At 61.1% G+C, this 115,343-nt stretch carries 77 protein-coding genes and 1 pseudogene (1 of these 78 running past the window's edge); 41 read left to right on the plus strand and 37 right to left on the minus strand.

Going from position 1 to position 115,343, the window contains the following annotated elements; all coding sequences use genetic code 11:
* Window positions 1-274 precede the first annotated feature (274 nt).
* Window positions 275-1,231, minus strand: coding sequence for a threonine dehydratase (locus ACKUG4_RS20665; RefSeq protein ID WP_445434712.1), 957 nt, complete (start codon window positions 1,229-1,231; stop codon window positions 275-277).
* 94 nt (window positions 1,232-1,325) lie between these two features.
* On the opposite strand from ACKUG4_RS20665, the gene ACKUG4_RS20670 reads away from it, so the two are divergent.
* The 7 genes from ACKUG4_RS20670 to ACKUG4_RS20700 all read left to right on the plus strand — a co-directional run bounded on the left by ACKUG4_RS20670 (window position 1,326) and on the right by ACKUG4_RS20700 (window position 10,570).
* Window positions 1,326-2,168 (plus strand): helix-turn-helix transcriptional regulator, encoded by an 843-nt coding sequence (locus ACKUG4_RS20670; protein WP_445434713.1) that lies wholly within the window; start codon window positions 1,326-1,328, stop codon window positions 2,166-2,168.
* Window positions 2,169-2,410: 242 nt separating this feature from the next.
* The gene (locus tag ACKUG4_RS20675) at window positions 2,411-2,887 is read left to right on the plus strand and encodes a PA2171 family ribosome-binding persister protein (protein ID WP_039770748.1); all 477 of its coding nucleotides are present in this window, start codon (window positions 2,411-2,413) and stop codon (window positions 2,885-2,887) included.
* A 192-nt stretch (window positions 2,888-3,079) separates the two neighbouring features.
* A complete protein-coding gene (yghU, locus tag ACKUG4_RS20680) occupies window positions 3,080-3,919 on the plus strand; it encodes a glutathione-dependent disulfide-bond oxidoreductase (protein WP_085648953.1) in 840 nt (279 codons plus the stop codon).
* A 169-nt stretch (window positions 3,920-4,088) separates the two neighbouring features.
* Window positions 4,089-5,588 (plus strand): glycolate oxidase subunit GlcD, encoded by a 1,500-nt coding sequence (gene glcD / locus ACKUG4_RS20685; RefSeq protein WP_445434787.1) that lies wholly within the window; start codon window positions 4,089-4,091, stop codon window positions 5,586-5,588.
* Window positions 5,588-6,652: a glycolate oxidase subunit GlcE gene (gene glcE / locus ACKUG4_RS20690; RefSeq protein WP_445434714.1), complete on the plus strand. Its 1,065-nt coding sequence runs from the start codon at window positions 5,588-5,590 to the stop codon at window positions 6,650-6,652. Before glcD ends, glcE begins: the two co-directional genes overlap by 1 nt.
* 3 nt (window positions 6,653-6,655) lie before the next feature.
* A complete protein-coding gene (gene glcF, locus ACKUG4_RS20695; RefSeq protein ID WP_445434715.1) occupies window positions 6,656-7,882 on the plus strand; it encodes a glycolate oxidase subunit GlcF in 1,227 nt (408 codons plus the stop codon).
* 105 nt (window positions 7,883-7,987) lie between these two features.
* A complete protein-coding gene (locus ACKUG4_RS20700; RefSeq protein WP_445434716.1) occupies window positions 7,988-10,570 on the plus strand; it encodes a bifunctional diguanylate cyclase/phosphodiesterase in 2,583 nt (860 codons plus the stop codon).
* A gap of 27 nt (window positions 10,571-10,597) precedes the next feature.
* Here ACKUG4_RS20700 and ACKUG4_RS20705 read toward each other — a convergent pair whose 3' ends face one another.
* Complete coding sequence (locus ACKUG4_RS20705) at window positions 10,598-10,813, minus strand: hypothetical protein (RefSeq protein WP_064595557.1); 216 nt, start codon at window positions 10,811-10,813, stop codon at window positions 10,598-10,600.
* 256 nt (window positions 10,814-11,069) lie between these two features.
* Here ACKUG4_RS20705 and ACKUG4_RS20710 point away from each other — a divergent pair, with 256 nt between their 5' ends.
* Entirely contained in the window at window positions 11,070-11,840 is a 771-nt protein-coding gene (locus ACKUG4_RS20710; RefSeq protein ID WP_085648947.1) for a helix-turn-helix transcriptional regulator, read from the plus strand.
* Between the two features lie 68 nt (window positions 11,841-11,908).
* On the opposite strand, the gene ACKUG4_RS20715 is transcribed toward ACKUG4_RS20710, so the two are convergent.
* From ACKUG4_RS20715 to ACKUG4_RS20735, 5 genes are all read right to left on the minus strand, one after another.
* Window positions 11,909-13,864, minus strand: coding sequence for a MacB family efflux pump subunit (locus ACKUG4_RS20715; RefSeq protein ID WP_445434717.1), 1,956 nt, complete (start codon window positions 13,862-13,864; stop codon window positions 11,909-11,911).
* A gap of 2 nt (window positions 13,865-13,866) precedes the next feature.
* A complete protein-coding gene (gene macA, locus ACKUG4_RS20720; RefSeq protein WP_074687877.1) occupies window positions 13,867-15,015 on the minus strand; it encodes a macrolide transporter subunit MacA in 1,149 nt (382 codons plus the stop codon).
* Window positions 15,016-15,081: 66 nt separating this feature from the next.
* Window positions 15,082-23,382 (minus strand): non-ribosomal peptide synthetase, encoded by an 8,301-nt coding sequence (locus ACKUG4_RS20725; RefSeq protein WP_445434718.1) that lies wholly within the window; start codon window positions 23,380-23,382, stop codon window positions 15,082-15,084.
* Complete coding sequence (locus ACKUG4_RS20730; protein ID WP_445434719.1) at window positions 23,379-36,377, minus strand: non-ribosomal peptide synthetase; 12,999 nt, start codon at window positions 36,375-36,377, stop codon at window positions 23,379-23,381. Before ACKUG4_RS20730 ends, ACKUG4_RS20725 begins: the two co-directional genes overlap by 4 nt.
* A 185-nt stretch (window positions 36,378-36,562) precedes the next feature.
* Window positions 36,563-42,973 (minus strand): non-ribosomal peptide synthetase, encoded by a 6,411-nt coding sequence (locus ACKUG4_RS20735; protein ID WP_445434720.1) that lies wholly within the window; start codon window positions 42,971-42,973, stop codon window positions 36,563-36,565.
* A gap of 492 nt (window positions 42,974-43,465) precedes the next feature.
* Here ACKUG4_RS20735 and ACKUG4_RS20740 point away from each other — a divergent pair, with 492 nt between their 5' ends.
* From ACKUG4_RS20740 to ACKUG4_RS20755, 4 genes are all read left to right on the plus strand, one after another.
* Window positions 43,466-44,260 (plus strand): helix-turn-helix transcriptional regulator, encoded by a 795-nt coding sequence (locus tag ACKUG4_RS20740; RefSeq protein ID WP_085648942.1) that lies wholly within the window; start codon window positions 43,466-43,468, stop codon window positions 44,258-44,260.
* A gap of 62 nt (window positions 44,261-44,322) precedes the next feature.
* Entirely contained in the window at window positions 44,323-45,741 is a 1,419-nt protein-coding gene (adeC, locus tag ACKUG4_RS20745; RefSeq protein WP_445434721.1) for an AdeC/AdeK/OprM family multidrug efflux complex outer membrane factor, read from the plus strand.
* A gap of 150 nt (window positions 45,742-45,891) precedes the next feature.
* Entirely contained in the window at window positions 45,892-46,497 is a 606-nt protein-coding gene (locus tag ACKUG4_RS20750) for an SCO family protein (protein WP_039770777.1), read from the plus strand.
* Window positions 46,497-46,973, plus strand: coding sequence for a copper chaperone PCu(A)C (locus tag ACKUG4_RS20755; RefSeq protein WP_064595537.1), 477 nt, complete (start codon window positions 46,497-46,499; stop codon window positions 46,971-46,973). Before ACKUG4_RS20750 ends, ACKUG4_RS20755 begins: the two co-directional genes overlap by 1 nt.
* A gap of 83 nt (window positions 46,974-47,056) precedes the next feature.
* On the opposite strand, the gene ACKUG4_RS20760 is transcribed toward ACKUG4_RS20755, so the two are convergent.
* From ACKUG4_RS20760 to ACKUG4_RS20770, 3 genes are all read right to left on the minus strand, one after another.
* The gene (locus tag ACKUG4_RS20760; protein ID WP_007956881.1) at window positions 47,057-47,473 is read right to left on the minus strand and encodes an organic hydroperoxide resistance protein; all 417 of its coding nucleotides are present in this window, start codon (window positions 47,471-47,473) and stop codon (window positions 47,057-47,059) included.
* Between the two features lie 158 nt (window positions 47,474-47,631).
* The gene (locus ACKUG4_RS20765) at window positions 47,632-48,645 is read right to left on the minus strand and encodes an ABC transporter substrate-binding protein (protein WP_445434722.1); all 1,014 of its coding nucleotides are present in this window, start codon (window positions 48,643-48,645) and stop codon (window positions 47,632-47,634) included.
* Between the two features lie 142 nt (window positions 48,646-48,787).
* The gene (locus tag ACKUG4_RS20770) at window positions 48,788-49,819 is read right to left on the minus strand and encodes a sterol desaturase family protein (RefSeq protein ID WP_445434723.1); all 1,032 of its coding nucleotides are present in this window, start codon (window positions 49,817-49,819) and stop codon (window positions 48,788-48,790) included.
* Between the two features lie 289 nt (window positions 49,820-50,108).
* On the opposite strand from ACKUG4_RS20770, the gene ACKUG4_RS20775 reads away from it, so the two are divergent.
* Window positions 50,109-52,319 (plus strand): LTA synthase family protein, encoded by a 2,211-nt coding sequence (locus tag ACKUG4_RS20775; protein ID WP_445434724.1) that lies wholly within the window; start codon window positions 50,109-50,111, stop codon window positions 52,317-52,319.
* Between the two features lie 49 nt (window positions 52,320-52,368).
* Here the strand turns inward: ACKUG4_RS20775 and ACKUG4_RS20780 are convergent, their stop codons facing one another.
* Window positions 52,369-54,405 carry a TonB-dependent receptor gene (locus ACKUG4_RS20780; RefSeq protein WP_445434725.1) on the minus strand — a complete coding sequence of 679 codons (2,037 nt, stop codon included), beginning with the start codon at window positions 54,403-54,405 and terminating at the stop codon, window positions 52,369-52,371.
* Between the two features lie 325 nt (window positions 54,406-54,730).
* On the opposite strand from ACKUG4_RS20780, the gene katG reads away from it, so the two are divergent.
* Window positions 54,731-56,998: a catalase/peroxidase HPI gene (katG, locus tag ACKUG4_RS20785; RefSeq protein WP_085648932.1), complete on the plus strand. Its 2,268-nt coding sequence runs from the start codon at window positions 54,731-54,733 to the stop codon at window positions 56,996-56,998.
* A 323-nt stretch (window positions 56,999-57,321) separates the two neighbouring features.
* Here the strand turns inward: katG and pepN are convergent, their stop codons facing one another.
* From pepN to ACKUG4_RS20815, 6 genes are read right to left on the minus strand one after another with little or no spacing between them, the layout of a single operon-like run.
* A complete protein-coding gene (gene pepN, locus ACKUG4_RS20790) occupies window positions 57,322-59,979 on the minus strand; it encodes an aminopeptidase N (protein ID WP_445434726.1) in 2,658 nt (885 codons plus the stop codon).
* A gap of 10 nt (window positions 59,980-59,989) precedes the next feature.
* Entirely contained in the window at window positions 59,990-60,820 is an 831-nt protein-coding gene (locus ACKUG4_RS20795) for a DUF2797 domain-containing protein (protein ID WP_039770790.1), read from the minus strand.
* Window positions 60,817-61,077 carry a YeaC family protein gene (locus ACKUG4_RS20800; protein WP_011333626.1) on the minus strand — a complete coding sequence of 87 codons (261 nt, stop codon included), beginning with the start codon at window positions 61,075-61,077 and terminating at the stop codon, window positions 60,817-60,819. Before ACKUG4_RS20800 ends, ACKUG4_RS20795 begins: the two co-directional genes overlap by 4 nt.
* A gap of 30 nt (window positions 61,078-61,107) precedes the next feature.
* A complete protein-coding gene (locus tag ACKUG4_RS20805; protein WP_064595524.1) occupies window positions 61,108-61,977 on the minus strand; it encodes a rhomboid family intramembrane serine protease in 870 nt (289 codons plus the stop codon).
* The gene (locus ACKUG4_RS20810) at window positions 61,974-62,948 is read right to left on the minus strand and encodes a metallophosphoesterase (RefSeq protein WP_172829526.1); all 975 of its coding nucleotides are present in this window, start codon (window positions 62,946-62,948) and stop codon (window positions 61,974-61,976) included. The genes ACKUG4_RS20805 and ACKUG4_RS20810 overlap by 4 nt, the downstream gene beginning before the upstream one ends.
* A complete protein-coding gene (locus tag ACKUG4_RS20815; protein ID WP_011333623.1) occupies window positions 62,945-63,835 on the minus strand; it encodes an NAD(+) kinase in 891 nt (296 codons plus the stop codon). The genes ACKUG4_RS20810 and ACKUG4_RS20815 overlap by 4 nt, the downstream gene beginning before the upstream one ends.
* Before the next feature lie 114 nt (window positions 63,836-63,949).
* Between ACKUG4_RS20815 and ACKUG4_RS20820 the strand changes: the two genes are divergently transcribed.
* Window positions 63,950-64,900 carry a DUF1853 family protein gene (locus ACKUG4_RS20820; RefSeq protein ID WP_445434727.1) on the plus strand — a complete coding sequence of 317 codons (951 nt, stop codon included), beginning with the start codon at window positions 63,950-63,952 and terminating at the stop codon, window positions 64,898-64,900.
* A 74-nt stretch (window positions 64,901-64,974) separates the two neighbouring features.
* On the opposite strand, the gene ACKUG4_RS20825 is transcribed toward ACKUG4_RS20820, so the two are convergent.
* Window positions 64,975-66,258 carry an arsenic transporter gene (locus tag ACKUG4_RS20825; protein WP_064595516.1) on the minus strand — a complete coding sequence of 428 codons (1,284 nt, stop codon included), beginning with the start codon at window positions 66,256-66,258 and terminating at the stop codon, window positions 64,975-64,977.
* A gap of 170 nt (window positions 66,259-66,428) precedes the next feature.
* Window positions 66,429-66,986 carry an NADPH-dependent FMN reductase gene (locus tag ACKUG4_RS20830; RefSeq protein ID WP_039770799.1) on the minus strand — a complete coding sequence of 186 codons (558 nt, stop codon included), beginning with the start codon at window positions 66,984-66,986 and terminating at the stop codon, window positions 66,429-66,431.
* Between the two features lie 185 nt (window positions 66,987-67,171).
* Between ACKUG4_RS20830 and ACKUG4_RS20835 the strand changes: the two genes are divergently transcribed.
* Together ACKUG4_RS20835 and ACKUG4_RS20840 are read left to right on the plus strand one after the other, a co-directional pair.
* Window positions 67,172-67,408 carry a hypothetical protein gene (locus tag ACKUG4_RS20835; RefSeq protein ID WP_007956926.1) on the plus strand — a complete coding sequence of 79 codons (237 nt, stop codon included), beginning with the start codon at window positions 67,172-67,174 and terminating at the stop codon, window positions 67,406-67,408.
* An 85-nt stretch (window positions 67,409-67,493) separates the two neighbouring features.
* Window positions 67,494-68,387: a LysR family transcriptional regulator gene (locus ACKUG4_RS20840; protein WP_445434728.1), complete on the plus strand. Its 894-nt coding sequence runs from the start codon at window positions 67,494-67,496 to the stop codon at window positions 68,385-68,387.
* Here the strand turns inward: ACKUG4_RS20840 and ACKUG4_RS20845 are convergent.
* The 3 genes from ACKUG4_RS20845 to dnaQ all read right to left on the minus strand — a co-directional run bounded on the left by ACKUG4_RS20845 (window position 68,353) and on the right by dnaQ (window position 72,151).
* On the minus strand, window positions 68,353-68,967 hold the full coding sequence (locus tag ACKUG4_RS20845) for a GNAT family N-acetyltransferase (protein ID WP_085648926.1): 615 nt from the start codon (window positions 68,965-68,967) through the stop codon (window positions 68,353-68,355). The two genes, ACKUG4_RS20840 and ACKUG4_RS20845, sit on opposite strands and share 35 nt — an antisense overlap.
* A 14-nt stretch (window positions 68,968-68,981) precedes the next feature.
* On the minus strand, window positions 68,982-71,237 hold the full coding sequence (gene ldcA / locus ACKUG4_RS20850) for a lysine-specific pyridoxal 5'-phosphate-dependent carboxylase LdcA (protein WP_445434729.1): 2,256 nt from the start codon (window positions 71,235-71,237) through the stop codon (window positions 68,982-68,984).
* A gap of 155 nt (window positions 71,238-71,392) precedes the next feature.
* Window positions 71,393-72,151, minus strand: coding sequence for a DNA polymerase III subunit epsilon (gene dnaQ, locus ACKUG4_RS20855; protein WP_039770804.1), 759 nt, complete (start codon window positions 72,149-72,151; stop codon window positions 71,393-71,395).
* A 188-nt stretch (window positions 72,152-72,339) separates the two neighbouring features.
* On the opposite strand from dnaQ, the gene ACKUG4_RS20860 reads away from it, so the two are divergent.
* Window positions 72,340-72,645, plus strand: a complete 306-nt coding sequence (locus tag ACKUG4_RS20860; RefSeq protein ID WP_445434730.1) for a DUF2388 domain-containing protein — start codon at window positions 72,340-72,342, stop codon at window positions 72,643-72,645.
* Here ACKUG4_RS20860 and rnhA read toward each other — a convergent pair whose 3' ends face one another.
* Together rnhA and ACKUG4_RS20870 are read right to left on the minus strand one after the other, a co-directional pair.
* Window positions 72,646-73,107 carry a ribonuclease HI gene (rnhA, locus tag ACKUG4_RS20865; protein WP_039770807.1) on the minus strand — a complete coding sequence of 154 codons (462 nt, stop codon included), beginning with the start codon at window positions 73,105-73,107 and terminating at the stop codon, window positions 72,646-72,648. It abuts the gene before it with no gap.
* A gap of 92 nt (window positions 73,108-73,199) precedes the next feature.
* The gene (locus tag ACKUG4_RS20870) at window positions 73,200-73,958 is read right to left on the minus strand and encodes a methyltransferase domain-containing protein (protein ID WP_011333614.1); all 759 of its coding nucleotides are present in this window, start codon (window positions 73,956-73,958) and stop codon (window positions 73,200-73,202) included.
* A 65-nt stretch (window positions 73,959-74,023) separates the two neighbouring features.
* On the opposite strand from ACKUG4_RS20870, the gene gloB reads away from it, so the two are divergent.
* From gloB to fabI, 8 genes are all read left to right on the plus strand, one after another.
* The gene (gene gloB / locus ACKUG4_RS20875) at window positions 74,024-74,791 is read left to right on the plus strand and encodes a hydroxyacylglutathione hydrolase (protein ID WP_445434731.1); all 768 of its coding nucleotides are present in this window, start codon (window positions 74,024-74,026) and stop codon (window positions 74,789-74,791) included.
* Between the two features lie 99 nt (window positions 74,792-74,890).
* Window positions 74,891-76,366 carry a transglycosylase SLT domain-containing protein gene (locus ACKUG4_RS20880; RefSeq protein ID WP_445434732.1) on the plus strand — a complete coding sequence of 492 codons (1,476 nt, stop codon included), beginning with the start codon at window positions 74,891-74,893 and terminating at the stop codon, window positions 76,364-76,366.
* Between the two features lie 350 nt (window positions 76,367-76,716).
* Window positions 76,717-78,549 (plus strand): extracellular solute-binding protein, encoded by a 1,833-nt coding sequence (locus tag ACKUG4_RS20885; RefSeq protein WP_085648922.1) that lies wholly within the window; start codon window positions 76,717-76,719, stop codon window positions 78,547-78,549.
* Window positions 78,546-80,387: an extracellular solute-binding protein gene (locus ACKUG4_RS20890; RefSeq protein ID WP_445434733.1), complete on the plus strand. Its 1,842-nt coding sequence runs from the start codon at window positions 78,546-78,548 to the stop codon at window positions 80,385-80,387. The genes ACKUG4_RS20885 and ACKUG4_RS20890 overlap by 4 nt, the downstream gene beginning before the upstream one ends.
* A gap of 4 nt (window positions 80,388-80,391) precedes the next feature.
* Window positions 80,392-81,465 carry a microcin C ABC transporter permease YejB gene (locus ACKUG4_RS20895; RefSeq protein ID WP_064595496.1) on the plus strand — a complete coding sequence of 358 codons (1,074 nt, stop codon included), beginning with the start codon at window positions 80,392-80,394 and terminating at the stop codon, window positions 81,463-81,465.
* A 1-nt stretch (window position 81,466) separates the two neighbouring features.
* Complete coding sequence (locus ACKUG4_RS20900; protein WP_007956945.1) at window positions 81,467-82,486, plus strand: ABC transporter permease; 1,020 nt, start codon at window positions 81,467-81,469, stop codon at window positions 82,484-82,486.
* A 1-nt stretch (window position 82,487) separates the two neighbouring features.
* The gene (locus tag ACKUG4_RS20905) at window positions 82,488-84,098 is read left to right on the plus strand and encodes an ABC transporter ATP-binding protein (protein WP_221399400.1); all 1,611 of its coding nucleotides are present in this window, start codon (window positions 82,488-82,490) and stop codon (window positions 84,096-84,098) included.
* A gap of 19 nt (window positions 84,099-84,117) precedes the next feature.
* A complete protein-coding gene (gene fabI / locus ACKUG4_RS20910; protein WP_003202751.1) occupies window positions 84,118-84,912 on the plus strand; it encodes an enoyl-ACP reductase FabI in 795 nt (264 codons plus the stop codon).
* Between the two features lie 63 nt (window positions 84,913-84,975).
* Here the strand turns inward: fabI and ACKUG4_RS20915 are convergent, their stop codons facing one another.
* The 6 genes and pseudogenes from ACKUG4_RS20915 to ACKUG4_RS20940 form a co-directional block, all read right to left on the minus strand.
* Window positions 84,976-86,187 carry a hypothetical protein gene (locus tag ACKUG4_RS20915; protein WP_445434734.1) on the minus strand — a complete coding sequence of 404 codons (1,212 nt, stop codon included), beginning with the start codon at window positions 86,185-86,187 and terminating at the stop codon, window positions 84,976-84,978.
* 193 nt (window positions 86,188-86,380) lie between these two features.
* Window positions 86,381-86,575 (minus strand): annotated as a pseudogene (locus tag ACKUG4_RS20920) (helix-turn-helix domain-containing protein); the annotation flags it as partial.
* A 144-nt stretch (window positions 86,576-86,719) separates the two neighbouring features.
* The gene (locus ACKUG4_RS20925) at window positions 86,720-87,685 is read right to left on the minus strand and encodes a sensor domain-containing diguanylate cyclase (protein ID WP_085648919.1); all 966 of its coding nucleotides are present in this window, start codon (window positions 87,683-87,685) and stop codon (window positions 86,720-86,722) included.
* Window positions 87,686-87,746: 61 nt separating this feature from the next.
* The gene (locus tag ACKUG4_RS20930) at window positions 87,747-88,325 is read right to left on the minus strand and encodes a hypothetical protein (protein WP_064595487.1); all 579 of its coding nucleotides are present in this window, start codon (window positions 88,323-88,325) and stop codon (window positions 87,747-87,749) included.
* Between the two features lies 1 nt (window position 88,326).
* Window positions 88,327-90,489, minus strand: coding sequence for a xanthine dehydrogenase family protein molybdopterin-binding subunit (locus ACKUG4_RS20935; RefSeq protein ID WP_445434735.1), 2,163 nt, complete (start codon window positions 90,487-90,489; stop codon window positions 88,327-88,329).
* 17 nt (window positions 90,490-90,506) lie between these two features.
* Window positions 90,507-90,962, minus strand: a complete 456-nt coding sequence (locus ACKUG4_RS20940) for a (2Fe-2S)-binding protein (RefSeq protein WP_007956954.1) — start codon at window positions 90,960-90,962, stop codon at window positions 90,507-90,509.
* A gap of 240 nt (window positions 90,963-91,202) precedes the next feature.
* On the opposite strand from ACKUG4_RS20940, the gene ACKUG4_RS20945 reads away from it, so the two are divergent.
* Window positions 91,203-92,033: an alpha/beta fold hydrolase gene (locus ACKUG4_RS20945; RefSeq protein WP_445434736.1), complete on the plus strand. Its 831-nt coding sequence runs from the start codon at window positions 91,203-91,205 to the stop codon at window positions 92,031-92,033.
* A gap of 35 nt (window positions 92,034-92,068) precedes the next feature.
* Here ACKUG4_RS20945 and ACKUG4_RS20950 read toward each other — a convergent pair whose 3' ends face one another.
* Entirely contained in the window at window positions 92,069-92,461 is a 393-nt protein-coding gene (locus ACKUG4_RS20950) for a GFA family protein (RefSeq protein WP_445434737.1), read from the minus strand.
* Between the two features lie 110 nt (window positions 92,462-92,571).
* Between ACKUG4_RS20950 and ACKUG4_RS20955 the strand changes: the two genes are divergently transcribed.
* The 5 genes from ACKUG4_RS20955 to ACKUG4_RS20975 all read left to right on the plus strand — a co-directional run bounded on the left by ACKUG4_RS20955 (window position 92,572) and on the right by ACKUG4_RS20975 (window position 100,148).
* On the plus strand, window positions 92,572-93,720 hold the full coding sequence (locus ACKUG4_RS20955) for a GGDEF domain-containing protein (protein WP_445434738.1): 1,149 nt from the start codon (window positions 92,572-92,574) through the stop codon (window positions 93,718-93,720).
* 38 nt (window positions 93,721-93,758) lie between these two features.
* Entirely contained in the window at window positions 93,759-94,430 is a 672-nt protein-coding gene (locus ACKUG4_RS20960) for a class I SAM-dependent methyltransferase (protein ID WP_445434739.1), read from the plus strand.
* Window positions 94,431-94,549: 119 nt separating this feature from the next.
* Complete coding sequence (locus ACKUG4_RS20965; RefSeq protein ID WP_445434740.1) at window positions 94,550-95,053, plus strand: VOC family protein; 504 nt, start codon at window positions 94,550-94,552, stop codon at window positions 95,051-95,053.
* 35 nt (window positions 95,054-95,088) lie between these two features.
* Window positions 95,089-95,922 (plus strand): AraC family transcriptional regulator, encoded by an 834-nt coding sequence (locus tag ACKUG4_RS20970; RefSeq protein WP_236190623.1) that lies wholly within the window; start codon window positions 95,089-95,091, stop codon window positions 95,920-95,922.
* A gap of 572 nt (window positions 95,923-96,494) precedes the next feature.
* Complete coding sequence (locus ACKUG4_RS20975; protein ID WP_445434741.1) at window positions 96,495-100,148, plus strand: hypothetical protein; 3,654 nt, start codon at window positions 96,495-96,497, stop codon at window positions 100,146-100,148.
* A 1-nt stretch (window position 100,149) separates the two neighbouring features.
* Here ACKUG4_RS20975 and ACKUG4_RS20980 read toward each other — a convergent pair whose 3' ends face one another.
* On the minus strand, window positions 100,150-100,776 hold the full coding sequence (locus ACKUG4_RS20980) for a LysE family translocator (RefSeq protein ID WP_445434742.1): 627 nt from the start codon (window positions 100,774-100,776) through the stop codon (window positions 100,150-100,152).
* A gap of 141 nt (window positions 100,777-100,917) precedes the next feature.
* On the opposite strand from ACKUG4_RS20980, the gene ACKUG4_RS20985 reads away from it, so the two are divergent.
* The gene (locus ACKUG4_RS20985; RefSeq protein ID WP_445434743.1) at window positions 100,918-101,673 is read left to right on the plus strand and encodes a type 1 glutamine amidotransferase domain-containing protein; all 756 of its coding nucleotides are present in this window, start codon (window positions 100,918-100,920) and stop codon (window positions 101,671-101,673) included.
* 8 nt (window positions 101,674-101,681) lie between these two features.
* Here the strand turns inward: ACKUG4_RS20985 and ACKUG4_RS20990 are convergent, their stop codons facing one another.
* Window positions 101,682-103,919, minus strand: coding sequence for an ATP-binding protein (locus tag ACKUG4_RS20990; RefSeq protein ID WP_221399393.1), 2,238 nt, complete (start codon window positions 103,917-103,919; stop codon window positions 101,682-101,684).
* Complete coding sequence (locus tag ACKUG4_RS20995; protein ID WP_085613048.1) at window positions 103,916-104,521, minus strand: biliverdin-producing heme oxygenase; 606 nt, start codon at window positions 104,519-104,521, stop codon at window positions 103,916-103,918. The genes ACKUG4_RS20990 and ACKUG4_RS20995 overlap by 4 nt, the downstream gene beginning before the upstream one ends.
* A gap of 454 nt (window positions 104,522-104,975) precedes the next feature.
* Here ACKUG4_RS20995 and ACKUG4_RS21000 point away from each other — a divergent pair, with 454 nt between their 5' ends.
* From ACKUG4_RS21000 to ACKUG4_RS21010, 3 genes are all read left to right on the plus strand, one after another.
* The gene (locus ACKUG4_RS21000) at window positions 104,976-106,505 is read left to right on the plus strand and encodes an AAA family ATPase (RefSeq protein WP_445434744.1); all 1,530 of its coding nucleotides are present in this window, start codon (window positions 104,976-104,978) and stop codon (window positions 106,503-106,505) included.
* Between the two features lie 53 nt (window positions 106,506-106,558).
* Complete coding sequence (locus ACKUG4_RS21005) at window positions 106,559-107,374, plus strand: HNH endonuclease (RefSeq protein WP_134333566.1); 816 nt, start codon at window positions 106,559-106,561, stop codon at window positions 107,372-107,374.
* A 122-nt stretch (window positions 107,375-107,496) separates the two neighbouring features.
* A complete protein-coding gene (locus tag ACKUG4_RS21010; RefSeq protein ID WP_445434745.1) occupies window positions 107,497-108,117 on the plus strand; it encodes a LysE family translocator in 621 nt (206 codons plus the stop codon).
* Here ACKUG4_RS21010 and ACKUG4_RS21015 read toward each other — a convergent pair.
* Window positions 108,114-108,527: a VOC family protein gene (locus tag ACKUG4_RS21015; protein WP_039770856.1), complete on the minus strand. Its 414-nt coding sequence runs from the start codon at window positions 108,525-108,527 to the stop codon at window positions 108,114-108,116. The genes ACKUG4_RS21010 and ACKUG4_RS21015 overlap by 4 nt on opposite strands.
* Window positions 108,528-108,636: 109 nt before the next feature.
* On the opposite strand from ACKUG4_RS21015, the gene ACKUG4_RS21020 reads away from it, so the two are divergent.
* Genes ACKUG4_RS21020 through ACKUG4_RS21030 form a run of 3 tightly spaced genes read left to right on the plus strand, consistent with a single transcriptional unit; the run spans window position 108,637 to window position 111,164 of the window.
* Window positions 108,637-109,719, plus strand: coding sequence for a bifunctional transcriptional activator/DNA repair enzyme AdaA (locus ACKUG4_RS21020; RefSeq protein ID WP_445434746.1), 1,083 nt, complete (start codon window positions 108,637-108,639; stop codon window positions 109,717-109,719).
* 23 nt (window positions 109,720-109,742) lie between these two features.
* Window positions 109,743-110,540 (plus strand): isocitrate lyase/PEP mutase family protein, encoded by a 798-nt coding sequence (locus ACKUG4_RS21025; RefSeq protein ID WP_445434747.1) that lies wholly within the window; start codon window positions 109,743-109,745, stop codon window positions 110,538-110,540.
* Window positions 110,541-110,543: 3 nt separating this feature from the next.
* Window positions 110,544-111,164, plus strand: coding sequence for a DNA-3-methyladenine glycosylase family protein (locus ACKUG4_RS21030; RefSeq protein ID WP_445434748.1), 621 nt, complete (start codon window positions 110,544-110,546; stop codon window positions 111,162-111,164).
* Between the two features lie 99 nt (window positions 111,165-111,263).
* Here ACKUG4_RS21030 and ACKUG4_RS21035 read toward each other — a convergent pair whose 3' ends face one another.
* A complete protein-coding gene (locus ACKUG4_RS21035; protein WP_445434749.1) occupies window positions 111,264-112,649 on the minus strand; it encodes a hypothetical protein in 1,386 nt (461 codons plus the stop codon).
* Between the two features lie 359 nt (window positions 112,650-113,008).
* Between ACKUG4_RS21035 and ACKUG4_RS21040 the strand changes: the two genes are divergently transcribed.
* Both ACKUG4_RS21040 and ACKUG4_RS21045 read left to right on the plus strand, forming a co-directional pair.
* Window positions 113,009-113,497: a GFA family protein gene (locus ACKUG4_RS21040; protein ID WP_445434750.1), complete on the plus strand. Its 489-nt coding sequence runs from the start codon at window positions 113,009-113,011 to the stop codon at window positions 113,495-113,497.
* A 100-nt stretch (window positions 113,498-113,597) separates the two neighbouring features.
* Window positions 113,598-114,395 carry a MipA/OmpV family protein gene (locus tag ACKUG4_RS21045; protein ID WP_445434751.1) on the plus strand — a complete coding sequence of 266 codons (798 nt, stop codon included), beginning with the start codon at window positions 113,598-113,600 and terminating at the stop codon, window positions 114,393-114,395.
* 6 nt (window positions 114,396-114,401) lie between these two features.
* Here ACKUG4_RS21045 and ACKUG4_RS21050 read toward each other — a convergent pair whose 3' ends face one another.
* A protein-coding gene (locus ACKUG4_RS21050; RefSeq protein ID WP_445434788.1) for a molybdopterin molybdotransferase MoeA crosses the window boundary here: on the minus strand, window positions 114,402-115,343 show its 3' portion. It continues 264 nt past the right edge of the window; only the last 942 of its 1,206 coding nucleotides appear in the window; its start codon lies beyond the right edge, outside the window; the stop codon is at window positions 114,402-114,404.

Here is a 115,343-nt window from a genome sequence, read left to right on the forward strand (position 1 = left end):
TTGATTCAGTTGTTAAAGAGCGGTTGGTTAAGATCTTTCGTCTCAACCGAGGCGCGCATTCTACAGCAGCCTCATTTGCTGTCAAGTGATTATTTTCATTTAAATTCAATCACTTGCGTTAGGAGCAACTCAAGTTGCTCGCTAGCGGGAGGCGAATAATACAGGATCAAAACAGATGGTCAACCCCCCGAGTAAAAATTCCTTTCCATACCCGACAGGTCAGGTCGTACCTGCGAAAACTACCAAGCTCCGTACCGACTATATAAAGAAGCAATCATCCAATCACCCCCGCATAGATCGTTCGATCAACATTCCCCCCGGACAGAATCACACCGACCGTTTTCCCCTCCCGCCTTTCATGCTCCTGCATCAAGGCCGCCAACGCGGACGCGCCCGCCCCTTCAGCAAGGTTATGGGTATCTGTGTAATACACGCGCATGGCCTCGGCTATTTCCTCTTCGCTCACCGAGACGATCCGCGCCGCCCCCTTCCTATAGATGTCGAACGCCTCGGCAATAGGCCTGCGCACGGCAAGGCCGTCGGCAAAGGTGTTGGCCGACGCGGTTTCACAGATCGTTTTCGCTTCGAAAGACAGTTTGGCGGCCATTGCTTCCGTCGACACCACCCCTACTATCTCGGTACTCAGGCCCAACACATCCCGGGCAGCAATCACACCGCAGATTCCCGAACCACAGCCGATGGGCACATAGACGGTGTCCAACTCTGGCGCTGCACTGAACAGCTCAAGCGCATACGTCGCAACGCCCTTGACCAGTTCGGCATGAAATGGCGGCACCAGGTACAAGTCATGTTCCTGCGCCAGGCGAGCAGCCTCTTCGCGAGCTTCATCGAAGTCACGCCCGTACTCGACCACCTCACCGCCGAACCCGCGCATGGCGTTGTTCTTTTCCATTGAGTTGCCCTTTGGCACAACGATCAATGCCCTCAGCCCCACAGCACTGGCTGCCAGTGCAAGACTTTGGCCATGATTGCCACGCGTCGCAGAAACGATGCCTTTGACGCTCGGGTGCTCACGGCGCAGCCAGTTCATGAATGTAATGCCACCGCGCACCTTGAAGGCTCCGGTCGGTGTGTGATTTTCGTGTTTGACCCAAACCGTGCATCCCAACCGCTCGGCCAGCAGAGGCCAGCGATACTGGGCGGTAGCCGGCATCACCTGGTAAACCTGGCGGGCAGCGTGTTCGAGGTCATCGCGCGTGATTGTATGCATGAGCGTCTCCTTGGCTTTGTCCCAGTCTAGGCACGCAGGCGTCGCGTCGGCTTTCAAAAAACGAACCTGACTTTTATGCCATCCCTTCACTACTATGACGCTCATGAGTCATCGAAACCGTCAGCACATCACACCCCTTGCGGAACCGGTCCGTCGCATCGAGGCAGGTTCGTGGACGATCGAATTGCTGCCCGGCGCAGCCTACTCGGCACGCTACGTGGCGACCCAGTCAGCGATTGGCTTTGCCTTCGACAGCCAACGCGGCCTGCATGCCATCGGTACTGACCGGGTACGTCCCTTCGACGCGATGCCCAATGGCCTGGCGTTTGTCCCGGTCGGCTGTGATGTGTTGTCCGAGTCCCCCGTGGGCGGTGAATACCTGCGGGTCATCCGCACCAAAGGGGGTGCGTTGGCCGGAGATCGGCCATTCAACAACCGCATCGACCCGCAGGCCATTCTCCTCGCCCAGCGAATGCGCAGCGCGCTGTTGCAGCCCAAATGGGACGATGACTGGGAAACCTGGGCGCTTGCGCTGGCTGAGCGCGCCGCAGTTCAGGACGTGCCAGTGCACCGCGGCTCGATCACCGACAGCCGAATGCGACGGCTGGATGAGTTCATTGACGCAGGTCTCAATGGCCCGCTCGATGTACTGTCGATGGCACACCTGCTCGAATTGTCCGAAGGCTATTTCACTCGCGCCTTCAAACAAGCCACGGGCAAAAGCCCCCATAGCTATTTGATCGACCGGCGCCTGGCCAGGGCTCGGGCGATGATATGCAACGGGAAAACGGCCTTGTCGCAGGTCGCCCTGGCCTGTGGATTCAATTCCCAGGCGCACCTGGCAAGCGCCTTCAAACAACGACTTGGCGTGAGTCCGGCACAATTACGCAAAAGTACTTGCCACAGCGCCAGCACCGGTAAACAACATCCGTCGTGATCGCTGTCTTCTGATCCGAAAAATCACGCCCACAACCCTTCGGGTCGTGTTCTGCAATGCCGATTACACGTCGTTCATGCAGGCTGCACGACCCCCCTCAGCCCTGCTATCGCACAACCCCTGATCCAGACGCCTTTGGCCGAGACGCGCGACTGGCATGGCAAATGCGTTGTTCTTCGGGAATCCACGGCGCCGAGAGACATCGGACTGTGTTCTAACCCTGAATAGCAGAGGCAACCAACATGAACGCGATCGACCTTCTGAAAGCCGACCACGAGAAAGTCAAAGGGATCCTGAGTCAACTCAGCGAATCGACGGACCGGGCCCTGAAAAAACGTGTCGAGCTGCTGGGCAAACTGGAAATGGAGATCTCGATCCACACCCGACTCGAAGAGGAAATCCTTTATCCGGCCTTCAAGGAAGCCGGCACCAAGGAACAGGACATCATGTACTTCGAAGCCAAGGAAGAGCACCGCACCGTGGATTCGCTGGTGCTGCCAGACCTCAAACTGACTGATCCGGGCACGCCCGAGTTCGCTGGTCGGGTCAAAGTGGTCAAGGAGCTTTTGGAGCATCACATCGAAGAGGAAGAAACCGAGATGTTTCCGCAGGCAAAAAAACTCCTCGGCAAAGCGAAGCTCGATGAACTGGGCGAACAAATGGAAGCGATGAAAGCCAGCTACAAAAAGGAAATGATGGCCGGCAACGTGGCGGCGTGATGTTCCCGAAACCCAGAAAGCCCGGCATCTGCCGGGCTTTTCTTTGGGTTGATATCACGCTCGATTCCCGCGAATTTTCATCCGCCCGCCGGTGGCATTCAAACGCCGTTGTGTGGTGTCCTGTCGGTCATGAGCCCGCTGTTCCCATACGGGCTCACAACATTCCGGCCATTAACCGATGAGGTCCGTTTCATGAGCAAGACGTCTTACGTGCCACCCAAGGTCTGGAAACACAGCGCGCCTTCCGGCGGCCAATTCGCCAATATCAATCGCCCGATTGCCGGGCCGACGCATGAAAAAACGCTGCCGATCGGCAAGCACCCGCTGCAGCTCTACTCGCTGGCCACGCCCAATGGCGTGAAGGTAACCATTCTGCTCGAAGAATTACTGGCGCTCGGCTGCACCGACGCTGAATACGATGCCTGGCTGATCCGCATCAACGAAGGAGACCAGTTCTCCAGCGGTTTTGTCGAGATCAACCCCAACTCGAAAATTCCGGCTTTATTGGACCGCAGCGTGGAACCGGGCATTCGCGTATTCGAATCCGGGTCGATCCTGTTGTATCTGGCGGAGAAATTCGGCGCCTTCCTGCCCTCCGATCCGGCGGGTCGCACCGAAACCCTGAACTGGCTGTTCTGGCAAATGGGTGCTGCGCCGTATCTGGGCGGTGGCTTCGGGCATTTCTATGCGTATGCGCCGGAAAAACTCGAATACCCGATCAATCGATTCACCATGGAAGCCAAGCGTCAGCTGGATGTACTTGATCGCCGCCTGAGCGAAAGCCCTTACCTTGCCGGCAACGACTACACCATCGCCGACATAGCGGTCTGGCCGTGGTACGGACAACTGGTGCGCAACAATGTGTACTCCGCCGCCGAGTTTCTGAGCGCCCATGAATACACCCACGTGCAGCGCTGGGCGCAAGAGATTGCCGAACGACCTGCGGTGATTCGCGGCCAGCGTGTCAACCGGACGTGGGGCGATGAAGCGAGCCAGGTCCCGGAGCGACATCAGGCGAGCGATCTGGATTGACATTGGCCTTATCCGATACAGCGCCTGTAGCCTCCGGCATCAGGCGTTGTGTCTGATAAATCGCTCCCACCGCCCCACGGACCGCTACGCTTTATTTCCAGGTGTCAGCGGCCCAGCGATGAAAGTGCGACACCCGACCTCGAACAACAACGGAGGGTCGTCCACCCGCATGAACATTCTCTACGACGAACAGGTCGACGGCGCCTTGCCCGACGTCGACAAAGCCGCACTTCTGCAAGCCCTGCGGCACCAATGGCCAGACCTGGAAGTGCTGCATCAGCGCGAGGAACTGAAACCGTACGAGTGCGATGGCCTCTCGGCCTACCGCACCACGCCGCTGCTGGTGGTACTGCCACGGCACATCGATGAAGTTCAGGGCGTGTTGCAGATCTGCCATGAACGACGGGTGCCGGTGGTGGCCAGGGGCGCGGGGACCGGTTTGTCCGGCGGTGCATTGCCGCTGGAAAAAGGCGTGCTGCTGGTGATGGCGCGTTTCAACAACATCCTGCAGATCGACCCAAAGGCCCGCACTGCACGGGTTCAACCCGGTGTGCGCAACCTGGCGATTTCCCAGGCCGCCGCGCCGTTCGGGCTGTATTACGCACCTGACCCTTCCTCGCAAATCGCCTGCTCGATCGGCGGCAACGTGGCGGAAAACGCCGGTGGTGTGCATTGCCTCAAGTACGGCTTGACCGTGCACAACCTGCTCAAGGTCGAGATCCTCACCGTCGATGGCGAACGCCTGACGCTGGGTTCGGACGCACTGGATTCCCCCGGTTTCGACCTGTTGGCGCTGTTCACCGGTTCCGAAGGCCTGCTCGGGGTCATCACCGAAGTCACGGTCAAACTCTTGCCCAAACCGCAGAACGCCAAAGTGCTGCTGGCGGCGTTCGATTCCGTGGAAAAGGCTGGCCGCGCCGTGGCGGATATCATCGCGGCCGGCATCATTCCCGGTGGCCTGGAGATGATGGACAACCTGGCGATCCGCGCTGCCGAAGACTTCATCCACGCCGGTTATCCGGTGGATGCCGAGGCGATTCTGCTCTGCGAACTCGATGGCGTTGAGGCCGATGTTCACGATGACTGCGCGCGGGTCCGACAAGTGCTCGAGCACGCCGGCGCCACCGAACTGCGTCAGGCCCGGGACGAAGCCGAACGCGTGCGATTCTGGGCCGGACGCAAAAACGCCTTCCCCGCCGTGGGCCGGTTGTCGCCGGACTATTACTGCATGGATGGCACCATCCCGCGCCGCGAGTTGCCCGGCGTATTGCATGCGATTGCACAGCTTTCAGCCGAATACGGCCTGCGAGTGGCCAACGTATTCCATGCCGGCGACGGCAACATGCATCCACTGATTCTGTTCGACGCCAACCAGCCCGGGGAGCTGGAGCGTGCTGAAACGCTGGGCGGCAAGATCCTCGAACTGTGCGTCAAGGTCGGCGGCAGCATCACCGGAGAACACGGTGTGGGCCGGGAAAAAATCAACCAGATGTGCGCGCAGTTCAACAGCGATGAGCTGACCCTGTTCCACGCCGTCAAAGCCGCGTTCGATCCCGGCGGCCTGCTCAACCCCGGCAAAAACATTCCGACCCTGCACCGCTGCGCCGAATTCGGCGCCCTGCACGTGCATCACGGGCAGTTGCCCTTCCCCGAACTGGAGCGGTTCTGATGGGCGACGCGATGGATTTCGATGACAGCGCCGCGCTGCTCGAACAGGTCAACCGGGCACTGGAAAACGCTACCCCGCTGCGCATCCAGGGCGCCAACAGCAAGGCGTTTCTCGGGCGCATCGTCGGTGGCGAGATTCTCGACACTCGCGCCCATCGCGGCATCGTCAGCTACGACCCGACCGAACTGGTGATCACCGCACGCTGCGGCACTCCACTAGTGGAACTGCTGGCCGTGCTGGACGCTTCGCAACAGATGCTGGCGTGCGAACCACCGGCCTTCGCCGACGATGCCACGGTCGGCGGCATGGTCGCCAGTGGCCTGTCCGGGCCGCGTCGGCCCTGGTCGGGATCGGTGCGCGATTTCGTGCTGGGCACGCGAATCATCACCGGTCATGGCAAACACCTGCGGTTCGGCGGCGAAGTCATGAAGAACGTCGCCGGTTATGACCTGTCGCGCCTGATGGCCGGCAGTTACGGCTCGCTCGGGGTGATCACCGAAGTCTCGCTCAAGGTGCTGCCCAAACCGCGAGCGTGCCTGAGCCTCAGTCTGGAAATGCCCAGCGAACAGGCGTTGCTGCGTCTGGCCGAATGGGGCCAGCAACCGTTGCCGATCAGCGCCGCGTGTCACGATGGCCGGCAACTGCATTTGCGTCTTGAGGGTGGCGAAGGTTCGGTGGCGGCCGCCCATGATCGCCTGGGTGGCGAGCTGATCGACAGTTCGTTCTGGGCCGATCTCAACGAACAACACCTGGGCTTCTTCGACGAAGACCAACCGCTCTGGCGCCTGTCCGTGCCGCTGAACACGCCGCCGCTGAACCTGCCCGGCCAGCAGTGGCTCGACTGGGGCGGCGCGCAACGCTGGCTCAAATCGACGGCCGAAGCGACGGTCATTCGCAAAGTGGTCGACGAAGTCGGCGGGCATGCGACCTGTTATAGCCACGGTCTGATCGACGAGCCGTTCCATCCTCTGGCGCCCGCCCTGCTGCACTATCACCGCCAACTCAAACGACAACTCGACCCCCGGGGAATTTTCAATCCCGGGCGTCTGTACGCGGAGCTTTGAGCCATGCAGACCACCCTCAGCCCGCAAGCCCGGCAACTGCCCCGCGCCGAAGAGGCCGAAAGCATCCTGCGCACGTGCGTTCATTGCGGATTCTGCAACGCGACCTGCCCGACTTATCAATTGCTCGGCGATGAACTGGACGGCCCGCGCGGACGCATCTACTTGATCAAGCAAGTGCTCGAAGGCAACGAAGTCACGGCAAAAACCCAGCAGCATCTGGATCGCTGCCTGTCATGCCGCAACTGTGAAACCACCTGCCCTTCCGGCGTGGACTATCACAACCTGCTCGACATCGGCCGGGCGGTGGTGGACGCCGCCGTCCCGCGGCCGCTCGGGCAGCGTCTGTTGCGTGAAGGACTTCGACGCGTCGTGCCCGATCCACGGTTGTTCAAAGGGCTGATCAACGCCGGCCAGATGTTTCGGGCGCTATTGCCCCATACCCTGCAAGACAAACTGCCACGCAACGTGGCGCTGCCTGCCCCACGACCCGCCATCCGTCATGTGCGGCAAGTGCGGCAAGTGCTGATGCTCGAGGGTTGCGTGCAGCCAGGTTTGTCACCCAACACCAATGCCGCAGCGGCGCGGGTGCTGGATCGTCTGGGCATCAGCGTGATTCCTGCCCGCGAGGCTGGCTGCTGCGGCGCGGTGGATTATCACCTTGACGCCCAGGCCACCGGCCTTGAGCGCGGCCGCCACAACATTGATGCGTGGTGGCCGGCCATCGAACAGGGTGCCGAGGCGATCGTACAGACCGCCAGCGGTTGTGGTGCGTTCATCAAGGATTACGGGCATTTGCTTCGCGCCGACCCGGCCTATGCCGAAAAGGCCAAAGCCGTCAGCGCGCTGGCAAAAGATCTGGTTGAGGTGCTGCGCGAAGAGCCGCTCGAATCCTTAGGCATCCACGCCAATCAACGTGTGGCTTTCCATTGCCCCTGCACCTTGCAGCACGTGCAGAAACTTGGCGGTGCGGTGGAGTCGGTGCTGACACGACTGGGCTTCGACCTGACTGCCGTCCCCGACGCCCATCTGTGCTGCGGCTCGGCAGGTACTTACTCGATCACCCAACCGGCACTGGCCAGGTCACTGCGCGACAACAAACTCGCTGCGCTGGAGAGTGGTCATCCTGAGATCATCGCCACCGCCAACATCGGCTGCCAGATACACCTCGACGGCGCCGGCCGCACGCCCGTCAGGCACTGGATCGAGCTGGTGGACGCGCATTGCCGATGAAAGTCCGAGGTGCCTGCTAACCTTCAAGCGGTGGCGCAGACAAGACTGAACATTGCGTCGTTCCAAATGTTCTAGATGCCGTAATCACGGATCAAGGATGAGCGAATGGACTTCTCCACTCATGCGGCCCCGCTCCCCTCGCCTCAACGTACCGCCACCCGGCGTCTGGCGTTTGCCGTAGGCGCGCTGTTCATAGCCGGTGTCATCACGGCCGTCGGCGCCCTGTTAAGTATTGCGACGCAGCTTGATGACGACGATGTGAACGACAACCTGTTCTATTCGACCCGAGCGCTGGAAAACCGCATCCTCGCATCAAAAAACTACATCACCAGTTACGCCTACTGGACGACGGCCTATGAGCATCTGAGCGGTCAGGTCGACACAAACTGGGCCTACGTTGAACAGAACCTGGGCAAAACCCTGTTCACCAGCGATGGCTATGACGGCGTATTTGTCCTGAACCGGGAACAGACCAAATATGCGGTGGTGCGCGGCCAGTTGGTCGAAGCAAATATCTCCAGTTTTCTCCAGGCGTCCGCCACTGCGCTGGTCGACCAGGTACAACTGCAAAGCGACCTCACCAGGCCGGTCAATACCTATTCGTTGTTTGAAGACTGGCCCGCGCTGGTGACGGCGGCGGCCATCATTCCCAATGACGAGCGCCCCACCGAAGAGCCCCGGAATACCTCTGTGCTGGTATTCGTCGACAAGCTGACGCCAGCCAAACTGCGAAAGATCGGCAGCGGCTTCGGCCTGAACAACCTGACTCTTGCCCTGGATGAAACCATCGAAGCAGGCCAGCCCAGAGTGCCGCTGGACAGTACCGGTTACAGCCTGGTCGCTGACCTTGAACGGCCGGGGCAACGGTTGTTGTGGTCATTGCTGCCCACGCTTGGCAGCATTTTGCTCATCCTCATGCTGTTGACCGGTTACTTTTTCCGGCATGCCTTGCGTTCGTCGAAGTACGTGGACAACAGCCTGGAAGCGATGCAGACCTCACACCGGGCAATGCAAGCGGCCAATCAGGCGCTCGAGGCCAGCGAGGAGCGTTTTCGCGCCGTGGCTGAAGCGGCCTCCGACTGGATCTGGGAAATCGACCGGCATCTGTCTCTCACGTATCTCTCGGCGCGCTTCAGTACCGTGACCGGCTATCCACGTGAGCAGTGGCTGGGACAGGACATCATGCAGTTACTGTTTTGCGATACCACGCCGCTGGAGCTGTGGCTCAAGAAACTGAACGAAGAGGTCAACGCCAGTGACCTGCGCTGTACCTACCGCGATGAGACGGGGCAGCAACGCTATTGCCGGCTGTCCGCCCGGCCGATCGTCGAAAACCATTGCATCGTCGGTTATCGCGGCACCGCCAGCGACATCACCGATGAAGTCGCCGCCCATGCACAGATCCAGCACCTGTCCATGCACGACGCGCTGACGGGGTTGCCCAACCGCAACAAGCTGGCGCGCTACCTGGAAGAAGCCCTGCAACTCAAGGAGCATGCCGCGCCCCTGTCACTGCTGATGATCGATCTGGACAACTTCAAGCCGATCAATGACTCATTGGGCCATCCTGCCGGTGATGCGGTCCTGCAGGAAGTCGCCAGACGCCTGCGCGAATGCACACGGGATCACGACATTGTTGCGCGGCTCGGAGGCGACGAGTTCGTCGTCGTACTCAGTGGCATGGACTCGCATCAGGAAATCGACAGGTTCTGCACACGCCTGATCGGCAGTCTGCATGAGCCGGTGATGTTCGAGCATCATCCGTTGCACATCGGTGCCAGCATCGGCATCACCCTGAGCCGGCGCCACGGCTTCGAAGCCGCAGAGCTGATTCGCTGCGCCGACATCGCGCTCTACCAGGCCAAGTCGGAAGGCAAGAACACCTGGTGCTATTTCGAAGCGCACATGAGCGACCAGATCCAGACGCGCCGGCAAATGGAAGACGACTTGCGCAAGGCGCTGAAAGACAACGAGCTGGTGCTGCACTATCAGCCGCGTTACAAGGTGGACGGCAAGGAAATCGTTTCGGTTGAAGCCCTGGTGCGCTGGCAGCATCCGACGAAAGGGCTGCTCGGTCCCGATCTGTTCATTCCCTTGGCGGAGCAGACAGACCTGATCGTCCCCCTCGGTCGCTGGGTACTGCGCGAAGCCTGCCGGACCGCCCTGACATGGCCTGAAGAAATCCTCTTGTCGGTGAACCTCTCCCCTGCCCAGTTTGCACTGAGCGACGTCGTCCAGGACGTGCGCGAAGTGCTGGTCGAAACCCGTTTTCCAGCCAGTCGCCTGGAACTGGAGATCACCGAAAACGTCATGCTCAACGACACCGACGGTGCGCTGACGACCATGAACGCACTCAAAGAACTGGGCGTGCGGTTGAACATGGATGATTTCGGCACCGGCTACTCCTCGCTGGGCTACTTGCGTGCCTATCCGTTCGATGGCATCAAGATCGACAAGCGCTTCATCGCGTCCATCAGCACCGGCAGCAATGATCGTGCGGTGGTGCAAGCCATCATCGGGCTGGGCAAGGCTATGGGCCTGAACGTCACGGCCGAAGGCGTCGAGACCGAAGAGCAACTGGCCATTCTCGGCAAGGATCAATGCAACGAAGTGCAGGGATATTTCATGAGCCGGCCCATCGACAAGACGGCGTTCGCGCGTCTCTTGCAGGCCACGGGGCGTCTTTGACTCGTCGGCCGGCACCTGGTTTGCGCTTCATCCGCTTGCCCCCGCCTCGTTGCGGGTAAACACGTTGCCCGCATCGCGCACCAACTGACGCCATTCGGCGTTGCTGATGAGCCCCTGTTCCAGCATGTCGTCGGCCCCCTTGAGCAAGTCGTCGTATTGGTCCTGCGGATCGAACGGCTCTTGCGATTGTGTCGCCAGCTTGCGCCATGCCGACAGTGACTCTTTCTTGCGCTGATCGTACATTTCGAATGTCTCGCTAAGATGACACGCGGTAGAGCCGTGCTGCTTCTGCGTCGTTCTACGCATTCGACGAATGGAAGCCGACCGGGTGGCGGCCACTGAATGTTGGTTATGAGCTAATAACCCCTTCATTAAACGGTCGCTCAAACGTTGTACTAGGATAGGATCCAAATTTCCCGATTTGTGGTCGCCGGCCAAGGACTTCCGCCGGAGACTCGGGAAAGCGCAATTCCCCCATTGCTACTCATGGATGAAACACATGAACTCACACCTGTTCCCTCACATCGGCAAAGTCATCGCCAGCACCGGCAGCCGGCATTTTCCGCGAATGCTGCACGACCTGATCCTCACCCAACTGGCCGTGGACGCCACGCATATCCGGCAGATGCGCGTGGAGCCGGTCGCACGTACGCAACCGCGCACCGAGCCGGAATGCCCCAAAGAGGCGGCACTGACGGCCGAGACGGTGTATTCCGAACTGAGCACCGATCCCGGCAACAGTGACGTGCCCGCCCCCGAACCCTCCACGGTCACCGATGCTTCGCAGTTGCACCTGACCCGGCGCAAGGACGGTTACCGTTATGTGATTTCCGTGTACCGCTGCGGCCCGTCGAAGCGCTTCTCCGCGCGCGAGCGCAGTCTGTTACAGGACATCTCCCCGGTGTTGCTGCCAATGGTGGAAAAGCACATCCACGCGCTGCAACCGGCGAGTGCGGATCCCGAGGCGCAAGCCGCAGCGACCGAAGCCTCGCTTCAAGGCCTTGAAACCCTGCGCCTGCGTTTTTGCGAGCGCGTGCAGCAACTGGGCCTGAGCCTGTCCAACCGTGAACTGGAAGTGTGCGTCGGTCTGCTGGCCGGGCGCACCGCGCCTGAACTGGCCGAGCAATTGCAACTGAAGGTCAATACCGTCGAGAGCTACCTCAAACGTGCTGCCATCAAACTGGGAATCAGCGGCCGCCATTCGCTGATGCGCTGGATGTATTCGCCTGAGGACTGCCCGGCCGCCTGCGACCCGTCCAACGCTGCCTGATCGATCACACGCCTGTAAAAAAACCGCTGTCCTGCCAGGGACGGCGGTTTTTTTTCATGTCCGGCCCCTCAGTCCCGCGCCAAGGCCTCGATCGGGTCGAGCCGCGATGCATTGCGCGCGGGCACAAAGCCGAACACGATGCCGATCAGCGTCGAGCAGATCACCGCCGTCAACACCGAGCTCAACGAGAACACCATTTCCCATTCCTTGATGAACAGCGAAAACAGGTGGCCGATGGCATAACTCAACGAGATTCCAATCGCCCCGCCCAGCAGACAGACCATCACCGCCTCCACCAGAAACTGCTGACGAATGTCCGACTGCCGCGCCCCGACCGCCATTCGGATACCGATCTCGCGGGTCCGTTCGGTGACCGACACCAGCATGATGTTCATCACCCCGATGCCGCCGACTACCAGCGAAATCACTGCAATCAGCGACAGCAACAGCGCCAGTGAGCGGCTGGTTTTCTGCACGGTCTGCATGACGCTGTCGAGGTTGTTGGTAAAGAAATCCTTGGTGCCGTGGCGCTGCAGCATCAGTTTGTTGACGTTGTCTTCCACGACCTTGCTCGGTTGGCCGTCCTTGATCCGCACGCTGATGCTGTCCAGGTAGCGCTGTCCCAACAGCCGCCCGGCTGCAGTTTCGTAAGGCACCCAGACGTTGAGCGACTTGCTCGACGAGAAGATGTTCTTCTTTTCTGCCGCCACACCGATCACGGTGCACGGCAGGTTGCCGATCAGGATCACCTGTCCCAGCGGATCAACCCCCTCGCCGAACAACCGTTGGCGGGTGTTGTGATCGATCACCACCACCTGAGCCTGGCGTCGGGCATCGTTTTCGCTGAACGCAATGCCCGACTCCATCTTGATTCCGCGCACCTGGAAGTACAGATCGCTGACGCCGTTGACCTGGGCATCGAGATCGATGTTGCGATAGCGCAGCAACAGATTGCGCCCGACCACCGGCGTGGCGCTGTCGACGTAATACAACTGGTTGAGCGCCGTCACATCCGCCGGCACCAGGGTTTCGATGGCCGCCGAACGGCTGTCGCCGAAACTGGTGCCGGAATAGATATCGATGGTGTTGCTGCCGATGGCCTGAATGTCCTTGAGCACATAGCGCTTGGCCCCTTCGCCGATGGCCGAAATCGACACCACCGAGGTGATGCCGATGACGATCCCGAGCATGGTCAACAAGGTACGCATCCGATGCGAGATCAGCGCGACCCAGGCCATGTTGAAGGCCTCCTTGAACAACCCGAGGCTGGCCACCAGACGCCGCGCCCCCGTGGATTTGGGGACCGCGTCCTCATTGCTCAATGCTGTGGCGTCGCGCTCGTTGCGGCGGTCGCTGAGAATTTCGCCGTCACTGACCTCAATGATGCGCTCGGCGTTGGCTGCAACCTTGGGGTCGTGAGTCACCAGAATCACCGTGTGCCCGGCCGCGTGCAGCTCCAACAGGATGCGCATCACCTCCTTGCCGCTGGTGGTGTCGAGGGCGCCGGTCGGCTCGTCCGCGAGGATCACTTCGCCGCCGTTCATCAGCGCCCGGGCGATACTCACCCGCTGCTGCTGACCGCCCGAGAGTTGGCTCGGGCGATGGGTCAGGTGCCCCTCCAGCCCAAGGCGCGCCAACAATTCACGGGCTCGCGCATGGCGTTGTGGTTCCGGCGTGCCGGCGTAGATTGCCGGCATCTCGACGTTGTGCATCGCACTCAAGTGCGGCAGCAAGTGGTAGCGCTGGAAGATGAAGCCGAAATAGTCGCGACGCAGTTCGGCCAGCGCCTGGCTGTCCAGATCGCGGGTTTCCCGGCCGTTGATCCTGTAGCTGCCGGCTGTGGCGTAATCGAGGCAGCCGAGGATGTTCATCAGGGTCGATTTGCCGGAACCCGAGGCGCCGATGATCGCGACCATTTCCCCGGCATGGATCGTCAGGTTGATGTTCTTCAGCGCGAGGAATTCGCGATCGCCAGCCGTGAAGCTGCGGCTGATGCCGGTCAGTTGCAGCAGAGGTTCGCTCATGCTCATGCCCCTGCCACTTTCGTCACCGGATCACCGATCACCACCCGGTCGCCTTCGGCCAGGCCTTCGTTGACCTGCACCTTGACGTTGTTGTTGATCCCGGTCTGCACATTGCGCGACTGCGCCTGGCCCTTGGCGTCCAGCACCCGCACCGGGAAGCTGCCATCGCTGTTGCGTGGGCCCAGCGCGGCGACCGGAATCGTCAGCACCGATTTGGCGGTGTCGAGCACCACCCGCACCTGAGCGGTCATGGAAATACGCAAACGGTGATCGGGATTCGGCACCTCGAACAGCGCGTTATAGAACACCGCAGTGTTCTGCTTCGGCGTGCCGGCGGGCGGGGTTTCGAGGAAGTTCTGCGGCGCAGGCTCAGTGCCGCGCAGTTTGCCGTAATAACGTTTGTCCTCACCAAGAATGGTGAAGTACACCTCCTGCCCCGGTGCAATGTGAATGACATCGGCCTCCGACACCTGAGCCTTTACGGTCATGGTGTCCAGGTCCGCCAGTTTGAGCAGGATCGGTGCCAGCTGATTGGCGATCACGGTCTGGCCTTCCTGGGTCACGATGCCCACCACATCGCCGTCGATGGGCGCGACGATCCGCGTGTAGGCCAGATTGACCTTGGCCGTGTCGATCTGGATATGCGCACTCTTGATCTGCGCGTCCAGCGACAACAGATTGGCCTGCTGCACTTCGTAGTTCGATTGCGCGGTTTCGAAATCCTGCCGCGAGATCGAGGCGTCCTCCTGCAGGTTCTGATAGCGCTCGTAGATGGCCTTGGTCTGGCGCAGTTGAGCCTGAGTCGCCCGGCGCTGGGCTTGCAGATTCTCCTCATCGACCTGTGCCTGACGCAGGGTGTTCTGCAGCACCAACGGATCGATTTCCGCCAGCCACTGGCCCTTCTTGACCTTGTCGCCGACCTTGACCTTCAGCGACTTCAACTGCCCCGAAACCTGGGCGCCGACGTCCACCTGCTTGATGCCCTCCAGCAAACCGGTGGCCAGCACTGCGTTTTCAATGTCAGCGCGTTCGACCGTGGCGGTCAGGTATTGCGGCGCCTCGGCCGGCGCCTGCACTGTGTAGAACACCAACCCGGCCACCAGCGTCAACGCGATTCCCAGACCGACTTTGCGCACCTTCGACTGTTCCATAAATGACCACAATTCCGTTCAGGGTTGAGCCCGGCCAGCGGCCGGGTTCCAGGATAAAAACTTCAATCAGGACAACACTTGCCCCGTCGCCACCGTCAGCCCGTCATGCCACCACGCTGCAAGACTGAAGACGTTGGGCGCCTTGAGGATCGTGAAGTGGTTGCCCGGGCCGTACCACACCGCCAGATCCCTGGCCTCACGCTGCCAGCCTTCGAGCATCGCCGCCTGTTCGCGCTGGTTGCCCGAGGCGTCCAGCGTCGGGTCGTCCACCAGCGCCAGACGCACCGGACCGGTGTAGGCCAGCGCCGGCCGATAGACCGTGCGCAGTGCGGTGGCGAACGTGCGCACCGGGCCCTGCATCGCATCGAGTGACGCGCGTTCCGACAGCACACCCGCGCGCACCATCCCCTCGTGCAGCAAGCGCATTTGCGTGCTGTCGTCGGCTTCGGCGAAGGTCAGCGCATCGATGCCCAGGGACTTGCCGCTGGACAGCTGCAGCGACTCGATCAGCCGCAACAGCGCCGCCGTCGTGGTGTAAGGCTTGCCCACCACACTGTTGCCGCCCGGCGATTCACTGTCGATCAGCGTCAGGGATGCCACTTCACGCCCCGCCGCCTGCAACTGCGCCGCCATGGCGTAAGCCACCCAACCACCGAACGAATGCCCGATCAAATGCACCGGCCCTTGCGGATACAACTGCTCAAGCGCCCGCCGGTAGAACGTGGCGGCGCTTTCGACCCGGCTGTGCGGCACCGTCGCGCCGTCGAGGCCTCGGGGTTGCAGCCCATGAATCGGCCACTCCGGCCCCAGCGCCTCGGTCAGATGGAGGAACCCGGTAACACTGTCGCCGGCACCCGGCACGCAGAAAATCGGTGCATGTCCGGTGTGACCGGTCTGGATGGTCAGGATCGGCTGATAGGCCGCTGGCGCTGGCGCAGTTGCCGTTTCCAGCGCCTGAGTCAGGGCCTGCCCCAGAGCCTGAACGTGAGGTGCTTTCATCATGCTCTGGTGGTCGCCCGGTATGTCGATGCAGTTCAACTCCGCACCCGGCAATTCTTCAGCCCAACCGCGCGTGGCGCTGAGTCGTGACATTTGCGCCGAACGCTCCGTGGCACGCAGCAGATGCAACGGCAGGCCGATCGGGTTGATCCGGTAATGCGCCAACGCATGCCCGTGGGCCACTTCCCGGTCGAGGTAATGCCAGGCATCCGCCGACGAGACAGCTGCCAGTTCGGGTCTGAGCAACTGCTGTTCGTGACAATGGTTGAACAAATCGGCGAACGCCCACTGCTCAAGTTCGGTCTGCAACACGGCCAGACGCGCCAGTGCCTGCTGCCCCTGCGTCTCGCGTCCAGCCCAATGCGCCGTGCAATGCAGAAGCAATTGCCGCTTGTGCACATGTGTATCGTTCCACAGCGCCTTGTCTGGATCGGCCAGACGTGGCACGTAGGAGTCGATCAGCCCGACAAACGCCACTGACTCGTCCATCCCGAGCAGTTGCGCCGCGATTTCATAAGCCAGCACGCCACCGAACGACCAGCCGGCAAGCCGATAAGGGCCGTGGGGTTGTCTGGCGCGGATTACCTCGACCAGCCGGGTTGCCAGGCACTCCATGGTGCGCAGTTGCGCCATCCCGGGATCGATACCCGGCAAGCCGTAAATCGGGAACTCGCCGCCGATGTGCAGGCCCAGCGCCGGGAAATACAGGTCCCGACCACTGAACTCATGCACCAGGAACAACGGCGTGCCCCGCTCGCTTGCCCGCACCACGACCACGCCGTCATGGTGTTGCACAGCGTCATCGCGCTGGCACAACAGCGTGGCAGCAGACTCGACAGTTGGATGCTGGAACAGCTCGGCCAACGAAATCGGCCTGTTGGCCTTCTGCATCAGATCGACGAGCCGCACCGCCAGCAGCGAATGCCCGCCCAGTTCGAAGAAGTTGTCATGGCGGCCTACCCGGTCGACTTGCAACACTTGCGCCCAGAGCCCGGCCAGTGATTCCTCAAGAGGATTGGCCGGCGCTTCATAGTCACGCATGACCAGCGCTTGGTGTGTCGGCGCCGGCAAGGCTTTGCGATCGACCTTGCCGTTGTTGTTCAGCGGCAGGCTCGCCATCGCCACCCAGGCGCTCGGCACCATGTACTCCGGTAACCTGGCTTGCAGCAGTGCGCGCAGAGTAGCGCTCTGCAATGCAGGATCGTGCGCCGTGTAATAGGCCACCAGCCGCGTTGGCTCCTGTCCGTCGCGTCGGGCCAGGACCACCGCTTCCTTGACCCCCGGACAGCTCAAGAGGCGGTTTTCGATTTCTCCGAGCTCAATGCGGAAGCCGCGAATCTTCACCTGGTCATCATTGCGGCCGATACATTCCAGTCGCCCCGGCGCCTGCCAGCGCACCAGGTCGCCCGTGCGATACATCAAGGCTTGCGGGTTGTCGCTGAACGGATCCCGGAGGAATTTCTCGGCACTCAGTTGAGGCCGATTCAGATAGCCCAGCGCAACCCCCTGACCACCGATGTACAACTCGCCGGTGACGCCGAACGGCACCGGTTGTTGCCGGTTATCCAGCACATACACGCGGGTATTGCCGATGGGGCCGCCAATCGAAACGCTATCCGCTTCCGGCGCCACCTCACGCACTTCGAAGGTGGTGGCGTACGTCGTGGTTTCGGTCGGGCCATAACAATGCACCAGGCGCAGGTCCGGTGCTTCGGCGAGCAGCTTTCGAAACGCTGCCGGATCGCCACGCTCCCCACCGCACAGCAGGATGCGCAGCCTTTTGAGCGCTTCGGGAATCAACTGCACGTACTGATTGAACAACGCGGTGGTGACGAAGAGGATCGTGGCCCCGCACCGGCTCAGCTCCCGACCGAATGCCTGTGGGTCGAGCAAGGTCGCATGATCGATCACGGCCACTTGGCCACCGTTGAGCAAGGCGCCCCAGATATCCATGGTGCTCGCGTCGAACGCCGGGTTCGAAGCGAATGCCACCCGGTCCCTCGGGTTGAAATCGGCGTAGCCGCAATCGATCACAAGGCGGGTAATGCCGCGATGCGGCACCATGACCCCCTTCGGCGTGCCCGTGGAGCCCGAGGTGTACATGATGTACGCCAGCGCCTCCGAGGACTGAGGCAGATCCGGGTTGTGCGAAGGGCTCCCGGCAAGCGCCAGGGTATCCAGATCCATTCGTCGCACCGGGTACTCGATGGCCTGATCGCTGCCGGTCAACAGCGCGACCGCCTGACAATCCTGCACCATGAATGCCTGACGCTCGGCGGGTGCGTTGATGTCCAGCGGCACATAGGCCGCCGCACACTTGATGATCGCCAACTGCGCGATCAACAGTTCCAGCGAGCGTGGCAACAGAATCGCCACATGATCGCCGGGCTGCACACCTTGAGCGATGAGATGATGAGCCAGGCCGTTGGCGCTGCGGTTCAGTTCTGCGTAACTCAACACCTGCGTCCCGTGCACCGCGGCAACGGCTTGCGGATGCTCGGCGGCCTGCATCTCGAAGACCCGGTGCACGGTAAGCACTTGCGGACAATCCCGCGCGGTGGCGTTGAATTCGTCGAGCAACTGCGTGCGTTCCTGATCCTCGATTATCTGCGCGTGCTCCAGCACTGCCTGGTCGTTGTTGACCATGGCCTGCAACAGGCGCTGGAAATAACCGACATAACGCCGTGCCGTCGCCTCATCGAAGAGCGCTGTGGCGTACTCCATCCAGCCATTTATCCCGTTCGGCGATTCACCCAGGGTCAGGGTCAGGTCGAACTTGGCGAAGTGACTCGGCTCCGCCACCGCTTCCAGGGTCAGATCCCCCAGCGCCAATACCGGCCCGTCGCTGTTGCGCCAGTTGAACATGGTCTGGAACAGCGGGCTGTGGGCCAGGCTGCGGGCCGGTCGGGCGATTTCCACCACTTGCTCGAAGGGCAGGTCCTGATGGGCCTGGGCCTGCAGGGTCAGCGCCTTGACCCGCGCCAGCAGCGCTTCGGTGCTCAACTCACCGGAAGTATCAATGCGTAACGCCAGGGTATTGACGAACAACCCGATCAGTCCGTCGATTTCGGCCCGGAAACGGTTGGCCACCGGCGAGCCGACCACCACGTCCGATTGCCCGGCCAAACGACCGAGCAGCATCGCCCACGCGCTCAGCATCGTCATGTACAGCGTCACGCCATGGCGCTGGCTCAAGGCTTTGAGCCCGGCGCTCAAGCGCTCGTCCAGGCACACTTCGACGCTGCTGCCGGCGTAATCCTGTTGCGGTGGTCGCGGTCGGTCGGCAGGCAACGTCAGCAAGGCTGGCGCATCGGCCAGCGTACGTTGCCAGTATTCGCTCTGGCGCTGCAAAACCTCCCCGCTCAGCCAGCGTCGCTGCCAGACGGCATAGTCGGTGTATTGCAACGCCAGCGGCGGCAAAGGGTCCGCCAACCCCTGACTGAAAGCCTGATACAACGCCATCAGCTCGCGGGTCAGCACCTCCATCGACCAACCGTCGGAGATGATGTGATGCAAGGTGATCAGCAACACATGGTGATCGTCGGCCATACGCACCAGCCGTCCGCGAATCAACGGATCATCCTGCAAGTCGAACGGGCCGGAAGCTTCCCCCTGAATCAGCGCCTGCAAGGCTTCATCGGCCTGCGGGTGCTGGCGCAGGTCCTCGACCCGCAGCAGCACACCGCTGTCGGGCGGAGTAATCAGCACCTGGGCTTCGCCGTTGTACGGCGTGAAACGGCTGCGCAGGCTTTCGTGGCGAGCGACAATCCGGGCCAGTGCCCGCTGTAGCGCATCGGCGTCGAGCACACCGCGCAGACGCAGACCGATCGGAATGTTGTAAGCGGTGTTGGCACCTTCCATCTGCGCCAGAAACCAGAAGCGCTGCTGGGAAAACGACAGCGGCAATGCGCCTTCCCGTGGCACCGGCAGGATCGGTGGCTGCGTCGAGCGTCCGGCCTGGGCAAGCGACTGCGCCACCGACGCCAGGTCGGCATTGGCGAACAACTCGCCGAGCGCTAGCTCCACGCCCAGCCGCTGACGCACTTGCGCGACCATGCGCATGGCCAGCAACGAATGGCCGCCCAACTCAAAGAAATGATCCTGACGCCCTATCCGTTCGACCTGCAGAATTTCGGCCCAGATCTGCGCCAGCGTGCATTCGAGCTCGCCTTGCGGCGCATCGTACTCGCGTGTGAGCAGCGCCGTGCGCTCCGGCAACGGCAAGGCCTTGCGATCCAGTTTGCCATTGGCGGTCAGCGGCAGGCTGTCGAGTCTGACGAACGCGACCGGCACCATGTACTCGGGCAACTGGCCCAGCAGATGCTCGCGCAGTTGCGCCACAGCCAGTGGCTGCACCTGGGCCTGCTCGGTGAAATAAGCCACCAGCCGTGGTTGTCCAGGCTCATCTTCACGGGCCAGCAGCACCGCTTCCTGAATGCCGGGAAGCTGGTGCAGACGGCTTTCGATTTCCCCCAGTTCTATACGCATGCCGCGGATTTTCACCTGGTCATCGTTGCGTCCCAGGTATTCGATCGTCCCGTCCCGGCGCCAGCGGGCAAGGTCGCCGGTGCGATACAGACGCGCATTCGGTCGTTCACTGAAGGGGTCCGGCAGAAAGCGTTCGGCGGTCAGTTGCGCACGGTTCAAGTAACCACGCGCCACGCCTCGGCCACCGATATACAGCTCGCCGGGCACCCCGATCGGCACCGGACGTTGTTGGCCATCGAGCAGGTACACCGAGGTATTGCTCACCGGTTTGCCGATGTGCAGCGCCTCCCCCGCCTCGATCCGTCCAGACGTAGCGACTACGGTGGCTTCGGTCGGGCCATAGTTGTTGATCACATCGAAATGCTGATTGCGCGAAAACTGACGCAAGCGATCGCCGCCGATCAGCAGGGTACGCAATGTCGGGTGCTCGAGATGCCGGCTGAAGGCGTATTCGGCGACGGGCGTCGGCAGGAAACTCACGTCCAGCGGTTGCGCGCACCACCAGGCCAGCAGCCCGTCGACGTCTTCGCCGCCGTCCTGCGCAGGCGCCAGGTACAGGGTCGCGCCGACGCACAGAGCTGGCCAGACTTCCCATGCCATCGCGTCGAAGCCGAACCCGGCCAGACTCGACGTATGGCGGCCGGCACACAGGTCAAACGCGTTGCAGTGCCAGTCGACCAGATTGGCCAGTGTCTGGTGTTCGACCATCACGCCCTTGGGCAAACCGGTGGAGCCGGAGGTATAGATCACGTAAGCCAGGTTCGCCTCGGACAGACCTGATACCACCGGGTTTGCGTCATTGCCTGAGCGCCAGGTGCACGGATCAAGATCGAGTACCGGCAGCTCCTGTCCCGGCAGCCGTGCGAGCAGGTCACTTGAGGTCAGAATCGCCACTGGCTCGCAATCGCTCAGCAGATAATTCAAGCGTTCGGCCGGATGCGCGGGGTCGATCGGCACATACCCGGCGCCTGCCTTGAGGACTGCGAGCAATCCGGCCAGGGTATCCAGCCCTCGCCGGGCGACGATGGCTACCCGGTCATCCGGCTGCACACCCAGATCGATCAAGCGATGCGCCAGAAGGTTGGCCTGGCGGTTCAGTTCGTGGAACGTCAGTTGCTTGTCCAGATGCACCGCCGCCAGCGCTTGCGGTCGCGCGACGACCTGCGCCTCGAAGCGTTGATGAATTGTCTGTCCGCGAACGTATTCGACATCGCTGGCGTTGAACCCCGTCAACAGCTGTTCGCGCTCCGGGGCGGGCAACACCGACAGTTGACTCAGCGGCGTATCCGCCGCGTGCTCCAGCGCCTGCAACAGGTTTTCCATGGCACACAACATATAGCCGCAGATGCGCTGCGCCTCGACTTCACGGGTGGCCAGCAGCGTCAGGCTGAAGCGATCGCCAAAGTCATCGATGCTCAAGGTCAGCGGGTAATTGGTGCGTTCCTCCGCATGCAGGACGCTGATCCCCTCCCAGGCCGAGAGTGCTTCGGCACTGGCATTGGCACTTGAGGTGCTGTGCCGATAATTGAGCAGCGAACTGAACAGCGGCGATGACCCGACCACCCCACTGCAGCGCTGGGCCAGCACCAGCGGTGCGTGCTCATGGCGCATCAGGCTGGTCAGACGTGCATGGGTGGCCTTCACCGACTCATTCGCTGCCAGCGCGCTGACCTCTACCCGGAGCGGCAAGGTGTTGATGAAAATGCCCAGCGCGCGGTCGGTCGACTCCGCCCCTTGCATCCGCCCCATCAGCACGGTACCGAACACAACGGCGGACTTGCCGGTGAGTGCATTCAGGACCTGCCCCCAGCCGAGATGGAACAGACTCGCGACACTCACCCCGAGTGACCGGGCACTGGCTCGCAGGCGCTGCCCCAGCAACGGGTCAAGTGGCACACCGCACTCTTCGATGTCGCTGCCGTCGCCATGCACGCCCTGCAGGCCGAACGGCAACGTCGGCTCGTCGATGTCACCGAGCATCTCGCGGAAAAACGCCTCGTGCTCCGACTCGCTGATGCCTAGCCGCGCCTGGGCGACATAATTGCGAAACGGTACGGGCGCTCCCAGTCTGGTGCTCTGTCCTGACAGGCACACCTGCATTTCCTCGCTGACCACCGCGAGCGCCGAGTGATCCATCGCCATGTGGTGAAACAGCAATATCGCGACGATACGCCCGGCCTTTGCATCCCAGGCATGGGCCAGGCGCAATAGAGGCGCACGTGTCACGTCGAGACGGAAATGCCGGGCGTCGAATCGCGCATGCAACTGCTCCAGCACATCGCCTTGAGCCACATCGAGCTGCACTTCTTCCACAGGTAACCCGACGCTTCGCAGGACCACTTGCACCGGCGTATCCAGTCCTTCCCAGACGATGGCGGTGCGCAGAATGTCGTGGCGTTCGATGACGGTCTGCAGGGCCTGGACGAATGCCTCGAACCGCTCAGGTCCGCTGAACGCGAATTTCGCCTGCATCACATACGGATCACCCTGTGCAGCGCTCGCGTGGTGGTAGAGGATGCCCTCCTGCAACGGCGTCAGTGGATAGATGTCATGGACATTGGCGCCGCCGCCAGGGATCTGCGCGACAATTTGATCGAGGGTGTCCTGGCTCAGGTCAACCATTGTCAGCATCGCCGGGGTGACCCGTGTTGTGCCCGGTGAAATGCCATTGACCGGCACTGCAACCTGCCCTTCCCGTGCGGGCGAGTAACCGCCCGCCTCGATCAGCTCGATCAATGCCGGCTTGTGCTCGCGCAATGCGGCCAGCAAGGCCGGTTCACTCAGGGCCTGCTTGTTGCCATTGACCCGTAATTGTCCGTCCGTGATTGCCAACTGGATGTCTTTTGTCTTCAGCGTCGCCAACAGTTCATTCAGGCTCACAGGACGATCTCCATTCTTTCCGTGATAGCTGCGTAACCAGCCAGAGTCGGTTGCTCGAACAACGTCCGGACATCGGCTTCGATACCTGCCTGTTGCAGGCGCCCGATCAGACTGACCGCCAGCAACGAATGCCCACCCAGCTCAAAGAAATGGTCTTGCCGTCCGACGCGCTCGACCTTGAGCAATTCGCACCACAGTCCTGCGAGGAGGGTTTCCATTTCGCCGACCGGGGCTTCGTATTCGCGACGGCTGACCGCAGCCGAATCCGGTGCGGGCAGCGCCTTGCGATCCACCTTGCCGTTGGGACTCAGCGGCAGGCTGTCGAGCGCGACGAATGCCGACGGCACCATGTAATCGGGCAAGCGTGCCAGCAAGTGTTCGCGCAACGCCTCGATCCCCGGTTGCCCGACTTCGGCGTGCCGGGTGAAGTACGCCACCAGACGCTCCTCACGCACCAGTACCACGACTTCGCGCAGCGCTGGATGGCTGAGCAGTTGCGCTTCGATCTCACCCGGTTCCAGACGCAGGCCACGCAGCTTGACCTGGAAGTCGTTGCGCCCGATGAATTCGAGCTGGCCATCGGCGCGGTAGCGCACAAGGTCGCCCGTGGCGTACAACCGGTCGCCGGCCACAAACGGGCTCGGGATAAACCGTTCGGCCATCAATTGCGGCAGGCCCAGATAACCCCGCGCAACCCCGGCACCACCAATGAACAACTGACCGATCACGCCCATCGGCACCGGCCGCTGAGCGGCATCGAGGACATATAGACGGGTGTTGTTGATCGGCCGTCCGATCGGCAACGCGCTGTCCGGCACCGGCATCGACGGTTCCAGCGTCCACGCCGTGCTGTCGACCGTGGCTTCGGTCGGGCCGTAAACGTTGTGCAAGCGCACTTGCGGCAAACGCTCGCGCACACGGCGAGCCAGCGCCGGCGTCAGGTCGCCGCCGCCACAGAACACATCGGTAAGGCTGCTGCACTGGCTGACATCGTCCTGCTCGAGGAACTGTTGCAACAGCACCGGCACGAACTGGATCACGCTGATCCGCTGTTCGCGAATCACCCGCGCCAGATACGCCGGTTCACGGTGTCCGTCGGGACGCGCCAGCACCAGACGCAACCCGGCACTCAACGGCCAGAACAGCTCCCAGACCGAGGCGTCGAAACTGAACGGGGTCTTCTGCAACAAGGCGCCGTCCGTCACGACGGGACACAGCTGCGAACTCCAGTGCAGCAAATTGCCGACGCCGCGATGCTCGACCATCACGCCCTTCGGCGCACCGGTCGAGCCGGAGGTGTAGATCACGTAGGCCAGGTTCGAAGCGCTCAGGCCCGGCACTTGCGGGTTGTCCTCCGGGTTGGATGTCCATTGCGCCTGATCCAGATCGATCACCCGCGCAGTGCTCTCGTCGAGCAAGGCGCGAGTCGCCCCATGCACCAGCACCGCTACCGGCGCGCTGTCCTTGAGCATGTAATCCAGACGTTCCGCCGGGTACGCCGGGTCCAGCGGCACATAGGCACCACCCGCCTTGAGAATGCCGAGCAGTCCGACGATCAGCTCCAGCCCGCGCTCGACACAGATCGCCACCCGCGAATCCGGCCCCACGTCCAGCTCACGCAGGTAATGGGCCAGGCGATTGGCCTGTGCGTTGAGTTCGGCGTAGGTCAGCCGCTGCTCACCGGCCTGCAACGCGATGGCTTGCGGCGTGCGTTGCACTTGCGCCTCGAACATAGCGTGAACGGTTTGCTCCAGATCGTCGGCGGTGCCGGTGACGTTAAGGTCGTAAAGCACCCGCTGACGTTCTGCGCCGTCAAGGATCGGCAAGCGGTTCAGCGGCTGATCCGGAGCCTGCTCCAGAGCATCCGCCAGTTGCTCCAGCGCGGTCTGCATGTAGTCGCAGATCCGCTGCGAACCGATGCTCGCCGGGGTCATGGCGGTGAGCACGAACCCGCTGCCCAGATCATCGACCCCCAGACTCAGCGGATAGTTGGTGCGCTCTTCGCTGCTCAGGGTCTCGATGCCCTGCCAGGCCTGACGCCGGTTTTGCTGTTGCGCCGCGTCGGCGCTGTGCCGGTAGTTGAGCATCGAACTGAACAGCGGTGACGGCGCGGCGACGCCACTGCAACGCTGGGCCAGCGCCAGCGAGGCGTGTTCATGGCCGAGCAGCGCACTGAGCCGCGCATGCGTCGCCCGAGCCCCTTCGCGCACTGGCGTATCTCCGAGATCGACCCGCAGCGGCAAGGTGTTGATGAACATTCCCAACGCCCGGTCGGCCCCCTCGCCGCCCTGCATCCGGCCCATCAGCACCGTGCCGAACACCACCCGCTCCTGCCCGGATGTCGCGGCCAGCACCTGCGCCCACGCAAGGTGGAACAGGCTGGCCACGCTGATGCCCAGTTGCCGCGCGAGGCTGCGCAGACGCTGGCCGGTGGCGGCGGTCAGGGCCTGTTGCGTTTCCTCGATGTCGCGACCGTCTCCCTGCACATCCTGCAAGCCGAACGGCAGGGTCGGCTCGTCGATGTCGCCGAGCATGTCGCGGAAGAACGCCTCGTGCTCCTGCTCGCTGACACCCAGCCGCGCCTGTGCCACGTAGTTGCGGTAAGGCACGGCCGCGCCCAACGAAGCTTCATGCCCTTGCAGGCAGGCGAGCATTTCTTGCTGCACCACGTCCAGCGCGGTGTGATCGAGCACGAGATGGTGGAACAGCAACATCGCAACCACCCGGTCGTGGGCCGGATCACGGGCATACACCAGACGCAGCAACGGCGCCTGGCTGATGTCGAGGCGGTAGTGCCGGGCATCGAAACGCTCGTGCAACTGGTCAAGGATGTCGCCATCCGCCGGATCGAGCACTATCTCCTGCACCGGCAAGTCTGCGTGACGCCAGACCACTTGCATCGGCTCGGCCAGCTTCTGCCAGATCACCGCCGTGCGCAGGATGTCGTGACGGGCAATGACCTGGCGCAGCGCCGCGACAAAGCTGTCGACTCGCTCGAGGCTGTCGAAGGCCAGCCGCGATTGGAGCAGGTACGGGTCGCCCTGCTCCGCGCTCAAATGGTGATAAAGAATGCCCTCCTGCAACGGCGCCAGCGGATAAATGTCCTGCACGTTCGCCGCACCACCCGGCACGCTGGCTACGATGCGGTCGATGCTGGCCTGATCCAGTTCGGTCAGGCTCAGCAGCTCCGGGGTGATGCGGGTGCAGTCGGCAGGAATGCGGTTGGCCGGCACTTCGATTTCGCGACCGCTGCCCACCGCTGCCGCCAAAGCAGCCAGAGTCGGCTGGCTGAACAGCACGCGCACGTCGGTGTTGAGGCCGATCTGGCGCAGGCGTTCGATCAGGCTCACGGCCAGCAGCGAGTGGCCGCCCAGTTCGAAGAAGTTGTCGTGACGTCCGACTTGTTCCAGTTTCAACACGTCGGCCCAGATCTGCGCCAGCGCGGTTTCCACCGGGCCTTGCGGGGCCTCGTATTCGCGGCTGAGCCAGGCGCTTTGATCCGGCTCCGGCAAGGCCTTGCGGTCGAGTTTGCCGTTGGCGGTCAGCGGCAAGGCGTCGAGGCGCACGTAAGCCGCCGGGATCAGGGCTTGCGGCAAACGGCTTTGCAGATGATTGCGCAGGGCTTCGATATCGGTCGGCGCATGCTCGGTGAACCACACCAGCAACTGGCCGTCGCGCACCAGCGCCACCGCGTCCTGCACCGCCGGATGTGTGGCAAGCGCAGATTCGATTTCCCCCAGTTCAACCCGCACGCCGCGCAGTTTGACCTGATCGTCGTTGCGGCCCAGGTATTCGATATTGCCGTCTGCCAACCAGCGTGCGAGGTCGCCGGTGCGGTACATGCGTCCTTTGTTGAACGGATCATTCAGGAAGCGTTCGGCGGTCAGATCGGGACGGTTCAGGTAACCCCGTGCGACACCGGCGCCGGCGACGTACAACTCGCCCGTCACACCTACCGGCACGGGGCGTTGCTGGTCGTCGAGCAGATAGATTCGGGCGTTGGCCATCGGCCGGCCGATGTGCAGCGGCTGGCCGACTTCGACCCGGCCGGACGTCGCCACCACCGTGGCTTCGGTGGGGCCATAGTTGTTGATCACCGCAAAGCTCTGCTCACGATTGAACTGCCGCAGCTTGTCGCCGCCGATCAGCAAGGTACGCAGGGTCGGGTGTTGCAGCCCGCGGCTGAAGGCATATTCGGCCACCGGCGTCGGCAGGAAACTCACTTGCAACGGCTGCGCCCGCCACCAGTCGAGCAGTTCGTCCAGATGCTCGTTGCTCACCGATTCCGGCGGCAGGTGCAACGTCGCCCCGACGCACAACGCCGGCCAGACTTCCCAGGCCATTGCATCAAAACCGAAACCGGCCACGCTGGCGGTGTGGCTGCCAGCGTGCAGGTCGAAGGCTTCGGCGTGCCAGTGCACAAGGTTTTCCAGGGTCGCGTGTTCGACCATCACGCCTTTCGGCTGGCCGGTGGAGCCTGAGGTGTAGATCACGTAGGCCAGGTCGTCCGGCGTAAACTCGGCAACCTGCGGATCAGCAACCGACAAGTCTTGCCAGGTCTCATGGGCAAGATCAATCACCGGTATGCCAGCCTGATTCGGCAAAGCTACATCGCGAACCAGTACCACCCTCGGCGCACTGTCGGCCAGCATGTAAGTGATTCGCTCGGGCGGATAAGCCGGGTCGACCGGTACATAAGCGGCGCCGGCCTTGAGGATCGCCAGCAAGCCGACCAGCATGTCCGGGCTGCGTTTGAGACAGATCGCCACTCGTGTCTCGGTAGTGACCCCCAGCCCCCGCAGATGATGGGCCAGGCGATTGGCGCGCTGGTTCAATTGCCTGAACGTCAGGCGCTGCGTGCCCGCCTGAACCGCCACGGCATCCGGCGTGCGCGCAACCTGCGCTTCGAACAGACGATGAACACCTTGCGCTGACGGGTAAACGGCGGAGCTCGCATTGAAGTCGCCAAGCAACTGCTCGCGCGCCGCCGCTGACAGGACGTTGAGACGTTCAAAGGCCTGTCCGGGGTTGTCAGCCAACGCTGTCGCCAGCTCCGTGAGAGCGGTGTGCATCAGCTCGCAGACCCGCTGCGCCCCCACATGATCCGGGGTCAGCACCGACAGGCTGAAGCCATCGCCCCGGTCATTGATGCTCAGGGTCAACGGATAATTCGTGCGCCCGTCCTGGGCCAGGAATTCGATGCCTTGCCAGACCGGATCAACAGGCTCTCGCGCAACGTCGTGGCCGCTGTGTCGATAGTTGAGTACCGCGCTGAACAGCGGCAAAGGCGCGGCCACGGCGCTGCAACGCTGAGCCAGTGCCAGCGACGCATGTTCGTGTCCCAGTAAAGCCGCCAGCCGCTCATGAACCGTGCGAACCGCTTCACTCACACTCTGCCCGTCAACCTCCACGCGCAGCGGCAAGGTGTTGATGAACATCCCCAAAGCCCGATCCGCGCCCTCGCCGCCTTGCATGCGCCCCAGCAGCACGGTGCCGAACACCACGTCCCGGCGTCCGGAAGTCGCCGCCAGCACCCGCGCCCAGGCGAGATGAAACAGGCTCGCGACGCTGACCCCGTATTGCCGCGCCTGGCGGCGCAGGTGCCGATTCAATTCCACCGGCAGCACCAGCGAGTGCTCCTCGATGTTCCGGCCGTCGCCCTGTACGTCCTGCAAGCCGAATGGCAGGGTCGGTTCGTCGATGTCGCCGAGCATTTCGCGAAAGAAGGTTTCGTGTTCGTCCTCGCTGATGCCTTGGCGGGCCTGATGGACGTAGTTGCGGTAGGGGGCGGCGGGCGGCAAAGACTCAACCTGCCCCGGCAGATACAACTGCATTTCCCGGCGAACCACCTCCAGTGCGGTGTGATCCAGCACGACGTGATGAAACAACAGCACACCTGCCACCCGGTCACGCAGCGGATCTTCGGCATATACCAGACGGATCAGCGGTGCCTGACCGAGGTCGAGGCGATAATCCCGGGCATCGAACCGTGCGCGCAACTGATGGAGGATATCGCCATCCAGCGGACTCAAATCGACCGATTGCACCGCCAGCTCGGCCTCTCGCCATACCACTTGCTGCGGGCTCGGCAATCCTTCCCACACCAGACTGGTGCGCAGGATGTCGTGGCGCGCAATCACCTTTTGCAAGGCGTTGGCAAAAGCGTGCAAGCGCTCGACGCTGGCAAAGGCCAGACATGATTGCAGCAGGTACGGGTCGCCCTGCTCCGCGCTCAAATGGTGATAAAGAATGCCCTCCTGCAACGGCGCCAGCGGATAAATGTCCTGCACGTTCGCCGCACCACCCGGCACGCTGGCGACGATGCGGTCGATGCTGGCCTGATCCAGTTCGGTCAGGCTCAGCAGCTCCGGGGTGATGCGGGTGCAGTCGGCAGGAATGCGGTTGGCCGGCACTTCGATTTCGCGACCGCTGCCCACCGCTGCCGCCAAAGCAGCCAGAGTCGGCTGGCTGAACAGCACGCGCACGTCGGTGTTGAGGCCGATCTGGCGCAGGCGTTCGATCAGGCTCACGGCCAGCAGCGAGTGGCCGCCCAGTTCGAAGAAGTTGTCGTGACGTCCGACTTGTTCCAGTTTCAACACGTCGGCCCAGATCTGCGCCAGCGCGGTTTCCACCGGGCCTTGCGGGGCCTCGTATTCGCGGCTGAGCCAGGCGCTTTGATCCGGCTCCGGCAAGGCCTTGCGGTCGAGTTTGCCGTTGGCGGTCAGCGGCAAGGCGTCGAGGCGCACGTAAGCCGCCGGGATCAGCGCTTGCGGTAGACGCGTTTGCAGATGATTGCGCAGGGCTTCGATATCGGTCGGCGCATGCTCGGTGAACCACACCAGCAATTGCCCGTCGCGCACCAGCGCTACTGCGTCCTGCACTGCCGGATGGCTGCTCAGGGCGGCTTCGATTTCCCCCAGTTCAACCCGTACGCCGCGCAGTTTCACCTGATCGTCGTTGCGGCCCAGGTACTCGATATTGCCGTCCGCCAGCCAACGTGCGAGGTCGCCGGTGCGGTACATGCGTCCTTCGTTGAACGGATCATTCAGGAAGCGTTCGGCAGTCAGATCGGGACGGTTCAGGTAACCCCGTGCGACACCGGCGCCGGCGACGTACAACTCCCCCGTCACACCTACTGGCACGGGGCGTTGCTGCTCATCCAGCAGATAGACCTTGGCGTTGGCAATCGGCCGGCCGATGTGCAGCGGCTGGCCGATTTCGACCGGGCCGGACGTCGCGACCACCGTAGCCTCGGTCGGGCCGTAGTTGTTGATCACCGCGAAGGTCTGTTCGCGGTTGAACTGCCGCAGCTTGTCGCCGCCGATCAGCAAGGTGCGCAAGGTCGGGTGTTGCAGCCCGCGGCTGAAGGCATATTCGGCCACCGGTGTCGGCAGGAAACTCACCTGCAACGGCTGCGCCCGCCACCAGTCGAGCAGTTCGTCCAGGTGCTCGTTGCTCACCGATTCCGGCGGCAGGTGCAGGGTCGCGCCGACGCACAACGCCGGCCAGACTTCCCAGGCCATCGCATCGAAACCGAAACCGGCCACGCTGGCGGTGTGGCTGCCGGCGTGCAGGTCGAAGGCTTCGGCGTGCCAGTGCACAAGGTTTTCCAGGGTCGCGTGCTCGACCATCACGCCCTTCGGCTGGCCGGTGGAGCCGGAGGTGTAGATCACGTAGGCCAGATGTGCCGGGGTCAGTTCCGGCAACTGTGGATTGCTGTCCGGCAGATGCTGCCAGGCGTCGCTGTCAAGATTGATCACCGGCACGGCACCCAGCAGGTCGCGAGTGGCCGTCTGTGCCAGCACCGCCACCGGATCGCTGTCCTGCAACAGATAAGTGATCCGTTCTGCCGGATGTGCCGGATCGACCGGGACATAACCGGCGCCAGCCTTGAGGATCGCCAGCAGACCGATCAGCATCTGCGGACCACGCTGCACACAGAGCGCGACGCGGTCGTCCGGTTGCACACCGAGGCCGATCAAGTGATGGGCCAGGCGGTTGGCGCGGCGGTTCAAGCCGTCGTAGCTCAGGCTTTGCCCGCCCTGCACCACTGCCACAGCGTCAGGTTGGGTCGCCGCTCGCGCTTCAAAAAATTGGTGCACCACATGGCCGTGGGCAAAGTCGCGACCGGTGACATTGAAACCGACCAGCACGCGCTGGCGTTCGGCCGCCGACAGAATCGATACCTGATTCAATGGCGCATGGCGATCCTGTTCCAGCGCGCTCAGCAAATTGTGCAGTGCCGTTTGCAGGTAATCGCAGACCCGCGCGCCATCCACTTCGGGCACTGCCTGGACAGAAAGCCGGAAGCCCTGTCCAAGGTCGTCGACGCTGACCACCAGCGGATAGTTGCTGCGCTCACGAGAATCGAGAATCCGGATGCCTTCCCATCCCGGCGTCGCCGTCTGTTGCGCACTGTGGCGATAGTTGAGCAAGGTATTGAACAGCGGTTGCGAACCCGTCACGCCACTGCAACGTTGAGCCAGCATCAGCGGCGCTTGCTCATGCACCAGCAGTTGCGCCAGACGCTCGTGGGTCGCCCTGACACCCGCCTCCACCGCCGTGGCCCCGACATGGACCCGCAGCGGCAGGGTGTTGATGAACATGCCCAACGAACGATCGGCGCCCTCTCCCCCCTGCATGCGCCCCAGCAACACCGTGCCGAATACCACTTCCTCGCGCCCGCAGACCTGGGCAAGTACCTGGCCCCAGGCCTGATGCACCAGACTCGCAACACTGATGCCCAACGTGCGGGCCTGTTGGCGCAGGCGTGCGGCAAGACGCTCATCCAGTGCCAGCTCGCTGTCCACGATGTTTGTGCCATCGCCGAGTACGTCCCGCAGGCCGAACGCCAGGGTCGGTTCAGCGATGTCGCCGAGCATCTCGCGAAAGAATGCTTCATGGGCCTCGGCATTCGAACCGAGACGGGCCTGAGCGACATAGTTGCGGTATTGCACGGGGGGCGGCAGCACGCCGACTTGCCCGTCAAGGGCGTCGCTCATCTCGGCCACCAATACCTCAAGCGCGGTGTGATCGAGCACGATGTGGTGCAACAGCAGGATCCCGACCCAGCGGTTTTGCAAAGGGTCCTCGGTGTAGGCGAAGCGCATCAACGGCGCACGCTGCAAGTCCAGGCGATAGTGTCGCGGATCGAAGCGCGCCTGCATTTGCTGTAACACATCACCGTCCTGCGGATCGGCATCCACCCGCTCCAGTGCCAACGGCGCCGAACGCCACACCACTTGCACTGGCTCGTCGAGGTTTTCCCTGACCACACTGGTACGCAGGATGTCGTGCCGGACGATGACACTGTTCAATGCGCGGACGAACGCCTTGATCTGCGACAGTCCGTCGAAGGCGAACTGCGCTTGCAGCACGTACGGGTCACCGTCGGCAATGGCCAGATGGTGATAGAGGATTCCTGACTGCAACGGTGCCAGGGCGTAGATGTCCTGCACGTTGTCGATACCGCCCTCGACGGTCTCAACGATACGGTCGATGGCCGCTTGATCCAGCGTGGCCAGCGGCAGCATGTCCGGGGTGATGCGGGTGCAACCGGGTTCGATGCGGTTGGCCGGCACGCTGAACGTGGAGGTCCTACCGAGCGTCGCCGCGAGTGCCGCCACGCTCGGCTGGCCGAACAGCACACGGACGTCGCACTGCATGTCCTGCTGACGCATGCGTTCGATCAGCTTCACCGCCAGCAGCGAATGACCGCCCAGCTCGAAGAAATTGTCATGCCTGCCCACCCGCTCCAGCCCGAGCAAGGTTTGCCAGATCACAGCGATGCGGGTTTCGATTTCGCCAAACGGTGCTTCAAACGCCCGCCGGGCGAAGGCTTCGTTGTCCGGCTGCGGCAACGCCCGGCGATCGAGTTTGCCGTTGGCCGTCAGCGGGAAGGCATCGAGGCGCACGAACGCACCCGGCACCATATGCTCGGCCAGCGATGCCAGCAGGTGATCGCGCAATTGCGCAACGCTCGGTTCGACACCTTCGGCGGCCAGCCAGTAGGCCACCAGACGCGTATCGCCGGGGCTGTCCTCGCGGGCGATCACCAGCGCATCGCGCACGCCGTCGCACGAGGCAAGACGTGCCTGGATCTCGCCAAGCTCGATACGGAAACCACGGATTTTCACCTGATCATCGTTGCGTCCCAGGTATTCAAGTTCGCCGTCCACCGTCCAGCGTGCCAAATCGCCGGTCTTGTACAAACGCGCTTCGGAATGCCCACTGAACGGGTCGGCGATGAAGCGCTCGGCGGTCAACGCCTCACGATTCAGATACCCACGGGCAACCCCGGCGCCACCCACATACAACTCCCCGGTCACTCCGGCCGGTACGGGTTCCCGCCGGGCATCGAGGACGTACAGCTGCAGGTCGGGAATGCGCACGCCGATCGGGCTGCTGGCGGTCAGTTGCGCGTCTGCCACCACCAGCGGGCGATAGGTCACATGCACCGTGGTTTCGGTGATGCCGTACATATTCACCAGCCGGGTGCCAGCGTTGCCGATCCGCGCGTACCAGGGTTTGAGTGATCCTGGCTCCAGCGCTTCACCGCCAAAAATCACCTCGCGCAGCGAATGTTGCAGCGGACTGCGGCCCTGAGCGGCGACCAACTGCCGGAAAGCGCTCGGCGTCTGGTTGAGTACGGTGACGCCCGAGCGGCAGAGCAACGCGTAACACTCGTCCGGCGAGCGGCTGATGTGTTGCGGCACCACCAGCAACTGTCCGCCGTAAGCCAGCGCGCCCCAGATTTCCCAGACCGAGAAATCAAAGGCAAACGAGTGGAACAACGCCCAGACGTCTTGCCCGTTGAACCGGAACCAATCGTGGGTCGCGCCAAACAGGCGTGCCACGTTGCGGTGCTCGACCATCACGCCTTTGGGCAGCCCGGTGGAGCCAGAGGTGTAGATCACGTAGGCCAGATGCGCCGGATTCAAGTCCGGGATCTGCGGGTTGAACGCCGGTTCGGTGTGCAATCCGTGGTCGTCGAGGTCGATCTGCGGCACGGATAGCCCGGCAATCCGGTCCAGAGTCGCGGCCTGCATCAGCACCGCCACCGGCGCACTGTCTTGCAGGGTGAAGGTGATGCGCTCCAGCGGATAAGCCGGATCGATCGGCACATATCCGGCACCCGCTTTGAGCACGCCGAGCAGGCCGGCGATCATTTGCGGGCCGCGCTCGACGCAGATCGCTACCCGGTCATCCGGACGGATGCCAAGGGCGAGCAAACGATGGGCCACCTGGTTGGCCTGTCGGTTGAGTGCTCCATAGCTGTAAGTTCGCCCCTCGAACAGCAACGCGACCGCCTCGGGCCGAGTGTGCGCATGCGCTTCGAATTGCTGATGGATCAACGGCGTGTCGAGAAAACTCGCCCTCGGTGTATTGACGCCATACAGCCAGTGTTCACGCTCCGCGGGCGGCAGGATGTTGAGGCTGTGCAATGCGGCTTGCGGGTTGTTCTGCAGCGCATCGACGAGACTGTCCAGTGCCGTGCGCAGGTAACCGGCGATGCGTGAGGCGCCAAGCGTCACATCGGCCAGCACCGTGATGCGCAGGTCCTGACCGAGGTCATCGATGTTGACGGTCAGCGGGTAGTTAGTGCGCTCGCGCGCGCCCAGCACCTGCACTCCCGGCGACAGCTCGATCACTTCGGCGACTTCCTCCACGCTGCTGTGGCGGTAGTTGAGCATGGCGCTGAACAGCGGCGTCGGGACCGCCACGGCGCTGCAACGCTGGGCCAGCGCCAGGGACGCCTGCTCATGGGCGAGCAGCGCGGTCAGGCGTCGGTGCGTCGCCAGCACGCCGTCATGAACGCTCGACGCGCCGACATCCACCCGCAAAGGCAAGGTATTGATGAACATCCCCAAGGCCTGTTCGACACCGTCAGCCGCGTTCATCCGTCCCAACAGAACGGTGCCGAACACCACCGCCGAGCGCCCGCACAGCTGACCCAGCACCCGCGCCATGGCCAGGTGCATCAGGCTCGCCACGCTCACCCCCGATTGTCGCGCGTGGGTACGCAGGCGCTGGCTCAGATCGCTGTCGAGCATGCACGAGACTTCCTCGATGCCCTGCCCGTCACCTTGTACATCGTGCAAGCCGCCGGGCAGTGTTGGCTCGTCGATGTCGCCGAGCATCTCGCGGAAAAATGCCTGGTGCGCTTGCTCATCCGACCCCAGGCGTGCCCTCGCCAGATGGTCACGATATGGCACCGCCCTCGCGACTTCAGCGCCGCGGCCGGACAGATAAGCCTGAATTTCCCGGCGCACCACATCGAGCGCGAGGTGATCCATGATGATGTGATGGAACAACAACAAGGCAGCTACCCGGTCGTTGGCCGGATCCTCGGCGAACACCAGCCGCAGCAACGGGGCCTGTTGCAGGTCGAGGCGGAAGTATTGTGGGTCGTGGCGTGCCAGCAATTGCGCGAGTACATCCTCACGGTCATTCAGATCGACTTCCTCACAGACCAGCGGGGCTTCACGCCAGACCACCTGCACAGGTTCGTCCAGATGCTCCCAGAGGATGGAGGTGCGCAAAATGTCATGGCGCTCGATCACCCGACGCAACGCTTCGGTGAATGCCTCCAGCCGTTCGCGACTGTCGAACGTGAACCGCGCCTGCGACACATAGGGATCACCCTCGGGGGCGGAAAGGTAGTGATAAAGCAGCCCCTCCTGCAGCGGCGCCAGCGGATAGATGTCCTGCACATTCGCCACGCCACCCGGCACGGTGGCGACGATCCGGTCGATGGCCGACTGATCCAGCTGCACCAGCGGCAGCATGTCCGGGGTGATGCGCAGCGCCGGGCTCGACCAGTCGCCGCCGTGGCTCGCCACCAGTTCCAGCAACTGCGCCTTGTGTTTGGCGAGGCTGTCCCACAACGCATCGTCCAGTGCGTCGTCATCGCCCAGAATGACCAGGTCTTCATCGTCCTGTTGAAGGCGGATCGCATGGGTGGAAATAACAGCCATCAGCTCGCGAAATTGCATGGGGGTAACCTGCTGTAAATTCGTAAAAAAGGAGCGCGCAGCGGCGAGTCCGTACGGCGGCGCGCAGCCTGGAAAAGCTAAAACATCGGGGCTTGGGTGTCTGACATGGGAAGCGGGGACAAGACCCGTGACCGGCCAGTCATGGCGTCGATCCGCGGGAACCGCGAATCGACGCCGGTGTCGGCTCAGAGCCGGCGTTTGCGGTTGAGCGTCGGTATGGTGGTTGGTGGGACTTCCACCTGTTTTGCCTGTTCCGAGGTTTGCGCCGCCAGCGCGGCCAGAGTCGGCTGGCTGAACAGCGTTCGCGCATCGACGTGTAGCCCGGCCTGACGCATGCGCGCCACCAGGCTGACCGCCAGCAACGAATGCCCGCCGAGTTCAAAGAAGTGATCGTTGCGCCCGACCTGCTCCAGTTGCAGCACTTCGGCCCAGATCTGCGCCAGCCGGATTTCGACTTCGCCCTCGGGCGCCTCGTAGCGGCGACTGAGCACCGCCTCAGCCCCAGGTGCCGGCAAGGCTTTGCGGTCAACCTTGCCGTTCGGGGTCAGGGGCAATGCGTCGAGTTTTACGTAAGAACCCGGTGCCATGTACTCCGGCAAACGCTCGAGCACATGGGCGCGCAAGGTTTCGATGGGGGGTGCGTCGAAGCCTTCGCGCACGGTGAAATACGCCACCAGCCGCTCGTCCCGCACCAGCACTACCGCTTCACGCACGGCGGGATGCTCGATCAGCCGTGCTTCGATTTCCCCCGGTTCCAGACGCAGGCCGCGCAGCTTGATCTGAAAGTCGTTGCGACCGAGGAATTCGAGGTTGCCGTCCGCCCGGTAGCGCACCAGATCGCCGGTGCGATACAGGCGATCACCGGCCACGAACGGGCTGTCGATGAAGCGTTCGGCCTGCATCTCCGGCAAGCCCAGATACCCCCGCGCGACCCCGACCCCGCCGATGTGCAGGTGACCGCTGACACCGAATGGCACCGGTTGATCGTGGGCGTCCAGCACGTAGAGCCGGGTGTTGCAAATGGCCCTGCCAATCGGTAGCACGGAGTCGGGTACAGGCATGTACGGTTCCAGCGTCCATGCGGAGCTGTCGACCGTGGCTTCGGTTGGACCATAGACATTGTGCAAGCGCACCCATGGCAGTTTTTTGCGCACCGCTTGGGCCAGTGCAGCGGTGAGTTCGCCACCCCCACAAAACACATCAGTGAGAGTGGTGCACTGACTGACATCGTCCAACTCAAGAAACTGTTGTAACAGCGCCGGGACGAATTTGACCACGCTGATCTGCTGCTCGCCGATCGCTTGCGCCAGATAGGCCGGTTCACGATGGCCGCCGGGACGTGCCAGAACCAGTCGCATACCAACTGTCAGCGGCCAGAAAAACTCCCACACTGAGCCATCGAAACTGAACGGTGCTTTCTGCAACAACGCACCATGCGTCCTCGGGGGACTGATCTGCGACCCCCAATGCACCAGATTGCATAACCCCCGATGTTCGATCATCACGCCCTTCGGCGTGCCGGTGGAGCCCGAGGTGTAGATCATGTAGGCCAGGTTCGCAGCGCTCAAACCCGTTACTTGCAGGTTTTCAGTTGACGCGTCCTGCCAGGTGCAACGGGAGAAATCGATGACCGGCACACCCGGATCGCCCAACAGATTGCGGGTGGCGTCATGCACCAGCACCGCCACCGGGGCGCTGTCCTGCAGCATGTAATGCAGGCGTTCCAGCGGATAGTCCGGGTCCAGTGGCACATACGCACCGCCCGCTTTGAGAATGCCGAGCAAGCCGATCACCAGATCCAGGCTGCGTTCGACACAGATCGCCACCCGCAAATCGGGTTGCACGCCGTGCTCGCGTAGATGATGCGCCAGACGGTTGGCCTGTTCGTTCAGCTGGCGATAGGTCAGTTGTTGCTCGCCAGCCTGCAATGCGATGGCGTCGGGTCTGCGCTGTACTTGTTGCTCGAACAACACCTGAAGCGGCTGATCAAGCGGACAATCGACTTCGCTGGCATTGAACTCGACCAGCAGTTGTTCTAGCTCCGCCGTCGGCAGGATCGACAAGCGATTCAGCGGCTGTTGCGGGGTTTGCTCCAGCGCATCCATCAGCGTCTGCAACGCGGTTCGCACGTAGTCGCCGATACGCTGAGCACCGATGCTCATCAGGGTCCGCGTGGTGATCTGCAAGGCGCTGCCCAAATCATCGACGCTCAGGGTCAGCGGGTAGTTGGTGCGTTCTTCGTTCTCCAGGGTCTGGATGCCTTGCCAGGCTGAGTCCGACGCCGATTCCTGCGCCTCAAGTTCGGTGTGCCGATAGTTGAGCAACGCACTGAACAGCGGCGCCGGTGACGCAACGCCGCTGCAACGCTGGGCCAGCGCCAGCGACGCATGTTCGTGCCCGAGCAAGTCGGTCAGTCGGGCGTGGGTGAGCAGCACCGCATCGCGCACACCTCGATCCATATCTACCCGCAATGGCAAGGTGTTGATGAACACCCCCAGCGCCCGGTCCGCGCCCTCGCCGCCTTGCATCCGGCCCATAAAAACGCTGCCGAACACCACATGTTCCTGCCCCGACGTCGCCGCCAGCACCTGGGCCCAAGCCAGGTGAATCAGGCTGGCCACGCTGACGCCGGCCTGCCGCGCCTGAACACGCAAGCGCCGATCCAGTTCAGGCGCAAGCGTTCGCACGGCTTCGTCGATACCGCGACCGTCGCCCTGCACGTCCTGCAAGCCGAACGGCAAAGTCGGCTCGTCGATATCAGCGAGCATTTCGCGGAAGAACGCTTCGTGTTCCTGCTCGCTGACACCGAGCCGGGTCTGGGCCACGTAATTGCGGTAAGGCACCGCCGGCGGCAGCGGTTCGTCGAGCCCCAGCAGATTGGCGCGCATTTCATGGCGCAGGACTTCCAGCGCGATGTGATCCAGCGCCAGATGATGGAACAACAGAATTGCCACGATCCGCCCATGAGCCGGGTCGCGCGCATAGATCAGCCGGATCAGCGGCGCCTGACTGACGTCGATGCGATAACGCCTGGCATCGAAACGCGCGTGCAGTTGCGCGAGGACATCGCCCTCGGCCGGATCGAGTTCGATTTCCTGCACCGGCAATTCGGCTTCGCGCCAGACCACCTGCACCGGGTTGGTCAAGCCTTCCCAGACCACGGCGGTACGCAGGATGTCGTGGCGCGTCATGACCTGACGCAGCGCCGCCGCATAGGCCTCGACCCGCTCGACGCTGTCGAACGCCAGCTGCGATTGCAGCAGGTACGGATCACCCTGTGCGGCGGTGATGTGGTGATAAAGGATGCCTTCCTGCAACGGCGCCAGCGGATAAATATCCTGCACGTTGGCCGCCCCGCCCGGCACCGTGGCGATGATCCGGTCGAGGGTTGCCTGATCCAGTTGCACCAACGGCAACAGATCCGGGGTGATCTGCGTGCAACCTGGCGGAATACGGTTGGCCGGCACTTCGACCTCGCGGCCACTGCCCACCGACGCGGCCAGTGCCGCCAATGTCGGCTGGCCGAACAGCACGCGCACATCGCTGCTCATGCCGAGCTGGCGCATGCGTTCGATCAGGTTGACCGCCAGCAACGAATGCCCGCCCAGCTCGAAGAAGTGATCGTGACGCCCCACCCGCTCGACTTGCAGCACCTCGGCCCAGATCTGCGCCAGGAGAATTTCGACGTCGCCTTGCGGGGCTTCATATTCGCGGCGGATCAACGCCTCCGGCCCCGGCGCCGGCAACGCCTGGCGATCCAGTTTGCCGTTGGCCGTCAGCGGCAGCGCCGTCAAACGCACATAGGCCGATGGCAGCATCGCGCTGGGCAGACGGGTCTTGAGGTGAGCATGCAGCTGCGTGATGTCCAGCGGTTGGCGTTCGGTGAACCAGGCCAGCAATTGCCCGTCGCGCACCTGCACTACCGCATCGCGCACCGATTCATGGCTGCTCAACGCGGCTTCGATTTCACCGGGTTCGATGCGCACGCCACGGATTTTCACCTGATCGTCGTTGCGGCCCAGGTACTCGAGGGTGCCGTCCGGGCGCCAGCGTGCGAGGTCGCCGGTGCGATACATCCGGGCGTTGGGCTGGCGGCTGAAAGGATCGTCGAGAAAGCGTTCGGCGGTCAGCTCCGGCCGGTTGAAGTAACCCCGCGCCACCCCGGCGCCTCCGACGTACAGTTCACCGGCCACGCCAATCGGCACCGGGCGTTGTCGGTCATCCAGCAGATAGGCCGTGGCATTGCTCACGGGTTTGCCGATGTGCAGCGTCCGGCCCGGTTCGATTCGCCCCGAGGTCGCGACCACTGTCGCTTCGGTCGGGCCATAGTTGTTGATCACCGCGAACGTCTGCTGGCGATTGAACTGGCGCAGGCGATCGCCGCCGATCAGCAGTGTGCGCAGGGTCGGGTGTTCGAGGTGGCGGCTGAAGGCGTACTCGGCAATCGGGGTCGGCAGGAAACTCACGTCCAGCGGTTGCGCACGCCACCAGTCGAGCAGCGCGTCGATGTCTTCGCCGCCATCACGGGACGGCGCCAGGTGCAGGGTCGCGCCGGCACACAGCGCCGGCCAGACTTCCCAGGCCATGGCGTCGAAGCCGAAGCCGGCGAGGCTTGACGTGTGGCAACCGGCGCTCAGGTCGAAGGCCGTGCAATGCCAGTCGACCAGGTTCGATAGCGTGTGATGCTCGACCATCACGCCCTTGGGCTGGCCGGTAGAACCGGAGGTGTAGATCACGTAGGCCAGATGTGCAGTGGTCAGACCCGAAACATCAGGGTTGAGATCGTTGATCGGCCAGCCGCGCGTGTCGATTTCAATCACCGGCACGTCGAGCACCGGCAAACGTTCGCGCAGATCGTGCTGGGTCAGGACCACGGCCGGAGCACTGTCGCGCAATAAATAGCTCAGCCGTTCCGCAGGATGAGCCGGATCGACCGGCACATAACCGGCGCCGGACTTGAGAATCGCCAGCAGCGCGACCAGCGTGTCCAGCCCTCGGCGCGCGACCAGCGCCACGCGGGCGTCGGGTCGTACGCCGAGCCCGATCAAATGATGGGCCAGGGCGTTGGCCTGTCGGCTCAGCTCGGCATAGGTCAGCCGCTGTCCCTGGAGTTCGACCGCTACCGCATTCGGGCGTGTCGCCACTTGCGCTTCGATGCGCTGGTGGATGGTCAGGTTTTGAGGGTATTGCGCGCGTGTGTCGTTCCACTGCTGCAAGAGCGCCGATTCGGCCGGCAGGCTCAGGCTGAAATCACCCACCATCAGCGCCGGGTCTTCAAGCCCCTGCTCCAGCACCCACAGCAAGCGCCCGCTCAGCACCGCGATTTCATCGGCGTCAAAGTAGGCCTCGTTGTACACCATGTACAAACTGTCCTCGTAGTCACCACGGCTGCTCAGCAGGTGCACCGACAACGGCGTGCCCTCTTCGTGGTTCGACACTTTGACCACCCGCCCCTGCGCCTCGCCGTAGCGGTATTCATGCGCATCGCGCTCATAGGACACGGTCACTTCGAACAACTGCGAGCGATCCTCGCGCAGCAAGCCGAGGGCACGGTTCATTTCGCTCAAGGGAAAACGCTGATGGCGAAAGTCTTTTTTCAACTCGTCGTGAATCGCCTTGACCAGCGTCTTGAACGACAACTCGCGGCCAAACCCCATGCGCACCGCGCTGACCTGGGTGAACAGCCCCAGGGTCGATTTGAACCGGGCGCCGGAGCGGTTGAGCAGCGGCACGCCCACCACCCATTCGTCACGCTGGGCGCTGCGGCTGAAATACACATGGATCGCTGCCAGCAGCACATGAAACGCCGATGCGCCGTACTCCCGGGCCACCTGTTTCATGCGTTCGTGCAAGCGAGCCGGAAACACCTGCGAGAAAATCCGCGTCGGTGCCGCAGCGCCGGCAAAGCGTTCCTGATAACGCGGCAGCAACAGCGGTTCGGGCCGATGTTGGTATTTGTCCAGCCAATACGCCCGGTCGCGGGCGTAGCGGTCGGACTGAAAATACCGCGCATCGTCACGGATGAAATCGACATAGGACGGCGCCGAATCGGGCGGCAATTGCCCGAGCGCCAGCGCGTTGTAGATCTCGTCGAGGGATTTGAGCATCTCGCCGAAACCCCAGCCATCGACGATCAGGTGGTGGGCCTGGAGTGACAGCCAATGGCAGTTGTCATCGAGCCAGAGCAGACGAAACCGGAACAACGGCCCGCCATCCAGCGTAAACAGTTGCTCGATGTTTTCCTGCGTCAGTTGGCGCGCTGCGGCGTATGGATCGGGTTGGCTGCGTAAATCGTGCGCCGGCATCGGCACCGGCATGGACCGGGCAAAACGTTGCAACGGCAGCCCATCCTCGCCGGCCCCCGGCAGCAGGCTGGTGCGCATCGCGTCATGCCGGGCCACGAGACCTTCAAGCGCCGCCTGCATCAGGGCCGGATCCAGCGGCCCGGTCAGTTCGACATAGCCACCGATGTTGTACATCGGCGAATTTCCCTGACGCAATTGATCGAGCCAGATGTCGCGCTGGGCGGCAGTCAGCGGAAAGGCCTCGGAAATCGCGGACAGACCGTCCGCCGCGTCGGCAGCAAATTGGTTCATAAGATCCATCTCACGTGATTTGGCGCGTATTCAAGCATCGGCCCCGAAACCCGCGTGACACGTAAAACCCGGACAACACTCCCCACTTTGTACAGATGTGCGAACCAACAGGGCCTGAGAAGTCAGCTGATCCCCTAAAAGTTCGGAAAGAAATGACTGAAAATCCTGTAGGACAATCGCCACACTCGACTACCCGCTAGCGCCCCGCAATGGCGCTGCACCGCGGTCCGAACCCCGGAATCCGGGGTTCGTACTAGATCGTACAGTCACAGACTACGAGTCCTTACACATTGATCTGACAGAAACGTGACGCCATTTTTTCGGAAATGGTGGCACTTTGTGTCCCTGTTTTCCCCTACAGACGTAGGACAAATGCATAGGCTTAAATCCCGTTCCAGATCGATTTTCAGGAGAAACAACTGGGTGGGCGTTTCACGGGTGCATGCACGGCAGACGATTCGGCAATGGCTCTAAATCAAGGATGACAAGGATATGAATCTGACCGGCAGTCTTCGCAACATGGAAAATCCGCACTTTTACTGGCAACTGGGTGAACTGATCGCCAGCACCGGCAACGAGCGTTTTGCCACCAACATGTTCCAGCTGGTCGACAACCTCGTTCCGGTCAATCGCGTCGATCTCAGTGAGTGGACCCTGGACGAACGGGAATCCAGCGTGGTCGAGATCAAGGCGTTGGGCAGCGCCGGTTTGCCGGACACCTTCCCGCCCCCGGCCCCGTTGCAGCACCCGGACGACCACCCGCTGCTGCAACAGATGATCGAGATGAACGACTCGCTACTGATTCAATTGAAAGCCTCGCTCCAGCATCGACACCCGCACCACAGCGTTCACCAATGCAATCTGGTGTCACGCACGTCCAACCGCCGTTGCGTCATCTCGTTCTACCGCCCCCACACGCATCGGGTGTTTTCCCTGCCGGAACTGTCGTTCCTCAAGCGCCTGTCCGACACCTTGTTGCCTTTGATCGAGCGCCACGCGCACATCAGTCGCCAAGTCACCGCCCGTCAACTCCGCGCGCCACAAGCCGATCACCCCCAGACGCCGTTGCAACAGGTGTTCGACGAACGCCTGGCGTTGGGTGACATCACCTTGTCGGTGCGAGAGAAAGAGGTCTGCTTGGGCCTGCTGACCGGCGGCACCGTGCCGCAGATGGCAGAAAAGCTGCGGGTCAAGAACAGCTCGATCGAGACCTACCTCAAACGTGCGGCCGCCAAGCTTGGGGTCAGCGGGCGACACGGTCTGGCGAAATGGATGGCCGGGGCCTGATCCGGCATTTTTCTCATTCCGGGCGCCCGGCGTCCGCTCTCATTCGTGAACGAGGCTGGTTGATGTCCAGGTTGCCGATTTCCCTGCTGTCCGCCGCGCTGCTGCTGGGCGGTTGCTCGTTGATTCCCGATTACCAGCGACCGGCATCGCCGAGCGCGGCGCAGTATCCGCAAGGTCCCGCGTATGCTGCGCCGTCCTCGGTCACACCCCGCGCCGAGGACTGGCGCGCGCTGTTCAATGACCCGGCGCTACAGCAACTGATTGAAAGCGCGCTGGTCAACAACCGCGATCTGCGGGTGGCCGCGCTGAATGTCGAGGCGTTTCAGGCGCAGTACCGCATCCAGCGCGCCGATCTGCTGCCGGCGGTGTCGGCCAATGCCAACGAACTGCGTCAGCGGGTGCCGTCCAGCGTGACCCGCACCAAGGCGGCGATCACCTCGACCTACTCGGTGAATCTGGGCATCAGCGCCTATGAACTGGACTTCTTCGGCCGGGTGCGCAGCCTCAGCGAGCAGGCGCTGCTGAGCTGGCTGTCCACCGAAGAGGCCCGGCGCAGTGCGCAATTGAGTCTGGTGGCCAATGTCGCCAACGCCTACCTGACTTGGCGCGCCGATCAGGAGTTGCTGGCGCTGGCCCGGGAAACGCTGGCCGCCGACGAGCGCAGCCTGCACCTGACCACCCGCAATCGCGAGGCCGGCAAGTCCTCGGCGCTGGACCAGATTCAGGCGCAGACCAGCGTCGACAGCACCCGCGCAAGCCTGGCCCGCTATCAGCGTCAAGTCGCCCAGGACTTGAACAGCCTGACGCTGCTGGTAGGCGCGCCGGTGCCCGAGCATCTTCCGGCGCGTCCGCTGGACAGTGACCTGGTGGCATCCGTGCCGGCCGGATTGCCGTCCGATCTGCTGCAACGTCGGCCGGACATTCTCCAGGCCGAATACAAGCTGCGCGCTGCCAATGCCAACATCGGCGCGGCGCGGGCGGCGTTTTTCCCGAGTGTCAGCCTGACCGCCAATGCCGGGACGTCCAGCCGCGACCTGTCCGGGCTGTTCAAGGGCGGCTCCGGGGCCTGGACGTTCCAGCCGCAGATCAACCTGCCGATCTTCAACGCCGGCAGTCTGCGCGCCAGCCTGGACTACGCGAAGCTGCAAAAAGACATCAGCGTCGCCGAGTACGAAAAGACCATTCAGACGGCATTTCAGGAAGTGTCCGACGGCCTCGCGGCGCGCCAGACCTACGAACAACAGCTCCAGGCCCAGCGCGATCTGGTGCAGGCGACCCAGGATTATTACGACATGGCGCAGCATCGCTATCGCAGCGGCGTCGACAGCAGCCTGACGTTCCTCGATGCCCAGCGTTCATTGTTCAGTTCTCAGCAAGGGCTGATTACCGACCGGTTGGCGCAGCTGGTGGCGCAAGTGAATCTGTACACCGCGCTGGGCGGTGGCTGGAGCCCGGTCGAGTCGCCACCGCCAGCACCTTGAGTCATGTTTTCTTACACCTTTTGTCGCCTGTTCCGACATTGACAGGTGATCAAAAACCGACCTGCCGGATCATTTTGGTATCATGCGCCGCTTTTACGGTTAACCCCCCGCCTGTCCTGCCGACCGGCGGGCTCCAAAGGGCGGTATGAAATGACGGCTTTGTTGACTCGCCGCAAGGTGCTTGCGGGAATGGGCGTACTCGGTCTCGGCCTGCTCGCCGGCTGCGACACCCGCGGCGAACTGTCGTACAAGTACGGCAAGGATCTGAGCGACAAGATCCTCGGACGCACCTTCAAACTCAAGGACACCGAAGGCAACACCGTGACGCTGTCGAGCTTTCGCGGCCTGATGCCGATGATCTTCTTCGGTTTCACCCAGTGCCCGGCGATCTGCCCGACGACGCTGGCCCGCGCCGCGAAAATCAAGAAGCTGATGGGCAAGGACGGCGACATCCTGCAAGTGGTGTTCATCACCCTCGACCCGGAACGCGACACCCCGGAAATCCTCGACGCCTACGTCAAGACCTTCGATCCAAGCTTCGTCGCGCTGTACGGCACCCTCGAAGAAACCAAGGCCACCGCCAAGGAATTCGACGTGTTCTACGAAAAAGTCCCGGCCGGCGACACCTATACCCTTTCCCACACCGCCACCAGCTATGTCTACGACACCCGGGGCACGTTGCGTGTGGGCCTGTCTCAATCGCTTTCTGCACAAGAGTGCACGGAAGATTTGCTTACCGTCATGGAGGTCTGCTGATGAACCCTTTTCTGAACCACATCAAACGTGCCGCACTGGGCCTGTCCCTGCTGGGCCTGGCGTTCCAGGTATCGGCGCAGACCAAGGTCGACGACGCCTGGGTGCGCGCGACCGTGCCGAACCAGTCGGCCAGCGGCGCGTTCATGACCGTCACCGCCGACAGCGACAGCAAGCTGCTCAGCGTTGCTTCGCCGGCGGCCAAGGACGTGCAGATTCATGAGATGACCATGAAAAACGACGTGATGAGCATGGGCCCGGTGAAATCGGTCGACCTGCCGGCGGGCAAAGCCGTCAACTTCGATCCGAATGGCTACCACGTAATGCTGATGGGCCTGACCGCTCAACTGAAGGAAGGCGACAGCGTGCCGCTGACCCTGACTATCGAAAACGCCAAGGGCGAAAAGGAAACCGTGGAAGTGAAAGCGCCGGTCAAGGCGCTGACCATGGAAGGCCACGATCACAGCAAGATGCATTGATCGCTGACTGACAGATTTACGGCTTCAAAAAACAACAGGGGCGGCATGATCGATGATCATGCCGCCCCTTTTGCATCTGGATATCAGACCAGTTTCAATTCGACCTCGATATTGTTGCGCGTGGCCTTGGAGTACGGGCACACCTGATGCGCCGCATCCACCAGTTGCTGCGCCGCGCCGCGCTCCATGCCCGGCAGGCTTACATTCAGTCGCGCCTGCAACAGATACCCTCCCGAGTTGGTACCCAGGTCCACTTCGGCATCCACCGCCAGGTCCGCTGGCAGGCTGATTTTCTGCTGCCCCGCCACCGCTTTCATCGCGCCGATGAAACATGCCGACCAGCCTGCGGCAAACAATTGCTCCGGATTGGTCCCGCCGCCACTGGAGCCGGGCGACGACAGTTTTACGTCGAGGATCCCGTCGGAACTGCGCGAGGCGCCGTCACGTCCGCCGGTGGTGTGGGTTTTCGCGGTGTAGAGGACTTTTTCGATCTGACTCATGGCGATCTCCTGAATGGAAAACAGCAGACTGTTCACTCGGCGCCTCCCGTCGCAGCCTTGAGGTGCGCCACCCGTTTCACACAGCCCTCTCACTATAGACGCGGGTTTGTCGCTTACCCGGTCGGCGGACGTGCGGGTTGTTCAGAAATGACGGCCGTTCAACTCCCCGCCCCACCATGCGCCTCTTCAAAGAAATAATCCTTCCAGCTATCTGCCTTGTTTTTCAGCACACCCAGCTCCTGCAATTTCTCTGCATAGATAAAGGTGCGCTGCGGCACCACGGTGAAATCGATTTCCGGATCGGTGACGATTTTCTCGACCAGTGCCAGCGGCAGCTTTGACTGTTCCACCCGAATGTAGGCCTGAGCCGCCGCAGGTTTGTCGGCCTTGATGATCTTCTCGGCCTCGGCCAGCGCGTCGTAGAACGCCTTGTAGGTTTTCGGGTTTTCGTCGTGGAATTTTTCCGTGGTGTAGAGCACGTTGAACGTGGCCTGGCCGCCGAGCACGTCGTAGGAACTCAGCACTTTATGCACGTTGGGATTCTGCAACGCCTGGTACTGGAACGGCGGGCTGGAGAAATGCGCGTTGATTTCCGAGCCGCCGGCGATCAGTGCAGCCGTCGCATCCGGGTGCGGCAGGCTGACGGAAATATCGTCGAATTTCTTGTATTGGTCATTGCCGAATTCCTTGGCCGTTTCGATCTGCAGCGTGCGCGACTGGAAGCCCACACCCGCCGCCGGCACGGCGATGCGATCCTTGTCGCTGAAATCCTTGAGGGTTTTCACGTTCGGGTTATTGGTCAGCAGGTAGTTGGGCATCGAACCCAGCGAAGCGATGGCCTTGACGTTCTGCTTGCCCTTGGTGCGATCCCACACGGTAAGCATCGGCGGCACGCCCGCCGAGACCACGTCCAGCGATCCGGTGAGCAGCGCTTCGTTCATGGCGGTGGCGCCGGAAATGCTGTTCCAGTCGACCTTGATGTCCAGGCCCTGGGCCTTGCCGTGTTTCTCGATCAATTGCTGATCGCGCACAACATCCAGAATCAGATAACCGATGCCGAATTGCTGGGCGATGCTGATCTTGCCTTCGGCTTGTGCAGTGTTACCGAGCAATGCGCCGGCCAGCGAGGCCGCCAGCAGCGTCAGTGCAGAACGTTTTAACGGTAGGGCCATGACAACCTCGCAGTGATTTACAGGGAAATCTGTGAGGCCGGACTTTATCGCTATAAAAAACGAAATTTAAATACCGTTATCGCATATTGATATCACTGGAAAACCAGCTTCGAAAAACTGATGAACAGGCTGATACCAACGTTCAAGGCGTACGCTGGTTGAACCGGGTTTTAAGACCGTCGGCGTTCGACGACAGGCGCTTCGCGGTGTCCACGAACGGCGTGACGATCAGGCTGTACAGCGTCAGATAACGCGTGCGGTCCTGCTCGCCCGTGCCGAAGCGCAAGTCTTCGGGCTTTGAAGTGGTTACGTACAAAGTGCCGAACAGCCAGTCCCACAGTGACAGATTGATCGCGAAATTCTTGTTGAAATGGCGCGGTGCGTCGCTGTGATGAATCTGGTGCTGGGCCGGGCTGCTGAGCACATGCTCGACTGCCGGCCCGAACGACAGCCAGACATGGCTGTGGCGCAGATTGGAGCCCAGGCTGTTGATGATCAGCACCAGCCAGGTCACGCCGAACAGCGTGTAGCGGCTGACCTCACCGCCACAGGCGTACCAGACCACCCCGGCAAACGCGCCGAGGCCGGCGGTGATGACGATTCGTTCAACGATCGATTCGACAATGTGAATGCGGCTGGCGGTGGCCGGCACCAGCACCGGCGCCGAATGATGGACCCTGTGAAATTCCCACAGATACCGGGAATGGAAGGCACGGTGAATCCAGTAATGCAGAAAGTCCCTGAGCAGGAACACGCCCAGTCCGTAGAACAACGCGATCAACGGGTGATCCGGCACTTGCTCGCGCGCGCCCCACAGCTGAGTGAAAAACTGTGCGTAGTCGCCCGAACGCAGAATGTGCGGATCGACGAGGCCGACCACGGGCAACACCAGCGTCACCCGCAGAATCGCCTTGATGAAGTAATAACGGTAATCCAGCCAGGCCGAACGATGCCCGTGGACACGCCCGCCGCCGACAAATTGCCAAAAGGATCGGGCCTGCGTCAGATGCCGGGATTTTCGGTGGCGATAAAGGCCGTAAGCCACGCCGTAGGATGTGAGCAGAAACACCACACCTAGACGACCGTTCAGATCGAACAGGCCAAGGAACCGCTCGGTGACCGGATCGATCACCCAGCGGCTGAGCTGCGCAAAGAGTTGCGTGAGGACATCCACGGAGCTTGATCTCCATCAGAGGTCGCGCATTGTAAATCGCACTGGTTCGCAAATGCAGCACCAACGGATCAAAGGCCGCTTAAACAGCCTGAAACAATAAAACCGGCGCCTCGCTCAGGTCGGAAAACCGCCAGGACGTGCGCCGATCAAGATCCCGCCCCTTGCGGATGGATCACAGCGCTCTTCGGGATCGGATCATCCAGCCGTTTAAAAAGGCGATCAGACTGCCGACGCTTGGTATCATCGCCCACACTTTTATGACGGTTTAATGGCTGGAAGGTCTTTTTTTGTGAGCGCTCTTTTTCAACGGCTGCGGTGCCTGGATGCCCGCCTTCTCTCTCTGTTTTTTCTGGTACTGATCGTGCCGGTGTGCCTGCGGGCGGCACTCGGCTGGTCGAGCCTGTTCGGTTACCTGTCGGACCTGGCCATCGGCAGTCTGCTGGTGGTGGTGTTGCACCGCCGTCCCTGGTGGCTGGCGCTGCCGGTATTGCTGTTCTGGGGATTGCTGGCGGTGGCGACCGCGGAACTGGTCAGCGCGGTAGGTCGCCTGCCGACCGTAGCGGATCTGCATTATCTGATCGACCCGCAGTTCGTGGAAAACTCCACCGGCGGCGGCTTCGCCCATCCCGGCGTGGCGGTTGCGCTGCTGGTGGCCCTGGCCGTGTGGCTGCTCAGTCATTGGACTCGACGTGCGACACCGGTTCGCGCTCTGCCCCGTGCAACCTGGGCGACGCCGGTGCTGCTGTTCTCCGCGTATTGGGGCGCGCAGCACTTAAACCCGAGCGATGCCGATCCGTGGCGCCTGTACAACCTGCCGCACCAACTGCTGGCCGCGCAGGTCGCCGACGTGCAGATGCAGGCCGAAGAATGGCTGGAGGGTGACACCCAAGTCGCGCCCCCACCGATGGCCGGTCTCACCGATGTCGATCTGAACGGTCACCCGTTGCTGGCGGCCAAGGGCCAGGCGCGCAATGTGCTGATCGTCGCCCTCGAAGGCATTCCCGGCGCTTACATCGGCGCCAATCGCCAGGCCATCGGCAGCCATTATCAGGAAGACCTGATGCCCAACCTCAGCCGCTGGGCCGAGCGCGGCATGAACACCCCGGATTACGTGCTGCACACCCACCAGACCATTCGCGGCCTGTACGCCATGCTCTGCGGCGATTACGACAAACTCGACAACGGCACGCCCAAAGGCGTGGAAATGCTGACCCAGCACGAACGCAATCAGGCGTGCCTGCCGGCCCAGTTGCGTCAGCACGGTTTTGCCACGCACTACCTGCAAGGCGCAGGGCTGCGGTTCATGGCTAAAGACAAGATCATGCCGCACATCGGGTTCGATGCGACCCATGGCCTGGAATGGTTCACCAACGCCAACTACCTGGAATTCCCGTGGGGCAAGGATGACAAGGCGTTCTTCGAAGGCGCACTGAAATACGTCGGCGACCTGAAGAAGCAGAAACAGCCGTGGATGCTCACGCTGCTGACCGTCGGCACCCACCAGCCCTACTCCGCGCCGGAGGAATACCTGCAACGCTACGACACGCCGAAGCAGGCCGCCGTCGGTTATCTGGACGATGCACTGGAACAGTTTCTCAGCGGCCTCGAACGCCAGGGCGTGCTGAAAGACACGCTGGTGGTGATCACCTCGGACGAATCCCACGGCATCGACGGCGTACGCCTCGCGTCGTCCTGGGGCTTCAACCTGACCCTCGCGCCGGAACAGGCGCAACTGCCGCGCCTGAACGCCGGGGTCTATGGTCACGTCGATCTGAGCGCGTCGATTCTGGATTACTTCGACTTTCCGGTGCCCTCCGCCCTCAGCGGTCGCTCGTTGTTTCGCGATTACGATTCGGGCCGCGAAATCATGTCGTTCACCAACGGCAAGCTGCGTTACCACGACGGTCGCGGCCTCCTGACCGAATGCGACATGCCGCGCCGTTGCCGCAATTACGCAAGCCAAGGTTTCATCGCCGAAAGCGCCACGTTCAAGGGCAACGCCAGCAGCCAGAATGCCCGGGATATCGCCGCCCGCGCCTCGGCCCTGGATCTGTCGCTGCTGCGCACCCCGCTCAACCAGCGTTATCAGTTCGGCAGCGCCAACGTCATCCCGCTGCAAGCGCAGATCAAGGACGACTGGGCCGACAACCTGATCGGCGCGCAGTATCTGGAAATGCCCAAGGGCTCCCATACCCGCGTGCGCCTGACCGTACGTTCGGTCGATCCGCAGCAGGCAGCGTACATTCAGCTCAAGGCCAAGGAGTTCGAACAGGACGTGCAACTGGGCCTGCCGACCGAGATGGTCGCCACGGCGGATCAGCCGCTGGAGATGGATTTCAGTTTCGACAACCCGCAACCGCGCAAGGCGTTCTCGTTCCACTTGTTGGGGTATGGGCTGGGCGCCGTGGAAGTCAGTGATTTCAGCGTGATCACCGAACTGCCGGGGCAACAGGATCTGCTGGACGAGATCCCGGAGGAAGACACCGCTCAATCGAGTTGAGGTCGACGCCAGCGTCGCAACGACGCTGGCGCCTGTCCGATGTGACCGATCAGAACGTGGTGCGCAGCCCTACCTGAATGCTGCGCCCTTCTGCCGGCGCAATATCCCGCAGGATTGAGCTGGCGTAACGCACGGTCTGGTTGGTCAGGTTCTCGGCATTGACGAAGGCCAGCCACTTGCTCTGACCAACATCAAAGTGATAACCCACATTGGCCCCCAGCGTGGTGTAGCCGTCGGTGCTGCTTTCGTTGTCCGGCACCCGGTGCTGGGAACTGGCGTGTTCCACATCGATCCGCGCCTGCCAGCGATCCAGCTCCCACAACAACCCAGTGTTTAACCGCAGCGGCGCGATGCGCGGCAGGTCCTGGCCGTTGTCGAGGTTCTTGGCGCGGGTGTAGTCGCCCGACAGCTCCAGCGCAAACTTGCCGTAGGCGTTTTCGCCAAGGGTCCAGCGATCCTGCGCTTCGATACCGCTGAAGCGCGCCCGTACGCCGGAGTAGGTGTATTCAGGAATGCCATCGGCGTCTTCCTCGCCTTCGTCGTTGAGCGTGCGCCCCGTCCCGAGCAGACCAATGTAGTTGGAGAAATGGCTATAGAAGACGCCGACGCTGCCCTTGTGGGTGCCGTTGTCGAAACGCAGGGCGAGGTCGCTGGAGACGGCTTTTTCTTTCGACAGCCCCGCGTCCCCGACTTCATAAGTGCCGGTGGCGACGTGGGCGCCGTTGGCGTAAAGCTCATAGAACGTCGGCGCGCGCTCGGTGTAGCCCAGCGTGGCGGCGACCGACCAGATCGGCGTCAGCGTGTACACCGCACCGGATGACAGGCTGCCGGCGGTGAAACTGCTGGAGCGATCGGCATTGGCGAAACGCTCGTTGCCTTTGCCATCCGGGTCGACCGTGGTGTGCTCAAGACGTCCGCCGAGGGTGAACAGCAGACGATCCGTGGCTTGCAGCTCTTCGAGAATGAACAGTGCACCGGCATCGGTATCGGTGTGCGGCACGAAGGCTTCTTCGCCCAGCGCCGAGAATTCGTTGCGACTGACTTGCGCGCCAATCACCCCATTGAACGGCCCCAGCGGCTGATGCCGGGCCTCGACCCGCGCCTCGTAGCCCTTGTTCTTGAACGTGGTGCCGACCTCGCCGCCTTCGATTTCCCGGTGCTGGTAATCGGTGTAGCCAGCGTCGAGTTTCACCGAGCTGAACGGGCCGTCGAGGTTGCGGATTTCCGAGGCGAACGCGTAGTGCTCCTGCTCCATGCGGATGCGCACATCGTCTTCGGCCGGCGAGCCGTAGTTCGAATCGTAATTGCTGTACGACAGCCCCGCGTAACCGTCATCCCAGGTGTAGGAACCGCCCACCGCACCACCGTCCTGATGACCGTCGCTGTTGGCCAGCCGATGCTTTTTCGAATCGCCATCGTCATTCGCCCGTTCACGGCCGGTTCTGGCGTAGCCGGGGATTTTCAGGTCATTGAACTCGCGGGCGCTGGCGTCCAGGTGCAAGGCGAACTGGCCGTTACCGGCTTCGAGCTTGCCGGCGCTGCTGCGGGTGGTGTCGGCGCCGCCGTAGCGCAACTCGCCGGCACCGTGGATGCCGTCGATGGCTTCGGTCGGGATGCGATTGTCGAAGGTGTTGACCACCCCGCCGATGGCGCTGCCGCCATACAGCAAGGCTGCGGGGCCGCGGACGATTTCGATGCGTTCGACGTTGACCGGATCCAGCGGCACTGCGTGATCGTAGGACAGCGACGAGGCGTCCAGCGCGCCGACGCCGTTGCGCAGGATGCGAATGCGATCGCCGTCCTGCCCGCGAATGATCGGCCGACTGGCACCCGGGCCGAAGTAGGACGACGACACGCCCGGCTGCTTGTTCAGGGTTTCGCCGAGGCTGCCCTTTTGTTGCAGCGTCAGGCTGTCACCGCTCAACACGGTCGAGGGCGAGGCCAGGGTCTGACTGCCCAGCGGATTGCCGGTGATGACTTGCGGTTGCAGTTCCAGCGGGTCGGCGGCAAATGCGGGCGAAGCGATCAGCAGCGCCGAGGCCATGAGCGTCAGGCGGGGTTGGAAGGTGTGGAAGCGGGAAGGCATTTCAGGAATCCATCAGGCAGAAAAGTAAGGATCGATGCCAGCGCTACACAGGGTGTATTACCGACGCCAATCAGATGAAATCATTTTTATGTTATACAATAACATTTCCAATGACCATCCCGTTTCACCCAGACACATGCAAACCAGCGCTCAAGCACGGGCATTTCAGCGCCCTGCCCTGCAGGTTCCCTGCACTTCGCATAAGAGACTGCGCCTATCAGGCACCAATAGTCGGCCTATTAGCTGACTTGCCAAGTCGGGTCTAGCCTTACTAGTCCGAAGTCGGCACGAGCCGGCCGCAGAAGACCTGATAAGGATCCCGAACATGGCAAATGAATCGAAATGCCCGTTCAATCACGCCGCCGGCGGTGGCACGACGAACCGCGATTGGTGGCCGAATCAACTGAACCTGAAAATCCTGAGTCAGCACTCGCCCGCATCCGATCCGATGGGCAAGGACTTCGACTATGCCAAGGCTTTCAAGAGCCTGGATTTCCAGGCCCTCAAACGCGATCTGACGGCGCTGATGACCGACTCCCAGGAGTGGTGGCCAGCGGACTTCGGCCACTACGGCCCGCTCTTCATCCGCATGGCCTGGCACAGCGCCGGCACCTATCGCACCGCTGACGGCCGTGGCGGCGCCGGCTCCGGCCAGCAACGCTTCGCCCCGCTCAACAGCTGGCCGGACAACGTCAGCCTCGACAAGGCCCGACGGCTGCTGTGGCCGATCAAGCAGAAATATGGCCGCAACATTTCCTGGGCCGACCTGATCGTGCTCACCGGCAACGTCGCGCTGGAATCGATGGGCTTCAAGACCTTCGGTTTCTCCGGCGGCCGCGCGGATGTCTGGGAACCGGACGAAGACGTGTACTGGGGCTCGGAAAACAAATGGCTGGGCGGCGATAACCGCTACGGCAAGGATCCGGAATCCATGCAGCCGCCGGGCGAAGGCACGCTAGTGGCCGAACCCGCCGAGCACGGCAATGAAGAGAGCCGCACCAATCAGGGCGAACGCAACCTCGAGAACCCGCTGGCCGCGGTGCAGATGGGCCTGATCTACGTGAACCCGGAAGGCCCCGAAGGCAATCCCGACCCGGTGGCCTCGGCCAAGGACATCCGCGAAACCTTCGGCCGCATGGCCATGAACGACGAGGAAACCGTCGCCCTGATCGCCGGTGGTCACGCCTTCGGCAAGACCCACGGCGCAGGCCCCGCCGACAACGTCGGACCGGAACCGGAAGCCGCCGGCCTCGAAGAACAAGGCCTGGGCTGGAAGAACAGCTTCGGCACCGGCAAGGGCGCCGACACCATTACCAGCGGCCTGGAAGTGACCTGGACCACCACCCCGACCAAGTGGAGCAACAACTACCTGGAAAACCTGTTCGGCTTCGAGTGGGAACTGACCAAGAGCCCCGCCGGCGCCCATCAGTGGAAACCGAAAAACGGCGCCGGCGCCGGCACCATCCCCCACGCCCACGACCCGAACAAACGCATCGACCCGACCATGCTCACCTCCGACCTGGCCCTGCGTTTCGACCCGGCCTACGAGAAGATTTCGCGGCGCTTCCTGGCCAATCCCGATCAACTGGCCGATGCCTTCGCCCGCGCCTGGTACAAGCTGATTCACCGTGACATGGGCCCGCTGTCACGTTATCTCGGCCCGGAATTGCCCCAGGAAGAACTGCTGTGGCAAGACCCGATTCCCGAAGCCACGCATCCACTGGTGGACGACAGCGATATCAGGGCGTTGAAAGGCAAAGTACTGGCGTCGGGGCTGTCCGTTTCGGAACTGGTCTCCACCGCCTGGGCGGCCGCATCGACCTTCCGGGGTTCGGACAAACGCGGCGGCGCCAATGGCGGACGTCTGCGTCTGGCACCGCAAAAGTTCTGGCAGGCCAACCAGCCGGAGCAACTGGACAAGGTGCTGAAAGTCCTTGAAGGCATTCAGAACGAGTTCAACGCCGGGGCGTCGGGCAAGCAAGTCTCGCTGGCGGACCTGATCGTGCTGGCCGGTAACGCCGGTGTCGAGCAAGCGGCGCAAAACGCCGGGCATACGGTGACTGTGCCGTTCAATCCGGGGCGCACCGACGCGACTCAGGAGCAAACCGACGTCGAGTCGTTCGGCTTCCTCGAACCGCACACCGACGGCTTCCGCAACTACGCCGCCAACACCTACCGCGTGCCGGCTGAAGCGCTGCTGATCGACAAGGCGCAACTGCTGACTCTTTCCGCCCCGGAAATGACCGTACTGATCGGCGGTCTGCGGGTGCTGGACACCAACGTCGGCAAGACGAAACACGGGGTGTTCACCGACAAACCCGGCTCCCTCACAAACGACTTCTTCCGCAACCTGCTGGACATGGGCGTGGAATGGAAACCGACGTCGAAAACCGAGTTCGAAGGCCGCGACCGTAAAACCGGCAGCGTGAAATGGACGGCGACCCGGGTCGATCTGGTATTCGGTTCCAACGCCGTACTGCGGGCGCTGGCCGAGGTGTATGCCAGCTCCGATGCGAAGGAAAAGTTCGTCAACGATTTCGTTGCTGCGTGGGCGAAGGTGATGGATCTGGATCGGTTTGATTTGCGCCAATAAGGGCTTTTTCATCCAGCCACAAAAAACGCCGCTCATTGAGCGGCGTTTTTTATAGCCGGTTCTGCGGAAGTAATGCGGTGTAGCTGAAACCCAACCCCCTCACCCCAGCCCTCTCCCCGGGGGAGAGGGAGCCGACCGAGGTGTATTGCGCGATACATCGACCTGAAGAATCGAGTCGATTATGGATTCGGTAAAGCAGGATCAGGTCGGCGTAAATCTGAAGCATCCCGCAATCAGTCCCCTCTCCCTCCGGGAGAGGGTTAGGGTGAGGGCTGGATCTAAAGTTGAAACACCATCTCAAGACCAACCCAAAACGACCAGCCTCAAGCCAAACTCTTGCTCACCACCTCATACACATCACTGGACAGTTGCCCCGAAGCCAAAATCCGCTCCAGTTCCGCCTTCATCAGCGCCTGACGAGCGCCGTCATACTTGCGCCAGCGGGTCAGCGGCGCCAGTTGACGCGAAGCGATTTGCGGGTTGAAGCCGTTCAGCTCGATCACCAGATCGGCGAGGAAGCGATAACCAGAGCCATCCGCCGCGTGGAAGTTGATCAGGTTCTGCCCGGCGAACGCACCGACCAGCGCACGCACCTTGTTCGGGTTCTTGATGTTGAACGCCGGGTGCTGCATCAGCGCTTTCACCCGCTCCAGACCGCCCGGCAAGGTGCTGCCGGCCTGCACGCTGAACCACTGATCCATGACCAGCGGATTGTCCTTGAAGTGCTCGGCGAAACTGGCCAGTGCGGTGGCTTTCTGCTCGTCGAACGGCGAGTTGACCAACACCGCCAGCGCGGTCAGGCGCTCGGTCATGTTGTCGCAGGTGTCGAACTGTTCCAGGGTTGCCGCCAGCACTTCCGGCTTGCCGCTGAGCATCAGGTACGACAGCGCGATGTTCTGCAATGCGCGACGGGCAAAATGCTCGGCTTCGGCCACGTACGGGGTTTGCTTCGACAGGTCGCGGTTGGCCTGATAACGCAGCCACAGGGCCTCGAACAGGTTGTCCGCCAGTTGCTGACGGGCAAATTCGCGGGCGGTGTGGATTGCGTCGACGTCGGCGATTTCGCTGATTTCGGTCAGGTAGGCTTCGCTTGGCAGCGAGAGCATTTCCGCGACCATCGCCTGATCCAGCGTTTCGTCCGACAGCACGGTGCGCAAAGCGGAAACCAGACGCGGGTCGAGCACCAGGCTTTCGCCCTTCTGCTGCTGGCCGATCAACTCTTGCAGCACCTGCACCGACAGTTGCTGGCCGGCATCCCAACGATTGAAACCATCGGTGTCGTGTTGCATCAGGAACATCAGCTGATCGCGGTTGTACGGGAAGTTCAGTTTCACCGGCGCCGAGAAGCCACGCAGCAAGGACGGCAGCGGTTGTTCGGCGATGTCGACGAAGGTGAAGGTCTGCTCGGCTTCGGTCACCGAAATCACCCGGGTGGTGCCTTGAGCCGAGTCTTCGCCGGCCAGACGCAGGGCAATCTCGTTGCCCTGGCTGTCGAGCAGGCCCAGTTCGACCGGAATCACGAACGGCAGCTTTTCAACCTTGTCCGGGGTTTCCGGGCAGCTCTGGCGGAAGGTCAGGCTGTAGGTTTTCGCGGCGGCGTCGTAAGACTCGCTCACCGCCAGACGCGGTGTACCGGCCTGGCTGTACCAGCGCTTGAACTGAGTCAGGTCGACGCCGTTGGCATCTTCCATAGCCTTGATGAAGTCATCGCAGGTCACGGCCTGGCCGTCGTGGCGTTCGAAGTACAGATCGCTGCCCTTGCGGAAGCCTTCGGCGCCCAGCAGGGTGTGGATCATGCCGACCACTTCCGAGCCCTTTTCGTACACGGTCAGGGTGTAGAAGTTGGAAATCTCGATGAAGCTGTCCGGGCGCACGGCGTGGGCCATGGGACCTGCATCTTCGGCGAACTGGTGGGTACGCAGGTACGCCACGTCCTGAATGCGCTTGACCGTGGCCGAGTTCATGTCAGAAGAGAAACCGGCATCGCGGAACACCGTGAAGCCTTCCTTCAGCGACAGCTGGAACCAGTCGCGGCACGTCACGCGGTTGCCCGACCAGTTGTGGAAGTATTCGTGGGCAACGATCGCTTCGACCCGCTGGTGCGCGGCGTCGGTGGCGGTTTCAGCGCGGGCCAGCACGGCGCTGGAGTTGAAGATGTTGAGGCCCTTGTTCTCCATGGCGCCCATGTTGAAGTCGTTGACGGCGACGATCATGAAGATGTCCAGATCGTACTCGCGACCGTAGACCTCTTCGTCCCAGCGCATCGACTTCTTCAGGCTGTTCATGGCGTGCTGGCACTTGTCGATGTTTTCCGGCTCGACGTAAATGCGCAGCGCCACGTTGCGGTTGGTCATGGTGGTGAAGCTGTCTTCAACGCACCACAGGTCACCGGCCACCAGCGCGAACAGGTACGCCGGTTTCATGAACGGGTCTTCCCAGGTCGCCCAGTGCCGGCCATCTTCGCCAGGGCCGCTGGCGATCGGGTTGCCGTTGGATAGCAACACCGGATAGCTGTGCTGCTCGGCCACCACGGTGGTGGTGAACTTGCTCATCACGTCCGGGCGGTCGAGGTAATAGGTGATCTTGCGGAAGCCTTCGGCCTCGCACTGGGTGCAGAACATCGTGCCGGACTTGTACAGGCCTTCCAGTGCAGTGTTGGTTTCCGGGTGGATCCTGACGCTGGTGTCGACCGTGAAGGTCTCGCTGGCCGGTTGCAGGGTCAGGTGATTTTCCGTCAGCTGGTAGTCGGCGGCGCTCAGTTCCTGGTCGGCCAGGGTCACCGAGAGCAACTCCAGCTGCTGGCCATCGAGCACCAGCGGCGGCAGGCCCGGGCCACGGGCCGGGTTGCGGCGCATCACCAGTTGCGCGTGGACCAGACTGTGGTCCTCGAACAACTCGAAGGTCAGGTGTGTTTCGTCGATCAGGTACTCGGGCGCCTGATAGTCCTTCAGGTAAATCATCTTCGGTTGTTCGGTGCGCATGCTGAAGTCCTTATTGATGCACGGCGAGCTGATAGGCCGTGTACTTGCGAATGTTGATCACGCCGGTGTCGAAGATCAGGTACTGGCCCTTGATCCCCAGCAGCGTGCCTTCGGCAATCGGGTTCTTGTCCAGGTTGAAGCTGACGATCTTGGCCGGGTACTGCTCGACCGGGTAACGGATTTCCAGCGGCTCGACATCGGCGATGGTCTGAATGGCCTGGAGACCGAATCGCTCCTGCAAACCTTGCAGACCCGGGGCGCAGCTTTCGAACAGTTGATCGCGCACTTGCGCCAGATCCACCGCCGCTGCGTCGCCCTTGAGCAAGGCGCGCCAGTTGGTCTTGTCCGCCACCTGGCTGCGGAACAGGTCTTCGACGAAGCCCGACTGCTGCCGCGTCGAAACGCGCATGATCGGCAGCGCCTGACTGGCGCCCTGGTCGAGCCAGCGGGTCGGCAACTGGGTGGCGCGGGTGATGCCGACCTTGATCCCTGACGAATTGGCCAGGTAGACGATGTGGTCGGTCATGCAGAACTTCTCGCCCCACTCCGGCTCACGGCAGGTGCCGGCCTCGAAGTGGCAGCGCTCCGGGCTCATGATGCAAATGTCGCACTGGGCGAGTTTGGTCATGCATGGATAGCAGTAGCCTTGACTGAAACTGGTCTTGGTCCTGCGCCCGCAATGGGTGCAGTGAATCGCCCCCAGGTATTCCAGACGCACCGTGCTGCCGATCAACGGGTTGACCGGCACCTCGACGTCATCCAGACGAAACGCGTACTGCACGTTCGGCCCGTCCAGGCGCGCCGACATTTTGCTGATTGCACCGCGGCCGATCTCGATCAATGGAGGGCGTCCGACTTGAACAGGATGTTCGGCACTTCGATCGACTTCGAGGCGCATTCCTGCGGGCCCATGTAACCGGTGCGCTCTTCCTCGGGCAGGTTCTGCATTTCCCAGGCGATCATTGCCTGCAACGACAGCTCGCGCTGCTCGGCGGTGAGTTTGCCGCCGTCGGACCATTTGCCGATCTCTACCGCCAGTTTCAGGCTCTGGTAGATGTCCGGGGTGATGTTCTTGATCAAATCGTTAAAAGAGGACATCAGGGTCTCCGTGCTCTTTATTCAAAAAATTCAGGCGGCCAGTTTACGGCGGTTGTACAAACCGCCCAACAAACCGGTTAAGCATCCGATGAGTAACCCGCTGACGTGGGCAGCGTTGGCGATTTCGCCGAAACCGATCATCGAGATCAGCCCGGACATGCACACCAGCAACCACACCAGCATCATTGCCAGCACGCCGCGCGGCAGGCGATAGGCCGGGTTCGGCGCCAGCAACTGGAAGATCCAGCAGTGACCGAGCAATCCGTAAAGTACGCCGGACAGGCCGCCGAACAGGCTCGGGCCGCCCCATGCGAACTGCGCATAGTTGGAAACCAGGCCGAACAGCAGCGTCAGACCGATCAGGTTGACGCTGCCCTGGCGCGACTCGATGCGCCGCCCCAGCTCCCAATACCACATGCCGTTCATGGCCAGGTGCAGGATGCCGAAGTGGATCAGCATCGGCGTAAACAGGCGCCACCACTGCCCCGCTGCCAGGCTGTCGGCCAGTGGTGTGAAGTGGATGTAGTCGCCGACCACGCGAAAATCGAGGAAGGTCAGCCAACGCATCGTGTCGAGGTTATCGCCAAGGAAGGTCAACCCGCCGACGATCAGGCTCAGCAGCAGAATGAATCCGGTGGCTTTGGCATGTTTCAGTTGCTCGGCGAAGCTCGGGCGCTTGAGCGTCGGCGCCGCCGGAATTTCCAGTTGCTGATCCGGGTCGCCCGCCGGGAAACGCTCGTACAGCGAGCGCACGTCGTCGCTGATTTCCGAGGGCACCCACAACACCTGCTCGCCCGCCTCTTCGCTGACGCGATGAGGCACTTGCATGCGTTGCAGCAGTTTGACGAACCCACTCAGGTCCGCCGCCAACGGCACACGCAAGACCGCTATGGCACTCATCGCAGCACCTCCGGCCGCTCGACGTCGACCCAGACAAATTTATGCGGATCGAGGCGGGTTTCCTGATCCAGACGATAGGCCACCAGTTTGCCGTAGAGCACCGCGCTGTAATCCAGGCACGCGAGGTTGGGGCGGATCGGCGCCGGTTTGCCGCTGCGCCAGTAATGACCGACGAACAGCAACGGCTCATCGACGCCGTAGCGCAGCAGGGAATTCTTTTCGCTGGAGGTCAGCGGCTTCTGCGCCACCGGCTCTGGCAGTGCATCGGGCTGGAAGACGATGTCGCCGTAGGTCTGCGGGTCGTCTTCCCAGAACTTGGTGCGGAAGAACGAACGCACCAGGCCATCGCCGCTGGTCATGGTCAGGCCATCCGGCAGGCGCATGTCGGTGCCGCGCAGCAGGCGATCGAACACGGTGCAGGCGAAACTGCCCGGCACCGCCGAGGCCTGGAGGAAGTGTTCATCGATGCAGCCATCGGGAAACAGCGCGCGCAGCGGCTCGATCAGGCCGGCATCCCAACAGGCATGCACCACGCGGAAACGTCCGGCATCGACGAACAGCGGCAGTTGGTAAAACCATTGCTGGAAATCGTGCCAGTCGCCCGGATGGTTTTCGAACTGGGTCAGGGTTTCATGCAGCAGGCGGGCATGGCGCGGGGTGTGTTCACGGACGAACTGCTTGCCGCTGCCCGGAGGCGCCGGGGTGCTCCAGCCGAGTGCGTTGAACTCGTGGTTGCCCATGATGCACAACGCCTGACCGGCCTCGACCATATCGTGGACGATGTGCAGCGCCTCGCGAATCCGCGGGCCGCGGTCGATGATGTCGCCGACAAACACGGCCATGCGCGACGGATGCCGCCAGACCCCGCCCTGCTTGTGATAACCGAGACGGTCCAGCAGGTGTTCCAGGGTCAGGGCGCATCCGTGCACGTCACCAATCAGGTCATAACTGCGCGCGGGATCGAGCATCAGTCGCCTCCACCACCCAACTTGCTGCCCCAGCCGAGCTTGGTCCGGCAGACTTCGTAGTAGTTGTGGTCGAGCGGATGAATCAACCGCAGCTTCTGCGCTTTCTTGCTGACGGTGATGGTGTCACCCGGCGCGCAGGTGAAGTGGTTCTGCCCGTCGCAGGAGACCTGCGGGTAGATCTGCATATCTTTGGACACGACGATTTTCAGCTCACTGTTGCCATCGACCACGATCGGTCTGCCCGACAAGGTATGGGGGTACATCGGCACAATCACAATAGCGTCAAGCTTGGGATGCATGATCGGGCCACCGGCGGACAGTGCGTACGCGGTGGAACCGGTCGGAGTGGCGACGATCAGGCCGTCGGCCTTCTGGCTGCAGACGAACTGGCCGTCGATGTACAGCTCGAACTCGATCATCCGCGTCGATTTGCCCGGGTGCAGCACCACGTCGTTCAGCGCATCGCCCTGGCCGATGGCTTCGGCGTGGCGACGGACTTCGGCTTGCAACAGGAAGCGGTTTTCCACCAGATAATGGCCGTCGAGCACTTCGGCGACCTTGATTTCCAGCTCGTCGGGGCGAATATCGGTGAGAAAGCCGAGGCTACCACGGTTGATCCCGAGTACCGGAATATTGTGTTTGGCCAGTGCCCGCGCCGCGCCGAGCAGGCTGCCGTCACCGCCGACCACGATCACCATGTCGCAGACTTCGCCGAGCATCTTGCGCGACGAGGTTTGCAGGCCATGGCCCGGCAGGACTTCGGCGATGGTGTCTTCGAGAATCACATGCAGGTGACGATCGAGCAGGAAGCGTTTCAGTCGGCGGACGGTATCCAGCACCTGGGAGCTGCCCAGGCGACCGATGATGCCGATATTACGAAATTGCTCCATGGGACTCCTGCGGGGACTGAGACGGCGAAAAGCACGATTATGGGCGAAAGCGCCGGATAGACAAAATCCTTTCAGCCCCAAGGCTGCACCGGTGTTTGAGGCTATGCTCGCAAGATGATCCTATTTCCCGATTTGCTGCAGTTGCCCCACCAGTTACGTCACCCGGAGGTGCGTGATCTGGCGTGGGTGATCCTCGCCCCGCCGATGCTCGCCGCCACCCCGTGGCCGCAGCGCCATCCGCTGGCGGGCAGCGACTGGGTCAGCGACCCCGAGCGGCTGGAACACTGGTTGCGCCAGCTCGACCGCGACAGTTACGGCCTGCTGCACTGGCTGTCCCAGGCCCGCACCCGGCGCCTGGGCCTGTATTACGAGCGGTTGTGGCAATTTGCGGTGGAGCACGCGCCAGGCATCGAACTGATCGCCGCCAACCTGCCGATCCGCCGCGAAGGTCACACCCTCGGCGAGCTGGACATGCTGCTGCGCGACCGCGACGGCGTGCACCACCTGGAACTGGCGATCAAGCTCTACCTCGGCCCACAGAACGGCGACGGGCATGATCCGGCGTCGTGGCTGGGGCCGGGTTGTCATGATCGGCTGGATCGCAAACTGGCGCATTTGAGCGAACATCAGCTGCCGATCTCCGCGCGCCCGGAAAGCCGCGAAGTGCTGGCGGCGCTGGATGTCGGGTCGTTCAGTGCGCAACTGTGGCTGGGCGGATACTTGCTGTATCCGTGGCCCGGCCAGTCGGTGCCACCCAGCGGCGCCCATCCTCAGCATTTGCGTGGCAGTTGGCTGCATCAAAAAGACTGGCCGGCGTTTGTCGCTCAGCGCCCGGCCGGACGCTGGCAACCCCTGCCCCGCCACGCCTGGCTGGCGCCGGCGCACTACCCGGCGGAGCAGACCTGGAGCAACGGGCACTTGCAGGCCTGGCTCGATGAACTCGAACCGCTGGCCCCGGCGCAACTGATGGTGCGCCTGACCGAAAATGCCCGGGGCGAGTGGGAAGAAGCCGAGCGGCTGTTTCTGGTGTCGGACCTGTGGCCGAATGTGCCGGGCCAATCCTGATTTCTGTGCCGTCTGATCCGGCCCCTTCGCTGGCAAGTCGAGTCGTCGCACCGCAGCGATTGAGCCGACTCGGTCTAAATGGAAAGTCTCACGGCGAGTGCCGCCAAGGTCACCAACAGAACCGGCACCGTCAGCACGATCCCGACCTTGAAGTAATACCCCCAGCCGATCTTGATGTTCTTGCGCTCCAGCACATGCAGCCAGAGCAAGGTCGCCAGACTGCCGATCGGGGTGATTTTCGGCCCCAGGTCGCTGCCGATCACGTTGGCGTAGATCATCGCCTCCTTCACCACACCGCTGGCCTGGCTGGCATCGATCGACAGCAGACCGACCAGCACCGTCGGCAGGTTGTTCATGATCGACGACAACAAGGCCGTCAGCACCCCGGTGCCCATCGCCGCGCCCCATACACCGTAATCGCCGAATACATTGAGCCACCCGGCCAGATAATCGGTAAGCCCGGCGTTGCGCAGTCCGTAGACCACCAAATACATGCCCAGCGAGAAAATCACGATCTGCCACGGCGCCTCTTTCATCACCTTGCGCGTGGAGATCTTGTGCCCGCGCGCGGCAATCGCCAGCAACAGCGCCGCGCACACCGCCGAGATCGCACTGATCGGAATGCCCAGCGGCTCCAGCGCGAAACAGCCGATCAGCAGAATCACCAGCACCGCCCAACCGGCGTAGAACGTGGCTTTGTCGTGAATGGCGGTTTGCGGATGTTCAAGCTGTTCCGGGTCGTAAGCCTTGGGAATGTCGCGGCGGAAGAACCAGAGCAACATGCCCAGCGTGGCAGCGACGCTGACGAAGTTGACCGGCACCATCACCGCCGCATAACGGTTGAATCCGATGTGGAAGAAATCGGCCGAGACGATATTCACCAGGTTCGACACCACCAGCGGCAGGCTCGCGGTGTCGGCAATGAACCCCGCGCCCATGACGAACGCCAGGGTCGCCGCCGGAGAAAAACGCAGGGCCAGCAGCATGGAAATCACGATGGGTGTGAGGATCAGCGCCGCCCCGTCATTGGCGAACAATGCCGAGACCAGCGCACCCAGCAGCACCATGAAGGCAAACAGCTTGCGCCCGCTGCCCCGTCCCCACCGCGCTACGTGTAACGCCGCCCAGGCGAAGAACCCCGCCTCGTCGAGCAGCAGGCTGATGATGATCAGCGCTACGAACGTGCCGGTGGCGTTCCAGATGATTTGCCACACCAGCGGGATGTCGCTCAGATGCACCACGCCGAAAATCAGCGCAACGATGGCGCCGAACGTTGCACTCCAGCCGACCCCGAGGCCTTTGGGTTGCCAGATCACCAGGGTAATGGTCAGCAGGAAAATCAGTGAAGCAGCGAGCATTCGCGACAGCCTTCAATAAAAGGGAAAAATTGAGCCACACCACAAAACCTGTGGGAGCGAGCCTGCTCGCGATGGCGGTGTGTCATTCAACTGATGTGCCAGCTGATACACCGAGATCGCGAGCAGGCTCGCTCCCACAGGGGCAATATCTTGTCAGAAAATTCAGCGAATCACTTCTTGTGCTGCGTCACCCACTCACCAAACGCATTGATGAAGCTTTGCAGGAACGGCTTCACCGACTCGTTAAGCTTGCCCGCTTCATCGAACGCCGTACCCGCGCCGCCCAGGTAGGCTTCCGGCTGCTGCATGCACGGCACGTTGAGGAAAACGAAGGACTGACGCAAATGCTGGTTGGCGCCAAAACCGCCGATGGCACCCGGCGAAACGCTGATCACCGCTCCCGGTTTGCCGCTCCAGACACTCTTGCCATAGGGCCGCGAACCGACGTCAATGGCATTCTTCAAAGGCGCCGGCACCGAGCGGTTGTATTCCGGGGTGACAAACAGCAGAGCGTCGGATGAGCCCACTTTTTGCCGGAAAGTGCTGTAGGCTGCCGGCGGTGAATCGCCGTCGATGTCTTCGTTGTAGAGTGGCAGATCGCCAATTTCGACAATGTTCAGCTTGAGATTGGCCGGTGCCAGTTCCGCCAGCGCCAGGGCGACCTTGCGGTTGATGGACGCCTTGCGCAGGCTGCCGACCACTACTGCGACGTTATAGACATTGCTCATTGGAAGACTCTCGACTGTCCGTGGGAGGAGCCAGTAGTTATAGATGATCCGATGACGATTCCACCAGACGCCGAAGGTTATTTCCCGCGTCTGGAATATTTTTTTCATGTAGGAAAACTTACCAAGCTCGATGACGGTCTACCAAGCCGCAAATCAAGCGTTTTATCTCCAGAGGTTCTAAGCAGATGGCAGCAGTACTCGTCGGTCAGTTCCATGCAAGAGATGCGGAAGGCCGCGTTTATTCCGTGCATGAGTTCCAGGAATCCAACCCGTCGGCAGACGGTTTCACCGGCACGGAGCCCGTTACCACCTACAAGCTGGCGATTGGCGACCGCGTCAACAAGATCGACGACAACGAGTTTTTGCTGGTTCAGTCGGGCATCACCCTGATCCGCGAACCCGAGCCATCGGTCGCTTCATAACCGATCGTTATGAGCAGAAGTCATCCGCGCCGAGTTGGGGTAGGATTCAGCCACTGACCCCAACGGCCGGACATGGACTTCACGCATGCGTTTACGTCATATCGAAGTGATTCAGGCGCTTTTGCAGACCGGTCACGTGGGCACCGCCGCCGAATGGCTGCAACTAGCGGCGCCCGAGGTCGAGGAGCGTTTGCGCGAAGCCGAGAGTCAGCTTGGTTTCATGCTGTTCGCCAGCGTACGCGGACGACTTCAGCCAACCCCGGAGGCCCGGGCGCTGCAAGTCGAGATCGGCCACATCTATGAAGCGCTGGAACCGCTGCAACGGCTGGCCAGCAGCATCAAGCAATATCTCGCCCCACCCTTGCGGATCATCGGCACCCCGCCGCTGGCCCAGCAACTGCTGCCGCAAAGCCTCGCCGCCCTGCGCCGGCGCCTGCCCGACGTGCCCTGCATCCTGCTCAGCGAGCCGACCCGCGACATCGTCCGCCACCTGCTGCTGCGCGACAGCGATCTGGGCCTGAGCCTGCACGATCCACAACACCCTGACATTGATTGCCAGCCGCTGGCTCAGGGCAAGTTGCAATTGCTTGCGCCCCACGGCTGGCTGCAACCGAAGCAGAAATACATTTCCCTGCAGGATCTGGCCGGTCAGGCGTTGGTCGGCCTCGAAGGCCAGGACCCGCTGAGCCCGGCCCTGGAAAACAAGCTCCAGGCCCTGCGCCCGGCGCCGACCATCCAGACCCGGGTGCAGACCCACCAGATGATGCGCAGCATGGTCGAGGCCGGCGAAGGCCTGGCGATCGTCGACCCGTTCACTGCCCTTGGTGCGCGGGCGGGCGGTCTCGATGTCTGCCCGTTGTCGCCGGCGGTGCCGATCAGCCTCTATGCCCTGACCTTCAAACACGCCACGCCATCAGCGGCGATTCAGACGCTGCTCGGGATCGTCACGGAACAAGCCGAGGCGATGCTGGCGAACTGATCGGATGCTCCAGCGGGTTATCGAACAATCGATACCAGAACAGCGCCACTTCGGCGGTGTTCGGATCGATGCCGCGATAACGCAAGTGGTCGATGCCGCCGATCACATACCCGCAGCGCTCATACAGACGGCAGGCGCCGAGGTTGTTGTTCTGGGTTTCCAGCATGATCCCCGGCAGCTTTTTCTTGCGGCTCCAGAACTGCGCCACGTCGAGCAAGGCCTTGGCCACACCATGGCGCCGTGCCGGAGCGTGCACCGCCAGTTCATCGATATGGGCGAAGCCGTTCCAGTTGGTGCTGATCACCAGATGCCCGACCGGCTCATCCTCCAGGTACGCCATGAAAATCGCACTGTCAGCGGCGTCGCGAAAGCTGCTGAACTCCTCCGGATCGATGCCGTAGCACTTGCGATACGGCACGATAGGCGTCACGGCCCATTGCGCCACGGGTTTGCCGATTTCGGCCGTGCCGTAGGCGGCCACCTCGAAGCTGAAATCGCTGCCCCAGATGTAAGCGGCAAAACCGTCGTCGGCGACTCGCACCGACAACCCTGGGTATTTCGGATTCATGACCGGTTGCATACTCGGAAAAGCCCTCATTCCTTGACGCAATCGACGGTGTATTGCCGTCCATTGCCCTCATCTTCGTGTTGCAGACCGTGCACATCGACCACGAACCCCGGAAAAGTTGCGTCGAACGTGCGGGCAAATCTGAGGTATTCGATGATCGAGCGCGTGGATTCGGTAAAGCGTTCGCCAGGCATGATCAGCGGAATGCCCGGCGGGTACGGCACCAGCATCACCGCTGCCACCCGGCCTTCCAGCTCATCGATCGGCACCGCCTCGACTTCACCGCGCACCAACTGGTCGTAGGCGTGGGCCGGTTTCATCGCGATTTCCGGCAGCACCGTGTACATGCGCTTGAGGTGTTTGGCGGTGGCGTTGCTGCGATAGCAGGCGTGGAGTTGATCGCACAGATCGCGCAGGCCCATGCCGCGATAACGCACAGGATCTTCCTGGGCGACACACTTCAGGCAGGTGTCGAGACTGACGTTGGCGTCGTAGCTGCGCTTGAACTCCAGCAGTTCGGTCAGCAGCGTGCTCCACTTGCCCTTGGTGATGCCCATGGAGAACAGCACCAGAAATGAGTACAGGCCGGTTTTCTCCACCACCAGTCCGCGCTCCCAGAGGAAACGGCTGACCACTGCCGCCGGAATGCCCTTGTCGCTCAAAGCGCCGCCGGCGGTCAGGCCCGGCATGACCAGGGTGACCTTGATCGGATCGAGCAGCACATAATCGTCGCTGACCTCGCCGAAACCATGCCAGTCCGCATCAGGCTTCAGCAGCCAGTCCTCGGTCTGCACCCGGTCGATGCCTTCGACACCCGGCGGCTGCCAGATCGAAAACCACCAGTCGTCGGCGGCAATGTGCTGGCGCAGATTGGCCAGCGCCCGGCGAAAGCTCAGGGCTTCGTCGAAGGTTTCCTGTAGCAGTGAACGTCCGGCCGGCCCTTCCATCATCGCCGACGCCACGTCCAGCGAAGCAATGATGCTGTACTGCGGCGACGTCGAGATGTGCATCATGAACGCTTCGTTGAACCGGTCGCGATCCAGCTTCCGCGCCCCGCCGTCCTGCACATGAATCATCGAAGCCTGACTGAACGCCGCCAGCAGTTTGTGGGTGGAATGGGTGGTGAACACCAACGGACTGTCCTCGCTGCGCGAGGTGGCCATGCCGTAACGACCGGCGAAAAATTCGTGAAACGCGGCGTAGGCGTACCAGGCCTCGTCGAAATGCAGGACTTCGACACTGTTGCCCAGACTCTGCTTGATCAGCTCGGCGTTGTAGCAGAGGCCGTCGTAGGTGGAGTTGGTGATCACCGCCAGTTTGACTTTCGGTTCGCGGCCCTTGGTCAACGGGCTGGCATCGATCTTGGTCTGGATCGATTCGCGACTGAATTCACTGAGCGGAATCGGGCCGATGATGCCCAGCTCGTTGCGCTCCGGGCACAGGTACAGCGGAATCGCGCCAGTCATGATGATCGCGTGCAACACCGACTTGTGGCAGTTGCGATCCACCAGCACCAGATCATCGCGCCCGACCATCGAGTGCCAGACGATCTTGTTGGCGGTCGAGGTGCCGTTGATCACGAAAAACGTGTGATCGGCGCCGAAATTGCGCGCGGCGCGTGCTTCCGCCTCGGCCAATGGCCCGGTGTGGTCGAGCAAGGAACCCAGCTCCGGCACCGACACCGACAAATCCGAGCGCAGGGTGTTTTCCCCGAAGAACTGGTGAAACGCCTGCCCCACCGGACTCTTGTGATAAGCCACCCCGCCGCCATGGCCTGGGGTGTGCCAGGAATAATTGGAATCGGCGGTGTGCTGCACCAGCGCCTTGAAGAATGGCGGCAACAGGCCGTCCAGGTACTTGCGTGCCGCCCGCGCCACTTGCCGGGCGAGAAACGGCACCGTGTCTTCGAACAGGTAGAGAATGCCGCGCAACTGATTGAGCTCGGCCATGGCATCGGCCGGGGCGTTTTCCAGGGTGACTTGCTCGCCGAGGGCAAAAATCGGCAGATCCGGCGCCCGCACCCGGGCCAGACCGATCAGTTCGGCCATGTTCTGCAACAAGTGGGAGTTGGTGCTGGCGTCTTCGGCGGCGATCAGCATGCACGCCAGACCATGGTGGGTCGACGCCACCAGCCGGCCCTCGGTGTAGTCCGTGGCCGAAACGATACTGAAACCTTCCAGCTCCAGCTCTCGGGCGATGCCGCGAATGCGTTCACCGGCAACCGTGTCGGCCTTGATGTCGCGGTGGACGATCAACACCGGGAACTTCAAATCTTTGTACATGAGGCTCAGTGTCCTGAGGCGGCGGAGAGTGATCTGCCAATGTCCTCAGGGTAGAGGGTCGGAGCGGATGTGGCGAGGGTGGCCAGTTGTCAGTACTGCCAAAAACAAAGGATCGCCTGAACACGGCCTGGATGTTCGGGCGATCCTTTTTTGCCTTACGCTTGAGCTTCGGCTTCCAGCAGTTGAGTCCACAACGCCGGGGCACCGGCCGATTTGGCGATGATTTCCAGGCGCACCTGGTGTTCGGCCAGCTCGGCTTCGGTAGCGCGAATGATCCGCCCCGGTTTGCGATCTGCCGGCAGACGGCGGATTTCGGTAGCCGAGTTGTCCGCGCCCTCGCCCGTGCCATTGCCGTCGGAGGCGTTGCCGGCCAGCGACAGGCTGGTCTGGCCACCGGTCATGGTCAGGTAGACGTCGGCGAGAATCTCCGAGTCGAGCAATGCGCCGTGCAGCTCACGGCCGGAGTTGTCGACGCCGTAGCGTTTGCACAGGGCATCGAGGCTGTTGCGCTGACCCGGGTGACGTTCCCGGGCCATCATCAGGGTGTCGAGGATCGTGCAGTGCTGCGTGATGTCCGCGCGATCCTGCTGGCCCATCAGGGCGAATTCATTGTTGATGAAGCCAACGTCGAACGCCGCGTTATGGATGATCAGCTGCGCGCCGTTGATGAACTCGAAAAATTCGTCGGCCACTTCGGCGAAGCGCGGCTTGCCGACCAGGAATTCGTTGGTGATGCCGTGAACGGCGATCGCGCCTTCGTCACTCTCGCGATCCGGTTGCAGATAAACGTGAAAGTGCCGGCCCGTCAGACGTCGACCGATCAGCTCGACACAACCGATTTCGATAATCCGGTGGCCGTCGGTCACTGGCATGCCGGTGGTTTCGGTATCGAGTACAACGGATCTGGTGGCCATCAGTGTTCAGCTCTCAACGGGGTCAATCGTGCAAAAGCGGCGATGTTAACACGCTCGCGGTACGCGTCGCGCGCCGTCAGGTGACCGGCGCTCATGCAGTTTTTAACAATCATTAGCAATGTTCATAAAGTCGGCGGCAAACCGCCTTGTTAGCGTACGCGGCTTGTTTCCTGCGGATTGAGAGCGTCATGAGGACTGCATACGTTTTAATGCTCGGCGGCTGCCTGCTGGCGGCCGAAGCGCACGCCACCAGTTTCGTCATCAGCACCGACATCACCATGAGCCTTACGCTCAGCTCCAGCAAAGGCACCAGCGGTTCGTTCAAGGACGACAAGATCGTGTTGGCGGCCAAGGATGACGCCGCGGCGTTCGTTGCCAGCGACGGGGACATTCGCGGCGCACAGATGGAAGCGGCGCTGACGCGAATTCGCAGCCTGCTGCCAGGTCAGCCCTATACCGACCTGCAACTGGCCACGGCCATTTTGATGCTTTGATCAATCCTGCTTGTAACCGCGAACCTCATCCACCCCACGGTTGGCCAACTGGTCAGCCCGTTCGTTGCCGTGGTGGCCGATGTGGCCGCGGACCCATTTCCAGGTGACCTTGTGGCGGTTGACCTGCTCATCCAGCTCCTTCCACAGGTCAGCGTTTTTGACTGGCTCCTTGGCAGCGGTTTTCCAGCCGCGTTTCTTCCAGTTGGCCATCCACTCGTTGATGCCTTTCATCACATATTGCGAGTCGGTGACCAGCAGCACTTCGCACGGACGCTTGAGGGCTTCGAGGCCGCGAATCGCGCCGAGCAACTCCATGCGGTTGTTGGTGGTGTTGGCTTCGCCGCCCCACAGTTCCTTTTCAACACCCTTGCACACCAGCAAGGCGCCCCAGCCGCCGGGGCCGGGGTTGCCTTTGCAGGCGCCGTCAGTGAACAGTTCTACGCTATCGACGCTTTCGCTCATGCCAGTCTATCCAGAAAAAATGCGTGGCCTCGCCGATCACGGATCGACGATGGCCAAGGCCGGGATATACCCGGCCATAAATAAAAGAAGGTTTACGGTTCGATGCGCCGGCGATTGACCTTGGCCATCGGCAGCGGAATCAGCTTGCCCATCGGCTCGCGGCGTTCCTGACGCACCGGACGCAGGCCGACCACGATCTTGCGCGCGACCAGTAAATAGAAGCCGCCGCCCGACAGTTGCCAGTCGCCGGCCTTGCGTTCCCAGCCGGCCAGACGGGCCTGCCACTTGGGTGACGCGAGCGGCGGACGATAGCACCCGAAGCGGCGTTTCTCCAGCGCGAAGCCCAGCAGATTAAGCCAGTCCGCCACCCGCGACGGCGAGATACAGCGCGCCTGATGCAAGGCGTCATGGGCGAACACGTGGCGCAGCCCCCAGGTGCTCCAGGGGTTGATGCCGACAATCAACAGATGCCCGCCGGGGCGCACGCTGCTGGCTGCTTCGCGCAGAAGACCGTGGGGCGACAGACAGAAATCCAGGCCGTGCTGCAACACCACCACATCGGCGGCGTGCTCGCTCAACGGCCAGGCCTGTTCTTCGCAGACGATCTCCACGCCCGGCAAGGGCGCGCCCAGCCGCACGTTGCGCTGCACCTGCGGCGCCGACGGCGGCGTTTCGGCGGACGGGCCGTAATGCACCAGATAGCCGCCGAAGAACCGGCCCAGCTCGTCTTCGAGCATGCGCCGTTCTTCGTCCAGCAGAAATTGCCCGAGGGGGCCGGACAGCCATTCACGGGCTGCACCGATCAGCGCGAGCCAGTCAGGATCGGCCTGAGCGAACGCTTTATCGATCATTGCATTCTCCAACACGCCAGGAACCTCTAAGATGCGCCAATGTTACCCGCTTGGCGAATTCGACGATGATACAGATCAGTGCCCTGCCCGCCTTCACCGACAACTACATCTGGTTGTTACAGGATCATGCCACCCAACGTTGCGCGGTGGTCGATCCGGGGGATGCCGCCCCCGTGCAGGCGTGGCTCGACGCGCATCCGGGCTGGGTGCTCGGCGACATCCTCATCACTCACCATCACCACGACCATGTCGGCGGCGTCGAGACGCTGAAAAAGGCCACCGGTGCCACGGTCTACGGACCGGCCAGCGAAAGTATTCCGGGGCGGGACGTGGCCCTCGAGGACAACGACACGGTGCGCGTGCTCGGCTGGGACTTCGACGTCCATGCCGTGCCCGGCCACACCCTGGGACACATCGCCTACTACCATCATGGCCTGCTGTTCTGTGGCGACACCCTGTTCGCTGCCGGCTGCGGCCGTTTGTTCGAAGGCACGCCGCAACAGATGCACCAGTCGTTGAGCCGTCTGGCGGCGCTGCCGGAAGACACCCTGGTCTACTGCACCCACGAATACACCCTGAGCAACCTGAAATTCGCCGCCGCCGTGGAGCCGGGCAACCGGGACATCGCCGCCCGTCTGGAAAAAGTCAGCCAGCAACGTGCGAATGGCGTGATGACACTGCCCTCGACCCTTGCGCTGGAAAAGCTCACAAACCCGTTTTTGCGCACCGGTGAAATATTGGTTACACAAAAAGTGGACGAACGGAACGGCCCTCAAAACCGGGCGCCGAGTGAGGTTTTTGCGGCTCTGCGGGCATGGAAAGATACGTTCTAAGTGGCTCCCTGCCTGGTACAAAAATTCTGAATGGTTGACCGCAGGGGGTGCGCTTTCTAGAATCGCCCGACATTTTTGCCCGGAACTTACTTCCAGCCAATGTCGTCATCCATACGTAAGTCCGTCAATTCAGATGCATTGACCCGCCTGGCGCAAGCCATCGCGGTGGCTGTGTCCGCCACACTGGCGGGCTGTTCCAGCCATGCTCCGCAGACTGAAGCGACACATACGCCGAACATTGCTGCGCGAGCCAAGCAGAAGCCCATCTGGTTGTCGGAAAAGCCCAGCCCGCAGGTGCCTCAGGACATCTGGGAGCGCATGCGCGGTGGCTTCCAGCTTCAGGAAGGTCTGGGCGTGAACCCGCGCATCGAGCAACAGCGCCTGTGGTTCGCAAGTAACCCTTCCTTCCTCGAGAACGCCGGCGAACGCGGCAGCCTCTACATTCATTACATCGTCGAGCGCCTCGAAGAACGCAACATGCCGCTGGAACTGGCGCTGCTGCCGGTCATCGAAAGCGCCTACAACCCGATGGCCTATTCCCGGGCCGACGCGGTGGGCCTCTGGCAGTTCATCCCGTCCACCGGGCGCTATTTCAACCTGCGTCAGACCCGTTTCTACGATGGCCGTCGCGACATTACTGCCTCGACCACGGCAGCGATGGACTACCTGACCCGCCTGCACGACATGTTCAACGGTGACTGGTTGCTGGCACTGGCCGCGTACAACGCCGGCGAAGGCACGGTCAGCCGCGCCATCGAGCGCAACGAAAAGCTGGGCCTGCCGACCGACTACTGGAACCTGCCGCTGCCGGCGGAAACCCAAGCCTACGTACCGAAACTGCTGGCGCTCTCGCAAGTGGTCCTGACGCCTGAAGCCTATGGCGTGAACCTCAACCCGATCGCCAACGAACCGTATTTCCAGGTCGTCGAAATCAACCAGCGCATGGACCTGTCCAAGGTCGCGGCGGTGGCCAACATCGACGAAGACGAGCTGTTCCAGCTCAACCCCGCCTTCAAGCAGCGCACCACCATCGACGGCCCGCAGCACCTGCTGGTGCCGACCTCGAAGGCGCAGCTGCTGACCGCCAGCCTGCAGACCATGCGTCCTGACGAACTGATCAGCCCGCGTTCGCTGAAACCGGTGTTCGAAGGCGCCGATCCGAGCGAGATCGCCCAGGCCAAGCGTGCCTATCGGGTCAAGCGTGGCGACAACCTCGGTTCCATCGCCAAGGCCAACAAGGTCGAGGTCAAGGACCTGCAACGCTGGAACAAGCTGACCGGCAAGAACCTCAAGGTCGGCCAGACCCTGGTCATGCAGGACACCAGCAAGCGCACACCGGCGCGCAGCAGTGGCGGGCGCATCAACACCGTCATCGCAGCCAACAGCAAGACCAGCAGCAAGGCCAGAGAAAAGGACGACGGTAAACAGACCCAGTACAAGGTTAAACGCGGCGACACACTGTACGTGGTCGCCAAGCGTTTCAACGTCGAGATGCAGCACCTCAAGCGCTGGAACCCGGGCGCCGGCAAGGCGCTCAAGCCTGGGCAGATGCTCACGGTCTACCAGCCGCACTGACCAGGAGCCCCTGAATTTCAGGGGCTTTTTTTCGCCTGGATCAAAAGCCTTCCCTCACCCTAGCCCTCTCCCGGAGGGAGAGGGGACCGATCCGGGGATATTGGAGATCTACGCCGACTTGAACGACTTGCTTTGAATCCATAATCGACTCGGTTTTTCAGGTCGATGTATCACGCAAGACATCGCCGTCAGTTCCCTCTCCCTCCGGGAGAGGGTTAGGCGGGCGGCGTTCCGATGAGGGAGCGCTTTCCTTTGCCGATTAACCCCACATTAACCTCTGTCTTTTTCCTGTCCATACAAGCTGTTACTGTACGGCCCACAAAGCCCAAGCCGCCTGGATCGGATCTGACTTGAAGCGTCCCCTCCTCCTGCTCCTGATCAGCCTGGCCTTGAGCTCCCCCGTCAGCGCGACGATCACCGAAAGCCACGGTTATGCGCAGTTCGGCACGCTCAAGTACCCGGCCAGATTTACCCACTTCGACTGGGTCAACCCGCAAGCGCCCAAGGGCGGTACGTTGCGGGTGATGGCGTTTGGCACCTTCGATACGCTCAACCCCTACACGTTCAAGGGCACCAGCCCGGTCACCACGGCGAATTTCCTGCAATACGGCATCAACGAGTTGAACGAGCCGCTGATGGTCGGCACCGGGCAATACGCGCCGTCCGGTGACGAACCGGCGTCCAGTTACGGTTTGATCGCCCAGTCGGTGGAGTACAGCGAAGATCGCAGCTGGGTGGTGTTCAACCTGCGCCCGCAAGCGCGCTTCCACGACGGCACGCCGATCACCGCTTACGATGTGGCGTTCTCCTACCGTTTGCTGCTCAAGGAGGGTCATCCCCTGTACCGCACCGCCCTTCAGGAAGTGCTGCGCGTCGACATCCTCAACCCGCAGCGCATCCGGTTTGTGCTTAAGCGCAGCGGCAATCCGTTGCTGATCCTGCGTCTGGGCGAATTGCCGGTGCTGCCCCAGCATTACTGGAAGGGCCGCGACTTCAAGGCCACCACCTTCGAGCCCCCACTGGGCAGCGGGCCGTACCGCATCACCTCGGTCACACCGGGCCGGCAGTTGATTTTCGAGCGGGTCAAGGACTACTGGGGCAAGGACCTGCCAGTCAATCGCGGCAAATACAACTTCGATCGCATGGAAGTCGAGTTCTACCGCGACAGCGATGTGGCCTTCGAAGCGTTCAAGGCCGGCGAGTTCGACATCTATATCGAGCATCAGGCGAAGAACTGGGCCAATGGCTACAACTTCCCGGCCGTGCGCCGTGGCGACGTGATCAAGGCGCAGATCCCGCACCAGATCCCGACCCAGAGCCAGGGTCTGTTCATGAACACCCGGCGCGCGACCTTCGCTGACGTCAAGACCCGCGAAGCCCTCGGCCTGATGTTCGACTTCGAGTGGACCAACCGCGCCTTGTTCAGCGAGGCCTACAAGCGCACCACCAGCTACTACCCCAACAGCGAGTTCAGCGCCGTCGGCCTGCCGGTCGGCCATGAATGGCTGATGCTCAAGCCGTACAAGGATCAACTGCCGGCGCGTCTGTTCACCGAACCGTTCACGCTGCCGCAGACCGACGGGCGCGGCATCCCCCGGGAAACCATGCGTAAAGCCCTGGCGTTGCTGGCTGACGCCGGCTGGAAGCTCAACGGCCAGCGCCTGCAGAACGCCGCCGGCCAGCCGCTGCGCTTCGAGCTAATGCTGGTCAATCCCAGCCTGGAGCGTCTCTATCAGCCGTACATCGAGAACCTCAACAGTATCGGCATCGAGGCGCGCCTGCGCACCGTCGATCGCGCGCAGTACAAACAGCGCCTCGATCAATTTGATTTCGACATGATCTCGATGACGCTAGGCCAGACCTTAAGCCCGGGCCTGGAACAATGGCAGTACTTCCACTCCAGCCAGGTAAACGTCAAGGGCAGCAAGAATTACGCGGGCATCGCCAATCCGGTGGTCGATCATCTGCTTGAACACTTGCTCGCCGCGCAAACCCGCGACGAACAAGTCGCCGCCGGCAAGGCACTCGACCGAGTGTTGCTCTGGCAGCACTACAGCATTCCCAACTGGTACCTCAATTATCACCGTCTGGCGTACCGCAACCGGTTCGCCTTCGTCACCACGCCGCCCTACACCCTGGGCCTGAGCGCGTGGTGGCTGAAATCTTCGGAGAAAGATCGATGAAGCCTATCCGCGCCCTGCTTGTGCAGGCCAGCGGTCTGCTGTTCGCCGGGCTGGCTTGTGCCGCCCCGCAACACGCCGTGACCCTGTACAACGAGCCGCCGAAATACCCCGCCGACTTCAAACACTTCGATTACGTGAACCCCGACGCACCCAAGGGCGGAATCTTCCGCCAGGCCGGCTTCGGCGGCTTCGACAGCCTCAATCCTTTCATCAGCAAAGGCGTGCCGGCGGACGATATCGGCCTGATCTACGACACCCTGGCCAAACAGGGCCTGGACGAGCCATTCACCGAATACGGCCTGATCGCCAGCAAGATCGAAAAGGCCCCGGACAACAGCTGGGTGCGCTTCTACCTGCGTCCCGAAGCGAAGTTTCACGACGGCCACCCGGTACGCGCCGACGACGTGGTGTTCAGCTTCCAGACCCTGACCAAAGAAGGCGCGCCGATGTATCGCGGCTACTACGCCGACGTCGAGGAAGTGATCGCCGAAGACCCGCTCAAGGTGCTGTTCAAGTTCAAGCACACCAACAACCGCGAACTGCCGCTGATCCTCGGCCAGTTGCCGGTGCTGCCCAAACATTGGTGGGCCGAGCGTGATTTCAACAAGGGCAACCTGGAAATTCCTCTTGGCAGCGGCCCGTACAAGGTCACCCAAGTGAAGGCCGGGCGTTCGGTGCGTTACGAGCGGGTCAAGGACTACTGGGGCAAGGATTTGCCGGTCAATCGCGGTTTCTACAACTTCGACGTAATGACCACCGACTATTACCGCGACAACACCGTCGCACTGGAAGCGTTGAAAGCCGGGCAGTTCGATTACTGGCTGGAAATGGCCGCGAAAAACTGGGCCAATGCCTACAACGTGCCAGCAGTGACCGAAGGGCGGCTGATCAAGGAACAGATTGCCAACAGCAACCCGACCGGCATGCAGGGCTTCGTCTTCAATCTGCGCCGTCCGGTGTTTCAGGACGTGCGGGTACGCCAGGCCCTCGGCCTGCTGTTCGACTTCGAATGGACCAACAAGCAATTGTTCAACGGCGCTTACGCGCGCACCCGCAGTTATTTCGAAAACTCGGAAATGGCCGCCACCGGCCTGCCGGATGCAGAACAGGTGGCAATCCTCGACCCGTTCCGCAGCCAGCTGCCGGCGCAGGTGTTCAGCGAAGCCTTCGAGAATCCGAAAACCGACGCCAGCGGCATGATCCGCACGCAACAGCGCGAGGCGTATCAGCTGCTGCAAGAGGCCGGCTGGAAAATCGTCGACGACAAAATGGTCGACGCCACTGGCAAACCGGTAGCCATCGAATTCCTGCTGGCGCAAACCGAATTCGAGCGCGTGTTGTTGCCGTTCAAGCGCAATCTCAGCGATCTGGGCATCGATCTGGTGATCCGCCGCGTCGACGTCTCGCAATACGTCAATCGCGTGCGTTCGCGGGATTTCGACATGATCGTAGGCAGCTTCCCGCAGTCCAACTCGCCGGGTAACGAACAGCGCGAGTTCTGGATGAGCGCCGCCGCCGACAAGTCCAGCAGCCGCAATTCAATGGGCCTCAAGGACCCGGTGGTCGACCATCTGGTGGAAAACCTGATCAACGCCGATTCGCGCAAAAGCCTGGTGGCCCAAGCCCGCGCTCTGGACCGTGTGCTGCAATGGGGCTACTACGTGATCCCCAACTGGCACATCAAGACCTGGCGCGTGGCGTACTGGAACCACATCGGCCACCCGAAAGTCTCCCCCAAGTACGACATCGGCATTAACACCTGGTGGGTCAAACCCGATGCGAAACCTGCGGTAGAAGTCGAAACCCAACTGCAAGCCGACCCTGTGGGCACGGAGTAATCAGATGCTGGCGTACATTTTTCGGCGACTGCTGCTGATCATCCCGACCCTGTTCGGCATTTTGCTGATCAACTTCGTGATCATCCAGGCCGCGCCCGGCGGGCCGGTGGAGCAGATGATCGCCAAGCTCGAAGGTTTCGAAGGCGCCACCAGCCGCATCGCCGGCGGCGGTGCCGAGGTGTCAGTGGCCGGCTCCTCCTATCGCGGAGCGCAGGGCCTGGACCCGGCGCTGATCAAGGAAATCGAGAAGATGTACGGGTTCGACAAGTCGGCCCCGGAGCGTCTTTGGATCATGGTCAAGAACTACGCGAAGCTGGATTTCGGCGACAGTTTCTTCCGCGACGCCAAGGTCATCGACCTGATCAAGGAAAAGATGCCGGTGTCGATCTCCCTCGGGCTGTGGAGCACGCTGATCATGTACCTGGTGTCGATCCCGCTGGGGATCGCCAAGGCCACGCGGCACGGCAGCCATTTCGACGTCTGGACCAGTTCGGCGATCATCGTCGGCTATGCGATTCCGGCGTTCCTGTTTGCGATTTTGCTTATCGTGGTGTTTGCCGGCGGCAGCTATCTGGACTGGTTTCCGCTCAGGGGCCTGACCTCGAACAACTTCGACGAGCTGAGCCTTGGCGGCAAGATCCTCGATTATTTCTGGCACCTGGCGCTGCCGGTGACGGCGCTGGTGATCGGCAACTTCGCGACCATGACCCTGCTGACCAAAAACAGCTTCCTCGACGAAATCAACAAGCAGTACGTGGTCACCGCCAAGGCCAAGGGCCTGACCCGCCACCGCGTGCTCTACGGCCATGTGTTTCGCAACGCGATGCTGCTGGTGATCGCCGGGTTCCCGTCGGCGTTCATCGGCATCTTCTTCACAGGTTCCCTGCTGGTGGAAGTGATTTTCTCCCTCGACGGCCTCGGCCTGATGAGCTTTGAAGCGGCGATCAACCGCGATTACCCGGTGGTGTTCGGCACCCTGTTCATCTTCACCCTGCTGGGGCTGGTGGTGAAACTGATCGGCGACCTCACCTACACCCTGGTCGATCCGCGCATCGACTTTGCCAGCCGGGAGCATTGAGATGAACCTGTCCCCTCTCAACCGCCGGCGCTTCGAACTGTTCAAGGCCAACAAGCGTGGCTGGTGGTCGCTGTGGCTGTTTCTGATCCTGTTCGGCCTGAGCCTCGGTGCCGAGCTGATCGCCAACGACAAGCCGCTGGTGGTGCACTACGACAACAACTGGTACTTCCCGGCGATCAAGCGCTACCCGGAAACCACTTTCGGCGGCGAATTCCCGCTGGAAGCCAACTACAAGAGCCCGTACATCCGCGAACTGCTCAAGGCCAAGGATGCGTGGGTGCTGTGGGCGCCGATTCCGTTCAGTTACCAGAGCATCAACTACGACCTGAAAGTCCCAGCCCCCGCACCGCCGTCGGCGGACAACCTGCTGGGCACCGACGATCAGGGCCGCGATGTACTGGCGCGGGTCATCTACGGCTTCCGGGTCTCGGTGCTGTTCGCCCTGACCCTGACCGTGCTCAGCTCGATCATCGGCGTGATCGCCGGCGCCTTGCAGGGCTTCTATGGCGGCTGGGTCGATCTGGCCGGCCAGCGCTTCCTGGAGATCTGGTCGGGGTTGCCGGTGCTGTACCTGCTGATCATTCTTGCCAGTTTCGTCCAGCCGAACTTCTGGTGGCTGCTGGGGATCATGCTGCTGTTCTCGTGGATGAGCCTGGTGGACGTGGTGCGCGCCGAGTTCCTGCGCGGGCGTAACCTCGAATACGTGCGCGCAGCCCGGGCGCTGGGCATGCAGAACGGCGCGATCATGTTCCGCCACATCCTGCCCAACGCGATGGTTTCGACCATGACCTTCATGCCCTTCATCCTGACCGGCGCCATCGGCACCCTCACCGCCCTGGACTTCCTCGGTTTCGGCTTGCCCGCCGGCAGTCCGTCGCTGGGTGAACTGGTGGCCCAGGGCAAATCCAACCTGCAGGCGCCGTGGCTGGGCATGAGCGCGTTTGCGGTGCTGGCGCTGATGTTGAGTTTGCTGGTGTTCATCGGCGAGTCCGCTCGCGATGCCTTCGACCCGAGGAAGTGACATGAATCAGGACAATCTGATCGAAATCCGCGACCTGGCCGTCGAATTCGGCATCGGTGATCGCGTGCAACGGGTGGTCGAAGGCGTGAGTTTCGATATCAAGCGCGGCGAAACCCTGGCGCTGGTGGGCGAAAGCGGCTCGGGCAAGTCGGTGACGGCGCACTCGATCCTGCGCCTGCTGCCCTACCCGCTGGCGCGGCATCCGGCCGGCAGCATCACCTATTCCGGGCAGAACCTGCTGGAGCTGAGCGAAAAGACCATCCGTCACATTCGTGGCAACCGGATCGCGATGATCTTTCAGGAGCCGATGACTTCGCTCAACCCGCTGCACTCGATCGAGAAGCAGATCAACGAGGTGCTGGGCATCCACAAGGGCCTGACCGGCAAGGTCGCGACCAAGCGCACGCTGGAGCTGCTGGAGATGGTCGGCATCCCCGAGCCGCACAAGCGCCTCAAGGCCCTGCCCCACGAATTGTCCGGCGGACAGCGCCAGCGGGTGATGATCGCCATGGCCCTGGCCAACGAGCCGGAACTGCTGATTGCCGACGAACCGACCACCGCGCTGGACGTGACCGTTCAGCTGAAAATCCTCGACCTGCTCAAGGAATTGCAGGCCCGATTGGGCATGGCACTGTTACTGATCAGTCACGATTTAAACCTCGTGCGAAGAATTGCGCATCGTGTATGTGTCATGCAGCGCGGTTGCATCGTCGAACAGGCATCGTGCGCAGAGCTGTTCCGTTCGCCGCAGCATCCGTACACTCGGGAACTGCTTGGCGCGGAGCCCAGCGGAGGCCCGGCGAGCAATAAAATCGGGGCGCCGCTGCTTGAAGTCGAGGATCTGAAAGTCTGGTTCCCGATCAAGAAAGGCCTGCTCAAGCGCACGGTGGATCACGTCAAGGCAGTGGACGGCATCAATTTCAGCCTGCCTCAGGGTCAGACTCTGGGGATCGTGGGGGAAAGCGGTTCCGGCAAATCCACCCTTGGCCTGGCGATCCTGCGATTGATCGGCAGCCAGGGCGGGATCCGTTTTGAGGGCAAGCAGCTAGACTGCCTGACGCAGAGCGAGGTCCGGCCGCTGCGCCGGGAGATGCAGGTGGTGTTTCAGGACCCGTTCGGCAGCCTGAGCCCGCGGATGTGCGTGAATGACATCGTTGGCGAAGGCCTGCGGATCCACAGGATGGGCACCGCCGCCGAGCAGGAAGCGGCGATTATTGCGGCATTGAAGGAGGTAGGTCTGGATCCGGAAACCCGGCACCGCTACCCCCACGAATTTTCCGGTGGGCAGCGGCAGCGTATCGCCATTGCCCGGGCCTTGGTGCTCAAACCGGCGCTGATCCTGCTGGACGAGCCGACCTCGGCCCTCGACCGGACGGTGCAGCGGCAAGTGGTGGAGCTGTTGCGTTCACTGCAAGCCAAGTACAACCTGACGTATTTGTTCATCAGCCATGACCTGGCTGTTGTGAAAGCGCTGAGCCACCAGCTGATGGTGGTCAAGCATGGCCAAGTGGTCGAACAGGGAGACGCGCAAAGTATCTTTGCCGCCCCCCAACATCCGTATACACAGCAGTTGCTGGAGGCCGCTTTCCTGGCACCAGCCACTGCGCAATAACCTGAAAGAGGAGCAACACATGGGTTTTCTCGCCGGTAAGCGCGTACTGATCGTCGGTGTCGCCAGCAAGCTGTCCATCGCATCCGGCATCGCTGCCGCCATGCATCGCGAGGGCGCTGAGCTTGCCTTCACTTATCAGAACGACAAACTGAAAGGTCGCGTAGAAGAGTTCGCACAGGGCTGGGGTTCGAGCCCTGAGCTGTGCTTCCCGTGCGACGTGGCCAGCGATGAAGAAATCGCCAAGGTCTTCGAAGAACTGAGCAAGAAGTGGGACGGCCTGGACTGCATCGTGCACTCCGTCGGCTTCGCCCCGGGCGACCAACTGGACGGCGACTTCACCGAAGCCACCACCCGTGAAGGCTTCCGCATCGCTCACGACATCAGCGCCTACAGCTTCGTGGCCCTGGCCAAAGCCGGTCGCGAAATGATGAAAGGCCGCAACGGCAGCCTGCTGACCCTGTCCTACCTGGGCGCCGAGCGCACCATGCCGAACTACAACGTGATGGGCATGGCCAAGGCGTCGCTGGAAGCCGGCGTGCGTTACCTGGCCGGCTCCCTGGGCCCGGACGGCACCCGCGTCAACTGCGTATCGGCCGGCCCGATCCGCACCCTGGCGGCTTCCGGCATCAAGAACTTCCGCAAGATGCTGGCCGCCAACGAAGCGCAAACCCCGCTGCGCCGCAACGTCACCATCGAAGAAGTCGGCAACGCCGGCGCCTTCCTGTGCTCCGACCTGGCATCGGGCATCAGCGGTGAAATCATGTACGTGGACGGCGGCTTCAACACCACCGCCATGGGCAACATCGAAGAGTAATCTTCGGCTAGCCGCTAAAAAACCCGCCAGTGCTGGCGGGTTTTTTTTGCTCGCGGGGCCCCTTCATCCCACGAAACCCAACACCTGCGCCAGCGGTTTACCCGCAGGATCAATCTCGTCAGCAGCAGCGATGATTCTCCCTGTAATGCTCTGGACAATGCAGTCATTCATGCGCCACCCCTCCAACCTGGCAACGCCTCCAACCCCGAAGTTATCATCGAGTTTACCGTCTTCCAGAATACGCAGAAGGGTCAGCACAAGGTCGGAACGCACCCCCACAATGATGCTTCCATCTGGTTGAACGACCACGTTTTGAATAGTCACGAAGCGTCCATTAATGTCGGTCCACAGTACTTGGCCATTGTTGAAACGGGGATCGGGTGTTCCATCATTCTGCAAGCGTACAGTTGCGACGCTAATTCCTGCGGCAGAGCGTACGGATGCGGCAAAGGTTATTCCGTGACGCGATATGCCCACGTTGTTAAATAAACTGTATTCCTCAGAAATCTTGTACAGACCGCCTGTTGCAAACCCTTTGTCCAACTTTCCGCTTTCGTCATAACTAGCCAGAACACTTTTGGGTTCTGATTCATTGCCGGTGGAGTTATCGAGCGATCCACTGACTATAAACCCTCCCTGCAACTTCGGCTTGATGCTCTCGATACTCGAGTAGCGTGCGTTGTCGAATATGATCTTAACTTCGCCATTTCCACCGAATGTATCGTCAAGATCGCCATTAGGGAGATAGCAGCGGATGGTTCCACTCCCCTCAACGGCAGCTCCTGTTCCATCATGCAGAATGTGGCTTTGACCCAACAGGACACGCCCATCGGAGAGGGCACAACCCTTTGCTTCGTCAGTTATCACACTTTGCCCAGGGTCAAGTGGAATGTCGGGAAAGATTTTCGTGCCAAAGACCAGATTCTGACTGCCGTGCTCATTGAACTTCGTGACTGCAGCTAACCGGTTTAAGCCATCGCCAGTGCTACCGATAGCAACGAAACCGCCATCGTCTTGAATGTCAAGTTGACGCGAAGCGGAATATTTTGGCCCAAATTGCCAAGGTGGATTCACGAATGAAGGGTCGATAGAACCATCGCCGTAGGCCCGAATCAGCTGCAATTTGCCTGCCGAATCATAAACATAAACAATACGTCCAGTTTTTGTCTCCACCACGGAGCCGCAGCTGCCTGGTCCGATATTAATGACTCCATCTTTGGCAAAAGTTGGATCCAGATCACCAGCATTGCGATGTGTTTTGGCCAGGGTTGACATGGAGTTTTCCTCTGATTGTCAATATTCTCCGCCCTGAGAAAAACAACCAGTCTTCCCGACTCCAGCAGAATGTCTTTTACAGCGCCCACGCTAGCGCCTGAAAACAGATAATTACACTGTCAGGACTGACAGTTGACTTTCATCAGAAGGGCTTTTCGCTTTCGATCTGCAGACATTTGTTGAACATTATTCGCAGCGGCAAGTTGCGTATCGCTGGATGATCAATCGCCTGCCGCCCGGTGCGATCGAACAGACGCACGCCCAAGGCCTGCTCCAGATTGCGTATCTGCGCACTGACCGCCGATTGCGTCAGGCCGATATGCAAGCCCGCCGCGGCAAACGTGCCATGCCGCGCCACTGCCAGAAAGGTTTTCAATTCACGCAGCATGGCCGCCTCGATTGATCGAAATAATTTGTGCTCGGCGCAAAAACTATCGTCTTTCAATCGAAAAGCACGGCGCTAGACTCAGTTCATCCCAACCGTTGAAATACGCCTGCTGTGGGAGCGAGCTTGCTCGCGATGAGGTCAGGACTAACAACGCTTCAACGCCTGCTTGTGCGCATACATCGCTGCATCCGCATCCGCCAGCAACTTATCCACGGTGTCATGGCGCTGCGGGTTGTATTCGATCTGGCCGACACTGAAGCGAATCGCGTAACCGCGGTGCAACGTGGCATTGCGTTCTTCGAGGATTTCCTTGAGTCGCGCCATGATCGCCGTGGTTTCGACGTGGCTCGAGCCGGTCAGCAACGCCACGAACTCATCACCGCCCAGCCGTCCCACCACATCGCTCTCGCGAAAGGCGATACGCAACACATCGGCAAAGGTTTTGAGCGCACTGTCGCCCTCGGCATGGCCGTAGAGGTCGTTGATCTGCTTGAAGTCATTGAGGTCGAAAAACAGCAACGTTGCCGGTTTTTCCAACCGTGCGCAGGCATCCAGCGCATGCTGGGCGAGCATCTTGAAGCCGCGACGGTTGGACAGCAGCGTCAGCTCGTCCATGCTCGCCATCTGCACGGCCATCAGTTCCTGCTCGGCCATGCCCGCCAGATCGCGCAGCAGGGCGCGCTCCTCTTCGTCGAGATCGCGGGGTTTGGTGTCGATCAGGCACAAGGTGCCCATCTTGTTGCCGCTGGGTACGGTCAGCGGATAACCGGCGTAAAACCGGATGTTCGGCTCCCCGGTAACCAAAGGGTTGTCGTGGAAACGCTCGTCCTCTCGGGCGTCAGGTACCAGCATGAGCTCGTCCCTGAGAATCGCATGGCCACAGAATGAAACAGAGCGTGGCGTTTCGGTCGTGTCCAGACCCACGCAGGACTTGAACCATTGCCGCTCCTTGTCCACCAGCGTGACCAGCGCGATCGGCACGTTGAACAGCCGCTTGGCCAGTCGCGTCAGCCGGTCGAAGCGCTCTTCCGGTGCGGAATCGAGCAATTTCAAATCATGCAGCACTTGAACTCGGACAGCTTCATTGGCAGGTTTGCCGGGTACCAGCATCACACACTCCTTTGTCTTCGATGCAGTTGAGCGTAGCCCGAATCAGCGATGACTCAACCTCTCATCCACCGGCCACCGGACACGGCCCGCCCGCATCGGCCCAGAGTTTGAACTGGGTCACGAAGATATCGTGCGGCACCGGCACCGGCGCGCGCCCTGCCCCGGGATTCCAGCCCCAGAGCACCAGTTTGTCCTCGCTGACGTGTTTGATCAGCGCGGCGAAATCGCGGTCACCGTTGCTGGCGCGGTCCTTGATCATTGCGCACAAACGATCCGGCGGCAGACCGATCCAGGCCATTTTGTGCGCGGCCGGCGGCAGGCTCCAGTGCGGCGCGCCCGGTGGCGCATGGGGGCCGTAACTGGCCGGCGGATTGCTTTCGGCGTGGCAAGTGGCGCAGGGCAAACCGGCGGCGCCCTTGCCGTCCATGCCGCGCACCACGTTCATCGCGTGGGGGATGCCGGCGTCGAACTGCAACGGCGAATCACCGGGAATGTGGCAGTTCTGGCAGCGCGGGCTCTGGAAGACTTTCTGCACCGTGCCGAAAGCTTTCAAGGCGTCCTGATCGTCGGCAAACAGATCCGATGCGTAACCGCCCAGCCCAAGCAGAATCACCGTGCCCAACAACAGATGTCGTTTCATCTCACACCCCCGACATTTGCAGTGGCAGTTCCCGCAGGCGCTGCCCGGTCAGGGCGAACACCGCGTTGGCCACCGCCGGCGCCGTGGGCGGCACACCCGCCTCGCCGATGCCGCCGGGCTTCTCGCTGCTCGGCACGATGTGCACCTCGACCAGCGGCATTTCATTGAGCCGCAACACCTGATAGTCGTGATAGTTGGACTGCACGACATGGCCGTCCTTGAGCGTCAGTTTGCTGTGCAGCGCCATGCCCAGGCCGAAGGTGATGCACGACTCCATCTGCGCCGCGATGCTTTGCGGGTTGACCGCAATCCCGCAGTCCACCGCGCAGACCACCCGATGCACGCGGATCGCCAGATTGTCCTGGGACACTTCCGCCACCTGCGCCACATAGCTGCCGAACGACTCATGCACCGCCACGCCCAGCGCATGGCCGTCCGGCAGCGGGGCTTTCCAGTTGGCCTTCTCCACCGCCAGGTTCAACACGCCGAGATGCCGGGCATGATCCTTGAGCAGCGTTCGTCGGTACTCCACCGGGTCCTTGCCCGCCGCCGAGGCCATTTCATCGATCAGTGACTCCATGACAAACGCGGTGTGGCTATGGCCCACCGAACGCAGCCAGAGCACGTTAATCCCGGTGGTCGGCGAGTGCAGATCAACCTGATGATGGGCCAGGCCCTTGATGTACGGGCTGTCGGAAACGCCTTCGACCGACGTCTGGTCGACGCCGTTCTTGACCATGGTTTTCTCGAGCATGGTGCCGGCCATGATCGATTGCCCGACCAGCACATGCTGCCAGGCCAGCGGCAGGCCGTCGGCGCCGAGGCCGATCTTCGCCTGATGCAGAAACATCGAGCGGTAGTAACCACCGCGAATATCATCTTCGCGCGACCACACGGTTTTCACCGGCATCGCAGCAGCTTTGGCCACTTGCACCGCTTCGGCGACAAAGTCCGAGGTCGGGTTGGCTCGGCGACCAAAACCACCACCGAGAAATTCGGTGTGAATCTCCACCTGCTCCGGCTTGAGCCCGGTGATCTTGCCGGCAACCATCTGATCCAGCGTCTGGAACTGGGTACCGGTCCAGATCTCGCACTTGTCGGCGCTGATCTTCACCGTGCAGTTGAGCGGCTCCATCGGCGCGTGGGCCAGATACGGCACGCTGTATTCGACGTCGATTTTCTTCGCTGCCTTGCCGAAATTGCCCTTGGCATCGCCGGCCTGCGCCGCCGAGGTGCCCGGTGTAGCCGCCAGTTTGCGGAAACTCGCCAACAGCTTTTCACTGCTCAGATCAGCGTTCGGCCCCAGATCCCAATCGACCTTCAGCGCATCGCGACCGAGTTTCGCCGCCCAGTAATGCTCGGCGACCACCGCCACACCGGTCGGCACCTGCACCACTTTGTGCACGCCGGGAATCGCCAGGGCTTCTGCGCCCTCAAAGGATTTCACCGTGGCGCCGAACGCCGGCGCGCGCGCCACCATCGCGGTCATCAATCCGTCGAACTGCACGTCCATGCCGAATTTGGCGCGACCGGTGATTTTTTCCGGGGTGTCGAGGCGTTTGGTGGGTTTGCCGATGACTTTCCAGTCCTTGGCTTCTTTAAAGGTAATCGACTTCGGATCCGGCACCGGCAGTTGACCGGCGGCGTCCGCCAGCTCGCCGTAGGTGGCGCGGTTATCGCCGGCAATCACCACGCCGGCTTCGGTGCGGATCGTCGACGGCGCCACGTTGAAGCGCTTGGCCGCGGCCTCGATCAGCATCTGCCGTGCCGTGGCGCCGGCGAGCCGATAGCGGTCGAACTCCATCCAGGTTGAAGTGGAGCCGCCGGTAATCTGCATTCCGCCAAAACCGGGCATGCCGTAATCCGCCGCCGAGGCTGGCGAGTGCTCAACGCGAATCTTCGACCAGTCGGCGTCCAGCTCTTCGGCGATCAACATGGTCAGGCCGGTCCAGATGCCCTGACCCATTTCCGAATGGCCAAGCAGCACGGTAACGCTGTTGTCCGCCGCAATCCGCAGGAACGCGTTCGGCGCAAACACCTTGCCTTCATTCTCGGCCGCCATGGCAAAGCGGTTGCCGCCAGGCACCACGAACGCCACCACCAGACCACCGCCAAGCACGGCGCTGCCCTTGAGAAATCCGCGACGGGATACTGGACTGTTCATCACCCACCTCCCTTCGTTCAGCCGATGTCGGCAGCACGTTTGACCGCCGCGCGGATTCTTGGATAGGTGCCGCAGCGGCAGATGTTGCCGGAGAGCGCCTGATCGATATCGCTGTCGGTGGGTTTGGGAATTTTCGCCAGCAATGCGGCGGCGGACATGATCTGCCCGGACTGGCAGTAGCCGCATTGCACCACGTCCAGTTCGGCCCAGGCCTGCTGCACCGGGTGCGAACCGTCGCTCGACAGGCCTTCGATGGTGAGGATTTTCTGGCCATGGGCGACAGCCGTGGCCGGCGTGATACACGAGCGCAGCGGTGCGCCATCGACGTGCACGGTGCAGGCACCGCACTGGGCCATGCCGCAGCCGAATTTGGTACCGGTCAGGTGCGCGACATCGCGCAGGACCCAGAGCAACGGCATGTCCGCAGGGACATCGAGCTCCTGATCCTTGCCATTGATGTTCAAGGTCAGCATGGGGGATTTCCTCAGACTCACGGTGTTCTGAAGGGCGTTGCTACGGCCATCGTTGGCGGTGCGCGCCTCGGCTTATCCCTTTCAGCTAAGCGCATTTTGACCCGACGACCAGCCGCCGCGACCACCGGTCATCCGGCACCGTTCGGAAAATCATCGATCAGGGTGTCGTTTTTGCTCCTACAGTTGATACCGCTTGTCACCGCAAGAACTGCCCTTTCACACTTTCCAGGAGTCGCGAACATGGGATTTGTCACAACGAAAGACGGCGTCGAAATCTTCTACAAGGACTGGGGGCCCAAGGACGCCCCGGTCATTCACTTCCACCACGGCTGGCCGCTGAGCGCGGACGACTGGGATGCGCAGATGCTGTTCTTCCTGGCGCAGGGATTCAGGGTCGTGGCCCACGATCGACGGGGCCACGGGCGTTCGAGCCAGGTCTGGGACGGCCACGACATGGATCACTACGCCGATGATGTGGCGGCGGTGGTCAATCATCTGGGGACGCAGAAAGCCGTGCATGTGGGCCACTCCACCGGTGGCGGCGAAGTGATTCACTACATCGCCCGGCATGGCGAGGATCGGGTATCGAAAGCCGCGATCATCAGCGCCGTGCCACCGCTGATGGTGAAAACCGACAGCAGCCCCGGTGGTTTGCCCAAGTCGGTGTTCGACGATCTTCAGGCGCAACTGGCAGCCAATCGTGCGCAGTTCTATCGCGACGTGCCCAGTGGGCCGTTCTACGGCTACAACCGCCCCGGCGCCAATCCATCCGAAGGGATCATTGCGAACTGGTGGCGCCAAGGCATGATCGGCAGCGCCAAAGCTCACTACGACGGCATCGTTGCCTTTTCCCAGACCGACTTCACCGCTGACCTCAAAAGCATCTCGATTCCGGTGCTGGTGATGCACGGCGACGACGACCAGATCGTGCCCTATGAAAACGCCGGCGTGCTGTCGGCGAAACTGCTGAAAAACAGCACGCTGAAGATCTATCCGGGCTTCCCCCACGGGATGCCGACCACCGAGGCTGCGACGATCAACGCGGATCTGCTGGCGTTCATTCGCGGCTGATAGTGGCCGAGGTCAGGCGCCCTGCCTGACCCCGGCTATTCTTCGGTTCGCCCCGTTCTCTCGCGATCGCGCACGTAGTGTCTGGCCAATGGAAAGGCCGGTAGCCACGACTCGCGACGCACCGTCCACAGCTCGTAGGTGGGCTGGAATTGATCCGGTGCATCCAACGCACCCAGATTCACCTCGACTTCATCGCCACTGCGGCCGAACACCGACGAGCCACAGAGCGGGCAAAAATGTCGCCCCGCGTAGTCATGGGTCTCGCCGCTGATCGTCACCGCCACCTCGGGAAAGATTGCCGACGCGGCAAACAGCGCGCCCTGGTGTTTGCGGCAGTCAAGACAATGGCAAACGCCAACCCTGTAGGGTCGCCCTGACGCCTCGATCCGCACTTCGCCGCACAGACAACCGCCGGTCAATCGTTCCATGGGACACCTCTGCCTGAAAATGGAATATCCGGTGAGTGAAAATAGCAGCCCATTGGGGGAACGCTTACAATCGTGGCCCATTAACACTATCCAGGCAGACCTGTCCTTTCATGGCGCTCGATCCTCTCACGATGCTCACCATTTCCACCGCCCTGGCCGCGGCGGCCGCCCTGTATCTGGCGGTCGAATGGCGCAGTATCCGCGAATCTTCCCTGCTGTTCTGGAGCGCCGGTTTCGCCACCATCACCGTCGGCTCGAGCCTGGCCCTGTTGCGCGCCAACGGTTATCCGCTGATCGGCATCTGGTTCGCCAACGGTTTGCTGGTGGTCGCGCACTGGCTGTTTCTGCTGGGAGTCGCGCGGTTTACGCAGCGGCGGTTGTCGCGGGCATGGTACTTGATGTTCCTGCTCTGGCTGTCGTTGCTGCTGTTACCGGAAGATCCGTCGTGGTCGAAGATCATGCTGATGGCCAACTCGCTGCTGGTGGCCGCATCGATGCTGCGGGCCAGCCTGTTGCTGCGCCCTCATGGCAAGTCGTTGAGCGTCGGCGCGGTACAGTTGCGTTATGTGTTGCTGATCCACGGCGCGTTCTATTTCACCAAGGCGATCATCGCGGTGATTCCAGGCACGCTGATCGATCTGGCGTCGTTGCGCGGCGAAATCATTCAGATTTCCCTGGTAGAGGGCGCGATGGCGATCATGCTGATCGCGCTGTCGATGACCGGCACCGAGCGCTACCGGCGGGAAAAACAGATTGCCGAACTGGCCGCCCGGGACCCGCTGACCGCGCTGTACAACCGCCGCGCCCTGGAAGTCCGCGCACCGCGCCTGCTCGACGAAGTCTCCAGCACCCGCCCCGGCGCGCTGCTGCTGATCGACATCGACAATTTCAAACTGATCAACGACCTGTACGGCCACACCTCCGGCGACCGGTTGCTCATCGCCCTCAGCGAAATGATCCGCGCAGTACTGCCCAAAGGCGCACTGGCGGCGCGGTTGGGCGGTGACGAATTCGTGATGCTGCTGGGCGACACGTCCCACGCCCAGATCATGGATCTGGGCAGTGCGCTGCGTGAGCAGTTCCAGCAGATGACTTCCCAGAGCTACACCACTCCGCAAGCGGTCACTCTGAGTATTGGCGCCAAGGTGTTCGATCAACCACCGGCCAGCCTCGCAGCGCTGATCGAGCAAGGAGACAGCGCGCTTTACGAATCCAAGCGCGGCGGTCGCAACCGTATTCAACTGGCCGACTACACCTGACCTATCCTTGCCTGCATCCCGCGATCAAGGAGTCCGTCATGTCCTCGCCTGAATCCACCCTCCTCCAGAGCTGGCAGCACAACGCCCGGGCCTGGACCGAAGCCGTGCGCAGCGGCGCCATCGAGAGTCGCCGGCAGGTGACCGATCAGGCCATTCTGCTGGCGGTGATGGGGCGCCAGCCCGAACGGGTTCTCGATCTGGGATGCGGTGAGGGCTGGCTGTTGCGGGCGCTGGCCGAGCGCGGGGTCGACGCGTTAGGCGTGGACGGTGATCCGACGCTGATCGAGGCCGCGCGCGAGGCAGGATCATCGCCCGCGCAGGTCGCCAGCTACGAAGATTTGGTTGAGGCGAAGGTCGACATTGGCCGCGATTACGACCTGATCTGCGCCAATTTTTCCCTGCTGCATCAGGACATCATTCCGCTGCTCGCGGCGATGCATGCACTGCTCGTGCCGGGCGGTGCGTTGGTGATCCAGACGCTACATCCGTGGTCGGTGGCTGCCGGTGATTATCAGGACGGCTGGCGGGAAGAAACCTTCCACGGACTCCAGGGCGATTGGCAGCCGATGCCGTGGTATTTCCGCACCTTGTCCAGCTGGCTCAATGCGCTGGACATGGCCGGCCTGCAGTTAACCGGCCTGCGCGAGCCGCAGCATCCGCAAGGCCCGGTGCCGCAGTCGTTGCTGATGATTGCCGAGCGTCGCAGGTAAACCCCTGGAGCCTCGGCTTGATTCGCAGCAACCGACCATTCGGCCCGTTGCGCTGCCAGCCGAACACAGACTGACTACGCTATTAATCCAGCGTGTCCAACCTGCCGAGGATGACTGCCATGCAACGCTTTCAAAAGCTGACTCCGTGCCTGTGGTTCGACGATCAGGCGGAAGCGGCGGCTAAGTTTTACTGCTCGATCTTCGACCACTCGAAAATCACCGCCCTCACCCACTACAGCAAGGTCGGCCAGGAATTTCACGGCCGCCCGGAAGGCTCGGTGATGACCGTCAGTTTCGAACTCGACGGCCAGACCTTCACCGGGCTCAACGGCGGGCCGGTGTTCACGTTCAACGAGGCGATTTCGTTTCAGGTCAATTGCCAGAACCAGGAAGAGGTCGACCATTTCTGGGGCAACCTCAGCGCCGGCGGGCCGGTGCAAGCGCAGCAATGCGGCTGGCTCAAGGACCAGTTCGGCGTGTCATGGCAGATCGTGCCGGTGGCGTTCATGCACATGATGACCGACCCCGACCAGACCAGAGTCCAACGGGCAATGCAGGCCATGTTCGGGATGAAAAAACTCGACATTGCCGAACTCGAACGAGCCTTCGCCGGCCAGAGCTAATACACTCGGGCACTGGCCTGCCGAGAACTCCAACGATGAAACACGCTGCCGCCAAAAACTCCGAACAAGCCCCGCGCTTCTGGCGCGACGACGCCCTGCCCTTCATCGAAGCGCGGGCGATCGCCGACGGGCGTGAGGTCTGCTATTCACGACACTCCCACGCGCACTTTTCCATCGGTGCCATCACCGCCGGGCGCAGCACCTATGTGCATGAGCAATCCTCGTTCGAAGTGGCGGCCGGCACCGTGGTGCTGATGAATCCGGGGGACGTGCACGCGTGTAACCCGATCGGTGACCAGCCATGGTCGTATTTGATGTTGTATGTGGAAACGCCGTGGCTGACGGATCTGCAGCATCAGCTGGGGTTCAGTGCGGAACTTGAGTTTCGGCGGTTTTCCGATACCCATTTGAATGACGCCCGCCTGTTTCACGACTTGAATGCGTTGTACGGCGTGCTGGTCGACGAGCAGCAAGACGTGCTGCGTAAACAGAGTGCCGCGGTGGAGTTTTTCAGCGACCTGCAACTGCGCCTGAACCCGATTGAACCTCCATTGCGCGAACCGAACTTCAAACTCGAACGCGCCGCCGACTTTATCCGCCAGCACTGCACCGTGCTGCTCAGCCTCGACGATATTTGCGCGGCTGCCGAACTGTCACCGTCGTACCTGATCCGTGCTTTCAAACAGCACTTCGGCATGACGCCCCATGCGTTTTTGGTCAACCAGCGCATCCAGTTCGCCCGCGAGCGTCTGCGGCGCGGGCAGTTGATTGCGGATGTGGCGCTGGAGGCGGGGTTTGCCGATCAAGCGCATTTTCAGCGGGCGTTCAAGCAGCATTTGGCGGCTACGCCGGGGCAGTATCGGGGTTAACGCAAAAACGGCCCGCATGGCCATTTATCGGATCGTTCCCACGCGGACGGTTCGACGCTCGACGCGCAAACGCTGCGAAACCAAGGGAGATGGCAGCTGTACGCGGGTTTGCAGACCGGCAAACATAGAACCCGCCCCCAAGGCGCACAAGCCGGCGGATTCTGGCGATCGCGTAATAATGGCGCGCGGTGTCGCGGTTTGCCGGAAGCATTCTTAAATACCTTTAAACCGCCCCCTGCAACCCCGGTGTTGCACCACAGCCGATTGCTCCCCCCACCGTTTTTCAGGCCACTTCAAGTATGTATTTAAAGCGACTAACTGACTTTATCCAATCACGCTCATAAGTCTACATACCCGGAAAGATATACATATTTATCGCTAACAGCGCTCCAGACCTTTAAAAACAGCCTCTCCCCTCGTTCCCGCCACCATAAAGAAACACCTTGAACATTAATCCACGCCAACTTTTCCCTTAACTACTTATTCTAAAAACTCGCCACTTCATAAACACGACACTCAACAAGCGACGAATAATTCTATTTATTTCGCCGTTAGAGAATGGATTCCAAATCATGAAGCCAACAGACAACTACGCTTACGACTCCACTAACACACTTCAGAAAAAGACAGTAAGCCGGATAATTACAAACTTTATCGACGACAAATACGCTATTGAACGTCTCGCCTGGGCCTGGAACGAAATTCTTGTCCCCTGCGTGGAAGACAGCGCGCTTGACCAAACTCATCGTAGCGGAAAACTTTCGTTATCCATACTTCTGCGCCACGACGATTTTCTGTTTGTCCGCGCTCGACGCAGCATTCCGGACAACGCAATTTTTCTTCTGGATGAGAATGGGCGACTCTATTTCAGTTACCGAAACCTGGTCTCCGGTAACGACCGGCCCGCTACCACGTTTGTTTCTCCAAAAGAAATCACCATTGATGTCACAGGTCTGGGGGACTTCGATGGCAACCTCAAACTTCTGGCCAAGGTCGCCGCAGCAAGCGGTGGCTGGATCCTTACGGGAGATGAAGTTACCGTCGGTCAATGGTTGCGTTACAACGGATTGCAAGTCCCGGATAACGAACAGGACACTCGCAACTTGCTTGATCTGTTGAATTTTTCGACATTACCCGCCCCTCCGAAACATGGAAACTACTGGACATTACTGGACGCTCCCGAGGACTCGCCATACCAGCTTGAAGGAGACAACCGGGCAATCATTCTTGATCTGATACAGAGTGACACTCTGAATGTTGGAACCCTCGTAAATAGCCTGGGCGAACACTTGCTGATTGACAGCACGCCGGGCAATGGCGCGACAACAAGCAGCAACTATCGCCTGCAACAATTACTCGAAAATGCAGCTTCCCGGCATGGCCAGCGGTACCTTTCCAGGCTCGGTTGGGATACTGAAGAGACCGTAACAAAACAGTCGACTGAACTCTCAGAGCAACTGATGGTTGCCGCGATACTGTTCGACCTCGACCCGACGCTCGATAGCACCAATACCCACTTCGCCGGTTTCGATCTGTATTCCAAACGTTACTTCAAACAGCATCCGACCCAGGTTCGAACGGAACTGGAAGCGCATCTGATCAAGAACCTGCACGTCGCGCCTGCGCTCGCCCCGCTGGTATCGCAAATGATCCTGGCGGGCATGGCGCCGGAATATCTTTTTACCGACTGGCCGTCCAGCCTGCAGATGGGAACTCCGGCCTGGGTGATCGCTACGCAAGCTGTGCATCTGGTGGAAACTCTGACACCCGGTGTCAGCCGCCAATTGACCTATCAGCATCTGATGGGATTCAGCCAGTCGACGAAATCACTCGCGCCACTGGCGGCTTTGCAGGCCGAAGGCTCGGTGGATCCGGTGGTGACCTGGGCCTGGATGAACGAACTTATCAAGCGGGATGCGCAAGGCAACGTCAGCGCAAAAGAGATCGAGCACGCCATACGCGAATACGATCAGTACGTCGACATGATGCTGGAAGCTGCCGAACGATTTTCCAGGCCATTGCCCGACCGTAGACAACTGGCTCTGCAAGAATTGAGGTCACAGGAACGAAATTGCGACCCCAATGAACTGCTGGTGAAACATCGCGGCAGTGGCGGTGGTGCCGGCAGGAAAGTATCGGTGCTGGATCTTTACATGGGAGATGAGCTTCACACTCAAGATTGGGACCGAATCAAAGGCACCAGTATCTACAAATCGTTTCCGTCCCTGCCCTTTCTGTTTCCCGTCGCCGAACTTTATGAAACAGAAACATCCCGCAGCTTCAATGCCATTGTCGAAGGCCTGAGACGCAACGCCCAGATCGCCATTTCCAATGTGTTTCTACAGGATTCGGAATTTTTCAAACAAGCTGCAATTGGCGTTTACTGCGTTCAGAAAATCAACTACATACCCGCAAGAACCAACGGACGCGGTGGTGTCAGACCTGCCACCTACACCCCTGGCGAAATTGGGCGTTACGGCGTCATTTTGTGCGCACATCACAACCACACCATCAAATGCTTTGAGTTGTTTCCATTGCGCATGGAGTGTCGCTACAACCCGGATTTGACAAGTTTCTTTTCACCGCTGGTTTCCGGCGGTTTCTTCAATCTCGACAGCCGATTCGCCGATCAACGAGAAATGACAAAAGTTCCTGTCGATCTGAAGGCCTACTTAACGAACGTAGCCCCCTCGGTCGGCCTTAAAAGGAGAATCAACGTACGCAAGATCGGTGTGCTTGCTGCTGCCAGTGTCTACACCGATGACTACGATCCGATTCCCTCTTTCAGCTCTGAACGCATTGTGGCGCTTGCGCGCCTGATCGCCGAAAAGAACCCTTACATCACCGAAAGCGAAATTCACCAACTGGGTCTCAATCAAACCGTACGGGAAAAGGCGATTGAAAAGACCGATGCCATCTTCAACGTGATTCTCAACCTGATCATTCCCTTCAAGGGCTGCGTGGAAGGACTGAGCTCAGGGGATCCAAAAAAACAGAATGGTGCAATTTTCGACTGCATTGTCGATGCCGCCGTACTGGCGATGACCGTTTTCACTGCGCCTGTGGCGATCGCTGCCGCCGCCAGCAAAGCTGCGGCCATCGCCGGCAAACTGCTGTCCGCTTCGCGGGTTCTGGCAAAGACAGCCCTCAGCCTGTTCAATCCGTTATCGGGTTTGCCGCAACTGCTCAAGGCGGGTGGCAAACTGATCGGACGAGGGCTGACGAAACTGAGCGGCCATACGCTCTCACTGGCACATCAAGCCAAGCAGCAACTCAGGTTTCTGACCGGTGCCAACAGCTACGACCTGATCAAAGCCATTGAGCACACCGGCTCGGCTACCCAACTTCGAACGTCGCTGGATACCGTCGCTCACGCTCGAGCACTGTTCAAAAATGATCTCATAGAGGATGCGCATCAGGTTCTGCAGAAACTGCATGCAAACGACGCAAAACGATTGAGCAAGATTCCCGAGTCGGAGCTCGCGCACCTGTTGGAAAAGACATTGGGCGACATTGCGCGCCAGTCCGACGCGGCCCAGTCGTTGAAGAAAGTGCTGGATCCACAAGTGGTCGAAAGTCTGATCAGGCAACAGGCGAAAAAATATACGCTGGCTAATCTCCACCAGTTCAGCAATCACAAGACACTGCCCGAGTTGTTCGAAACGACGTTGACCATTGAATACAAAAACCTGCAGTTCATGCACAACCACCAGCGCACACTGCTGACCACGGATTTGGGCAAGGCGCCATTCGACAGCCTACTGGATGAACTGAAGTTCAATCCCGCTGGACTGACCGATAACACAGATCGCGCCGCGGCCTGGATTGTTCACGCATCCAGTTCTCGTAACGACGTCGATCGTGTGAAGGACCTTCTGCTCGAATTCAGCCGTAACAACAAGCCACTGAACGATCCGGCGGTATACGCCGAGCTGCACAAACGCATTGCTCCCAAGGATGCCGGCGGCTTGCGCAGTCCAACGGGGGAGGCACGCTATCCTTCCAATGTTTCAGGCGCAGCGTTGCTGGAACAACACGCCAAGGCTCTGGATCCTGCGGGTGAACATTTTTCCAGGCAGATGCTGGGAGCGATGCTCGGTTATCACAGCTTTGTCGATGGCAACGGGCGCACGGCGCGAGCGGTGTATGCGATTGCGGAGCTGCGCAAAAATCGCTTTCATCCTTTAGGTAAAGCGGCTGAAGACGCCCTGAGCGGACTGAACTGATTCAACCTGCAAATACCCGTGGGAGTGATTCCCACGGGGCTTGAGGCGCCAGCAGGTAAATCGCACTCACCGCCAGCAGCGATGCCATCACCCGGTTGAACAAGCGCATCCCCGCCGGGTTGCCGAGATAACCGCGCAAGAAGGTCCCGGCATATGCCCAACACCCCACCGACAGATAACAGATCACCAGATACACCGCCGCAAACTGCCACACCAGCCGCGCTTCGCCGTCAGCGACAAACGCGCCCATCCCCGCCACGCAGGCCAGCCAGGCCTTGGGGTTGAGCCATTGCATCACTGCGCCATAGAGCATTGATGGCGCACGTTTCGATTCGCCTGCACTCAACTGGCCGTCATCGGTGGCCAGTTTCCAGGCCATGAACAGCAGAAACGCCACCCCGGCCAGTTGCACCACACGGGTCAGTGACGGCCACAGTTTGAGCACTTCATGCAGCCCCAAGCCCATTAACACCAGCAACAGCACAAACCCCAGCGTCGCCCCGGCCACATGCCGTTGGCTGGCGCGGAAACCGAATTGCGCCCCCGAACTCAATGCCACGATGTTCACCGGCCCCGGAGTAATGGACGCGGCCAGGGCAAACGCCGCCATCGACACAATCAGACTCATCGCACACCTGCTTCAAATCAAGGAACAAGGCACCCACCGTAGCCAACACACACCGGACGGTATTGAAGGAAATTACCCCCGCACGCGCAGAACCACTACGCTCTGGCTATGCGACCACTTTGACCAGGAAGTCTGCCCGCGATGATTCTGATTCTGTTGCCCTCCGCCGATTACGACCCGACCGAAAGCAGCGTGCCCTGGGAGGCATTGCGCAACGCGGGCATCGGAGTGCGTTTCGCCACGCCACAAGGTTTGCCCGCCCACGCCGATCCACGGTTGGTGAACATCGGTTTCGGCCTGTTGAATTCGATGCTGATGACGCGCAAAGCCGATCTGGACAGTTACACGCAGATGATCGAGTCCGAAGCGTTCAGGCAGCCGCTGGCGTATGCCGATGTCGATACGAGCCAATTTGAGGGTCTGCTGATTCCCGGCGGCCACGCCAAAGGGATGCGCACGCTGCTCGAATCGACGCAGGCTCAGCAGATCGCCCTGCAATTTTTCAAGGCCGAAAAACCCGTGGCGGCGGTGTGTCATGGCGTGCTGTTGCTGGCCCGGACGCTCGAGCCCGATACCGGGCAGTCGGTGTTGTTCGGGCGCAAAGTGACGGCATTGCTCGCGGCAACCATGGAGTTGCCGGCGTGGCTGATGACGGCTGCCTGGCTGGGGCGCTACTACCGCACCTACAAGCAGACCGTCGAGGCGGAAGTGAAAACCGCGCTGGCCAGCAAAGCCGACTTCAAACGCGGGCCGCTGATCGCCAAGCGCGATTGTGCACAGAAACTGCAATCAGGATTTGTGGTGCGCGACGGCCAACTGCTGACGGCGCGCTGGCCCGGCGACTGCCATCGATTCGCCGCCGAGTGGGTGGCCATGTTGCAGCCACCCGAGCGCTGATCCGCGTTTCAGTCCAGACGCGGCACGGTGAAGCGGAATTCGCTGCCCTGCCCCGGCTCACTCTCGGCAACGATCTGCCCGCCATGGGCCTCGACGATGCCCTGCGTGATGTACAGACCCAGCCCAGTGCCGGTCGGATTGCCTTCCTTCACCGTCCAGTAACGGTCGAATACGTGCGGCAAGTGATCCTTGGGAATGCCTTCGCCGCTGTCGCGCACCGTGAAAACGATGTCGTCACCGACCGATTTGGCATACACGTCGACCGTGCCCAGGCGCGGAGTGAACTTGATTGCGTTGCCGACCAGATTCGACAGCACCTGAAACAACCGCTCGGGGTCGGCATGAATGCTCAGGTCGGGATCAGCCTCGAACGAGATGCTGATGTCCTTGTCCAGCGCCAGCGGCGCGAGCAGCGATTGCGCCTCTTCGAACATCTGCGCGACATCGAGTTTCTGCGGCGCGATGGTGTAGCGGCCGGCATCGATTTTCGAGGTGTCGAGCAAGTCTTCCAGCAGCGTGTTCATGCGTCCGGCGGCTTGTTGCATGGTGTCGATGGCGGTGGAGATGCGCCGCGAGGTGTGCGGCCCGTCGGAGCTGAAAGCCTTCTGCATCATGCCGCACAGCATTGAGATCACGGTCATCGGGTTGCGCAGATCGTGGGAAACCACCGCCACCAGCTCGTCGCGGGCACGCACCGCTTCCTGCTCGCGGCGCACCTGACGGGCCAGATCATTTTCCAGCGCCGAGCGACGCAAGTCGTTGGCGGCGAACAGATCGCCATGACTCCACTTGGTGGAAATCCCGGCCATCTCGACCTTCCAGATTTCGAACGAAGTACGCGGCCGCAGACGAAGGCCGGCGTCAGAGTTTTCCAGGTCCAGCGGCTTGCGCGGATCACCACTCCAGTTGATGTTCTCTTTGACTTCGGGCCGGAACCACAGCACGCCGTTGTCCACCGGTTTGGGCAGGCTCATGGCGAGCACGCCGCTGGCGACCTGCTGATAGTGCGCGGCCGGCGGATAGACGCTGGCCAGGTGATGACTGGCAAACACCGGCTCGCCACGCTCCTGCAACCATTTGTGCAGGGCGCGAATCTCTTCCGGCTCCGGGCAGTTGCCGTAACGGTGCAATTGCTTGTCTTCAATGATCGCGATGCCGCCGGCATTGGCCAGCGCCATCAGGACTTGTGGCTGGTTGGCCAGGCCATCGAATACGTTCTGTGGCGAATCGATCATCGCCTGATTGAGCAGCGCCAGCGCTTCGACTTTTTCTTCCCGTTGACGGCTGACTTCCAGTGCTTCCATCGCGCTGATCTGCAACGACAGCACCTGGCCGATGGTCTGGCACGCGGTACGCAATTCATGCGGTACATGCAGCGGCTGGCGATTGCCGCAACTGATCAGGCCCCAGAGCTTGTCGCCCTTGAGCAGGGAAATGCTCATCGAGGACAGCACACCCATGTTTTTCATGTACTGGCAGTGGATCGGCGACACGCTGCGCAGTGTCGCGAAGCTCAAGTCCAGCGGAGTCTGGGTGTCCGGGCGCAACTTGGGCACCAGCGGCACCGGTTGGTAGTCGGCATTCGGGATGATCCGTAGCCAGTTGGTGCGGTACAGCTCCCGGGCCTGCTCGGGGATGTCGGAGGCCGGGAAAAACAGACCGTTAAAGACTTCCATCGACGGATCGGACGCTTCGGCGATGACCTGACCGTGGCCCTCTTCTTCGAAGCGATAGATCAGCACCCGGTCGTAACCGGTCATGGCCTGGATTTCCTTGACGCTGATGTCGTACAGCGCCTGCAGGCTCTGGGCCTTTTGCAGGCGCGCGAGCATCCGCCCCAGATGGGTTTCGGTGCCGGCGACGTTGCGCGGCTGGAAGTTTTCGACGTGGATTTCCAGCTCCAGAATCAGCACATCCTGATGCCGGTGCACCAAGCCTTCGAACGCGGTGCCGTTGAGGCGAAAGTGCAGCGGCGGCGCATCGGACAGGGCCGGTTGCTGCAAGGCCTGGCGAACCTGTGCGGCATGGGCATCGCCGATCAGGCTTTGCAGGGGCTGGCCGATCAGCTCTTGCGCCGGGCGTGCGAGCAGGGTCTCGACGTTGGCGCTGATCTGAATGATCGAAAGGTCCGGCTCGCTCAGGGTCAGCAGCAAACCGTGCGGCTGGATTGCGCCGGGAAAGCGGATCGGCTCGTCGGCACAGTTGGCCAGCAACTCTTCAAAGGCTTCTTTGTCTTGCGGGTTCATACCAGAACCTCCTGGCTTTCGAGCCACTGCTCGAAACAGCTGAATGTAGTGTGGGCGGCCGCCACGACGGCTTCACGCTCGTCGGCGTCCATCGGGCGACTGCCCAGGTATTCGATGAAATCGCGCCAGCGCCGGCCGGTGGCAGCGCCGTAGATGTCCAGAAACGCTGCGCCGTTGTCCGCGCCGAGATTCAACCGCGTGGCGATCTCCCGGCGCAGGATCTGTCCGCCAAGGGTTGCGCCTTCCAGCACGTACAGCACGCCAAGGCAGGCGGCGGCGGAGTCGATGGCGGGCAACTGGCGGCAGAGCGAAAACTCTCCGCCGCTTGCGCCCAGCGCCTGCAGATCGCGTTGCAGGGTCGGGGTCTTGAGGCGCGAAACCAGATCGAAATCGGCGGGGATCTCGCCGCTGTCCTGCAATGCGCTTTCCAGTGGCTGATAGAAGCCGTAATAGGCGCGCATCAATCGCTCGAAAGCCTGCAGATCAAGGGTATCGGAGAAGAAAGGAAGGCGTTTTTCCAGAGCAATGTGCAGTTCGGCCGTGCCGGCGCGCAGATCCTGCAACACCGGTGGTACATGAACCTCGCGGGCCTTTGCTTGCATGTAGGTCGCTCTTGGTAGGGCCACTTAGGCCGTGCGTGATCAGTGAAACGGGGAGAAACCTTACACGATAATCTCCCTCCCATTCCAACCGGAGGGATCATCTATCCATTCACACCCTCCTCGCCTTGATTATGAGTTCCAACACCCGCTGAAAGTTCGACCTGAAAGATTTGATCGATGATGTATTAAAATCACATAACGAGGTACTTCGAATGATACTCATAAAGCACTTACAACAAACAACTCCTGATAGGCTTCTTTGCGCACCTCACCCATCCCACTAAAGCATATATTTACAATCTCAATAAAAGCAAAGCATCACCATTCAGATCAACCCAATCCAGATAACCAAACTACTCCTTGGAAACACCGACCTAATAAAGACAACACAGCGAAGCAAAACTCGACATAATGGTGGCTTTTTGATACCTTTTCCAAATTCAAAAGGAGGTTGATGCTCATGATTTTCTGTAAATCAAAGAACCTAGAACACCAAAAAGATATAGTCACACTCGACAAGTCAGATTGGGATGACTACGGCTATCGTACTCAGTTCTATGTAACATATTACGATGAAAACCTAGAAAGACATGATCTAGGCACGATAAAAATAGGTTTTATTGGACAAGCAAATAGCGAGCAAACTGCAAATGCGCTTCCTGACAACTTTCCTCATTTAAAAGATAATTATTTCTCACTAGGTCAAAGTTCAGAGTTTTACGAGCGAATCATTGCACTTCCCAAAAGAAAAGGCTTTGAAATCCTTAAAAAACTGCGCGACATCGCATTCAACAAAAGCATTTTTAATTCAGTCATGGAGGAACACGTTCTTTACTCCTCACTGATGCGATTCACCAGCTCAACGACAATAAAGAATCAATTCACTCGAATCCTTGAAGGTGGGGTTACGTATGAGAGCTTTGATTTCAGCTATCAAAAATCACCACAAAGATCAGGCACAAGTACTCGTTTTGATTTTTCAGTAAAAATTGACTCAAAACCACCGACCCACATGCACGTACTCATTGGCAGGAATGGTACAGGGAAAACAAAACTACTTAATAGCATGATTACTAGCTTGGTACATAACAACAATGAGTCAGGTGCTTTTTTTGAGAAGCGCAACACTCACTCACCTCTGATTGGTAGCAATTATTTTAGTGGAGTAATATCCGTATCCTTTAGCGCGTTTGACAAATTCGTCCCCCCGCAAGATCAACCAGATAGCGCCAAAGGGTTACGATATCACCACATAGGATTGAAGCAGATTGTTGATGATGAACTCCAGCCGAAATCTGATAAGACTTTAGAAACCGAGTTACTCGAAGCCATCGAGACATGTTTAAACCAAGAGGACAAGCGCACACTACTACTAGATGCAATAAAAACACTCGAATCAGATGACAACTTTAAACAAATCGGATTAGTAGAACTCATAGAATCCCGTTACGATAGAAAAACAGTTCCAGATTTTAAAAAAATCTATAAAGAAATGAGTTCTGGGCATGCAATCGTACTTCAGTCTTTATCTCGGTTGATCGCCTACATTGAGGAGAAGTCCTTAGTTATGATGGACGAACCCGAAAGCCATCTGCACCCACCACTGCTTTCCGCTTTTACAAGAGCGATTTCCAACATACTTGCCGAACGTAATGCCATTGCTTTAATAGCTACACACTCTCCTGTCATCCTCCAGGAGGTGCCTAAAAATTGCGTGTGGAAGTTATATCGAATCGATGATGAAATTAAAGCCGAGCGCCCTTTAGATGAGACATTTGGTGAAAACCTTGGCGTACTGACAAGCGAAATCTTTGGCTTGGAGGTTTCTGCATCAGGATTTCATAATCTTTTAAGAAAGTCTGTAGAAGACAACAGCAAAACATACAACCAAATAATAGATGAATACAACGGCCAAATCGGATTCGAGGGCCGCTCCATACTCAGAAACCTCATTGCTACCAGAGGAAAAGGGGGCAACAGATAATGCGAAGCTTGCCCATTCCAAAACAAGACAATATGTTGGTCTACAGAGACTGCGTGAATGGCATATTCAACGAAGAATTGCGCAGCAGATTCAAAAGTGCGGCGCCTGATATTCAGGTGGCGTATAAGAGTTATCTAACAGAGGCAAAGGCAAACCTACTCCATACAATCAGGGGCAAAAAATACGAGAAGAACGATATAGTCCTTTCTCGCCTTACGAAAGACAATCTGATGAAGTTGTACTCACAATACTTCGTCGGCGAGCAAAAAATAGCAAGAAAACATTACAACGATATCTTCTTTAGTTCACCAAACCAAAAATGCCCTTATTGTGGATTTGGACAAGTATTTACATTAGACCATTATTTATCCAAGGCTTCACATCCTCAGTTTTCTGTTCTGATGCCTAATCTGGTTCCTTCCTGCCGGGATTGCAATGAAGGTTACAAAAGCGATAAAGCCGGAAACTCCGAATCAAAGCAGTTCCTTCATCCTTACTTCGAAAAAGGATACTACTATGAGCAACAATGGCTTTTTGCAGAAGTAAAGTACAGTGTACCTGCCACGATATTTTTTTATGTTTCCTGCCCACTCAACTGGACTGAATCGGCAAAAAGCAGAGTACGCAATCATTTTAAGGAGTTCGGACTGCAAGAGAGATATGCCGTCGAAGCAGCAGAAGAACTTTCAACCTTGAGTTTGCGCCTATCTAGACGACACAAAAATGATAGCCCGGCTCAGATAAGAGAAATATTGGACGAAGCGTTGGAGGCAGAACAAATGAAGCATCAAAACTCATGGAAAACAGCGATGTACTATGCTTTAGTGCAGAGCAAATGGTATCAATGCGAAGGTTACAAACTAGAATAAGTGGAGTTAGAAATCAGGTACTTATAAATTTCGACAACAACAGCGACACGTCAGAATTTAGGCGTTAGTCGAAGTTTACATTTAAAACCTCTGGCAAATCTGATCAGTGCAGGATTATTGCTATGGATCTCACTACCCTCTCCCTGTTTCTACCCGCCTGCTTCGCCTTGAACATGGCGCCGGGGCCGAACAACCTCCTGTCGGTCAGCAACGCCACCCGCTACGGCTATCGTCGCGCCTGCGTGGCCGGGATCGGTCGGTTGCTGGCGTTCGCCGGGATGATCGCCCTCGCGGCGGCGGGGCTGGCGGTGGTGCTGCAAACGTCGGAACTGTTGTTCTATGGGATCAAGATTGTCGGCGCAGGGTATCTGTTGTATCTGGCGTGGCAGCTGTGGCGGGCCAATCCTGCCGCCGAAGACGCGGTTACTGCGCCGGCAAACGGGCTTCTGGCCCTGGCGCGTCAGGAGTTTTTAGTGGCGGCAGGCAATCCCAAGGCAATTCTTATATTCACTGCTTTTCTGCCGCAATTCGTCGACCCGACCCGCGCCATCACCCCGCAGTTCATGCTGCTGGGCGTGCTGTTCCTGCTGCTGGAATGGATCGCCATCAGCGCTTACGCCTACATGGGCCTGCACATGCGCCGCTGGTTCGCCGAGCCGCGCGGCAAACGGATCTTCAACCGTTGCTGCGCCGGGCTGCTGTCGGCGGCAGCTTCGGTATTGTTAATGGCCAAGCGCGCCTAAGCTTCGGAAGGGCCCTTGAGTTCGACCTGGTTGCCGTCCGGGTCGAAGCAGTACAGCGACAGGCCGTAGCCCTCGGCGCCAAAACGGGTGGCGGCTTTTTCGACGGTCAGGCCGCAGGCTTGCAAATGACTGACCAGCGCCGCTTCATCGAACGGCTCGATGCGCAGGCAGAAGTGATCGACATTGCGCCGTTCGCTGCCGGCGGCCGCGCCGCCCTTGCGGCCGATTTCGCCGTCGAGGTCGACCAGATCGATCATCGACGTGCCGGCGCGCAGGTGCACCAGACCGAACTTTTCGTTGCGCTTGACCACTTCGGCGCCGAAGACCCGGTCGTAGAAATCAATGCTGCGTTGCAGATCGGCGACGCGCAGCACGATGTGATCGATGTGTTGAATCGTGAACGGTGGCATACCTTCATTTCCCGAGTTGTAGCGACCCGATCACTGTAGTGCAGCGGCCCGAAAATTCACTGTCGATTTTTCGGTGGAGCCATCGAATAACTGGTTTTATCCTCGGCCCATGAACATACAGACCGCTGTCCTGCCCCCTCACGCCGAAATGGTTCGCGCCATGCTCGCAAGCGACACTGCCTACGAAGGCGTGTTTTTCACGGCCGTGAAAACCACCGGGATCTTTTGCCGCCCGACCTGCACGGCGCGCAAGCCGAAACCGGAAAACGTCGAGTTCTTCGCCCACGCTGACGACTGCCTGTCCGCCGGTTATCGCGCCTGTTTGCGCTGCAAACCGCTGGACGCTGCGGCCATCGCCCCGGATTGGGTGCAGCGGCTGCTCAAAGCAGTCGACGCCGACCCGGAGGTGCGCTGGAGCGATGCGCAATTGCTCGCCGAGGGCATCGAACCGTTGAAGTTGCGGCGCTGGTTCAAACAGCATTTCGGCATGACCTTCCACGCGTGGCTGCGCACCCGCCGGCTCGGCATGGCGTTGGGCGGGATCAAGCAAGGCACGTCCATCGACCACGCCGCGTTCGATTCCGGCTATGAATCCCTCAGCGGTTTTCGCGATGCGTTTCAGAAATCGTTTCACATCACGCCGGGACGCGCGGCAGCCAGCGAGCCGCTGCTGTTCACTCGCCTGACCACGCCGCTGGGGCCCATGATCGCCATGGCCGAGCGACGCGGGCTGGTGCTGCTGGAGTTTCTCGACCGCCCGGCGCTGACCCGGGAAGTCGAGGAACTGCAAAACCGCTACGGCTACGTGGTCGCACCGGGGCACAACGCGCATTTGCAGCAGATCGAAAACGAACTGGCGCTGTATTTCGCCGGCAAGCTGAGCGAATTCAGCGTGCCGCTGCACCTGCCCGGCAGCGAGTTTGCCCGCCAGGTCTGGGCTGCACTGCGGCAAATCCCCTACGGCCACACCAGCACTTACGGCACCATCGCCGCACGGCTGGGCAAACCCGGCGCCAGCCGCGCGGTGGGGCTGGCCAACGGGCACAATCGGCTGTCGATCGTGGTGCCATGCCATCGGGTGATCGGTGCGGACGGCTCATTGACGGGCTATGGTGGTGGACAACCGCGCAAGGCGTTTTTGCTCAGACTGGAAAATGCCGCCGTGCAGCTGACGCAACAACTGGCTTTCTGAACAACCGAAAAGAAGGGATCTCGATGAACGCGCTCGACACTCAGTTTCACCAGTTGCACCACGATGGCCTGCTGATCCTGACCAACGTTGCCGACGCCACAGGCGCGCGACTGGTCGAGCAACTGGGTGGCAAAGCGGTCGCCACCAGCAGCGCCGCGGTCGCCTGGGCCCACGGTTACCCGGACGGCAACACTCTGCCGCTCGAGCGGTTGATCAGCAGCGTGGACTCGATTGCGCGAGTCATCAAAGTGCCGTTGAGCGTGGACGTCGAAGCCGGTTATTCCGATGACCTCGACCGGGTCGCTGAAGTGATCGATGCCGTGATCGCTGCGGGTGCGGTCGGGATCAATATCGAAGACGGCAGCGGCACGCCGGAACTGCTGGTGCGCAAGATCGAAGTCGCGCGACAAGTGGCCGACAAGCGCAATGTGAAGCTGTTCATCAATGCCCGCACCGACGTTTATCTGAAAAGCCTGGTGCCTGCCGAGGATCGCGTCGCCGAAACCCTGCACCGCGCCGTGCTTTATCAGGCAGCCGGGGCCGATGGGTTGTTCGCTGCCGGTGTGACGTCCGCCTACGAAATCGAAGCCATCTGCAAAGGTACGACCCTGCCGGTCAACGTCCTGGGCTTTGCTTGCCTGCCCTCCCCCGAAGAACTGCAAACCTTTGGCGTGCGCCGCTTGAGCGCCGGTTCCGGGATCGCCGAGTTCCTGTACGGCGCCATGGGCTCACTGGTGAAAAGCTTCCTCGCCAGCGGCAAGCTCGACACCCATGACCTCAAGGCCTTCACCTATGGCGAAGTCAACGGTCTGCTGAAGTAAACCATGCCTGATCCCTATCAGCCGGCCAGCGAGTTTCTGGCCAGCCTCGACGCCGACTGGCAGCGCCACATTGCTGCCATAGGCCCTTGTCTGCATCAGCCGCATCCGACGCGCGATCCCTATGAGTCTCTGGTGCGGGCGATTGCCTATCAGCAACTGCACGCCAAGGCGGGCGATGCGATTGCCGGGCGGCTGGTGGGATTGTTTCCCGGGCAGTCGTTTCCGCGTCCGGAGCAGATTCTGGCGACGGACTTCGACCGACTGCGCAGTTGCGGGTTTTCGGCGGGCAAGATTGCGACGATTCAGGGGATTGCCCAGGCGACCCTGGACGGTGTGGTGCCGGATTACTCGACCGCGCTGGCGATGGAGGATGAGGCGCTGATCGAGCGGTTGGTCAGCCTGCGCGGGGTCGGGCGCTGGACGGTGGAGATGTTGCTGATTTATAGCCTGGAACGCCCGGATATTCTGCCGGCGGATGACTTTGGGGTTCGCGAGGGGTATCGGCGGTTAAAGGGGCTGGAGGTGCAGCCGACGCGCAAGCAGATGATTGATATCGGATTGGCGTGGAGTCCGTTTCGCACCGTGGCGGCATGGTACCTGTGGCGTGTGCCTAAGGCGCTCTGACCCTGCCCCTTTACCCTATTCAGTCTGATATTTCGACAGGCTGGGGTGAGGAGCCGTTCATCTCGCTCCTCCCCAGGGAGTCGGCCGCACGGCGTTTTTTCATGGAAACAGCAGCTTCATGTCATGTTCCGAATAATTGTACTTGCAGCGCAACTCGGTCCCCGCCGGAATATCGTCCTCGGCGAACAGCGCACTCAGTATGTAACGCCGACGTTCGAACCGGGTGCCGATCTGCAGGTCTGCTTCAACCTTGAACCCGATTATCTTCACGTTATAGCCCTCCGCCGCTTGCCTGACTGGCTTGTCGGCGGCGTCATATTCGAAGTTCGAGTTGATCCGCGAAACAATATTGTCACCGATGACCACCAGGGGCTCTTCGATCAACCTTCCCGGTTCGTAATGCAAATAAGTGCCCGCGAGCATGGTGAACGTCTGCTCCTCTGGCCGCAGCAGCCCTGCCCGGCTGATCGTTCCGCCGTAAAGGCCCAGCGCCTCGCCTCTGGTGATTCGCTTGTTCGCGACCACCATAAGCTGGCCGATCAGCGCTTTCTCGCCGGGTACTTTCATGTCGGCACTGGTGAAAGTACGCAGCTCGAGTTTCTCTTCATAGAGCCTGGCAACATCTTCATAGCCTTCGAACTTGATGTAAGGCTTGATCGGCTCCGAACGATATCGCTCCCCCGTGTCCAAGGTCACCTGCGTTTCCAGTTTGCGAATCCGTACCGGCCTGCCCGACGGATCGCGCAACGGGTATTTGCCGTTGTTGGTGCGGTCGTACGAAGCCAGACGATTGGCCCGGAACGAATAGCGCACCTCGTGACGCATGGCCGCCAGTTCCTGTTCGGTGTAAGGCTTGATCTGCATTGATTCGGAAGCCAGCTCGAACTCGTCGTCAGAAGCGTCCTGACGACTGCGCCCTTCGTCGCCTTCCGGGTGAGGCATTGTCTCGAGGGGCGAGTCGACTTCACTGCGTGGGTCTGGGGTGCGAAAACGGTCAGTGTCAAACTCTTCCAGCGGGTGCCAACGCCTGCCATCGCTATCGCGCTCCAGAACCGGGCCGGAAGGATTGAGTTCGCTGGCCAGCCTGGCACGGTACAACCCCGTCTGCGGATCGGCACTGACCTGGACGATGGCCTGATCGGGCAATTCGGCGAACTGGCGCCCTTTGAACGTCCTGAAGCCATCGGCATCGATCTCCGTCAACCGGCCTGCCCCCCGGACGTGGTAGGCCTCCAACGACTGTCGTCCGGAGGCGGGTATTTCAATCGTCGGCTGCGCCTCGTGAACAGTGATCAAAGCCGGAGAACTGGCGACCTCTCCAGTGCGGTCATGTGGGGCCCTTGAGCCTCCGGAAAAACCGGGTGAATCTGGCTGCGTGAAGTGGCCACCGGGGCGAATCATCGGCCCCGACACCGCGCCATCAGCGGGCGGTTTAAAATGGACATCAACCGGGCCTGCACCCTTGGTCGGCGGTTTGCCTGGCATATCCAACTTCCTTGCTAAATGGCCGGATCAAATCCTGTGAATCTGAAGCCGGCCGGTGTTCGGCGTCATTGCCGGTTCATCTACATGGCGAAAAAAGGCTACCAGACTCCGACCACACCCAACCACGCACAAACCGCTTCAAATTGATTCCCGGCGCGCTTCGGCCAACAGCGTCTGCGGCCGTTCTGCAGATGTTTCTGCGCCCTGATTGTGTGATCCATCACCACGCCTGCCCTTGCGCCAACGATTCCAGCACCAGACCGGCTCGGGGGGGGGAAAGATACAACTGACGCTCCGGGTGCAGGCGATCTTCTCGTCTAGGCTGAACCGAACGAATTCAGCCCAACCGGAGGCCACTCATGCACCTCGAAGGCTCCTGCCACTGCGGCGCGGTTTCATTCACCCTCGACAGCACCCACCCCTACCCTTATCAGCGCTGCTACTGCTCGATCTGCCGCAAGACCCAGGGCGGTGGCGGCTATGCGATCAATCTCGGCGGCGATGCGGCCAGTCTCAAGGTGCGCGGGCGCAAACACATCACGATCTACCACGCGAAAATGAAAGACGCAGGCGATGCCCGCGCCCACCGCAGCAGCGCCGAGCGGCACTTCTGCTCGCAGTGCGGCAGCGGCCTGTGGCTGTTCAGCCCGGAATGGCCGGAGCTGATCCACCCGTTCGCCTCGGCGATCGACACACCGCTGCCGGTGCCGCCGGAACACACTCATCTGATGCTCGGCTCGAAAGCCCCGTGGGTCGAAGTGCAGGCGAGCGCCAGGGACCAGCAATTCGAGGTCTACCCGGAAGAATCCATCGCCCAATGGCACGAACGACTGAAATTGACCCGATAACCGCCTTCACAGTCTTTGACAGTTTCCCGACAAAGCTGCCAAAGATTGCCGGCCGCCCCCTCACTAGCATGGGCGCATCCAATCTCCCCTCGGGTGCCCCATGCCGGTTTCGTTACGCACATTTTCGCTGTCCCTGACTTCCCTCTGCCTGCTGCTGCCGGGCGATTCGCTGCGCGCCGAAGACTGGCATGCCACCCTGCGTGCCGGGGCCGCCAGTGCGCCGCGTTACAGCGGCAGTGATGAGCGGGTGGTGGCGCCATTGGTGGGTGTCGAAATCGTCAGCCCTTACGGCGTGTTTCTCGACAGCAGTCGAGGCCTCGGCTGGGGCTTCGACGAAGAGGATTTCGGCCTCAGCGTCTACGTCGGCGCCAGCGACGTGCGCAAGGATCGCAAGACCGGATTCAAAGGCTCGGACGAGCTCAACGGCATGGGTTCGATCAAGTCTCGCCCGGTGATCGGGCTCGACGGCACGTATCACATGGGCCCGATCATCCTCGGCGCGAGTTTCGAGCATGCGCTGGAAAAGGATGACGATGACCATGACACCGGCTCATCGTGGAACCGCCTCAAGCTGAGCATCAGCGCGCCGCTCTACGAAGGACGTTTCGGCAAAGTCACCGGCGGCCTCAACAGCCAGTTCGGCGACAGCAATTACATGCGCACCTGGTACGGCGTCAGCGATGCCCAGGCCTCGCGCAGTCAGTTCCGCGCGTACAAGGCCCGGGCCGGATTGGTCAGTCGCGGCGCGGATCTGACCTGGTCGTTGCCGCTGGATGAGCAATGGAGCGTGTCGACCGTGCTGTCGGTGCAGTACCTGAGCCACGAAGCGGCCGACAGCCCGATTGTCGAGCGCCGGTTGCAGACCTCGTTGGCCGGGCAAGTGGTCTACAGCTTCTGATCGCGCTCAGAACAGCTCGCCGAACGGAATGAAACGCAGCGGATCACCGAGCTGCAAGGTGCTGTTCTCCGGAATTTCCACCAATCCGTCGGCCCAGGTCACGCCGAGCAGCACACCGGAACTCTGGTTCGGATACAGCGCCGCCTGCCCGCCCTCCAGACGCACCCGCAGGTATTCGCGACGGCTGCCGGGTTTCGGCCAGTCGAAACCGGCGTTGACCGTGAAGCTCAGCGGCATCACCTCTTCCACGCCTTGAATGCGCAGCAGGTACGGGCGCGCCAGCAGGCCGAAGGTCACCAGTGCCGAGGTCGGATTGCCGGGCAGGCCGATCACCGGCACTGTGCCGAAATGGCCGACCGTCAGCGGTTTGCCGGGTTTGATCGCGAGTTTCCACAGCAACGGTTTGCCGTTGTCACGCAGCACCTGACCGAGGCAGTCGGCGTCACCGGCAGACACGCCGCCGGTGGTCAGAATCAGATCGGCTGCCACTTGCAGTTGCTCGAGTTTGAGCCGGGTCTGCGCCGGACGATCGGGCAGAATCCCGGCGTCGATCACTTCGCAACCCAGTTCACGCAACCAGTGGTCGAGCAAGGTGCGGTTGCTGTTGTAGATGCTACCGGGACGCAAGGGCTGGCCCGGTTCCACCAGTTCATCCCCGGTCGACAGCAACGCCACGCGCGGACGACGCACCACCGGCAAATGGGTCATGCCCTGCCCTGCGGCGACGGCCAGCTCGAACGGGCCGAGGCGTTTGCCGGCGCGCAGCAAGGTGTCGCCGACGCGGTTTTCCTGGCCCTGGGGACGGATGTTCTGGCCGACCTTCAGCGGTTGCAGGAAACGTACGCGACCGTCCTCCAGCACTTCGACGTTTTCCTGCATCTCCACGCAATTGGCGCCCATGGGCAACGGCGCACCGGTGAAAATCCGTGCGCAGGTGCCGGATAGCAA

The sequence above is a fragment of the Candidatus Pseudomonas auctus genome (genome assembly GCF_048654275.1).
Classification (GTDB): Bacteria; Pseudomonadota; Gammaproteobacteria; order Pseudomonadales; family Pseudomonadaceae; genus Aquipseudomonas; species Aquipseudomonas pharyngis.

What these genes read in the sequence shown, in the direction of transcription:
- ACKUG4_RS20665 (WP_445434712.1), bottom strand. Translation starts at nt 1,231, where the DNA reads ATGCATACAATCACGCGCGATGACCTCGAACACGCTGCCCGCCAGGTT.
- ACKUG4_RS20670 (WP_445434713.1), top strand. Translation starts at nt 1,326, where the DNA reads ATGACGCTCATGAGTCATCGAAACCGTCAGCACATCACACCCCTTGCG.
- ACKUG4_RS20675 (WP_039770748.1), top strand. Translation starts at nt 2,411, where the DNA reads ATGAACGCGATCGACCTTCTGAAAGCCGACCACGAGAAAGTCAAAGGG.
- yghU (WP_085648953.1), top strand. Translation starts at nt 3,080, where the DNA reads ATGAGCAAGACGTCTTACGTGCCACCCAAGGTCTGGAAACACAGCGCG.
- glcD (WP_445434787.1), top strand. Translation starts at nt 4,089, where the DNA reads ATGAACATTCTCTACGACGAACAGGTCGACGGCGCCTTGCCCGACGTC.
- glcE (WP_445434714.1), top strand. Translation starts at nt 5,588, where the DNA reads ATGGGCGACGCGATGGATTTCGATGACAGCGCCGCGCTGCTCGAACAG.
- glcF (WP_445434715.1), top strand. Translation starts at nt 6,656, where the DNA reads ATGCAGACCACCCTCAGCCCGCAAGCCCGGCAACTGCCCCGCGCCGAA.
- ACKUG4_RS20700 (WP_445434716.1), top strand. Translation starts at nt 7,988, where the DNA reads ATGGACTTCTCCACTCATGCGGCCCCGCTCCCCTCGCCTCAACGTACC.
- ACKUG4_RS20705 (WP_064595557.1), bottom strand. Translation starts at nt 10,813, where the DNA reads ATGTACGATCAGCGCAAGAAAGAGTCACTGTCGGCATGGCGCAAGCTG.
- ACKUG4_RS20710 (WP_085648947.1), top strand. Translation starts at nt 11,070, where the DNA reads ATGAACTCACACCTGTTCCCTCACATCGGCAAAGTCATCGCCAGCACC.
- ACKUG4_RS20715 (WP_445434717.1), bottom strand. Translation starts at nt 13,864, where the DNA reads ATGAGCGAACCTCTGCTGCAACTGACCGGCATCAGCCGCAGCTTCACG.
- macA (WP_074687877.1), bottom strand. Translation starts at nt 15,015, where the DNA reads ATGGAACAGTCGAAGGTGCGCAAAGTCGGTCTGGGAATCGCGTTGACG.
- ACKUG4_RS20730 (WP_445434719.1), bottom strand. Translation starts at nt 36,377, where the DNA reads ATGCAATTTCGCGAGCTGATGGCTGTTATTTCCACCCATGCGATCCGC.
- ACKUG4_RS20735 (WP_445434720.1), bottom strand. Translation starts at nt 42,973, where the DNA reads ATGAACCAATTTGCTGCCGACGCGGCGGACGGTCTGTCCGCGATTTCC.
- ACKUG4_RS20740 (WP_085648942.1), top strand. Translation starts at nt 43,466, where the DNA reads ATGAATCTGACCGGCAGTCTTCGCAACATGGAAAATCCGCACTTTTAC.
- adeC (WP_445434721.1), top strand. Translation starts at nt 44,323, where the DNA reads ATGTCCAGGTTGCCGATTTCCCTGCTGTCCGCCGCGCTGCTGCTGGGC.
- ACKUG4_RS20750 (WP_039770777.1), top strand. Translation starts at nt 45,892, where the DNA reads ATGACGGCTTTGTTGACTCGCCGCAAGGTGCTTGCGGGAATGGGCGTA.
- ACKUG4_RS20755 (WP_064595537.1), top strand. Translation starts at nt 46,497, where the DNA reads ATGAACCCTTTTCTGAACCACATCAAACGTGCCGCACTGGGCCTGTCC.
- ACKUG4_RS20760 (WP_007956881.1), bottom strand. Translation starts at nt 47,473, where the DNA reads ATGAGTCAGATCGAAAAAGTCCTCTACACCGCGAAAACCCACACCACC.
- ACKUG4_RS20765 (WP_445434722.1), bottom strand. Translation starts at nt 48,645, where the DNA reads ATGGCCCTACCGTTAAAACGTTCTGCACTGACGCTGCTGGCGGCCTCG.
- ACKUG4_RS20780 (WP_445434725.1), bottom strand. Translation starts at nt 54,405, where the DNA reads ATGCCTTCCCGCTTCCACACCTTCCAACCCCGCCTGACGCTCATGGCC.
- katG (WP_085648932.1), top strand. Translation starts at nt 54,731, where the DNA reads ATGGCAAATGAATCGAAATGCCCGTTCAATCACGCCGCCGGCGGTGGC.
- pepN (WP_445434726.1), bottom strand. Translation starts at nt 59,979, where the DNA reads ATGCGCACCGAACAACCGAAGATGATTTACCTGAAGGACTATCAGGCG.
- ACKUG4_RS20800 (WP_011333626.1), bottom strand. Translation starts at nt 61,077, where the DNA reads ATGTCCTCTTTTAACGATTTGATCAAGAACATCACCCCGGACATCTAC.
- ACKUG4_RS20805 (WP_064595524.1), bottom strand. Translation starts at nt 61,977, where the DNA reads ATGAGTGCCATAGCGGTCTTGCGTGTGCCGTTGGCGGCGGACCTGAGT.
- ACKUG4_RS20815 (WP_011333623.1), bottom strand. Translation starts at nt 63,835, where the DNA reads ATGGAGCAATTTCGTAATATCGGCATCATCGGTCGCCTGGGCAGCTCC.
- ACKUG4_RS20820 (WP_445434727.1), top strand. Translation starts at nt 63,950, where the DNA reads ATGATCCTATTTCCCGATTTGCTGCAGTTGCCCCACCAGTTACGTCAC.
- ACKUG4_RS20825 (WP_064595516.1), bottom strand. Translation starts at nt 66,258, where the DNA reads ATGCTCGCTGCTTCACTGATTTTCCTGCTGACCATTACCCTGGTGATC.
- ACKUG4_RS20830 (WP_039770799.1), bottom strand. Translation starts at nt 66,986, where the DNA reads ATGAGCAATGTCTATAACGTCGCAGTAGTGGTCGGCAGCCTGCGCAAG.
- ACKUG4_RS20835 (WP_007956926.1), top strand. Translation starts at nt 67,172, where the DNA reads ATGGCAGCAGTACTCGTCGGTCAGTTCCATGCAAGAGATGCGGAAGGC.
- ACKUG4_RS20840 (WP_445434728.1), top strand. Translation starts at nt 67,494, where the DNA reads ATGCGTTTACGTCATATCGAAGTGATTCAGGCGCTTTTGCAGACCGGT.
- ACKUG4_RS20845 (WP_085648926.1), bottom strand. Translation starts at nt 68,967, where the DNA reads ATGCAACCGGTCATGAATCCGAAATACCCAGGGTTGTCGGTGCGAGTC.
- ldcA (WP_445434729.1), bottom strand. Translation starts at nt 71,237, where the DNA reads ATGTACAAAGATTTGAAGTTCCCGGTGTTGATCGTCCACCGCGACATC.
- dnaQ (WP_039770804.1), bottom strand. Translation starts at nt 72,151, where the DNA reads ATGGCCACCAGATCCGTTGTACTCGATACCGAAACCACCGGCATGCCA.
- ACKUG4_RS20860 (WP_445434730.1), top strand. Translation starts at nt 72,340, where the DNA reads ATGAGGACTGCATACGTTTTAATGCTCGGCGGCTGCCTGCTGGCGGCC.
- rnhA (WP_039770807.1), bottom strand. Translation starts at nt 73,107, where the DNA reads ATGAGCGAAAGCGTCGATAGCGTAGAACTGTTCACTGACGGCGCCTGC.
- ACKUG4_RS20870 (WP_011333614.1), bottom strand. Translation starts at nt 73,958, where the DNA reads ATGATCGATAAAGCGTTCGCTCAGGCCGATCCTGACTGGCTCGCGCTG.
- gloB (WP_445434731.1), top strand. Translation starts at nt 74,024, where the DNA reads ATGATACAGATCAGTGCCCTGCCCGCCTTCACCGACAACTACATCTGG.
- ACKUG4_RS20880 (WP_445434732.1), top strand. Translation starts at nt 74,891, where the DNA reads ATGTCGTCATCCATACGTAAGTCCGTCAATTCAGATGCATTGACCCGC.
- ACKUG4_RS20890 (WP_445434733.1), top strand. Translation starts at nt 78,546, where the DNA reads ATGAAGCCTATCCGCGCCCTGCTTGTGCAGGCCAGCGGTCTGCTGTTC.
- ACKUG4_RS20895 (WP_064595496.1), top strand. Translation starts at nt 80,392, where the DNA reads ATGCTGGCGTACATTTTTCGGCGACTGCTGCTGATCATCCCGACCCTG.
- ACKUG4_RS20900 (WP_007956945.1), top strand. Translation starts at nt 81,467, where the DNA reads ATGAACCTGTCCCCTCTCAACCGCCGGCGCTTCGAACTGTTCAAGGCC.
- ACKUG4_RS20905 (WP_221399400.1), top strand. Translation starts at nt 82,488, where the DNA reads ATGAATCAGGACAATCTGATCGAAATCCGCGACCTGGCCGTCGAATTC.
- fabI (WP_003202751.1), top strand. Translation starts at nt 84,118, where the DNA reads ATGGGTTTTCTCGCCGGTAAGCGCGTACTGATCGTCGGTGTCGCCAGC.
- ACKUG4_RS20915 (WP_445434734.1), bottom strand. Translation starts at nt 86,187, where the DNA reads ATGTCAACCCTGGCCAAAACACATCGCAATGCTGGTGATCTGGATCCA.
- ACKUG4_RS20925 (WP_085648919.1), bottom strand. Translation starts at nt 87,685, where the DNA reads ATGCTGGTACCCGGCAAACCTGCCAATGAAGCTGTCCGAGTTCAAGTG.
- ACKUG4_RS20930 (WP_064595487.1), bottom strand. Translation starts at nt 88,325, where the DNA reads ATGAAACGACATCTGTTGTTGGGCACGGTGATTCTGCTTGGGCTGGGC.
- ACKUG4_RS20935 (WP_445434735.1), bottom strand. Translation starts at nt 90,489, where the DNA reads ATGAACAGTCCAGTATCCCGTCGCGGATTTCTCAAGGGCAGCGCCGTG.
- ACKUG4_RS20940 (WP_007956954.1), bottom strand. Translation starts at nt 90,962, where the DNA reads ATGCTGACCTTGAACATCAATGGCAAGGATCAGGAGCTCGATGTCCCT.
- ACKUG4_RS20945 (WP_445434736.1), top strand. Translation starts at nt 91,203, where the DNA reads ATGGGATTTGTCACAACGAAAGACGGCGTCGAAATCTTCTACAAGGAC.
- ACKUG4_RS20950 (WP_445434737.1), bottom strand. Translation starts at nt 92,461, where the DNA reads ATGGAACGATTGACCGGCGGTTGTCTGTGCGGCGAAGTGCGGATCGAG.
- ACKUG4_RS20955 (WP_445434738.1), top strand. Translation starts at nt 92,572, where the DNA reads ATGGCGCTCGATCCTCTCACGATGCTCACCATTTCCACCGCCCTGGCC.
- ACKUG4_RS20960 (WP_445434739.1), top strand. Translation starts at nt 93,759, where the DNA reads ATGTCCTCGCCTGAATCCACCCTCCTCCAGAGCTGGCAGCACAACGCC.
- ACKUG4_RS20965 (WP_445434740.1), top strand. Translation starts at nt 94,550, where the DNA reads ATGCAACGCTTTCAAAAGCTGACTCCGTGCCTGTGGTTCGACGATCAG.
- ACKUG4_RS20970 (WP_236190623.1), top strand. Translation starts at nt 95,089, where the DNA reads ATGAAACACGCTGCCGCCAAAAACTCCGAACAAGCCCCGCGCTTCTGG.
- ACKUG4_RS20975 (WP_445434741.1), top strand. Translation starts at nt 96,495, where the DNA reads ATGAAGCCAACAGACAACTACGCTTACGACTCCACTAACACACTTCAG.
- ACKUG4_RS20980 (WP_445434742.1), bottom strand. Translation starts at nt 100,776, where the DNA reads ATGAGTCTGATTGTGTCGATGGCGGCGTTTGCCCTGGCCGCGTCCATT.
- ACKUG4_RS20985 (WP_445434743.1), top strand. Translation starts at nt 100,918, where the DNA reads ATGATTCTGATTCTGTTGCCCTCCGCCGATTACGACCCGACCGAAAGC.
- ACKUG4_RS20990 (WP_221399393.1), bottom strand. Translation starts at nt 103,919, where the DNA reads ATGAACCCGCAAGACAAAGAAGCCTTTGAAGAGTTGCTGGCCAACTGT.
- ACKUG4_RS20995 (WP_085613048.1), bottom strand. Translation starts at nt 104,521, where the DNA reads ATGCAAGCAAAGGCCCGCGAGGTTCATGTACCACCGGTGTTGCAGGAT.
- ACKUG4_RS21000 (WP_445434744.1), top strand. Translation starts at nt 104,976, where the DNA reads ATGCTCATGATTTTCTGTAAATCAAAGAACCTAGAACACCAAAAAGAT.
- ACKUG4_RS21010 (WP_445434745.1), top strand. Translation starts at nt 107,497, where the DNA reads ATGGATCTCACTACCCTCTCCCTGTTTCTACCCGCCTGCTTCGCCTTG.
- ACKUG4_RS21015 (WP_039770856.1), bottom strand. Translation starts at nt 108,527, where the DNA reads ATGCCACCGTTCACGATTCAACACATCGATCACATCGTGCTGCGCGTC.
- ACKUG4_RS21020 (WP_445434746.1), top strand. Translation starts at nt 108,637, where the DNA reads ATGAACATACAGACCGCTGTCCTGCCCCCTCACGCCGAAATGGTTCGC.
- ACKUG4_RS21025 (WP_445434747.1), top strand. Translation starts at nt 109,743, where the DNA reads ATGAACGCGCTCGACACTCAGTTTCACCAGTTGCACCACGATGGCCTG.
- ACKUG4_RS21030 (WP_445434748.1), top strand. Translation starts at nt 110,544, where the DNA reads ATGCCTGATCCCTATCAGCCGGCCAGCGAGTTTCTGGCCAGCCTCGAC.
- ACKUG4_RS21035 (WP_445434749.1), bottom strand. Translation starts at nt 112,649, where the DNA reads ATGCCAGGCAAACCGCCGACCAAGGGTGCAGGCCCGGTTGATGTCCAT.
- ACKUG4_RS21040 (WP_445434750.1), top strand. Translation starts at nt 113,009, where the DNA reads ATGCACCTCGAAGGCTCCTGCCACTGCGGCGCGGTTTCATTCACCCTC.
- ACKUG4_RS21045 (WP_445434751.1), top strand. Translation starts at nt 113,598, where the DNA reads ATGCCGGTTTCGTTACGCACATTTTCGCTGTCCCTGACTTCCCTCTGC.